This is a genomic window from Streptomyces monashensis, assembly GCF_001866665.1.
GTDB classification, from domain to species: Bacteria; Actinomycetota; Actinomycetes; order Streptomycetales; family Streptomycetaceae; genus Streptomyces; species Streptomyces monashensis.
Genome location: NZ_MLYO01000041.1, coordinates 1 through 112,056 on the forward strand (window position 1 = coordinate 1; position 112,056 = coordinate 112,056).

97 protein-coding genes and 9 pseudogenes (1 of these 106 only partly in view) are annotated in these 112,056 nt (G+C 72.1%); 57 read left to right on the forward strand and 49 right to left on the reverse strand.

Annotation, left to right across the window (positions count from 1 at the left end):
• Window positions 1-153 precede the first annotated feature (153 nt).
• Complete coding sequence (locus BIV23_RS24605; RefSeq protein ID WP_071383127.1) at window positions 154-1,161, forward strand: zinc-dependent alcohol dehydrogenase family protein; 1,008 nt, start codon at window positions 154-156, stop codon at window positions 1,159-1,161.
• A 12-nt stretch (window positions 1,162-1,173) separates the two neighbouring features.
• On the opposite strand, the gene BIV23_RS24610 is transcribed toward BIV23_RS24605, so the two are convergent.
• Window positions 1,174-1,881: a TetR/AcrR family transcriptional regulator gene (locus BIV23_RS24610; protein ID WP_071383128.1), complete on the reverse strand. Its 708-nt coding sequence runs from the start codon at window positions 1,879-1,881 to the stop codon at window positions 1,174-1,176.
• Between the two features lie 114 nt (window positions 1,882-1,995).
• Between BIV23_RS24610 and BIV23_RS24615 the strand changes: the two genes are divergently transcribed.
• On the forward strand, window positions 1,996-3,219 hold the full coding sequence (locus BIV23_RS24615) for a saccharopine dehydrogenase family protein (RefSeq protein WP_071383129.1): 1,224 nt from the start codon (window positions 1,996-1,998) through the stop codon (window positions 3,217-3,219).
• A gap of 36 nt (window positions 3,220-3,255) precedes the next feature.
• On the opposite strand, the pseudogene BIV23_RS24620 reads toward BIV23_RS24615, so the two are convergent.
• The 4 genes and pseudogenes from BIV23_RS24620 to BIV23_RS24635 form a co-directional block, all read right to left on the reverse strand.
• Window positions 3,256-3,441: pseudogene (locus BIV23_RS24620) on the reverse strand (plasmid stabilization protein); the annotation flags it as partial.
• 61 nt (window positions 3,442-3,502) lie between these two features.
• Window positions 3,503-3,802, reverse strand: a complete 300-nt coding sequence (locus BIV23_RS50485; RefSeq protein WP_177240017.1) for a hypothetical protein — start codon at window positions 3,800-3,802, stop codon at window positions 3,503-3,505.
• A gap of 139 nt (window positions 3,803-3,941) precedes the next feature.
• Window positions 3,942-5,033, reverse strand: a complete 1,092-nt coding sequence (locus tag BIV23_RS24630; RefSeq protein ID WP_071383131.1) for an enolase C-terminal domain-like protein — start codon at window positions 5,031-5,033, stop codon at window positions 3,942-3,944.
• Between the two features lie 48 nt (window positions 5,034-5,081).
• Window positions 5,082-5,249: a hydrophobic protein gene (locus tag BIV23_RS24635; RefSeq protein ID WP_071371229.1), complete on the reverse strand. Its 168-nt coding sequence runs from the start codon at window positions 5,247-5,249 to the stop codon at window positions 5,082-5,084.
• Between the two features lie 281 nt (window positions 5,250-5,530).
• Between BIV23_RS24635 and BIV23_RS24640 the strand changes: the two genes are divergently transcribed.
• The 6 genes from BIV23_RS24640 to BIV23_RS24665 all read left to right on the forward strand — a co-directional run bounded on the left by BIV23_RS24640 (window position 5,531) and on the right by BIV23_RS24665 (window position 12,564).
• A complete protein-coding gene (locus tag BIV23_RS24640) occupies window positions 5,531-6,325 on the forward strand; it encodes an RNA polymerase sigma factor SigF (RefSeq protein ID WP_071383132.1) in 795 nt (264 codons plus the stop codon).
• 238 nt (window positions 6,326-6,563) lie between these two features.
• Window positions 6,564-6,899 carry an ANTAR domain-containing protein gene (locus tag BIV23_RS24645; protein WP_071383133.1) on the forward strand — a complete coding sequence of 112 codons (336 nt, stop codon included), beginning with the start codon at window positions 6,564-6,566 and terminating at the stop codon, window positions 6,897-6,899.
• Window positions 6,900-7,073: 174 nt separating this feature from the next.
• Window positions 7,074-8,177, forward strand: a complete 1,104-nt coding sequence (locus BIV23_RS24650) for a lipase family protein (protein WP_218161875.1) — start codon at window positions 7,074-7,076, stop codon at window positions 8,175-8,177.
• On the forward strand, window positions 8,174-10,594 hold the full coding sequence (locus tag BIV23_RS24655) for a GMC oxidoreductase (protein ID WP_071383134.1): 2,421 nt from the start codon (window positions 8,174-8,176) through the stop codon (window positions 10,592-10,594). Before BIV23_RS24650 ends, BIV23_RS24655 begins: the two co-directional genes overlap by 4 nt.
• A gap of 213 nt (window positions 10,595-10,807) precedes the next feature.
• On the forward strand, window positions 10,808-11,056 hold the full coding sequence (locus BIV23_RS24660; protein WP_143079106.1) for a hypothetical protein: 249 nt from the start codon (window positions 10,808-10,810) through the stop codon (window positions 11,054-11,056).
• Window positions 11,057-11,121: 65 nt separating this feature from the next.
• A complete protein-coding gene (locus BIV23_RS24665) occupies window positions 11,122-12,564 on the forward strand; it encodes an MFS transporter (protein ID WP_177240018.1) in 1,443 nt (480 codons plus the stop codon).
• 111 nt (window positions 12,565-12,675) lie between these two features.
• Here BIV23_RS24665 and lgt read toward each other — a convergent pair whose 3' ends face one another.
• The gene (gene lgt, locus BIV23_RS24670) at window positions 12,676-13,563 is read right to left on the reverse strand and encodes a prolipoprotein diacylglyceryl transferase (protein ID WP_071383137.1); all 888 of its coding nucleotides are present in this window, start codon (window positions 13,561-13,563) and stop codon (window positions 12,676-12,678) included.
• A gap of 172 nt (window positions 13,564-13,735) precedes the next feature.
• On the opposite strand from lgt, the gene BIV23_RS24675 reads away from it, so the two are divergent.
• Window positions 13,736-14,248 carry a MarR family winged helix-turn-helix transcriptional regulator gene (locus BIV23_RS24675; protein ID WP_071383138.1) on the forward strand — a complete coding sequence of 171 codons (513 nt, stop codon included), beginning with the start codon at window positions 13,736-13,738 and terminating at the stop codon, window positions 14,246-14,248.
• Between the two features lie 60 nt (window positions 14,249-14,308).
• Here the strand turns inward: BIV23_RS24675 and BIV23_RS24680 are convergent, their stop codons facing one another.
• Together BIV23_RS24680 and BIV23_RS24685 are read right to left on the reverse strand one after the other, a co-directional pair.
• On the reverse strand, window positions 14,309-15,733 hold the full coding sequence (locus BIV23_RS24680; protein ID WP_079173338.1) for a M1 family metallopeptidase: 1,425 nt from the start codon (window positions 15,731-15,733) through the stop codon (window positions 14,309-14,311).
• Entirely contained in the window at window positions 15,730-19,695 is a 3,966-nt protein-coding gene (locus BIV23_RS24685) for a Pls/PosA family non-ribosomal peptide synthetase (RefSeq protein ID WP_071383139.1), read from the reverse strand. The genes BIV23_RS24680 and BIV23_RS24685 overlap by 4 nt, the downstream gene beginning before the upstream one ends.
• A gap of 294 nt (window positions 19,696-19,989) precedes the next feature.
• On the opposite strand from BIV23_RS24685, the gene msrA reads away from it, so the two are divergent.
• From msrA to BIV23_RS24715, 6 genes are all read left to right on the forward strand, one after another.
• A complete protein-coding gene (gene msrA / locus BIV23_RS24690; protein WP_071383140.1) occupies window positions 19,990-20,496 on the forward strand; it encodes a peptide-methionine (S)-S-oxide reductase MsrA in 507 nt (168 codons plus the stop codon).
• Window positions 20,497-20,855: 359 nt separating this feature from the next.
• Window positions 20,856-21,941: an S-(hydroxymethyl)mycothiol dehydrogenase gene (locus tag BIV23_RS24695; RefSeq protein WP_071383141.1), complete on the forward strand. Its 1,086-nt coding sequence runs from the start codon at window positions 20,856-20,858 to the stop codon at window positions 21,939-21,941.
• Window positions 21,941-22,573 (forward strand): MBL fold metallo-hydrolase, encoded by a 633-nt coding sequence (locus tag BIV23_RS24700; protein WP_071383142.1) that lies wholly within the window; start codon window positions 21,941-21,943, stop codon window positions 22,571-22,573. The genes BIV23_RS24695 and BIV23_RS24700 overlap by 1 nt, the downstream gene beginning before the upstream one ends.
• A 256-nt stretch (window positions 22,574-22,829) precedes the next feature.
• Window positions 22,830-23,192: a bifunctional 3-phenylpropionate/cinnamic acid dioxygenase ferredoxin subunit gene (locus BIV23_RS24705; RefSeq protein WP_071371238.1), complete on the forward strand. Its 363-nt coding sequence runs from the start codon at window positions 22,830-22,832 to the stop codon at window positions 23,190-23,192.
• Complete coding sequence (locus tag BIV23_RS24710) at window positions 23,189-24,358, forward strand: NAD(P)/FAD-dependent oxidoreductase (RefSeq protein ID WP_071383143.1); 1,170 nt, start codon at window positions 23,189-23,191, stop codon at window positions 24,356-24,358. The genes BIV23_RS24705 and BIV23_RS24710 overlap by 4 nt, the downstream gene beginning before the upstream one ends.
• Before the next feature lie 87 nt (window positions 24,359-24,445).
• Window positions 24,446-25,579, forward strand: coding sequence for an aromatic ring-hydroxylating oxygenase subunit alpha (locus tag BIV23_RS24715; protein WP_071383144.1), 1,134 nt, complete (start codon window positions 24,446-24,448; stop codon window positions 25,577-25,579).
• A gap of 66 nt (window positions 25,580-25,645) precedes the next feature.
• Here the strand turns inward: BIV23_RS24715 and BIV23_RS24720 are convergent, their stop codons facing one another.
• Window positions 25,646-26,443, reverse strand: coding sequence for an IclR family transcriptional regulator (locus BIV23_RS24720; protein ID WP_071383145.1), 798 nt, complete (start codon window positions 26,441-26,443; stop codon window positions 25,646-25,648).
• Between the two features lie 154 nt (window positions 26,444-26,597).
• On the opposite strand from BIV23_RS24720, the gene betA reads away from it, so the two are divergent.
• From betA to BIV23_RS24780, 12 genes and pseudogenes are all read left to right on the forward strand, one after another.
• Window positions 26,598-28,268, forward strand: coding sequence for a choline dehydrogenase (gene betA / locus BIV23_RS24725; protein WP_071383146.1), 1,671 nt, complete (start codon window positions 26,598-26,600; stop codon window positions 28,266-28,268).
• A gap of 3 nt (window positions 28,269-28,271) precedes the next feature.
• Window positions 28,272-29,108: a methylenetetrahydrofolate reductase gene (locus tag BIV23_RS24730; protein ID WP_071383147.1), complete on the forward strand. Its 837-nt coding sequence runs from the start codon at window positions 28,272-28,274 to the stop codon at window positions 29,106-29,108.
• Between the two features lie 111 nt (window positions 29,109-29,219).
• Window positions 29,220-30,689 (forward strand): aldehyde dehydrogenase family protein, encoded by a 1,470-nt coding sequence (locus BIV23_RS24735; protein ID WP_071383148.1) that lies wholly within the window; start codon window positions 29,220-29,222, stop codon window positions 30,687-30,689.
• Between the two features lie 20 nt (window positions 30,690-30,709).
• Complete coding sequence (locus BIV23_RS24740; protein WP_071383149.1) at window positions 30,710-31,801, forward strand: quaternary amine ABC transporter ATP-binding protein; 1,092 nt, start codon at window positions 30,710-30,712, stop codon at window positions 31,799-31,801.
• The gene (locus BIV23_RS24745) at window positions 31,801-33,777 is read left to right on the forward strand and encodes an ABC transporter permease (RefSeq protein ID WP_071383150.1); all 1,977 of its coding nucleotides are present in this window, start codon (window positions 31,801-31,803) and stop codon (window positions 33,775-33,777) included. The genes BIV23_RS24740 and BIV23_RS24745 overlap by 1 nt, the downstream gene beginning before the upstream one ends.
• Before the next feature lie 13 nt (window positions 33,778-33,790).
• Window positions 33,791-34,756: an ABC transporter substrate-binding protein gene (locus BIV23_RS24750; RefSeq protein ID WP_071383151.1), complete on the forward strand. Its 966-nt coding sequence runs from the start codon at window positions 33,791-33,793 to the stop codon at window positions 34,754-34,756.
• A 218-nt stretch (window positions 34,757-34,974) separates the two neighbouring features.
• The gene (locus BIV23_RS24755; protein ID WP_071383152.1) at window positions 34,975-37,413 is read left to right on the forward strand and encodes a GcvT family protein; all 2,439 of its coding nucleotides are present in this window, start codon (window positions 34,975-34,977) and stop codon (window positions 37,411-37,413) included.
• Between the two features lie 153 nt (window positions 37,414-37,566).
• Window positions 37,567-37,890 (forward strand): annotated as a pseudogene (locus tag BIV23_RS24760) (bifunctional methylenetetrahydrofolate dehydrogenase/methenyltetrahydrofolate cyclohydrolase); the annotation flags it as partial.
• The gene (glyA, locus tag BIV23_RS24765; protein ID WP_071383153.1) at window positions 37,887-39,170 is read left to right on the forward strand and encodes a serine hydroxymethyltransferase; all 1,284 of its coding nucleotides are present in this window, start codon (window positions 37,887-37,889) and stop codon (window positions 39,168-39,170) included. The pseudogene BIV23_RS24760 and the gene glyA, both read left to right, overlap by 4 nt.
• Window positions 39,167-40,399, forward strand: a complete 1,233-nt coding sequence (locus BIV23_RS24770) for a sarcosine oxidase subunit beta family protein (RefSeq protein ID WP_071383154.1) — start codon at window positions 39,167-39,169, stop codon at window positions 40,397-40,399. The genes glyA and BIV23_RS24770 overlap by 4 nt, the downstream gene beginning before the upstream one ends.
• Window positions 40,400-40,410: 11 nt before the next feature.
• Entirely contained in the window at window positions 40,411-43,626 is a 3,216-nt protein-coding gene (locus BIV23_RS24775) for a sarcosine oxidase subunit delta family protein (RefSeq protein ID WP_071383155.1), read from the forward strand.
• Window positions 43,619-44,221 carry a sarcosine oxidase subunit gamma gene (locus BIV23_RS24780; RefSeq protein WP_071383156.1) on the forward strand — a complete coding sequence of 201 codons (603 nt, stop codon included), beginning with the start codon at window positions 43,619-43,621 and terminating at the stop codon, window positions 44,219-44,221. Before BIV23_RS24775 ends, BIV23_RS24780 begins: the two co-directional genes overlap by 8 nt.
• Window positions 44,222-44,250: 29 nt before the next feature.
• On the opposite strand, the gene BIV23_RS24785 is transcribed toward BIV23_RS24780, so the two are convergent.
• From BIV23_RS24785 to BIV23_RS24810, 6 genes are all read right to left on the reverse strand, one after another.
• Entirely contained in the window at window positions 44,251-45,048 is a 798-nt protein-coding gene (locus BIV23_RS24785) for an IclR family transcriptional regulator (RefSeq protein WP_079173339.1), read from the reverse strand.
• A 120-nt stretch (window positions 45,049-45,168) separates the two neighbouring features.
• The gene (gene purU, locus BIV23_RS24790; RefSeq protein ID WP_071383157.1) at window positions 45,169-46,041 is read right to left on the reverse strand and encodes a formyltetrahydrofolate deformylase; all 873 of its coding nucleotides are present in this window, start codon (window positions 46,039-46,041) and stop codon (window positions 45,169-45,171) included.
• Window positions 46,042-46,169: 128 nt separating this feature from the next.
• Window positions 46,170-47,786, reverse strand: a complete 1,617-nt coding sequence (locus tag BIV23_RS24795) for an MFS transporter (protein WP_071383158.1) — start codon at window positions 47,784-47,786, stop codon at window positions 46,170-46,172.
• Between the two features lie 16 nt (window positions 47,787-47,802).
• Window positions 47,803-49,236 carry an alpha/beta hydrolase gene (locus BIV23_RS24800; RefSeq protein WP_071383159.1) on the reverse strand — a complete coding sequence of 478 codons (1,434 nt, stop codon included), beginning with the start codon at window positions 49,234-49,236 and terminating at the stop codon, window positions 47,803-47,805.
• A gap of 208 nt (window positions 49,237-49,444) precedes the next feature.
• Window positions 49,445-50,266 carry a PaaX family transcriptional regulator gene (locus BIV23_RS24805; RefSeq protein WP_071383319.1) on the reverse strand — a complete coding sequence of 274 codons (822 nt, stop codon included), beginning with the start codon at window positions 50,264-50,266 and terminating at the stop codon, window positions 49,445-49,447.
• Between the two features lie 221 nt (window positions 50,267-50,487).
• Window positions 50,488-50,916: a hypothetical protein gene (locus tag BIV23_RS24810; RefSeq protein ID WP_143079107.1), complete on the reverse strand. Its 429-nt coding sequence runs from the start codon at window positions 50,914-50,916 to the stop codon at window positions 50,488-50,490.
• Between the two features lie 1,043 nt (window positions 50,917-51,959).
• Here BIV23_RS24810 and BIV23_RS24815 point away from each other — a divergent pair.
• A complete protein-coding gene (locus tag BIV23_RS24815) occupies window positions 51,960-53,144 on the forward strand; it encodes a beta-ketoacyl-[acyl-carrier-protein] synthase family protein (RefSeq protein WP_071383161.1) in 1,185 nt (394 codons plus the stop codon).
• Between the two features lie 123 nt (window positions 53,145-53,267).
• On the opposite strand, the gene BIV23_RS24820 is transcribed toward BIV23_RS24815, so the two are convergent.
• From BIV23_RS24820 to BIV23_RS24835, 4 genes are all read right to left on the reverse strand, one after another.
• Entirely contained in the window at window positions 53,268-55,430 is a 2,163-nt protein-coding gene (locus BIV23_RS24820; RefSeq protein WP_071383162.1) for an ATP-binding SpoIIE family protein phosphatase, read from the reverse strand.
• A 173-nt stretch (window positions 55,431-55,603) separates the two neighbouring features.
• Entirely contained in the window at window positions 55,604-56,812 is a 1,209-nt protein-coding gene (locus tag BIV23_RS24825; protein WP_245790637.1) for a L,D-transpeptidase, read from the reverse strand.
• Window positions 56,813-57,082: 270 nt separating this feature from the next.
• Window positions 57,083-57,607, reverse strand: a complete 525-nt coding sequence (locus BIV23_RS24830) for a hypothetical protein (RefSeq protein ID WP_071383164.1) — start codon at window positions 57,605-57,607, stop codon at window positions 57,083-57,085.
• Between the two features lie 187 nt (window positions 57,608-57,794).
• Window positions 57,795-58,415 (reverse strand): TetR/AcrR family transcriptional regulator, encoded by a 621-nt coding sequence (locus BIV23_RS24835; protein WP_245790624.1) that lies wholly within the window; start codon window positions 58,413-58,415, stop codon window positions 57,795-57,797.
• A gap of 46 nt (window positions 58,416-58,461) precedes the next feature.
• On the opposite strand from BIV23_RS24835, the gene BIV23_RS24840 reads away from it, so the two are divergent.
• On the forward strand, window positions 58,462-58,926 hold the full coding sequence (locus tag BIV23_RS24840) for an SRPBCC family protein (protein WP_071383321.1): 465 nt from the start codon (window positions 58,462-58,464) through the stop codon (window positions 58,924-58,926).
• Between the two features lie 395 nt (window positions 58,927-59,321).
• Here BIV23_RS24840 and BIV23_RS24845 read toward each other — a convergent pair whose 3' ends face one another.
• From BIV23_RS24845 to BIV23_RS24860, 3 genes are all read right to left on the reverse strand, one after another.
• Entirely contained in the window at window positions 59,322-60,413 is a 1,092-nt protein-coding gene (locus BIV23_RS24845; RefSeq protein ID WP_071383165.1) for a glutamate--cysteine ligase 2, read from the reverse strand.
• Between the two features lie 260 nt (window positions 60,414-60,673).
• Window positions 60,674-61,054: a hypothetical protein gene (locus BIV23_RS24850; protein WP_071383166.1), complete on the reverse strand. Its 381-nt coding sequence runs from the start codon at window positions 61,052-61,054 to the stop codon at window positions 60,674-60,676.
• Window positions 61,055-61,439: 385 nt separating this feature from the next.
• The gene (locus tag BIV23_RS24860; protein ID WP_071383168.1) at window positions 61,440-62,237 is read right to left on the reverse strand and encodes an MBL fold metallo-hydrolase; all 798 of its coding nucleotides are present in this window, start codon (window positions 62,235-62,237) and stop codon (window positions 61,440-61,442) included.
• Between the two features lie 81 nt (window positions 62,238-62,318).
• Here BIV23_RS24860 and BIV23_RS24865 point away from each other — a divergent pair, with 81 nt between their 5' ends.
• On the forward strand, window positions 62,319-62,927 hold the full coding sequence (locus BIV23_RS24865) for a CGNR zinc finger domain-containing protein (protein ID WP_071383169.1): 609 nt from the start codon (window positions 62,319-62,321) through the stop codon (window positions 62,925-62,927).
• A gap of 162 nt (window positions 62,928-63,089) precedes the next feature.
• On the opposite strand, the pseudogene BIV23_RS46660 reads toward BIV23_RS24865, so the two are convergent.
• The 5 genes and pseudogenes from BIV23_RS46660 to iolC form a co-directional block, all read right to left on the reverse strand.
• Window positions 63,090-63,391 (reverse strand): annotated as a pseudogene (locus BIV23_RS46660) (aldehyde dehydrogenase family protein); the annotation flags it as partial.
• Between the two features lie 13 nt (window positions 63,392-63,404).
• Window positions 63,405-65,288, reverse strand: coding sequence for a 3D-(3,5/4)-trihydroxycyclohexane-1,2-dione acylhydrolase (decyclizing) (gene iolD / locus BIV23_RS24875; RefSeq protein WP_071383171.1), 1,884 nt, complete (start codon window positions 65,286-65,288; stop codon window positions 63,405-63,407).
• Window positions 65,288-65,467, reverse strand: a pseudogene (locus BIV23_RS54005) (5-deoxy-glucuronate isomerase); the annotation flags it as partial. The gene iolD and the pseudogene BIV23_RS54005, both read right to left, overlap by 1 nt.
• A gap of 166 nt (window positions 65,468-65,633) precedes the next feature.
• A complete protein-coding gene (locus BIV23_RS48840; RefSeq protein WP_071383172.1) occupies window positions 65,634-66,506 on the reverse strand; it encodes a Cgl0159 family (beta/alpha)8-fold protein in 873 nt (290 codons plus the stop codon).
• Window positions 66,507-66,510: 4 nt separating this feature from the next.
• Window positions 66,511-67,479, reverse strand: coding sequence for a 5-dehydro-2-deoxygluconokinase (gene iolC, locus BIV23_RS24885; protein ID WP_071383173.1), 969 nt, complete (start codon window positions 67,477-67,479; stop codon window positions 66,511-66,513).
• Window positions 67,480-67,738: 259 nt separating this feature from the next.
• Here iolC and BIV23_RS50490 point away from each other — a divergent pair, with 259 nt between their 5' ends.
• A complete protein-coding gene (locus BIV23_RS50490; protein WP_177240020.1) occupies window positions 67,739-67,897 on the forward strand; it encodes a hypothetical protein in 159 nt (52 codons plus the stop codon).
• A gap of 383 nt (window positions 67,898-68,280) precedes the next feature.
• On the opposite strand, the gene BIV23_RS24890 is transcribed toward BIV23_RS50490, so the two are convergent.
• Both BIV23_RS24890 and BIV23_RS24895 read right to left on the reverse strand, forming a co-directional pair.
• Window positions 68,281-68,499 carry a ferredoxin gene (locus BIV23_RS24890; protein ID WP_071383174.1) on the reverse strand — a complete coding sequence of 73 codons (219 nt, stop codon included), beginning with the start codon at window positions 68,497-68,499 and terminating at the stop codon, window positions 68,281-68,283.
• Between the two features lie 8 nt (window positions 68,500-68,507).
• The gene (locus BIV23_RS24895) at window positions 68,508-69,698 is read right to left on the reverse strand and encodes a cytochrome P450 (RefSeq protein WP_071383175.1); all 1,191 of its coding nucleotides are present in this window, start codon (window positions 69,696-69,698) and stop codon (window positions 68,508-68,510) included.
• 136 nt (window positions 69,699-69,834) lie between these two features.
• Between BIV23_RS24895 and BIV23_RS24900 the strand changes: the two genes are divergently transcribed.
• Window positions 69,835-70,533: a TetR/AcrR family transcriptional regulator gene (locus tag BIV23_RS24900; RefSeq protein WP_342746377.1), complete on the forward strand. Its 699-nt coding sequence runs from the start codon at window positions 69,835-69,837 to the stop codon at window positions 70,531-70,533.
• Window positions 70,534-71,656: 1,123 nt separating this feature from the next.
• Here BIV23_RS24900 and BIV23_RS24910 read toward each other — a convergent pair.
• A complete protein-coding gene (locus tag BIV23_RS24910; RefSeq protein WP_071383177.1) occupies window positions 71,657-71,953 on the reverse strand; it encodes a DUF1330 domain-containing protein in 297 nt (98 codons plus the stop codon).
• A gap of 225 nt (window positions 71,954-72,178) precedes the next feature.
• On the opposite strand from BIV23_RS24910, the gene BIV23_RS24915 reads away from it, so the two are divergent.
• Entirely contained in the window at window positions 72,179-72,613 is a 435-nt protein-coding gene (locus BIV23_RS24915) for a HEAT repeat domain-containing protein (RefSeq protein WP_245790625.1), read from the forward strand.
• Window positions 72,614-72,649: 36 nt separating this feature from the next.
• On the opposite strand, the gene BIV23_RS24920 is transcribed toward BIV23_RS24915, so the two are convergent.
• Window positions 72,650-73,144, reverse strand: coding sequence for a GNAT family N-acetyltransferase (locus BIV23_RS24920; protein ID WP_071383179.1), 495 nt, complete (start codon window positions 73,142-73,144; stop codon window positions 72,650-72,652).
• A 138-nt stretch (window positions 73,145-73,282) separates the two neighbouring features.
• On the opposite strand from BIV23_RS24920, the gene BIV23_RS52110 reads away from it, so the two are divergent.
• From BIV23_RS52110 to BIV23_RS24935, 3 genes are all read left to right on the forward strand, one after another.
• Window positions 73,283-74,032 carry an MFS transporter gene (locus BIV23_RS52110; protein ID WP_245790626.1) on the forward strand — a complete coding sequence of 250 codons (750 nt, stop codon included), beginning with the start codon at window positions 73,283-73,285 and terminating at the stop codon, window positions 74,030-74,032.
• Between the two features lie 688 nt (window positions 74,033-74,720).
• On the forward strand, window positions 74,721-75,212 hold the full coding sequence (locus tag BIV23_RS24930; protein ID WP_071383180.1) for a peptidylprolyl isomerase: 492 nt from the start codon (window positions 74,721-74,723) through the stop codon (window positions 75,210-75,212).
• 310 nt (window positions 75,213-75,522) lie between these two features.
• Window positions 75,523-76,101 carry a TetR/AcrR family transcriptional regulator gene (locus BIV23_RS24935; protein WP_071383323.1) on the forward strand — a complete coding sequence of 193 codons (579 nt, stop codon included), beginning with the start codon at window positions 75,523-75,525 and terminating at the stop codon, window positions 76,099-76,101.
• Window positions 76,102-76,146: 45 nt separating this feature from the next.
• Here the strand turns inward: BIV23_RS24935 and BIV23_RS46670 are convergent.
• A pseudogene (locus tag BIV23_RS46670) lies at window positions 76,147-76,399 on the reverse strand (hypothetical protein); the annotation flags it as partial.
• On the opposite strand from BIV23_RS46670, the pseudogene BIV23_RS52115 reads away from it, so the two are divergent.
• From BIV23_RS52115 to BIV23_RS24945, 3 genes and pseudogenes are all read left to right on the forward strand, one after another.
• Window positions 76,399-76,793 (forward strand): annotated as a pseudogene (locus BIV23_RS52115) ((2Fe-2S)-binding protein); the annotation flags it as partial. The pseudogenes BIV23_RS46670 and BIV23_RS52115 overlap by 1 nt on opposite strands.
• A 72-nt stretch (window positions 76,794-76,865) precedes the next feature.
• Window positions 76,866-77,012: pseudogene (locus BIV23_RS46680) on the forward strand (GNAT family N-acetyltransferase); the annotation flags it as partial.
• 155 nt (window positions 77,013-77,167) lie between these two features.
• Window positions 77,168-78,172, forward strand: coding sequence for a 2-dehydropantoate 2-reductase (locus BIV23_RS24945; RefSeq protein WP_071383182.1), 1,005 nt, complete (start codon window positions 77,168-77,170; stop codon window positions 78,170-78,172).
• A gap of 134 nt (window positions 78,173-78,306) precedes the next feature.
• Here the strand turns inward: BIV23_RS24945 and BIV23_RS46685 are convergent.
• Window positions 78,307-78,672: pseudogene (locus tag BIV23_RS46685) on the reverse strand (SDR family NAD(P)-dependent oxidoreductase); the annotation flags it as partial.
• A pseudogene (locus BIV23_RS24955) lies at window positions 78,669-79,629 on the reverse strand (sensor histidine kinase). The pseudogenes BIV23_RS24955 and BIV23_RS46685, both read right to left, overlap by 4 nt.
• A 200-nt stretch (window positions 79,630-79,829) precedes the next feature.
• On the opposite strand from BIV23_RS24955, the gene BIV23_RS24960 reads away from it, so the two are divergent.
• On the forward strand, window positions 79,830-80,807 hold the full coding sequence (locus tag BIV23_RS24960) for an asparaginase (protein ID WP_079173342.1): 978 nt from the start codon (window positions 79,830-79,832) through the stop codon (window positions 80,805-80,807).
• 1 nt (window position 80,808) lies between these two features.
• Here the strand turns inward: BIV23_RS24960 and BIV23_RS24965 are convergent, their stop codons facing one another.
• From BIV23_RS24965 to BIV23_RS24975, 3 genes are read right to left on the reverse strand one after another with little or no spacing between them, the layout of a single operon-like run.
• A complete protein-coding gene (locus BIV23_RS24965; protein ID WP_071383184.1) occupies window positions 80,809-81,786 on the reverse strand; it encodes an NAD-dependent epimerase/dehydratase family protein in 978 nt (325 codons plus the stop codon).
• The gene (locus BIV23_RS24970) at window positions 81,783-82,220 is read right to left on the reverse strand and encodes a MerR family transcriptional regulator (RefSeq protein ID WP_071383185.1); all 438 of its coding nucleotides are present in this window, start codon (window positions 82,218-82,220) and stop codon (window positions 81,783-81,785) included. Before BIV23_RS24970 ends, BIV23_RS24965 begins: the two co-directional genes overlap by 4 nt.
• A gap of 54 nt (window positions 82,221-82,274) precedes the next feature.
• On the reverse strand, window positions 82,275-82,802 hold the full coding sequence (locus tag BIV23_RS24975) for a GNAT family N-acetyltransferase (protein ID WP_071383186.1): 528 nt from the start codon (window positions 82,800-82,802) through the stop codon (window positions 82,275-82,277).
• Between the two features lie 192 nt (window positions 82,803-82,994).
• On the opposite strand from BIV23_RS24975, the gene BIV23_RS24980 reads away from it, so the two are divergent.
• Complete coding sequence (locus BIV23_RS24980) at window positions 82,995-83,636, forward strand: methyltransferase family protein (RefSeq protein WP_071383187.1); 642 nt, start codon at window positions 82,995-82,997, stop codon at window positions 83,634-83,636.
• Between the two features lie 438 nt (window positions 83,637-84,074).
• On the forward strand, window positions 84,075-85,154 hold the full coding sequence (locus BIV23_RS24985) for a S1 family peptidase (RefSeq protein WP_071383188.1): 1,080 nt from the start codon (window positions 84,075-84,077) through the stop codon (window positions 85,152-85,154).
• A 113-nt stretch (window positions 85,155-85,267) separates the two neighbouring features.
• On the opposite strand, the gene BIV23_RS24990 is transcribed toward BIV23_RS24985, so the two are convergent.
• Complete coding sequence (locus BIV23_RS24990; protein ID WP_071383189.1) at window positions 85,268-85,678, reverse strand: hypothetical protein; 411 nt, start codon at window positions 85,676-85,678, stop codon at window positions 85,268-85,270.
• Between the two features lie 111 nt (window positions 85,679-85,789).
• On the opposite strand from BIV23_RS24990, the gene BIV23_RS24995 reads away from it, so the two are divergent.
• Entirely contained in the window at window positions 85,790-86,293 is a 504-nt protein-coding gene (locus BIV23_RS24995; protein WP_071383190.1) for an LURP-one-related/scramblase family protein, read from the forward strand.
• A gap of 150 nt (window positions 86,294-86,443) precedes the next feature.
• Window positions 86,444-87,142: a metal-dependent hydrolase gene (locus BIV23_RS25000; protein ID WP_245790627.1), complete on the forward strand. Its 699-nt coding sequence runs from the start codon at window positions 86,444-86,446 to the stop codon at window positions 87,140-87,142.
• A gap of 47 nt (window positions 87,143-87,189) precedes the next feature.
• Here the strand turns inward: BIV23_RS25000 and BIV23_RS25005 are convergent, their stop codons facing one another.
• Window positions 87,190-88,344 carry a Gfo/Idh/MocA family protein gene (locus BIV23_RS25005; protein ID WP_071383192.1) on the reverse strand — a complete coding sequence of 385 codons (1,155 nt, stop codon included), beginning with the start codon at window positions 88,342-88,344 and terminating at the stop codon, window positions 87,190-87,192.
• Between the two features lie 109 nt (window positions 88,345-88,453).
• Here BIV23_RS25005 and BIV23_RS25010 point away from each other — a divergent pair, with 109 nt between their 5' ends.
• Both BIV23_RS25010 and BIV23_RS25015 read left to right on the forward strand, forming a co-directional pair.
• Window positions 88,454-89,461, forward strand: coding sequence for a LacI family DNA-binding transcriptional regulator (locus tag BIV23_RS25010; RefSeq protein ID WP_071383193.1), 1,008 nt, complete (start codon window positions 88,454-88,456; stop codon window positions 89,459-89,461).
• Window positions 89,462-90,023: 562 nt separating this feature from the next.
• Window positions 90,024-91,169: a Vgb family protein gene (locus BIV23_RS25015; RefSeq protein ID WP_342746378.1), complete on the forward strand. Its 1,146-nt coding sequence runs from the start codon at window positions 90,024-90,026 to the stop codon at window positions 91,167-91,169.
• Window positions 91,170-91,195: 26 nt separating this feature from the next.
• On the opposite strand, the gene BIV23_RS25020 is transcribed toward BIV23_RS25015, so the two are convergent.
• Window positions 91,196-92,773, reverse strand: a complete 1,578-nt coding sequence (locus BIV23_RS25020) for an alpha/beta hydrolase (protein ID WP_071383194.1) — start codon at window positions 92,771-92,773, stop codon at window positions 91,196-91,198.
• A complete protein-coding gene (locus tag BIV23_RS25025) occupies window positions 92,770-94,002 on the reverse strand; it encodes a serine hydrolase domain-containing protein (protein WP_079173343.1) in 1,233 nt (410 codons plus the stop codon). Before BIV23_RS25025 ends, BIV23_RS25020 begins: the two co-directional genes overlap by 4 nt.
• Window positions 94,003-94,351: 349 nt before the next feature.
• Between BIV23_RS25025 and BIV23_RS25030 the strand changes: the two genes are divergently transcribed.
• Together BIV23_RS25030 and BIV23_RS25035 are read left to right on the forward strand one after the other, a co-directional pair.
• Window positions 94,352-96,280: a S53 family peptidase gene (locus BIV23_RS25030; protein WP_079173356.1), complete on the forward strand. Its 1,929-nt coding sequence runs from the start codon at window positions 94,352-94,354 to the stop codon at window positions 96,278-96,280.
• Window positions 96,281-96,480: 200 nt separating this feature from the next.
• A complete protein-coding gene (locus tag BIV23_RS25035; RefSeq protein WP_071383195.1) occupies window positions 96,481-97,551 on the forward strand; it encodes an ATP-grasp domain-containing protein in 1,071 nt (356 codons plus the stop codon).
• Window positions 97,552-97,594: 43 nt separating this feature from the next.
• Here BIV23_RS25035 and BIV23_RS25040 read toward each other — a convergent pair whose 3' ends face one another.
• Window positions 97,595-98,488 (reverse strand): LysR family transcriptional regulator, encoded by an 894-nt coding sequence (locus BIV23_RS25040; RefSeq protein ID WP_071383196.1) that lies wholly within the window; start codon window positions 98,486-98,488, stop codon window positions 97,595-97,597.
• Window positions 98,489-98,634: 146 nt separating this feature from the next.
• On the opposite strand from BIV23_RS25040, the gene BIV23_RS25045 reads away from it, so the two are divergent.
• Together BIV23_RS25045 and BIV23_RS25050 are read left to right on the forward strand one after the other, a co-directional pair.
• Entirely contained in the window at window positions 98,635-99,750 is a 1,116-nt protein-coding gene (locus tag BIV23_RS25045) for an alcohol dehydrogenase catalytic domain-containing protein (protein WP_177240021.1), read from the forward strand.
• 83 nt (window positions 99,751-99,833) lie between these two features.
• A complete protein-coding gene (locus BIV23_RS25050) occupies window positions 99,834-100,778 on the forward strand; it encodes a C45 family autoproteolytic acyltransferase/hydrolase (protein WP_071383197.1) in 945 nt (314 codons plus the stop codon).
• 71 nt (window positions 100,779-100,849) lie between these two features.
• Here BIV23_RS25050 and BIV23_RS25055 read toward each other — a convergent pair whose 3' ends face one another.
• Entirely contained in the window at window positions 100,850-101,617 is a 768-nt protein-coding gene (locus BIV23_RS25055) for a maleylpyruvate isomerase N-terminal domain-containing protein (protein ID WP_071383329.1), read from the reverse strand.
• Window positions 101,618-101,928: 311 nt separating this feature from the next.
• Here BIV23_RS25055 and BIV23_RS25060 point away from each other — a divergent pair, with 311 nt between their 5' ends.
• From BIV23_RS25060 to BIV23_RS25085, 6 genes are all read left to right on the forward strand, one after another.
• Window positions 101,929-103,041 carry a Gfo/Idh/MocA family protein gene (locus tag BIV23_RS25060; RefSeq protein WP_071383198.1) on the forward strand — a complete coding sequence of 371 codons (1,113 nt, stop codon included), beginning with the start codon at window positions 101,929-101,931 and terminating at the stop codon, window positions 103,039-103,041.
• Complete coding sequence (locus BIV23_RS25065) at window positions 103,038-103,970, forward strand: DUF6807 domain-containing protein (RefSeq protein ID WP_071383199.1); 933 nt, start codon at window positions 103,038-103,040, stop codon at window positions 103,968-103,970. Before BIV23_RS25060 ends, BIV23_RS25065 begins: the two co-directional genes overlap by 4 nt.
• The gene (locus tag BIV23_RS25070) at window positions 103,964-104,764 is read left to right on the forward strand and encodes a cupin domain-containing protein (RefSeq protein ID WP_071383200.1); all 801 of its coding nucleotides are present in this window, start codon (window positions 103,964-103,966) and stop codon (window positions 104,762-104,764) included. The genes BIV23_RS25065 and BIV23_RS25070 overlap by 7 nt, the downstream gene beginning before the upstream one ends.
• Window positions 104,765-104,801: 37 nt before the next feature.
• The gene (locus tag BIV23_RS25075; RefSeq protein ID WP_071383201.1) at window positions 104,802-105,107 is read left to right on the forward strand and encodes a hypothetical protein; all 306 of its coding nucleotides are present in this window, start codon (window positions 104,802-104,804) and stop codon (window positions 105,105-105,107) included.
• Window positions 105,108-105,335: 228 nt separating this feature from the next.
• The gene (locus tag BIV23_RS25080) at window positions 105,336-105,893 is read left to right on the forward strand and encodes a carboxymuconolactone decarboxylase family protein (RefSeq protein WP_071383330.1); all 558 of its coding nucleotides are present in this window, start codon (window positions 105,336-105,338) and stop codon (window positions 105,891-105,893) included.
• Window positions 105,890-106,756, forward strand: coding sequence for an RNA polymerase sigma-70 factor (locus BIV23_RS25085; RefSeq protein WP_071383202.1), 867 nt, complete (start codon window positions 105,890-105,892; stop codon window positions 106,754-106,756). The genes BIV23_RS25080 and BIV23_RS25085 overlap by 4 nt, the downstream gene beginning before the upstream one ends.
• 28 nt (window positions 106,757-106,784) lie before the next feature.
• Here BIV23_RS25085 and BIV23_RS50495 read toward each other — a convergent pair whose 3' ends face one another.
• Complete coding sequence (locus tag BIV23_RS50495) at window positions 106,785-106,928, reverse strand: hypothetical protein (RefSeq protein ID WP_177240022.1); 144 nt, start codon at window positions 106,926-106,928, stop codon at window positions 106,785-106,787.
• Window positions 106,929-107,005: 77 nt separating this feature from the next.
• Between BIV23_RS50495 and BIV23_RS54010 the strand changes: the two genes are divergently transcribed.
• Complete coding sequence (locus tag BIV23_RS54010) at window positions 107,006-107,248, forward strand: PadR family transcriptional regulator (protein WP_425443523.1); 243 nt, start codon at window positions 107,006-107,008, stop codon at window positions 107,246-107,248.
• Between the two features lie 58 nt (window positions 107,249-107,306).
• Here BIV23_RS54010 and BIV23_RS25090 read toward each other — a convergent pair whose 3' ends face one another.
• From BIV23_RS25090 to hypF, 5 genes are all read right to left on the reverse strand, one after another.
• Window positions 107,307-108,269, reverse strand: coding sequence for an alpha/beta fold hydrolase (locus BIV23_RS25090; RefSeq protein WP_245790628.1), 963 nt, complete (start codon window positions 108,267-108,269; stop codon window positions 107,307-107,309).
• Between the two features lie 65 nt (window positions 108,270-108,334).
• Window positions 108,335-109,324 (reverse strand): hydrogenase expression/formation protein HypE, encoded by a 990-nt coding sequence (hypE, locus tag BIV23_RS25095; RefSeq protein ID WP_079173359.1) that lies wholly within the window; start codon window positions 109,322-109,324, stop codon window positions 108,335-108,337.
• 91 nt (window positions 109,325-109,415) lie between these two features.
• Entirely contained in the window at window positions 109,416-110,537 is a 1,122-nt protein-coding gene (gene hypD / locus BIV23_RS25100; RefSeq protein WP_071383205.1) for a hydrogenase formation protein HypD, read from the reverse strand.
• Window positions 110,534-110,878: a HypC/HybG/HupF family hydrogenase formation chaperone gene (locus BIV23_RS25105; protein WP_071383206.1), complete on the reverse strand. Its 345-nt coding sequence runs from the start codon at window positions 110,876-110,878 to the stop codon at window positions 110,534-110,536. The genes hypD and BIV23_RS25105 overlap by 4 nt, the downstream gene beginning before the upstream one ends.
• 10 nt (window positions 110,879-110,888) lie before the next feature.
• Window positions 110,889-112,056 carry the 3' portion of a carbamoyltransferase HypF gene (gene hypF, locus BIV23_RS25110; RefSeq protein ID WP_071383207.1) on the reverse strand. It continues 1,205 nt past the right edge of the window, so the window shows 1,168 of its 2,373 coding nt (coding positions 1,206-2,373); its start codon lies beyond the right edge, outside the window — the gene reads right to left on this strand; the stop codon is at window positions 110,889-110,891.

Genomic DNA, 112,056 nt, shown 5'->3' on the forward strand with positions numbered 1-112,056 from the left:
GGGGCGGTCCCGGCCTGAGTGGGGCGGGCGGGAGCGGGGTGCTTATTTCGATGGTGCTCAAAATTTGACGGCCATCGAACCTTGAGGCATGGTGGATGTCGGTACCGCCGCTGCGGCGCGTTCCCCCATCCCTGCTCCCAGGACGGATACGTCATGGCACGTCTCGTACAGTTCGACCGGCTCGGCGGCCCCGAGGTCCTCACTCTGCGCGAGGTGGAGGTGGGCGCCCCGGGTCCCGGAGAGGTGCGGCTCCGCGTCGAGGCGATCGGCCTGAACCGGGCCGAGATCATGTACCGCGAGGGCGGCTACTTCCACCAGCCGGTCTTCCCGTCGACACTCGGGTACGAGGCCGCGGGTGTGGTCGAGGCCGTCGGCGAGGGCGTGACCGGCCTCGCCGAGGGTGATCCGGTCGCGGTGGTGCCGTCGTTCCTCCAGACCGAGTACGGGACGTACGGCGATCACGTCCTCCTTCCGGCCTCGGCGGTCGTGCCCCGCCCCGCGAACGTCGACCCGGTCACGGCGGCGGCCGTGTGGATGGCCTACGTCACCGCCTACGGCCCCCTCGCCGAGAGCGGCCGGGTCCGGCCCGGCGACCATGTGCTGATCACCGCGGCCTCCAGCAGTGTGGGACTGGCCGCCATCCAGATCGCCCGCCACATCGGCGCGATCCCGATCGCCACCACGCGCGGCGCGGGCAAGAGGCAGCGCCTCCTGGACGCCGGGGCCGCCCACGTCATCGTCACCGACGAGGAGGACCTGCCCGCCCGGATCAAGGAGATCACCGGCGGCGAAGGGGTCCGCCTGGCCTTCGATCCCGTGGCCGGTCCCGGCGTCGAGACCCTCGCCCGGGGGATCGCGCCCGGCGGCTTCCTGGTGGTCTACGGCGCCCTCGACCCGCGCCCCACTCCGCTGCCCAACGCGGGCTCCTACCCGGCGCTGAACAGCAGCACGTACACCCTCTTCGAGATCACCTCGGACCCCGAACGGCTGCGCCGCGCCGTGGCGTTCGTCAACGCCGGCCTCGCATCGGGGGCCTTCGCGCCGGTCGTCGACCGCACCTTCGCACTGGAGGACATCGCCGAGGCGCACCGGTACATGGCGGCCAACGGCCAGGTCGGCAAGATCGTCGTCACTGTCGAGCCGCAGGCCCCGCAGGCCTGACGCGGACGTCCGTCACGCGTCCGGCGCGGGCAGCCGCGCGGCGGTGTGTTCCAGCAGCATCTCCAGCGCGGCCGGATAGGCGCTGTGCGGCATGCGCCGGGCGAGCAGTGCGGCCGTGGCGGCGATATGGGGATGCGACTCGGCGGGCAGACGCGCGTAGGCGGTCTGCCACATCTCCTCGTCCTGGGCGCGCGCCTCGGCGGCCAGGGCGAGGGACCCGGCGTCGAGGGCGGCGAAGGCCAGGCTCTGGTCGATGAACGCGTGATACACGCGCACCGCCACCGGGTCGGGCAGCCCGGCCCCGCGCAGGATGCCGAGGATGGCCTCGTCCACCGCGATCTCGCGGGGCCGTCCGGTGACGCGGCTGGCGGTGAGCAGGGCGGCCTGCGGGTGGGCGAGGTAGGCGCCGTAGATCGCCCGGCCGAGAGCGCGCAGATCGGCGCGCCAGTCACCGGTCGCCGTCCAGCTGTCGAGGGCCCGCCCCATCAGTTCGTCCCCGATGGCCCGGGTCAGCTCGTCCATCCCGGCGAAGTAGCGGTACAGCGTGCTGGGGTCGGCCCCCAGCGCCGCGCCCAGGCGCCGGGCCGTCAGCCCCGTGCTGCCGTGCTCGCGCAGCACGCGCAGGGCGGTGTCGACGATGATCTCCTCGGACAGCACCGTGCCCGTGCGCGTGGGCCGTCGCCGCCGTCGCGCCGCCTCCGGCACCACGTGTTTCGCCATGCCGCCCGCCTCCGTCCGCGATCCCTGTGCCGCCGGTTCCCTTATGCCAACAGGGTTGACCTTATCTTCCCGCGTCCCGTTCCATCGGTCCCCTCCGGACGAAAGGTGTGTGTCATGCGTGTACTCCTCGTGGGCGCGGGCGGTGTCGGAACGGCTGTCACCCGGATCGCGGCCCGTCGTGACTTCCTCACTCACATGGTCGTCGCCGACTACGACCTCGCCCGTGCCGAGGCCGCCGTCGCGTCGCTGGGGGAGCGGGGCGCCCGGTTCGGCGCGCGGCGGCTGGACGCCGCCGACCAGGACGCGGTGCGTCGGCTGCTCGTCGACGAGCGCTGCGACGTCCTGCTCAACGCCACCGACCCCAGGTTCGTGATGCCGCTCTTCGAAGCCGCGCTCGAGGCCGGTGCGCACTACCTGGACATGGCGATGTCACTGTCCGTGCCGCACGCCTCGCGTCCGCACGAGGAGTGCGGCGTGAAGCTCGGCGACGAGCAGTTCGCGCTGGCCGCGCGCTGGGCGGAGGCGGGACGGCTGGCCCTGGTGGGCATGGGCGTCGAGCCCGGCCTGTCGGACGTCTTCGCCCGCTACGCGGCCGACGAACTCTTCGACGACATCGAGGAGATCGGCGTCCGGGACGGCGCGAACCTGACCGTCGAGGACTACGACTTCGCGCCGTCCTTCAGCATCTGGACGACCATCGAGGAGTGCCTGAACCCGCCGGTGGTCTACGAGAGGGACCGTGGCTGGTTCACCACCGCCCCGTTCAGCGAGCCCGAGGTCTTCGACTTCCCCGCGGGCATCGGTCCCGTCGAGTGCGTCAACGTCGAGCACGAAGAGGTGCTGCTGATCCCGCGGTGGGTGGACGCGCGCCGGGTCACCTTCAAGTACGGGCTCGGCGCCGACTTCGTCGCCAGGCTGAAGACCCTCCACGAACTGGGCCTGGACGCCACGGCGAAGGTGACCGTGCGCGGCGACGACGGACCGGTGCGGGTGTCCCCGCGGGACGTCGTGGCCGCCTGCCTGCCCGACCCGGCCGGCCTGGGCGACCGAATGACGGGCAAGACCTGCGCCGGCACCTGGGTGAAGGGCACCAGGGGCGGGGCGCCGCGCGAGGTGTACCTGTACCACGTGGTCGACAACGAGTGGTCGATGCGCGAGTACGGCTCCCAGGCCGTCGTCTGGCAGACGGCGCTCAACCCGGTCGTCGCCCTGGAACTGCTGGCCACCGGCGCCTGGTCCGGCACGGGCGTCCTCGGCCCGGAAGCCCTGCCCCCACGCCCCTTCCTCGACCTGCTCACCGCGTACGGCTCCCCCTGGGGCCTGCGCGAGGAGAACTGACCGGCGGCCCCGAACCGAGGTCCGGCGGCGCCCGGTTCAGCCGCCGAGCGGGCTCTTCAGCTCCTGCTTGGTCATCGGGGAACGCCCGTGCACGCGGCGCTTCCTGGCCTCCTCGTACAGCTGGTCCTTCGTCGGGCGCTCCGCTCCGCCGTGCGAGCACTGCCCGCCCCGCTCGTACGCCGACTTCGGATCGCGGGTGGAGGTCCGACTCGCGCTCTCGGCTCCTTCCTGTTCGGATCCGGACACACGGATACCCCCTGACACCGGACGTGTCACGTCGGTATCAGGCCCGCGTACCGCCGATCGACGGGCCGGCCGTGGTCCTGTCGTGCCTGCGGTGCGCACCCGTGCCGCGCCGGTGGTGTGCCGCGCCGCCGAAGGTCATGGCCATGCCCAGGCAGAAGATCAGGGCCAGGGCCAGGCCCGAGCAGAAGAGGGCGAGCGGGCCGAGGCTGGCGATGTCGTGACCGAGCACCGACACGGTGTGGTCCGGGCCGCCGGACAGGTTGTCGCTGATCGCCAGTGCCGTGAAGGCACCGGCCCCCACGATGAGGAGCAGTCCGAGGAACAGCATCCGAGTCATCTCCTCTCGTCTCCTCGCGGAGTCGTCGAGCCGTCGTGCGGAGTCGTCGTTGCGGAGGCGTCGTTCCCTTCGGGTACCGAGTACCTGGAACAGGGCGCACTACACCGCGGCGGGACAGGCGGACGTTCGAAGACGGGGTCTAGGCGACCCGGTACTCCTCCGCCGTGTCCCGGCGCAGGGCCAGGCCGAGCCCGTGGCCCTGCTCGGGCCGGACCGTGCCGCCGGTGGGGTCCAGCGCGCCCTCGAAGAACATCGACTCGATCCGCGCATGGTCGTGGAACCACTCGAGGTGGCGGAAGTTGGGGATCGAGGCGGCCGCCGCGGCATGGACGTGCGGGGCACGGTGCGCGGAGATCTCCAGCCCGTGGGCCTGGGCGAGGGCGGCGGCCCGGAGGAACTCGGTGATGCCGCCGCAGCGGGTCGCGTCGACCTGGAGGCAGTCCACCGCGTGCGCCGCGATCAGCCGGGCGAAGTAGGGCAGGTCGTAGCCGTACTCACCGGCCGTCACCTCGCACGGCAGGGTGTCGCGCAGCAGCCGCAGACCGGTCAGGTCGTCGGCGGGCACGGGCTCCTCGAACCAGGTCACGCCGTACTCGGCGAGCCCGTCTCCGACGCGCAGCGCCTGCTTGCGGGTGTAGGCGCCGCCGGCGTCGACGTACAGCTCGGCCTCGGGGCCGACGGCCCGGCGCGCCGTACGGACCCGGGCGAGGTCCCACAGGGGCGCGCGGCCCCAGTCCTCACCGATCCTGATCTTGACGCGGGGGATGTGCCGGGCGTGCACCCAGTCGCCGAGCTGCTCGGCCAGACGCCGGTCGTCATAGGTCGTGAACCCGCCGCTGCCGTACACCGGGACATGGGTGCGGGCCGCGCCGAGGAGGCTGACCAGGGGGAGGCCCAGCAGACGCGCCTTGACGTCCCACAGGGCGATGTCGAGGGCCGAGATGGCGCACGCGGTCACCCCCGGCCGCCCGGCGTCGCGGACCGATCGGCACATCGCGTCGTGCAGGGCCGGTATGTCCATCGGGTCGTGTCCCTCGACCAGGGGGGCGAGGTGCTCGCCGAGCATCAGCCCGACGGCCGCCGGACCGTACGTCCAGCCCGTGCCGGTCACGTCCCCGGCCGAGGCCTCGGCGATCACCATGGTCGTCGAGGCCCAGGCGAGCGTGCCGTCGGCTTCGGGGGCGTCGGTCGGCACCGTGTAGACGGACACCTCGGGTCGGCGGAGTTTCATCGTTTTCCTGCCGGGGTCGACATCTCGGAGTCTCCCGATCGGCCGGTGTCACCACCGGTACCAATGAGCCCTGCCCCCGCCCGCCGCGCCGCGGACCAGGAAGCCCAGCAGCCATACGACGAGAACCGCCAGGGCGATCCACCAGAGAACCTTCACGGCGAAGCCGAGGCCGAAGAGTACGACTGCCAGAAGCAGTACGAGAAGGATGGGAACCATGACGTGAACCTCCTGACCGTCTGCGGGTTCCCCCGGATGCGGAGATCACGCGTCGACCGGTCCGCCGGGTGCCCCGGGCAGGACGGCCAGGGGCAGGCCGTGTCGCCCACGTCGATCGGGTTTGGCCACCCGCTTCGGGGGAAGGGGCCAGACAGAGTGTTTCGGACAGGAGGCACATCCGTGGGAGCGACGTCCCCGTCGCCCGGATGCGGCCGTTCCGGAACGCGGTCGCTCGTCCACGGTGATCGTTCATCCCTCGCGCAGGAGAGGTGCGATGCACCATGCGAACCCGAACGAGCGCGCAACACCACCCGCACGACGACGCCCCGGACACCGACCAGGCGTTCCGGCGGCTCGCCGCACTGCCTCCCGGGCACCAACGAGACACGCTCCGTGAGGAACTGGTCGAGGCCTGGCTGCCGATGGCCGAACGAATCGCGAGCCGGTTCCGGAGCCGTGGCGAGAGCTACGAGGACCTGCGCCAGGTCGCGGCACTCGGGCTGGTCAAGGCGGTCGACCGCTACGACCCGGAGCGCGGCCACGCCTTCGAGAGCTATGCCGTCCCGACGGTGACCGGAGAGATCAAACGGCACTTCCGCGACCACATGTGGACGCTGCACGTGCCGCGCCGGGTCCAGGACCTGCGCAACCGGGTACGGACCGCCTGCCAGGACCTGTCGCAGGACGTCTCGGACCGCTGGCCCAGCGTCGGTGAGATCGCCGAGTACACCGAGCTCAGCGAGCACGACGTCCAGGTCGGCCTGGAGGCGCTGGAGAGTTTCAGCGCACTGTCCCTCGACGCCGAGGCTCCCGGCAGCGACGACGGCTACTCGCTCGGCGACGTGCTGGGCGCGTGCGACCCGGCCCTCGACGTCGTCGTGGACCGCGAGGCCGTCAAGCCCCGTCTGGAGGCCCTGCCCGAGCGTGAACGCACCATCCTGTACATGAGGTTCTTCAAGGACATGACCCAGAGCCGCATCGCCGAGCAGCTCGGCATCTCACAGATGCACGTCTCGCGCCTGATCAACCGCTGCTGCCACCAACTGCGGGACGAGGTGCTGCAGGACGTCGCCTAGGGGCGCCTAGGGGTGTCCTTCGACCCCTTGGACTGCGGCCGCCCGATGGCCTGGATCCGGACGTTCGGCGCGCCCCCCGCCGTGGGAGCGATCGTCTGCCTGGGCAGACGCTGACTCCGTGCGGCGGTGCGGTGTCCGGCGCGGGGCGAGGGTGGCACAGCTCTTCCGGGAAGGGCAGGATGGATGGGCCGGGAGAGTACGTGAGAGGCGCACTGCGCGTCGGACTCCGGAGGGGTTGATGACCACGGACGGCGGCCCGGCCAGGGCCGACGGTGAGCGCATCCATGAGCTGGAGGAAGAAGTCGACCAGCTGAGGCAGGCCGTCAGCTCGCACGCGGTCGTCGACCAGGCGATCGGGATGATGGTCGCGCTGGGCCGGGTCGGACCCGAGCAGGGGTGGGCCGTGCTGAAGGACGTGTCCCAGCACACGAACATCAAACTGCGCCACGTCGCCGAGATGATCCTCGTGTGGGGACGGCAAGGGGAGATCTCCCCGGAGATCCGGGCCGAACTCGAAGAGGCCCTGGACCGGCACGGGCCCGCGCAGATTCCGGGCGTACCGCCGACGGACTGAGCCCGCCCGGACCCCCTCGGCGACGCGTACCGCGCGGGTTCGCGGCGTATCTCCGTCCTCGGTCCGACTCCGCGCCGCCGCTTTCTCTGTCACGCTGTCGCTGCGGCGACATGACCGGGCCGGGTCCTGTCGTCGGGGGAACGCACGCAGACGGGGGAAGCACGGAGGGGGAGCATGACCATGGCGCAGCGCATCCCGAGGTTCTCGCTCGACGGAGTGCCGGACGCCGGGACGGCGCATCATCCGTTCACCACCGAGGACGGCCTGGGCCTGAGTCTGACGCGGTTCCGGCGGGGCGAGGGCGGCGATCCGGTGCTGCTGGTGCACGGACTGACCTCCGGCAGCGACCTCTTCACCATGCCGGAGCATCGCAATCTCACGGGCTGTCTGCTCGACCACGGCTTCACCGACGTCTGGGTACTGGACTCCCGGATGAGCAACCGTTTCCCGTACAACACCGAGCCGGGCCGCCGTACGCTCGACGACCTCGCCCGGTTCGACTACCCGGCGGCGCTCGCCGAACTCCGCCGGCACGCGGGACCGCGGCCCGTGCGCGTCGTCGCGCACTGTCTCGGGTCGGTGGCCTTCGCCATGAGCCTGTCCGCGGGCACTGTGGACGGCATCGCGGCCCTCGTGGCGAACAGTGTGGCCCTGACCCCACGGCTGACGTCCTGGTCCCGCTGGAAACTGGAGTACGGACCCGAGCTGCTCGAACATCTTCTGGGCGTCTCCGTCCTGGATCCCCGCGCGCGGGGCGCGCGCCGGTTCACTCCCGGCTGGGCGCTGTCCCGGCTGGTCTCGCTGGCGCACCAGGAATGCGACAACCCCGCCTGCCACATGATCAGCTTCATGTGGGGGAGCGGCTGGCCCGCCCTCTACAGCCACGAGAACCTCCACCCGGTCACCCACGACCGCATCGCCGACCTCCTGGGCCCCAGCGGACTGGACTACCTGAGGCACGTCCGGAAGATGGTCCGGGCCGGGCACGCGGTGAAGTACGACCCCCGCGATCCGCGCCATGCCACGCTGCCCGACGACTACCTGACGGCCGCGGCCGAGATCGACACCCCGATCCTCTTCCTGGCCGGCGACCGCAACCATGTCTTCGGCGACTCCAACGTGATCTGCCACCGCGAGCTGTCCCGGCACGCCCCCGACCGGCACGAACTGGCCGTCCTGCCCGGCTACGGACACCTCGACCCGATCATCGGCAAGGACGCCGCCCGCGACGTCTTCCCGCGGATCGTCGACTTCCTGCGGCGCCGGGCGGTGGCATGACCGCCGGTACGCGGCCCGGCCGGCCGGTACGAGGGGCGGGTCCGGGCACCGAGCATGTGGACGTCGTGGTGGTCGGCTCCGGATTCGGCGGCTCGGTGGCGGCCTGCCGGCTGGCCGAGGCCGGGCTGTCGGTGGTCGTGCTGGAGCGCGGCCGTGCCTGGCCGCCGGGCAGCTTCGCCCGGACGCCCGCCGAGTTCGGCCGCGCGTTCTGGGACCCGGGCGCGGGCCTGCACGGTCTGTTCGACGTCTGGTCGTTCCGCGGCTGCGACGCGGTGGTGGCCAGCGGTCTCGGCGGCGGCTCGCTGATCTTCGCCAATGTGCTGCTGCGCAAGGACGAGCGCTGGTTCGTCCAGGAGCAGCCGCTGCCCGGCGGCGGCCACGAGTCCTGGCCGGTCGCCCGCGCCGATCTGGACCCGCACTACGACGCCGTGGAACGGATGTCGGGCGCCGTACCGTACCCGCTGCACCGCCCCGGATACGCGGACACCCCCAAGACCCGGGCGATGCGGGACGCCGCGGCCGCGCTGGGGCTGCAGTTCCAACTCCCGCCGCTCGCCGTCCGGTTCGCCCCGGCCCCCGATGCCCTGCCGCAGCCGGGACTGCCACTCGCCGACCCGGCGCACGTCAACCTCCACGGCGTCGCCCGCCGTACCTGCCGGCTGTGCGGCGAGTGCAACATCGGCTGCAACGACGGCGCGAAGAACAGCCTCGACTTCACGTACCTCTCGGCCGCCCGGACCCACGGCGCCGACCTGCGCACCGGGCACGACGTCCAGGGCGTCCGCCCCGGGCCGCGCGGGGGCTACGAGGTCGACTACCTCCGACACGACGAGCACGACGGGTACGACGGCACCGCACCGCGGGCCGGAGAGCCGGGCCGCCCGCCGACGACGGGGACGCTCACCTGTGACCGGCTGGTCCTGGCCGCCGGCACACTGGGCACGACACACCTCCTGCTGCGCTCGCGCAACCGGCTGCCCGGACTCGGCCCGGCGCTCGGCACCCGCTTCTCCGCCAACGGCGACATGCTGTCCTTCCTGATCAGGGCCAAGGACGGACACCCGGGCAGGGGCAGGCCGCTGGATCCCGGCAAGGGACCGGTGATCACCGGAGCCGTCCGCCTGCCCGACGAGCTCGACGGCACCCCCGGGTCCGGGCGCGGCGGCTACATCGAGGACGGCGGTTACCCCCAGTTCGTCCAGTGGCTGGTCGAGGCCGCCCGGGGCCCGCGGCACCTCTCCCGCACGACCCGGTTCCTCACCCGTCAACTGGCCCGTCGGATCGGCCTCCTCCCGGAGCGCCGCCTCTCCCGGGACATCGCGGAACTGCTGGGCGACGGCCTGCTCACCAGCACCTCCCTCCCCCTCCTCGGTATGGGCCGGGACATCCCCGACGGCGAGCTGAGTCTGCGCGGCGGCCGGCTCCAGGTCAGCTGGACGACGGGCCACAGCGCGCCCACGCTCCGGCGGCTCCGCTCGACGATGCGCCAGCTGGCGGACGCGCTCGACGCCGGTTACGCCGACAACCCGCTGTGGCACCTCGGGCGGACCGTGACCGTCCATCCGCTGGGCGGCGCCCCGATGGGCCGACGGCCGGAGACGGGGGTGTGCGACGCGTTCGGCGAGGTGTACGGGCACCGGGGCCTGTACATCGCGGACGGCTCGGCGCTCCCCGGTCCGGTGGGCACCAACCCCGCCCTCACGATCGCCGCGCTCTCCGACCGCATGTGCACCCGGCTGCTGGAGAACCCCGCCGGCGGGGGAGCGACGGCCCCGCCCCGGCCGGCCTACACCCGGCGCACCTCGCTGGTCTTCACCGAGACGATGCGCGGCCACTACGTCCCCGGTGCGCCCGCTCCGAAGGCCGCCGAGCGGGGCGCCGGGCAGTGCGAGCCCTTCGCTTTCCGGCTCACCATCACGGCCGACGACCTGGACGCCTTCCTGGACGACCCCGGCCACGAGGCTCGCGCCGACGGCTGGGTGGAGTCCCCCGCCTGCGGAGGCCGACGGCCGGTCCTGCTCGGCAGGTTCCACCTCTTCGCACCGGCCGAGGGCAGCGGCGACGCGCAGGCCGGGAACGGGGGCGTCCGGCGCGCGCTGCGCTACCGCCTCCACTTCACCGACGCACAGGAACGCCCCCGCACCTTCACCGGCCACAAACTGATCACGCACGGCACTCCGCTGCGTCTGTGGCCGGAGACGACCGCGCTGCCCTTCCGCCTCCTCGCGGGACACCTCACCGACGAGGCAGCGGACGCCGAGGCCCTGCTCCTCGGCACCGGCCGCCTCCACCTGCGGCTGCGCGACCTGGCCCGGCAGCTCGCCACCTTCCGCACCACGGGCCCGGGCGGACCGGCCGCGCTGGCCCGCTTCGGCGAGTTCTTCCTCGGCCGGCTGTGGGAGAGCTACGGCCCGTGATCCCGAACGGATCCGTGCCCGCCGGCGTCGAACTACCGTGAAGACACTGATGCTTGTCCGGCGCGCCGTGCCGTCGCCGCGTCGGCCGCCCTGGCCGTGCTGACGGGATGCTCGGCAGCGGGAGCGGCCGGCTCCGGGGCGCGGACCGTCACGAGGAACGAAACGATCACTCGCCCGGTCGTGGTGAGCGGAGGCGATCGTACGCTCACGGTCATGGCGGACTCGGGCGGATGCGACGAACCCCCGCGCCTGCGGGTGCGGGAGGCACCGGGGAAGGTCGTCCTCGCCGTCCGCGTCACTACCCGGACGGGACGGAACGTCAAGTGTCCGGCCGTCGCCCGTATCGGCCCGGTCCGTGCGACCCTGCGGACGGCACTCGGGTCGAGGACCGTGACGGACGGAACGTCCGGCCACCGGCTCTCCGTCCGCCGGGAACGCGCACGTGCCGAGTCGGGCGAGTAGGCCGGGCTCCCGAGTGAAGATAGGACGCTGGCAGAATATTTCGGTTGCCGATGTAATCTGGGTGTATGGCCACCGACACGAATCCCCCCGCGTCCAAGCGACGCTGGCCTGCCGTGCTCACCGTCGAGCGCCCCCGTCCGGAAGGGATACGGTCACGGCCGGGCGGCTGGTGGCTGGCCGTGGGCGCCGTGTGCTTCGGCGCGTTCATGGGCCAGCTGGACGCCAGCATCGTGACGCTGACCTACGGCGGCCTGCGCACCGAGTTCCGTACGTCGCTGGCGGCGGTGGAGTGGGTGTCGCTGGCCTACCTGCTGACCCTGGTGGCACTCCTGGTGCCGGCCGGGCGGCTGGCGGACGCGCACGGCCGCAAGCTCCTGTACCTGTACGGGTTCGCCGTCTTCACCCTGGCCTCCGCCGCCTGCGGCTTCGCCCCCTCCCTGCTCGCGCTCGTCGTGTTCCGGGTGGTCCAGGCGGCCGGAGCGGCCATGATGCAGGCCAACAGCGTGGCCCTGGTCACGACCAGCGCACCGCGCGAGCGGATGCGCAGCGCCCTGGGGGTCCAGGCCGCCGCCCAGGCGCTGGGGCTGGCGCTGGGACCGACGGTGGGCGGGGCGCTGGTGTCGACGCTGGGCTGGCGGTGGGTGTTCTGGGTCAACGTGCCCGTCGGCGTGATCGCACTGGTCGGGGGCCACTATCTGCTGCCCCGCACCCGGACGCGTATCCGGGTCGCACGCTTCGACTGGTGGGGGCTCGTCCTGCTGGCCTCGGCGACCACCGGCGCGCTGATGGGTGTCTCCGCGGCGTCCGGGCTGCCGGTGCCCGGCTGGGGCGTGGCCGCGCTGTTCGCGGTGGCGGCCGCGACGGGCTGGGGATTCGTCCGCCGCCAACGCGGGACGACCGAGCCCCTGCTCGACCTGGCCCTGCTCCGGGTGCGGGCGGTGACGTTCGGGCTGGCGGGCGCGCTCAGCGGCTATCTCGTGCTCTTCGGCCCGCTGGTGCTGGTGCCCGTCGTGCTCACCGCGCGGGGCACCTCGGAGCTGACCGCCGGGCTGGTGCTGACGGCCCTGCCGGCCGGGTTCGCGCTGGCCGCGACGGGCGGTGACCGGCTGCTGCCGCGAGGCCTTCCGGACCGCGGGCGCTGTCTGGCCGGGGCCACGCTGTTCCTGGCCGTGTCGGCCGCCCTGCTGGTCGTCCCGCTGACGGTTGCCTGGCTGGTGCCCGTGCTGGCGTTGACGGGGCTGGGCCTCGGGACGTTCACCCCGGCCAACAACGCCATGATCATGGGCGCGATACCGGCCGGTTCCTCCGGCACGGGCGGCGGTCTCGTCAACATGACCCGTGGCCTGGGCACGGCACTCGGCGTGGCCCTGGTGACCCTCGCCCTGCACCTGGCGGGCAGCGCGGGCACAGGGACCGGAGCGCGCCGGTCGGCCGTCGTCCTCGTCGCGGCCTCGGCGATCGCGGTCGCCTCGGCGTGGCTGAGCCCGCGTACGGAACGGGCTGCGTGATCAGGGGAGGGGGAGCACCGCGCGGCCGCCCCCCGGGGCCTGCGCCCGGCCCGGGTATGACGGACCGGGCCGTTCGACCTCGCCGCGCGGTCCCGTGCGTCGGCGTCGCCGTCAGCCCTGCTTCCGGTCCGGCGTGCCGGCCGCGGTCGACTGTGCCGCGCCCTCGTCGTCCCCGGGCGGGTACGGGGCGTCGTCGCCGCCGCGCGGGCGGCGGCTCACGATCAGATAGACCAGCGCGCCGGTGAACAGGACGATCGAGACGTAGTCGTTCAGACGCAGGCCGAGGAAGTGGTTGGCGTGGTCGATGCGCAGGGCCTCGATCCAGGCCCGGCCGGTGGTGTAGGCGAGGACGTAACAGGCGAACAGCCGTCCCCGGCGTAGGCGCTGGTGGTGGCGCCGGTCGAGCCACAGCAGCAGCGCCATGACGCCGAGGTCCCACAGCGACTCGTACAGGAACGTCGGGTGGTAGAGACCGACCGTGGGCATGTCGGCGGGCCGGTGCGCGGGATCGATCTGCAGCGCCCAGGGCAGGTGGGTGGGGCGGCCGTACAGCTCCTGGTTGAAGTAGTTGCCCCAGCGGCCGATCGCCTGGGCCAGCACCAGCCCCGGCGCGACCGCGTCGGCGAAGTCGGACAGCTTGATGCCGCGGCGGCGGCAGCCGAGCCACGCGCCGACCGCGCCGAGGGCCACCGCGCCCGGGATGCCCAGGCCGCCGTCCCAGATGTAGAGGGCGCGGACGGGCTGCTTCCCGGCGGTGAAGTACAGCTCCGGGTCGGTGATCACGTGGTACAGCCGGCCGCCGAGGACGCCGAACGGCACGGCCCAGATGGCGATGTCGGCGATGTCCTCGCGGCGTCCGCCCCTGGCCTCCCAGCGGCGGCCGGTGAGCCACACGGCGGTGAAGATGCCGGCCAGGATGCACAGTGCGTACGCGCGGATCGGCAGCGGTCCGAGGTGCCAGACCCCCTGCGAGGGGCTGGGGAGGTACGCCAGGTTCAAGAGACAGACCGTTTCTCGCACGTACGGAACCCGGCTCACGTGCCGGGGGCGGATCCCATCGACGATACATCGGACACCGAAGCTTCCGGTAAGGAGGCGGCGTCGGCGGACCGGGCGTCCGACCGGCGGACGGCGGAACCGCGCCCGCATGCCGCCCCGTTACCCTTGCCCCATGCCCGCGCAGCCCCGTACCGAGGTCTCCTCACCTCCTGCCGGCCCCCGCGGCCGGGAACCGGAGGCCCGCCAGCTCACCGAGGCCGTCACCCGGCTCCGGCGCGCGCTGCGCTCCTCGATCCGCACCGACTACCCGTGGGAGACGCTCCCCATGGCGCAGGTCGAGCTGTTGCAGGTGCTCGGCGAGCACTCGCCCGCGCGGATCAGCGACCTGGCCGCCCGCCGCAGGCTGGCGCCGAGCACGGTCAGCGGGCTGATCGGGCAGATGATCACCGCCGGCCTGGTCACCCGTGACGTCGACGCCGCAGACCGCCGGGCCTCCGTCGTCGCCCTCACCGACGCCGGCCGCGAGAAGCTCACCGCCTGGACCACCGCACACGAACGCCGCATCGACGCCGCCCTCGCCGCCCTCGACGACAGCGCCCGGGCGGCCATCAAGGACGCGCTGCCCGCCCTGTTCCAGCTGGCCGAGCACCTCGGCGAACCGGCCGACGGCGCGGCGGAGGACTGACAAGGACCCGGAGCGGTCCGTCCGCCCACTCGCCCCTGTGCGGCGAGTGGGCGGACGGGCTCAGACCTGTGCGCGGTCCGGGCCGGGCCGCGGCAGCGGCGGAAGCCGCTTGTCGTAGAGCCAGGCGCGCAGCAGGGGCTCCAGCTCGGCGGGCCGGGACCGTCCGGCGTGGGCGATGAAGGCGGCGGTCCCGGCGCTCCTGCCGCGATGCCGCTCGTGCCAGCCGCGCAGCATCGCGAAGAACCGCTCGTCACCCAGCGTCAGGCGCAGCGCGTGCAGTGCGCACGCGCCCCGGTTGTAGACGCGGTCGTCGAAGATGCGGTGCGGCCCGGGATCGGCCGTCCGCAGGTTCTGCGCGCCCTTCGCCATCGTGTGCCAGGCCTGCCGGGCGATGACGTCCGCGGAGTCCTCGCCGATGTGCTCCGACCACAGCCACTCGCCGTAGGTGGCGAAGCCCTCGTTGAGCCAGATGTCGCGCCAGTCCCGCAGGCTCACGCTGTTGCCGTACCACTGGTGGACCAGTTCGTGGGCGACGAGCGTCTCCCAGGTCCGTTTGCCGTCGACGTGGTTGCGTCCGAAGACGGAGACCGTCTGGTTCTCCACGGGCTCGTCCAGCTCCGCGTCCACGACGACCGCGCCGTACGTCTCGAACGGATACGGCCCGAACCAGTCGGTGAACGCGCCGAGCATGGCGGGCTGACGGCCCAGATCGTGCCGGGCCGCGGCCGCCAGCCGGGCGGGGAAGGCGTTGCGTCCGGCGATCCGGCGGCCGGTCGCGGAGTCCCGGGCCTCCCAGGTGTCGTAGGCGAAGCGGCCCGTGTAGAGCGAGGCGAGATAGGGGGCCATCGGCCCCGGGTGATGAAAGGTCCAGCACTCGGTCGACCCCGCCTCGCTCCGCTCCAGCAGCATCCCGTTGGCGAGCACCTGATGACCGCGCGGCACGGTCACCCGGAAGGTGAACTCGGCTTTGTCGTCCGGGCGGTCGTTGCACGGGAACCACGACGGGGCGCCGAGCGGCTGCGAGGCGACCAGCGTCCCGTCGTGCGCGTCGCCGGTGCGGTCCCAGCCGATCTGCCCGAACGGCGTGCGCAGCGGACCCGGCCGGCCGCCGTATCCGATCTCCACGCTGAAGGGGGTGCCTGCGCGGAGCGTGCGCGGGGCCGGCAGGACCAGCTTGTCCCGCCGTCTGCCGGGGCGTACGGCGGTCCCGTCGATCCGCGCGTCGTACACGGTCAGCCGAGCGAGGTCGAGTTCGACCTGCGGCAGCGTCCGGTCCGCCACCGCCTGGATGTGCGCCCGCCCGTCGAGCCGGCCGGCGACCGGGTCGTACGCCAGGTGCAGGTCGTAGGCGAGGGTGCGGTGGCCGTACGTGCCATGGCTCGCGAAGTAGCGTTCGGCCTGGTGCGGCAGCTGGTCCGCGGCCGTCGCCGCGAGCGGGGCGAGCGCCGCGCCGCGCAGCAGCGCCCGCCGGGTGCACCACCTCATGCCGCCTCCCCACCGGCGAGCGGGGCGGCGGGCGCGGTCGCCTCGGCCCCCGCGATGGGGTTGCCGGCCCAGCGGGTGCCGTCCGGCACGCTCTCACCGCGCATCACGAGTGAGGCGGCGGCGATGGAGGCACCCGCGCCGATCGTGGTGCCGGGCAGGGCGATGCTGTGCGGGCCCAGGGAGGCGCCGGCCGCCAGCTCCACGGTGTCCATCCGCATGATGCGGTCGTGGAACAGATGGGTCTGCAGCACACAGCCGCGATTGACGCTGGCGCCGTCGCCGAGGGTGATCAGATCGGTCTCCGGCAGCCAGTAGGTGTCGCACCACACACCACGCCCGATGCGCGCGCCGAGGCTGCGCAGCCACCAGTTCAGCACGGGGGTTCCCACGTGCGCGCCCGCTCCCCACGGCACGGCCAGCACCTCGACGAACGTGTCGAACAGCTCGTTGCGCCACACGAACGGCGACCACAGCGGGCGCTCGCCGACCCGGAACCGGCCCACCAGCAGCCACTTGGCGCACGTGGTGACGAGGCACGCCGCCAGGCCCGCGGCCATCAGCAGCGGGGCGGCGGTGAGCGCGGCCAGGGGCAGCCCGCCCAGGTCGAAGGACCGCTGCTCGCCGAGGAACACGGCCTCCGCCAGTACGGTGCCGAGGACCACCGGCAGCAGGCGGCACAGCTCCACGGCCGCGCGGGCCGCCACCAGCCGCCGGGGCGGGGCGAACGTCCGCGCCGGGTCGCCGGACTCCGGCAGCCGCGGCAGCGGCATCGCGGGCCGGCCGATCCAGGACATGCCGGGCTCGCCCTGCACCGGCGCGTCGGACAGCACGCCGACCAGCGCGTGGTCGGCCACCTCGCGGCCCGGTCCGACGATGCCGGAGTTGCCGACGAACGCGCGCTCCCCGATCCGCACCTCCCCCAACTTCAGCCAGCCGCCGCGCAGTTCGTACGGCGCGACCAGCGTGTCGTCGGCGAGGAACGCCCCGTCGTCGACGCGGAGCAGTGACGGCAGCGGCAGCACCGTGGAGATCTCGGTGCCGCGGCCGACGCGGGCGCCGAGCAGCCGCAGCCAGGACGGCGTCGCCAGGCTCGCGTACAGGGGGAAGTAGCCGCCCCGGGCGCCGTCGAGGATCCGTGTCACGAGCCAGGCCCGCCAGGCCACGCCGCCGTCCGCACGGTGCATGCCGGGCTTGATCGACCGGTTCAGCAGCCGCACGGTCAGCGCGGTGAGCAGCAGCCCGAACACCATCGTCATGACGGCGAACAGCGGTGCCGCGGCGAGCAGATGCCCCGCCGCCCCGGACAGCGTCGGCGTGGCGCGGACCAGCAGCCAGGCGAGGAACAGGGCGGGGGCCGCCGCCAGCAGCGAGGTCAGGGGCAGCACGGTGAGGGACAGCGCGTAGGCCAGGTGCCAGCGGCGCCGGCGGTCCGTCGGCGGTGCGGGCCACCCGACACCCGCGAGACGCTCGGCGGGCTCGGTCGGCCGGGCCGGGGAGCCGGTCCACACCATGCCGTCCGGGATCCGCTCGCTCAGACAGCTGCCGGCGGTCAGTTCCGCGCCGCGGCCCACGACGGCGCCGGGCAGCAGCGTGCTGCGGTGACCGACCCGCGCGCCCGCCCCGACCGAGATCGGGCCGACGTGCAGCGTGTCACCGTCGAGCCACCAGCCCGCGATGTCCGCCTCCGGTTCGATGCTGCACCCCTCGCCCAGCTCGGCGAGGCCCGTCACCGGGGGCATCGTGTGCAGGTGTACGTCACGCCCGGTGCGGCAGCCCAGGATGCGGGCGTACAGGACCGCCCACGGGGTGCCGAGCAGGGACGGCACGCCGAACGTGGCGACCGCCCGTTCCGCGGTCCACAGCCGCAGATGCGTGCTGCCCCCGCGCGGATGGGCGCCCGGAGTGATCGAGCCGGCCAGGGTGCGGGCGAGGACCGCGCCGGTCAGACAGCGCACCGGCGAGCTGAACAGCACCACCCATCCGGCCAGGACCAGCCACCACGACGTGTGCGGCGCCCAGTGGTGCGGCGCGATCCAGCCGAGCACGTTGTCCGCCGCCGCCAGTCCGACCAGCCCGCGCAGGCCGGTGACGGCGTACCCGGTCATCTGCACGAAGAACTGCACGACGGCGGTCGTCCGGGGGATGGGCCGGACCTCGCGCACGTCCTGCGTGGTTCCGGCCAGGGAGTCGAGGTGGTCGGCCATGCGGTGCAGCACCGAATGCCGGTAGAGGTCGGCGACGGACAGCCCCGGATACTCCTCGCGGAGCATCGAGGCCATCCGGGCCGCGGTCAGACTGGTGCCGCCGAGCGCGACGAAGTCGCTGTCCGGGCCGGGCCGCAGCCCCAGCAACTGCTCCCAGACGTCCGCCAGCCGCGCCGCCGTGCCCTCCAGCGGGCGGTCCGCGCCACCGCCGTCACCCTCGCCGCCCGCCAGGGGAACCGGCCACGGCAGGGCCGCGCGGTCGACCTTTCCGGAGGCGCGCGTGGGCAGCGTCGTCACCTCGGCGAACACCGGCACCAGCGCCGCGGGCAGTTGCTCGGCCAGCAGCGCTCTCGCCTTGGCGGCGTCGAACCCGGACCGCCCGTCGGCGCCCGCCTCCGGTACGACGTACCCGACCAGGATCGAGGCACCGGCGGCCGTCGGCTGCACGGCCGCGGCCGCGCCGCGCACGCCGGGCAGGGCGAGCAGGGCCGCGTCGATCTCGCCCAGCTCCACGCGCCGTCCGCCGAGCTTGACCTGGTCGTCGACGCGGCCGAGGAACACCAGCCCCGCGGCGTCGGCGCGCACGAGGTCGCCCGAGCGGTAGGCGCGCGGCGAGTCCAGCGCGGCGCACGGCCGGAACCGCTCCGCGTCCTTGACGGGGTCGAGGTAGCGCGCGGTGCCGGCGCCGGCGATGACGAGCTCGCCCTGCTCCCCGTGGGCCACCGGTTCCCCGGCCTCGTCGACCACGGCCAGGTCCCAGCCCGCCAGCGGCAGGCCGATGCGCACGGTGCGGCCGCGCCGCAGCGGGGCGGCGCAGGCCACGACGGTGGTCTCCGTGGGGCCGTAGGTGTTCCACATCTCCCGCTCGGGACCGGCGAACCGCTCGACCAGGCCGGGCGGACAGGCCTCGCCGCCCAGGATCAGCAACCGCACGCGGCGCAGAGCCTGTTCGGGCCACATGGCCAGCAGGGTCGGCACGGTGGAGACGACGGTGATGCCCTGTTCGTCGAGCCAGGGCCCGAGTTCGTGGCCCGCCCGGACCAGGGCGCGTTCGGCGGGTACCAGGCAGGCACCCGAGCGCCATGCCAGCCACATCTCCTCGCAGGAGGCGTCGAAGGCGACGGACAGTCCGGCGAGGACCCGGTCACCGGGGCCGAGCGGCCGGTCGCGCAGGAACAGCCGGGCCTCGGCGTCCACGAACGCGGCCGCGGAGCGATGGGAGACGGCCACGCCCTTGGGCGCGCCGGTCGAGCCGGAGGTGAAGATGATCCACGCATCGTCCTCCGGAGCGGGCGCGCGTCGGCCCGTCGCCGCTCCCGACGCGACGGCCGTCCCTGCGGGCTGCGGGTGGGGGCCGAGGACGAGACACACCCCGGCCTCGCGAAAGACGGTCGCGGCCCGCTCCTCGGGGTCGTCCGCGTCGACCGGTACGTAGGCCGCTCCGCAGTGCAGTACGGCGAGGATCGACAGATACAGCTCGGCGGTGCCCGAGGGGATCCGGATCCCCACCCGGTCGCCGGGACCGACGCCCTGGCCGGTGAGCCGCTGGGCACGGCGGACGACCTCGGCGGACAGTTCGCGGTAGGTCAGTACTTCCGCGCCGGTGTCCAGAGCCGGCGCATCCGGATTCCGGGTGACCGTGGTGTGCAGAACGTCGACGAGGGTACGCGGCGACGAGGCGGCCGCGGAGCGGAAGAGAGCCTGATTCTCAGGCGACCTGAGGGGTGGGCGTGACGCATCGAATGCGGGCGAAGACAAATTCGTGCCTCTGGTGTGCGGTGCCAACGGATGCGAAATCCATTACGGCTTGTCAGATGCTCGTCTGCCGCGAGGCGTTCACCAACTCATTGCAATTAATACACGGCCGGCCCATGGGAGGAAATTGATGAAGTCCAAACCGTGATTCGACCATTCGAATCGGGGTACGTACATTCTTTTCAATTACGGAAAGAATTCGACGTGAGAACGGTTTGATTTCTGCACCGCCATCGTGTGATGATCGCATGGTCGGCGCGTCCACCGGGCGCCGGACGCGAGCGTCAGGAGTGATCGATGACTGTGGGAACCGAACGGGCCGTGCTGGCGGGCGGTTGTTTCTGGGGCATGCAGGATCTGGTCCGCAAGCAGCCGGGCGTGGTCTCCACGCGCGTCGGCTACAGCGGCGGGGACACGCCGAACGCCACGTACCGCGATCACGGCGACCACGCCGAGGCCATCGAGATCCTCTTCGACCCGGCGGTCACGAGCTACCGCGACGTCCTGGAGTTCTTCTTCCAGATCCACGACCCGACCACGAAGGACCGCCAGGGCAACGACATCGGGCGCAGCTACCGGTCCGCCATCTTCTACGGCGACGAGGAGCAGCACCGCGTCGCCCTGGACACGATCGCCGACGTCGAGGCGAGCGGGCTCTGGCCGGGCAAGGTCGTCACGGAGGTGGAGCCCGTGGGCGACTTCTGGGAGGCCGAGCCCGAGCACCAGGACTACCTGGAGCGCTACCCCGACGGCTACACCTGCCACTTCCCCCGCCCGAACTGGAAGCTGCCGCGCCGGGTGTGAACGTCCCCGGCGGACCGGTTGTCAGGGTGACCTGCCTCCTCGGCGCCCAGCGGTAGCGGGAGCTCCTGCGGCGCCGGGAGTGCGGCCGTCGTGCCCGGACCGGTCGTCGGCCTGGGCCGGACGCGCGCCCTTGCCTGCCTGCAACCTCACGCCGTCGCCCCGCACTTGGGGCAGATCCGCGACGACGCCTTCCGTCCTGCCGCTCGCCCGTTGCGGACGAGAGTCCGTCGGCGCCCGCTCCGGCATGTCCGGATTCTTGACCGCTGCTCCGGCCTCCGCGATGCTGTGTTGCGGAACATGAGATGCGTGCCGTAATGGGCAACATAGACACCATCCCTACTGTCAGCCGAGGAGTGGCCATGTCCCAGCAGGTCCGTGCTGTCGTCGCGATGAGCAAGGGAGCCCCCGTCAGTCTGGAGACGATCGTCGTGCCGGATCCCGGACCGGGGGAGGCGCTGGTCAAGATCGAGGCCTGCGGTGTCTGCCACACCGATCTGCACTATCGGGAGGGCGGGATCAGCGACGACTTCCCGTTCCTGCTGGGGCATGAGGCGGCGGGTGTCGTGGAGGCGGTGGGGGAGGGCGTCACCGATGTCGCTCCCGGTGACTTCGTCATCCTCAACTGGCGTGCGGTGTGCGGTCAGTGCCGGGCCTGTCTGCGCGGGCGGCCGTGGTACTGCTTCGACACGCACAACGCCAGGCAGAAGATGACGCTGGCCGACGGCACGGAACTGTCCCCGGCACTCGGGATCGGTGCCTTCGCGGAGAAGACGCTGGTGGCGGCGGGGCAGTGCACGAAGGTCGACCCGGCCGCGCCCGCTGCTGCCGCGGGGCTGCTGGGGTGCGGTGTGATGGCGGGTCTGGGCGCGGCGATCAACACCGGGAAGGTCGGCCGTGGCGACACCGTCGCCGTGATCGGCTGCGGTGGAGTCGGGGCCGCGGCGATCGCCGGGTCGAGGCTGGCCGGCGCGGCGAAGATCGTCGCCGTCGACATCGACGACCGCAAGCTCGCCACGGCGACGAAGCTGGGCGCGACCCACACCGTCAACTCCCGGCAGGCGGACGCCGTCGACGCCGTACGCGAGCTGACCGGAGGCTTCGGCGCGGATGTCGTGATCGACGCGGTGGGGCGTCCGGAGACGTACCGGCAGGCCTTCTACGCCCGCGACCTCGCCGGCACCGTCGTCCTCGTCGGTGTGCCGACGCCGGAGATGAAGCTGGAGCTGCCGCTGCTCGATGTGTTCGGGCGGGGCGGGGCGTTGAAGTCGTCCTGGTACGGCGACTGCCTGCCCTCCCGGGACTTCCCGATGCTGATCGACCTGTACCTCCAGGGCAGGCTCGACCTGGACGCCTTCGTCACCGAGACGATCGCCCTCGACGACGTGGAGAAGGCGTTCGAGCGGATGCACCACGGCGACGTCCTGCGCTCGGTGGTCGTCCTCTGATGCCGGGCGCCCGCATCGAACGCCTCGTCACCTCGGGGACGTTCTCGCTCGACGGCGGCACCTGGGACGTCGACAACAACGTGTGGATCGTGGGCGACGACACCGAGGTGATCGTCATCGACGCCGCCCATGACGCGGACGCCGTCGTCCGGGCCGTCGGCGGGCGCGCCCTGCGGGCGATCGTGTGCACCCACGCGCACAACGACCACATCGACGCCGCGCCCGAACTCTCCGCCCGGACCGGGGCGCCCGTCCTGCTGCACTCCGACGACCTGGGCTTGTGGAAGCAGACCCATCCCGACCGGACGCCCGACGCCGAGCTGACCGACGGGCAGAGCCTCCTGGTCGCGGGGACCGGGCTGACCGTGCTGCACACTCCGGGCCATGCCCCCGGGGCGGTGTGTCTGTACGCTCCACGGCTCCGCGCGCTCTTCAGCGGCGACACGCTCTTCGCCGGCGGGCCGGGCGCGACCGGACGCTCGTACAGCGACTTCCCGACCATCATCCGCTCGATCAGCGAGCGCCTCCTCGCCCTGCCGGACGACACCGTCGTACACACCGGTCACGGCGACACCACCACCATCGGCGCCGAGGCGCCGCATCTCCAGGAGTGGCTCGACCGCGGCTTCTGACCGCCCGGTCGGTGAGCGGCCCTGCCGCCGGTGCCCCCAGCGCGGAGGGCGTCGGCGGCAGGGCCGTCGGCGCGCCTCACGGACTCCTGTTTCCCCCGTCCGACCTGCGCTTTCGGGGGTGCTTCGGCATGCCCGGAACGGCCTCGCGGAAGCCCGGGCAACCTGCCCTTCCGACGCCTTGACAAGCCTTCAGGGCCGCCAGCAGACTGACGTTGCGCTCATCGCAATCCGTTTCGCTATACGCACCCGAGGTGTCATGATGATTCCCGCGTGCCGTCTCGCGGATCTGCCGCGAGGCGAGGCCCACCGGCTCGACGTCGACCCGCCCGTGGCGGTGTTCCACACCGACGACGGTGAACTCTTCGCCGTCGACGACACCTGCACCCACCAGGACGCGTCGCTCGCCGACGGCTGGCTGGAGGGCTGTGAGGTGGAATGTCCCCTGCACGCCTCGAAGTTCGACCTGCGCACGGGTGCCGTGGACGCGCCCCCGGCCAAACTGCCGGTCCGCACCCACGAGGTCGTCGTCGAGGACGGCATGCTGTACGTCCGGCTCTCCACGGCGGCGCCCAACCTGCCGCCGTGCGTCTCCGCCCGCCTGGCCGGAGGCGTCGCGTGAGGACCGTGGCCGTCGTAGGCGCCTCGCTGGCCGGTCTGTCGGCCGCGCGCTCGCTGCGCAAGCGGGGTTACGACGGCCGCCTGGTCCTCGTCGGCGAGGAGTCGCACCGGCCGTACGACCGGCCGCCGCTGTCCAAGGAGTTCCTGGCCGGCACCCTCGGCGAAGCCGAACTCGCGCTGGAGCGGGACGACGAGGACCTGCAGGCGGAGTGGGTGCTCGGCACCCGCGCCACCGGACTCGACCGCGCCGAGCGGGCGATCCGGCTCGCCGACGGCCGGGAGATCCGCGCCGACGGCGTGGTCGTCGCCACCGGCGCGGCCGCCCGCATCCTGCCCGGCACCGAGGGTCTGGCCGGAGTCCACGTGCTGCGCACACTGGACGACGCCCGCGCCCTGCGCGACGAACTCGCCCTGGGCGGACGGCTGGTGGTGATCGGCGGCGGGTTCATCGGTGCCGAGGTCGCCTCCACCGCGCATGCCCTCGGCCTCGACGTCACCGTGGTCGAGGCGGCCCCGACGCCGCTGGCCGGGCCGCTCGGCGGGGCCATGGGCGGCGTCGTCTCCGCCCTGCACGCCGATCACGGCGTACGGCTGCTGTGCGGTGTGGGAGTCAAGGGGCTCAGCGGGGAGCGCCGGGTGGACGCCGTGCTTCTCGAGGACGGCCGCGGCGTTCCCGCCGACACCGTCGTCGTCGGCGTGGGCGCCCGGCCCTGTGTCGACTGGCTCGACGGATCCGGCGTGGCGCTCGACAACGGCGTGAAGTGCGGCGCCGACGGCCGTACGACCCTGGCCGGGGTGGTCGCCGTGGGCGACTGCGCCAACTGGTACGACCCGCACACCGGCGCGCACCGCCGGGTCGAGCACTGGACCGGCGCGCTGGAACGGCCGGACACCGCCGTCGCCACGCTCCTCGCGGGCGGTGCCGGAGAGCCGGGCGTGCCCCGGCCCGCGTACTTCTGGTCGGACCAGTACGGCGTGAAGATCCAGTTCGTCGGTCACGCGGCCGGGGCCGACGACGTGACGGTCGAGGCGGGCTCCACCGAGGACCGCAGCTTCCTCGCCGTGTACCGGCGGGCGGGCCGGCCGGTCGCCGTGCTCGGGATGAACCAGCCGCGGCTGTTCACCCGCTGGCGCAAGCAGCTCACCTCCGCGGCGACCGTGTCCTGACGTCACCGCGGACCGACGTACCGATGTACCGACGTAGCGACGTATCGATGTATTGACGGCATCACGACGTTTCCCGAGGAGTGCACCGTGACCTCGACCAGCCTGCCGGACAGCCTGATCGCCACTCTTCCCGGCTCCGCCTACACGGATCCCGGTGTCTTCGCCCAGGAGCAGGAGCACATCTTCGAGACGATGTGGTTCTGTGTCGCGCGCTCGTCCGAGCTGGCGAAACCCGGCGCCTTCCGCACCGTCGACGTGGGCCGCGAGAGCATCCTCGTCACCCGCGCACGGGACCTCTCCGTCCGGGCCTACTTCAACGTCTGCCGGCACCGCGGAGCCAGGCTCCGCACCGAGGAGTCGGGCGAGGTCAAGCGCGCCTTCCAGTGCCCGTACCACGCCTGGACGTACGACCTGGACGGCAAGCTCGTCGCGGCGCCCAACCTCACCAGGATGCCCGACGTCGGCCGCACCGAGTACGGCCTGGTGGGCGTGGCCGTGCGGGAATGGCTCGGCTATGTCTGGGTCTGCCTCGCGGAGCACCCGCCCTCCTTCGAGGAGGACGTCATGGGCGAGGTGATCACCCGCCTCGGCGACGTCGAGTCGATCGACCGCTACGGCATCGCGAACCTCTCGGTGGGCAGGCGGATCGTCTACGACGTGCGGGCGAACTGGAAGCTCATCATCGAGAACTTCATGGAGTGCTACCACTGCGCCACCATCCACCCCGAACTCACCGAAGTGCTACCGGAGTTCGCCGACGGCTACGCCGCCCAGTACTACGTCGGCCACGGCGCCGAGTTCGGCGCGGACGTCCAGGGCTTCACCGTGGACGGCTCCGCGGGCCTCGACCGCATTCCCGGGGTGTCGGAGGACCAGGACCGCCGGTACTACGCGATCACCGTCAAGCCGCAGGTCTTCATCAACCTGGTGCCCGACCACGTGATCTTCCACCGGATGTACCCGGTGGCCGCCGACCGCACGATCGTGGAGTGCGACTGGCTCTACCTGCCGCACGTCGTGGCGAGCGGCAAGGACGTCAGCCGGTCCGTGGAGCTCTTCGACCGGGTCAACCGCCAGGACTTCGACGCCTGCGAGCGCACCCAGCCCGGCATGGGGTCACGGCTCTACGCCAAGGGCGGTGTGCTGGTCCCCAGCGAGCACCACATCGGCGCGTTCCACGCGTGGGTGAGCGAGCGTCTCGGCGGACGCACGCCGCGGTAGAAGGGGGCCGCCCGTGGCCCGCGCAGGGGGCGAACGCGGGCCGAACGGCGGTCGTACCGGGTGCGGTCAGCCCAGGTATCCCATCCGCTGGCTGATCTCCTCCGCACCCTTGACGAGCAGGGGAGCCAGCTCGTGCATGCGCTCCTCGGTGAACCGGTACGCGGGCCCGGACGCGCTGATCGAGGCGATGACCCGGCCGTCCCGGTCCCGGATCGGCGCCGCCATGGCGTGCAGCCCGATCTCCAGCTCCTCCAGCGTCCAGGCGTAACCGCGCTCCCGGGCGTCGGTGAGGTTCTTCTCCAGCTTCGCCTTCGAGGAGATCGTGCGCGGGGTCAGCTTCGTCAGGCCCGTCTCCGTCAGCAGCGCGGCGCGCTCCTTCGCGGGCAGGTGGGCCAGCATGATCTTGCCGCTGGAGGTGGCGTGCGGCGGGGTCAGCTGGCCGACCCAGTTGTGCGCGGTGACGGCGGCCTGGCCGCGCACCTGGTAGAGGTTGATCGCGTAGTGCTCCTGCAGCACGGCGATGTTGACCGTCTCGCCGATCTCCTCGGCCAGCCGCTCGCACACCGGCCGGCTCTGCTGGGTGATGTCGATACGTGCTGTGACGGCGCCGGCCAGGCGTACGATGCCGAAACCGAGAGAGTACTTGCCCCGTTCGCCCGACTGCTCCACCAGGCCGCGCGCCTCCAGGGCGCCGAGCAGACGGAACGCGGTCGACTTGTGCACATCGATCTCGGCCGCCACCTCGCTCACTCCCGCCTCGCCGCGCTGCGCGAGGATCTCGAGGACGCTGATGGCCCGGTCGACGGACTGCACCCCGCCGGACTGCGTTCCGCTTGTTCCAGTATCCGGACTGTAGTTGCTCATAACGGAACTATACGCGCAGTAAACAACACGCAGTCACGTAACGCGGCGTGAACAAGGATCTTACAAGTTGCGTTGTTCGCAACCTGGTGCACATTGCGACACCCGTACTAGCATGCCGCGCATCACGACGGCGCGAGCGAGACGAGGCGGACACATGGCTCCTCTGCACTACGACTTCGTCATCGTCGGCGGTGGATCGGCCGGCAGCGCACTGGCGAACCGGCTGTCGGCCGACCCCGGAAACCGTGTGCTCGTCCTGGAGGCGGGCCGCTCCGACTACCCCTGGGACGTCTTCATCCACATGCCCGCGGCCCTCACCTACCCCATAGGCAGCCGCTTCTACGACTGGAAGTACGAGTCCGAGCCCGAGCCGCACATGGGCGGCCGGCGCATCTACCACGCCCGCGGCAAGGTGCTCGGCGGCTCCAGCAGTATCAACGGCATGATCTTCCAGCGCGGCAACCCCATGGACTACGAGCGCTGGGCCGCCGACCCCGGCATGGAGACCTGGGACTACGCCCACTGTCTGCCGTACTTCCGCCGGATGGAGAACTGTCTGGCGGCCGACCCGGACGACGAGTTCCGCGGCCACGACGGCCCCCTCGTCCTGGAACGCGGCCCGGCCACGAACCCGCTCTTCGGCGCCTTCCTCAGGGCCACCCAGGAGGCGGGCTACGCCCCCACCGACGACGTCAACGGCTACCGGCAGGAGGGCTTCGCCGCGTTCGACCGCAACGTTCACCGCGGACGCCGGCTGTCGGCCGCGAAGGCCTACCTCAAGCCCGCGATGAAACGGCCCAACCTCACCGTGCGCACCCGCACACTCGTCACCCGGGTGCTCTTCGAGGGCGAACGCGCGGTCGGCGTCGAGTACCGGCGCGGCAACGGCGCACCCCAGCAGGTCCGGGCCGGCGAGGTCATCCTGTGCGGCGGCGCGATCAACTCGCCCCAACTGCTGCAGCTCTCCGGCGTCGGCAACGCCGCCGAGCTGTCCGCCCTCGGCATCGACGTCGTCCACGACCTGCCGGGCGTCGGCGAGAACATGCAGGACCACCTGGAGGTGTACGTCCAGTACGCCTGCAAGCGGCCCGTCTCCATGCAGCCGTACATGGCGAAGTGGCGCGCGCCCCTCATCGGCCTGCAGTGGCTGTTCCGCACGGGGCCGGCGGCCACCAACCACTTCGAGGCCGGCGGCTTCGCCCGCAGCAACGAGGACGTGGACTACCCCAACCTGATGTTCCACTTCCTGCCGGTCGCGGTCCGCTACGACGGCTCCTCGCCGGCCGGCGGCCACGGCTATCAGGTGCACGTCGGACCCATGTACTCCGACGCGCTCGGCTCGGTGAAGATCAGGAGCAGGGACCCGCGGGTCAAGCCCGCGCTGCGCTTCAACTACCTCTCCACCGAGCAGGACCGCCGCGAGTGGGTCGAGGCGATCCGTGTCGCCCGCAGGATCCTCAACCAGCCCGCGCTCGCCTCCTACAACGGCGGCGAGATCTCGCCCGGACCCTCCGTCGACACCGACGAGGAGATCCTCGCCTGGGTCGCCAAGGAGGGCGAGACGGCCCTGCACCCCTCCTGCACCTGCAAGATGGGCACCGACGACATGGCCGTCGTCGACCCGCTGACCCTGCGGGTGCACGGCGTGGACGGGCTGCGCGTGGTGGACGCCTCGGTGATGCCCTACGTCACCAACGGCAACATCTACGCGCCGGTGATGATGGTCGCCGAGAAGGCGGCCGACATCATTCTCGGCAGGGAGCCGCTGGAGCCCTCCAAGGCCGTGTACTACCGGCACGGCGACGCCCGGACGCAGGCCGGGTAGCCGATGGCGGCCGAGGCCCTGCGGACGCTGCTCGGCCGCGTCCGCTACGAGGTGCTCCCGGCACGGGCGACGGAGGCGAAGGTCCTCGCCCATGTGCCCCGCGACATCGTGGTCACGGTCACGGCGTCGCCGGTCAAGGGGCTGGAACCGACACTGGCCCTCACCGAGCGGCTCGCGGCACACGGTTACCGCGTCGTCCCGCACCTCCCCGCACGGCTGCTGCGGGACGACGCGCACCTGAAGGACGTCGCCGAGCGGCTGCGTGCCACGGGGATCGACGACCTCTTCGTACCGGCGGGCGACGCCGACCCGCCGGCCGGACCGTACGAGGGTGCGCTCCCGGTGCTCCGTCGACTTGCCGAACTGGGCAGTCCCTTCGAGGAGTTGGGCATCACCGGCTATCCGGAGAGCCATCCCGTCATCCACGACGACATCACCGTCCAGTCGATGTGGGACAAGCGCGCGCACGCGACGTACATCGTCAGCAACCTGTGCTTCGACCCGCGGGTGCTCGGCGACTGGATCACCCGGATCCGGCGGCGCGCCATCACCCTGCCCGTGTACGTCGGCGTCGCGGGGCCCGTGCAGCGCGCGAAGCTGCTGGCCATGGCGACGAAGATCGGGGTGGGGGAGTCGACGCGCTTCCTCACCCGGCACCCCGCCTGGTTCCTGCGCCTCGCGGCACCCGGCGGCTACGCCCCCGAGAGGCTGCTCACACGGGGTGCGCAGGCGCTGACCGGGCCGTCGGCCGGGGTGGCCGGTCTGCATCTGTTCACCTTCAACCAGCTTGCCGAGACGGAGCGTTGGCGGCGTGCCCTGCTGGACCGGCTGGGCGGCTGAGAACCGCGGTCGACCGACCCCTTGACGGGTGCCGGGCATTCGGCCAGGGTGTTCCACCACAAGCAATGCAATGCACAATGCGCAACGGATTCGGTTCGAAGGGCGCGTCGCATGGCAGATCTGTATGTGGCCGGAGAATGGCGTGATCCGGTGGCCGGCGGTCACCGCGAGATCCGCTGTCCGGCGGACGGCACGCTCGTCGCGACGGTTTCGGAAGGCACCCGCCCCGACACCGGGGCGGCGATCGCCGCGGCCCGGCGGGCCTTCGACGACGGCCCCTGGCCCGGCACCCCCGAGCGCGAACGCGGTGCGCTGCTGCTGCGCACCGCCGACATCATCGAGCGCGACGCCAAGGAGTTCGCCCGCGCCGAGTCCCTCGACACCGGCAAGCGCCTGGTCGAGAGCGAGTACGACATCGCCGACGTCGTCGCCTGCCTGCGCTACTACGGCGGCATCGCCGGCACCGGCGCCGGCCGGGTGATCGACACCGGCCGCGACGACGCCCTCAGCCGGGTCGTGTACGAGCCCGTCGGGGTCTGCGCACTGATCACCCCCTGGAACTACCCACTGCTGCAAGCCTCGTGGAAGGTCGCCCCGGCGCTGCTCGCGGGCAACACGATCGTCCTCAAACCCAGCGAACTGACGCCCTCCACCTCGATCCTGCTGATGAAGGCGCTGGAGGAGGCCGGACTGCCCGCAGGCGCCGCCAACCTCGTCCTGGGCGCCGGAGCCGAGGCGGGCGCACCGCTGGCCGAGGACCCGGCCGTCGACATGGTGTCGTTCACCGGAGGCCTGGACACCGGACGGCACATCATGGCGGCCGCCGCGGCGACGGTGAAGAAGGTCGCGCTCGAACTCGGCGGCAAGAACCCCAACGTGGTCTTCGCCGACGCCGACGTCGAGACGGCCGTCGACTTCGCGCTCACCGCCGTCTTCCTGCACTCCGGGCAGGTCTGCTCGGCCGGTGCCCGGCTGATCGTGCAGGACTCGCTGCACGACGCCTTCGTGGACGAGGTCGTACGCCGCGCCCGCCTCATCCGGCTCGGCGGTCCCTTCGACCCCGGGGCGGAGACCGGGCCGCTGATCTCCGCGCGGCACCGGGAGAAGGTCGAGGCGTACGTCGCGGCGGGCCTCGCCGAGGGCGCCGTACTGCGCTGCGGCGGGACACGACCCGACGACCCGGCGCTGGCGGGCGGCTTCTACTACCCGCCGACCGTCCTGGACGCGTGCCGCCAGGACATGCGCGTGGTGCACGAGGAGTCCTTCGGGCCCGTGCTGACCGTCGAGAGCTTCCGCGACGAGGACGACGCCGTGCGTATCGCCAACGACACGGAGTACGGCCTCGCGGGGGCCGTGTGGACACAGGACGCGGGCAAGGCACAGCGGGTCGCCCGCCGACTGCGGCACGGCACCGTGTGGATCAACGACTACCACCCCTATGTGCCACAGGCCGAGTGGGGTGGGTTCGGGCACTCCGGCGTGGGCCGCGAGCTGGGGCCGTCCGGCCTCGACGAGTACCGGGAGCCCAAGCACGTCTGGCAGAACATCCAACCCCGGCCGCAGCACTGGTTCCGCGGCTGAACGCCGAAGAAAGGTCGACCATGGCCCCAGCACAGACCGAGGTGTCGCAGCGGCGCGACACGTCCGAGGACCCCCAGGACCGCACCCCCGTCGTCTCCGTGCGCCGGCTGTGGAAGGTGTTCGGGCCCAAGGCCGACGAGGTGCCGGGCTCCGCGGAGCTGTGCGGACTCACCCGCCGCGAGCTGATGGACCGCACCGGCTGCACCGCCGCCGTACGGGACGTGAGCTTCGAGGTGTCGCCCGGCGAGGTGTTCGTCGTGATGGGACTGTCCGGCTCGGGCAAGTCCACCCTGGTGCGATGTCTCACCCGCCTGATCGAACCCACCGCGGGCGAGGTCGTCTTCGAGGGCGAGGACATCCGCGGCGCCGACCCCCGGCGGCTGCGCGAGCTGCGGCGCAGCAAGTTCTCCATGGTCTTCCAGCACTTCGGCCTGCTGCCGCACCGCAAGGTCGTGGACAACGTGGCCTTCGGTCTGGAGATCCGCGGCATGAGCAAGGCGGAGCGGGTCCGACGGGCTCTGGAGACGGTCGAGTTGGTGGGCCTCGCCGGATACGAGAACTCCTACCCCGACCAGCTCTCCGGCGGTATGCAGCAGCGCGTGGGCCTCGCCCGCGCCCTCGCCGGCGACCCCGACGTCCTCTTCTTCGACGAGCCGTTCTCGGCGCTCGACCCGCTGATCCGCCGTGACATGCAGAGCGAGGTCATCCGGCTGCACCACGAGGTCGGCAAGACCATGGTGTTCATCACCCACGACCTCTCCGAGGCCCTCAAACTGGGCGACCGCATCCTGATCATGCGCGACGGCAGGATGGTGCAGTGCGGCACCGGGGACGAACTGGTCGGCGCCCCCGCCGACGACTATGTACGGGACTTCGTGCGGGACGTGCCGCGCGGCGACGTCCTCACCCTGCGCTGGATCATGCGCCCCGCCGAGCCCGAAGACGCCCTCGACGGGCCCGAGTTGGGGCCTGATGTCGTGGTGCGCGAGGCCACCCGGGCGGTGCTGGCCGCCGAGAAGCCGGTCAAGGTCGTCGAGGGCGGCAAGCTGCTCGGCATCGTCGGCGACGAGGAGATCCTCTCCGTCGTCGCCGGTGCCGAAGGCGGTGCGTGATGGCCGTCGCCGCCGACGCGACCGCGTCGGTCACCCCCCTGCGGGAGAGGGCCAGCCGTCCGATGGTGGTGGCCGCCGTCCTGGCCGGCTGGCTGGTGCTCTTCGCCGTGCTGCGCGGCCGGCAGACACTGACCCTCGCGGCGGCCGACCTCACCGGGCTGCACCGCTGGCTGAACGACCTCAACGACAGCATCGGGGCCAACCGCAACTCCAACCCGCTCTTCCTGTACTTCTTCAACGAGATCCGGCTGGCCATCGACAACCTGGTGACCTTCGTCCAGTCCCTGATCTCCCAGCCCACCGGCACCCGGCCCGTCCCGCAGATCGGCTGGCTCGGCGTCGTCGGCATCACCGGCTATGTCTCCTGGGCCGTGGGCAACTGGCGGGTCGCCCTGCTGGCCGTGGCCGGCTTCACCTTCTTCGGGTTGCAGGGGCTGTGGCAGGAGAGCATGGACACCCTGGCGCTGACCCTGTCGGCGGTCCTCGTGGCGCTGCTCATCGGCATCCCGCTCGGTGTGTGGGCGGGGCTGTCCGACCGGTTCAACCGGATCATGACGCCCTTCCTGGACTTCATGCAGACGATGCCGACCTTCGTCTACCTCGCCCCGCTGACCCTGATCTTCCTCATCGGTGGCGCCTCCGCCGTGATCACCACGGTGATCTACGCGGCACCGCCCGCCATCCGCATCACCGCGCACGCCATCCGCTCCGTACCCGAGACCACCGTCGAGGCGGCGAATTCGCTCGGCACGACACGTTTGCAGCAACTGGTCAAAGTGCTGCTGCCGATGTCCCGGCGCACCGTCGTCATGGGCGTGAACCAGACCATCATGGCCGCCCTCGCCATGGTGACCATCGCCGCCCTGATCGACGCGCCCGGCCTCGGCAAGACCGTCGTCCAGGCCCTCCAGTCCCTCGACGTCGGCACCGCCTTCAACGCCGGACTCGCCATCGTCGTCATGGCGATCGTGCTCGACCGGGTCACCACGGCCGCCGCCGCGCGCACCGAGACGGCCCGCCGCACCGACGCCCGGCTGCTCAGGTGGCGCCGTCCGCTGCTGGCGGCGGGCGCGATCGGACTCGGCTTCGTGATCTATGTGTCCCACACCTACGTGTGGGCGGCACAGTTCCCGGGCCATGGCGCCGTCGGCAGCCACATCGCGAGCGCGGCGGACACCACGACCGGCTGGCTCCAGAACCATGTGTCGGGACTGACCAACGGTCTGCGCAACGTGCTCACCAACGGCCTGCTCAATCCGTTCCAGACCCTGCTCACCGACTCCCCGTGGTGGCTCGTCGGCATCGTCCTGGTCGCGCTCGCCCTGGTGCTCGGCGGCCGGTGGGCCGCGGTGACGGGCGCCTGCTGCGTCGGGCTGCTGGTCGGCACGGGCGTGTGGTCGGACAGCATGACCACCCTCGCCTCGACGGCCGTGGCCACGGTGCTGGTGATGCTGCTCGGTGTCGTCTTCGGTGTGTGGATGGGGCGCAGCGCCCTCGTGGACCGGGTGGTGCGGCCCACCCTGGACGCGGCACAGGTCATGCCGCCCTTCGTCTATCTCGTACCGTTCCTGGCCCTGTTCGGCGCCACCCGGTTCACCGCGATCGTCGCGGCCGTCGTCTACGCGGCACCCGTCGCGATCAAGATCATCGCGGACGGGGTGCGGAACGTCCCCGAGGCCACCGTGGAGGCGGCCACCTCTGCCGGGTGCAACACCTGGCAGATCATCACCAAGGTCCAGCTGCCGATGGCCCGCAGCGCCCTGACGCTCGCGACCAACCAGGGCCTGATCTACGTGCTGTCGATGGTCGTGGTGGGCGGCCTGGTGGGGGCGGGCGCCCTCGGCTACGACGTCGTGGCCGGATTCTCGCAGGGACAGCTGTACGGCAAGGGGCTCGCGGCGGGACTGGCCATCGTCCTGCTCGGAGTCATGTTCGACCGGATCACTCAGGCCGCGGCGCGCCGCACCCGGGCATAAGGAGCACGACACCATGGCAAGACACTGGCAAGCCGGCGCGGCCGGCCTGGCCGTCCTCGGCCTCACCCTCACGGCCTGCTCGGGGGCGAAGGTCGGCGACAGCACCTCCGCGGGTGCGAAGTCCTCGGGCGGCAGGTGCGGCACCTTCAACCTGGCCGTCAACCCGTGGATCGGCTACGAGGCGGACGCGGCGGTCGTGGCGTACGTCGCGCAGCACGACCTGGGCTGCACCGTCACCAAGAAGGACCTGAAGGAGGAGATCGCCTGGCAGGGCTTCGGGACCGGCGAGGTCGACGCGGTCCTGGAGAACTGGGGCCACGACGATCTGAAGAAGAAGTACATCACGAGCCAGAAGACGGCCGTCGAGGCCGGCTCGACCGGCAACAAGGGCGTCATCGGCTGGTTCGTGCCGCCGTGGCTGGCCAAGGCGCACCCGGACATCCTCGACTGGAAGAACCTCGACACGTACGCGGACAGGTTCAAGACGTCCGAGTCCGGCGGCAAGGGCCAACTGCTGGACGGCGACCCGTCGTACGTCACGAACGACGCGGCCCTGGTGAAGAACCTGAAGCTGAACTTCAAGGTGGTGTACGCAGGCAGCGAGACCGCGCTCATCCAGGCCTTCAGAACGGCCGAGAAGAACAAGCAGTGGATGATCGGCTACTTCTACGAGCCGCAGTGGTTCATGTCCGAGGTGCCCCTGGCCAAGGTCAACCTCCCGAAGTACACGACGGGCTGCGACACCGACGCGGCGAAGGTGGCCTGCGACTATCCCCTCTACGACCTGGACAAGATCGTCAGTGCGCAGTTCGCCAAGTCGGGCAGCCCGGCGTACGGCCTGGTGAAGAACTTCCACTGGACCAACGACGACCAGAACACCGTCGCCCGGTACATCGCGCAGGACAAGATGTCGGACGACGCGGCGGCCAAGAAGTGGGTCGACGCGAACCGCGACAAGGTCGATGCCTGGCTCAAGTAGCACGGGCGGGAAAGGGCCGAACGGACCAGCCCGGCAGGCGGTGCGCACCCATGCGCACCGCCTGCCGGGCGCTGTCGTGTTCCCGCCCGTGAGCAGGCCGTTTTCCGATGTCACCGCCCCCTTGACACCTCTCCTCGACGGCGGGCACATTGAGTTGCGCAGCCTGAACCGCGTTGCGTAGCAAGCAACTGAATCGGTCTCAAGTTCGGAGGTTGGCGATGGCGGGACCCCGAGTGGTGATCATCGGAGCGGGCGTCGTGGGAGCGGCCCTGGCGGACGAGATCTCCGCACGCGGCTGGACCGAAGTGACCGTGGTCGACCAGGGCCCCCTCCCGGCCACCGGGGGCTCTTCCTCGCACGCCCCCGGCCTGGTCTTCCAGACGAACTCCTCGAAGACGATGACGGAGCTCGCCCGCTACACCGTCGAGAAGTTCTGCTCCCTCGACGTCGACGGCAAGCCCTGCTTCCTCCAGGTCGGCGGCCTCGAAGTGGCGACCAGCCCCGAGCGCCTCGCCGAACTGCACCGCCGCCACGGCTGGATCACCGCCTGGGGCATCGAGTCCCGTCTGCTGAGCCCGGACGAGTGCGTCGAGCGGCACCCGCTGGTCAACCGGGACCGGGTGCTCGGCGGCCTCCTCGTTCCCACCGACGGACTCGCCAAGGCCGTCCTCGCCGTCGAGGCGCAGATCCGCCGGGCCACCGAGCGCGGTGTGCGCTTCCTCGCCCGCCACGAAGTCCTCGACATCCGCCAGAGCGTCGGCCGCGTCACCGGCGTCGTCACCGACCAGGGCGAGATCCCCGCCGACATCGTCGTGTGCTGCGCCGGCATCTGGGGCCCGAAGATCGCCCGCATGGCCGGGATGAACCTGCCGCTCACCCCGCTCGCCCACCAGCTCGCCTGGACCGGCCCGGTCCCCGCCCTCGCCGGCCAGACCGAGGAGGCGGTCCGCCCGATCCTGCGCCACCAGGACGCCGACCTCTACTACCGCGACCGCTTCGACGGCCTCGGCATCGGCTACTACGGCCACCGCCCCATGCCGGTCTCCGCGGACGACATCCTCTCCGTGGACGAGGCCGAACAGATGCCCTCCGTCCTGAAGTTCACCGAGGAGGACTTCGCGGACGCCTGGACCGAGACCCGGTCCCTGCTGCCCGCGACCCGCGAGGCCAAGGTCGAGGAGGGCATCAACGGCCTGTTCTCCTTCACCACCGACGGCTACCCGCTGCTCGGTGAGTCCCCCGACGTCAAGGGCTTCTGGGTCGCCGAGGCCGTCTGGGTCACCCACTCCGCGGGCGTCGGCCGGGCCGTCGCCGAATGGCTGGTCGACGGCCACTGCTCCTCCTTCGACCTGCACGAGTGCGACGTCAACCGCTTCGAGCCGCACCAGCTCTCCCCGGAGTACGTCCTGGCCCGCGACTGCCAGAACTTCGTCGAGGTCTACGACATCCTCCACCCCCTCCAGCCTTCGGGTAAGCCGCGCCCGATCCGCACCAGCCCCTTCCACGTCCGCCAGCAGGAACACGGCGCGTTCTTCCTGGAGGCGAACGGCTGGGAGCGGCCCCAGTGGTACGAGGCCAACGCGGGCCTGGTGGACGGCCGTTCGATCCCCACCCCCAACGACTGGGCCGCCCGCTACTGGTCCCCGATCGTCGGCGCCGAGGCCCAGGTCACCCGCGAGACCGTCGCCCTGTACGACATGACCGCCCTCAAGCGCCTGGAGGTCGGCGGCCCCGGCGCCGCCGGCTTCCTGGAGGGCCTGGTCACCGGCAAGGTCGCCAAGTCCGTCGGTTCGGTGACGTACACGCTGCTGCTGGACCACGACGGCGGCATCCGCAGCGACATCACCGTCGCCCGCCTCGCCCCCGACCGCTTCCAGGTCGGCGCCAACGGCAACCTCGACCTCGACTGGTTCACCCGCCACCTGCCCGCCGACGGCAGGGTCCAGGTCCGCGACATCACCGCCGGCACCTGCTGCGTCGGCCTGTGGGGCCCGCTCGCCCGAGACGTCCTCCAGCCGCTGACCGATGAGGACTTCACGAACGACGGTCTGAAGTACTTCCGCGCCAAGCACGCCTACATCGGCAGCGTCCCGGTCACCGCGATGCGCCTGTCGTACGTCGGCGAGCTGGGCTGGGAGCTGTACACCACCGCCGATCACGGCCGGAAACTGTGGGACGTCCTGTGGGCCGCCGCCGAGCCGCTCGGCGGAGTCATCGCCGGCCGCGGCGCCTTCAACAGCCTCCGCCTGGAGAAGGGGTACCGCTCCTTCGGCACCGACATGACCTACGAGCACGACCCCTACGAGGCCGGCGTCGGCTTCGCCGTCAAGCTCGACAAGGGCGACTTCATCGGCAGGTCCGCGCTCGAACGCCGCAAGGCGGACGTACGACGCAGGCTGTCCTGCCTCACCGTCGACGACCCGAGCGCGGTCGTCATGGGCAAGGAACCGGTGTACGACGGCGAGCGCGCCGTCGGCTATGTCACCAGCGCCGCCTACGGCTACACCATCGGCAAGGGCATCGCCTACGCCTGGCTCCCGGCCGAACTCGCCGTCCCCGGCACCACGGTGCACATCGGCTACTTCGACCAGCGCGTCGAGGCGGTCGTGGCCGAGGAGCCGCTGTTCGATCCGGCGATGTCCCGGCTCCGTGGGTGAGTGCTCCGCGGTGAGTGCCGCGATGTGTCGTCTTCCGGCTGCGGGCTCGTCGTGGCTGGTCGCGCAGTTCCCCGCGCCCCCGACGGGGCGCTGTGGTCCAGCCTCTGGGAAGGAGTGCTGCCGGTGACCGCACACGTGCTTGACGGTAGGGGCACCCGGCGCTCCGGGAACGCCACCGTCACCCTCTGCCACACCGGAACCAAGGGCCTGGCCCGGCACGTACGCGAGGCGGACATCGTCGTCGCGGCGGCCGGCTCGCCCGGACTGATCACCAAGGACATGCTGCGCCCCGGCGCGGCCGTCCTGGACGTCGGCATCACCCGCACCGAGCACGGCCTGGTCGGGGACATCCGCCCGGAGGCCGCCGCGGTCGCCGGACGGCTCCCGCCGATGCCCGGGGGAGTGGGACCCATGACCCGCACGATGCCGCTCGCCAACGTCGTCGAGGCCGCCGAGAGGAACGCGAACCCCGCATGAACGCGCTGAACATCCCCCTGGCCGAGCTGGACCCCGAGGTCCATGCCGCTCTCCGCGCCGAGCTGAACCGCCAGCAGTCCACCCTGGAGATGATCGCCTCCGAGAACTTCGCCCCCACCGCCGTGATGGAGGCACAGGGCTCGGTCGCGACCAACAAGTACGCCGAGGGCTACCCCGGCCGCCGCTACTACGGCGGCTGCGAACACGTCGACGTCACCGAGCGGCTGGCCATCGAACGGATCAAGTCCCTCTTCGGCGCGGGCTTCGCCAACGTCCAGCCGCACTCGGGCGCCCAGGCCAACACCGCCGTCTTCTTCGCCCTGCTGAAGCCCGGCGACACCATCCTCGGGCTCGACCTCGCGCACGGCGGCCACCTCACCCACGGCATGCGCATCAACTACAGCGGCAAGATGCTCAATGTCGTGCCGTACCACGTCTCCGAGGCGGACAACCTCGTCGACATGGACGAGGTGGAACGGCTCGCCAAGGAACACCGCCCCAAGATGATCATCGCGGGCTGGTCGGCGTACCCGAGGCAGCTGGACTTCGCGGCCTTCCGCCGGATCGCCGACCAGGTCGGCGCCCTCCTCATGGTCGACATGGCGCACTTCGCGGGCCTGGTCGCCGCCGGACTGCACCCCAGCCCCGTCCCGCACGCCCACGTGGTCACCACCACCACGCACAAGACGCTCGGCGGCCCCCGCGGCGGCGTCATCCTCACCGACGACGCCGACCTCGCCAAGAAGCTCAACTCGGCCGTGTTCCCCGGGATGCAGGGCGGGCCCCTGGAACACGTCATCGCGGCGAAGGCGGTCTCCTTCAAGGTCGCCGCGTCGCCCGAGTTCGCCGAGCGCCAGGCCCGGACCCTCGCCGGCGCCCGCGTCCTCGCCGAGCGCCTGACCCGGCCCGACGCGGCGGCGGCCGGGGTACGGGTGCTGACGGGTGGCACCGACGTCCACCTCGTCCTTGTGGACCTGCGGGACTCCGCACTCGACGGCAGGCGCGCCGAGGACCTCCTCCACGAGATCGGCATCACCGTCAACCGCAACGCCGTCCCCTTCGACCCACGCCCGCCCATGGTCACCTCCGGGCTGCGCATCGGCACCCCGGCGCTGGCCACACGAGGCTTCACCGAGGAGGACTTCACCGAGGTCGCCGACGTGATCGCCCTGGCCCTCCGGCCCGAGCCGGACGTGTCCGCCCTGCGCGCCCGCACCGAGGAGCTGGCCGCCAAGCACCCGCTCTACCCGCACCTCTCGTACGACGGAGGCGCCCGATGAGCCCCCGCACCCCCGGCGCCGACCTCCCCGACCACCCGGACTTCCTCTGGCGCACCCCCGAGCCCAAGCGGTCGTACGACGTGGTGATCGTGGGCGGCGGCGGGCACGGCCTGGCCACCGCCCACTACCTGGCGAAGAACCACGGCATCACCGACGTCGCGGTCCTGGAGAAGGGCTGGCTCGCGGGCGGCAACATGGCCCGCAACACCACGATCATCCGCTCCAACTACCTGTGGGACGAGAGCGCCGCCATCTACGAGCACGCCCTCGAACTCTGGGAGGGACTGGAGGAGGAGCTGGACTATCCGATCCTCTTCTCCCAGCGCGGTGTGCTGAACCTCGCCCACAGCTTCCAGGACGTACGCGACAGCGTGCGCCGGGTCGAGGCCAACCGGCTCAACGGAGTCGACGCCGAGTGGCTCGACGCGCAAGCGGTCAAAGAGGTCTGCCCGATCGTCAACGTCTCACCCGACGTGCGCTATCCGGTCCTCGGCGGCACCTACCAGCCCCGCGCCGGCATTGCCAAGCACGACTACGTCGCCTGGGGCTTCGCCCGCTCCGCGGACGCCGCCGGCATCGACATCATCCAGAACTGCGAGGTCACGGGGGTGGACGTGGTCGACGGCCGGGTGGTCGGCGTACAGACGAGCCTCGGTCCCATCGCCGCCGGCAAGGTGGCCCTGTGCTCGGCCGGCCACACCTCGGTCCTCGCCGCCATGGCGGGCATCGAACTCCCGCTCCAGAGCCACCCGTTGCAGGCCCTCGTCTCCGAGCTGCTGGAGCCCGTGCACCCGACCGTCGTCATGTCCAACGCGGTCCACGTGTACGTCAGCCAGGCGCACAAGGGCGAGCTGGTGATGGGCGCGGGCATCGACGCGTACAACTCCTACACCCAGCGCGGCGCGTTCCACGTCATCGAGGAGCAGATGTCCGCCGCCCTGGAGCTCTTCCCGGTGTTCGCCCGCGCCCACGTGCTGCGCACCTGGGGCGGCATCGTCGACGTCAGCCCCGACGCCTCGCCCGTCGTCGGCCTCAGCCCGGTCGGCAACCTCTACCTCAACTGCGGCTGGGGAACGGGCGGTTTCAAGGCCACACCCGGCGTCGGCTGGGTCTACGCCCACACCATCGCCCACGACGCCCCGCACACCCTGAACGCCCCGTTCTCGCTCGACCGTTTCACCACCGGCGCGCTCGTCGACGAGCACGGCGCGGCCGCCGTGGCCCACTAGGGAGGCCGACCATGCTGCTGATCTCCTGCCCGTGGTGCGGGCCCCGCGACGAGTCCGAGTTCCACTACGGCGGCCAGGCCCACGTCCCCTACCCCGAGGACCCCACCGCCCTCAGCGACGAGGAGTGGGCGCGCTACCTCTTCTTCCGTGCCAACCCCAAGGGCCCGTTCGCCGAACGCTGGACCCACGCGGCGGGCTGCCGCACATGGTTCAACGCGGTCCGGGACACATCGACCAACGAGATCCTGGCGGTGTACCGGGCGGGGGAGGAACGCCCGGAGACGGCGGAGCCGCGTCCGACGACTGCTCGGCGTGCCGCGGCCGTACCGGCCCGCCCGGCGATCGAGGGCAAGGCCCCTTCAGAGCCGCGCGGGGTTCTGGCGGCGGAGCCCCCGGCCCGGCTCGCGAGCCAACCCCACCGCCTCGCCGCCGGCGGCCGCATCGACCGCGCCACCCCCCTCACCTTCACCTTCGACGGCACCGAATACCAGGGCTACCGCGGCGACACTCTCGCCTCCGCCCTCCTCGCCAACGGCGTCGTCGCGGCGGCGACCGGCATCCGGCTCGGCCGCCCCCGCGGCATCTTCTCGGCGGGTGTCGAGGAACCCAACGCCGTCGTCCAGATCGAGGCCCCCTTCCCCGAGCCCATGCTCCCCGCCCCGGCCGTCGAGCTGTACGACGGACTGGTCGCGAGCAGCCTGCCCGGCCAGGGACGCCTCGCCGGCGAACCCGACCCCGCCCGCTACGACGCCGTGCACGCCCACTGCGACCTGCTGGTCGTCGGCGCCGGCCCGGCCGGACTTGCGGCGGCGGCCGCGGCGGCCCACAGCGGCGCCCGCGTCATCCTCGCCGACGACCAGCCGGAACCCGGCGGCAGCCTGCTCGGCACCGGGGAGCACCTCGACTGGGTCGAGGCCACACACGCACGGCTCGAAGCGGCCCCCGAGGTGCGCGTCCTCGTCCGCACCACTGTCTTCGGCCACTACGACGACAACCACGTCCTCGCCGTCGAGCGCCGCACCAACCACCTGGGCGCGGACGTCCCGGCGAACGTCTCCCGCGAGCGCGTCTGGCGGATCCGCGCCCGGCGCGTCGTCCTCGCCACCGGCGCCCACGAACGCTCCCTCGCCTTCGGCGACAACGACCGGCCCGGCGTGATGCTGGCCGCCTCGGCCCGGACGTACCTGCACCGGTACGCCGTCGTGCCGGGCCGCCACGCCGTCGTGTTCACCACCAACGACAGCGCCTACGCCGCCGCGCTCGATCTGGCGGCGGCCGGAGTGGACATCGAGGCGATCGTCGACACCCGGCCCGAGCCGGGGCAGTGGGCCGAGCGCGCCCGGTCCGCCGGGATCGAGGTGCTCGCCGGGCACGCCGTCACCGGCACCCGGGGCACGCGCCGACTCACCGCCGCGACCGTCGCCCCGTACGACCAACACGCCACAGGACAGCGGGAGTTCGCCGTCGACCTGCTCCTGGTCTCCGCCGGCTGGAACCCGGTCGCGCACCTGTTCAGCCAGGCGGGCGGCAAGCTGCGGTACGACGACGTGCTCGGCGCGTTCGTCCCCGACCACTGCCGTCAGGCGGTCGAGGTCGCCGGCGGCGCGAACGGGACCTTCGGCCTCGCAGCGGTCCTCGCCCAGGGCGCGGCGGCCGGCGCCCGCGCGGTCGAGGCGGAGGGCTACACCGCCGAGGCGCCCGCGCTCCCGGCCGTCGCCGCCCCGCCGTACACCCCGCCCATGCAGGTCTTCACCGTGCCCAGCGCCACCGGCGCCCCCCGCTTCGTCGACCTCCAGCGTGACGTCACGGTCGACGACCTGGCGCGGGCCACCGGGGCGGGCCTGCACTCGGTCGAGCACACCAAGCGCTACACCACGGCCGGCACGGCGAGCGACCAGGGCAGGACGGGCGGCGTCCTGGCGAGCGGGGTGGTCGCCGAACTCCTCGGCGTCGACATCTCGGCGCTCGGCCTGCCCACGTTCCGGCCGCCGTACACCCCCGTCTCCTTCGCCACCCTCGCCGGCCGCGACCGCGGCGCGCTGCACGACCCGATCCGTACCACCGCCCTGCACGGTTGGCACGTCGAGCACGGCGCGCTCTTCGAGGACGTCGGCCAGTGGAAGCGGCCCTGGTACTACCCGCGGGGCGGCGAGGACAGGGAGAGCGCCGTGCTGCGCGAGTGCCGCGCCGCCCGCGAGGGCGTGGCCTTCATGGACGCCTCCACCCTCGGCAAGATCGACGTGCAGGGCCCGGACGCCGCGCGCTTCCTCGACCTGCTCTACACCAACATGATGAGCACCCTGAAGACCGGCATGATCCGCTACGGCGTGATGTGCCGCCCGGACGGCATGGTCTTCGACGACGGCACCGTCATCCGGCTGGCCCAGGACCGCTTCCTCGTCACCACCACGACCGGCAACGCGGCGGCCGTCCTGGACTGGATGGAGGAGTGGCTGCAGACCGAATGGCCCGACCTGCGGGTGCACTGCACGTCGGTGACCGAGCAGTGGGCCACGGTCGCCCTCGTCGGCCCCGAGTCCCGCGCGGTCCTCGGCTCGCTCGCGCCCCGACTGGCCGTGGCCAACGACGACTTCCCGTTCATGGCCTGGCGCGACACGACCGTCGCCGGCATCGAGGCGCGCGTGTGCCGGATCAGCTTCTCCGGCGAACTCGCCTACGAGATCAACGTGTCACCCTGGCACGCCCGTGCGCTGTGGGAGGCGCTGGACGAGGCGGGCGCCCCCTACGGCATCACCCCGTACGGCACCGAGACCATGCACGTGCTGCGCGCCGAGAAGGGCTACCCGATCGTCGGCCAGGACACGGACGGCACGGTCACCCCGCAGGACCTCGGCATGGGCTGGGCGGTGTCCAAGAAGAAGCGCGACTTCATCGGCAAGCGCTCCCACGCCCGCGCCGACGCCGTCCGCCCCGACCGCAAGCACCTGGTCGCCCTGCTCCCCGACGACAGCCGTGTCCTCCTCCCCGAAGGCACCCAGCTGGTCGCCGAGAGCGAACTGCCCGCCCCGCCCGTGCCGATGCTCGGCCACGTCACGTCCAGCTACCGCAGCGCGGCGCTCGACCGGACCTTCGCGCTCGCTCTGGTCAAGGGCGGCCGGGACCGTATCGGCGAACGCCTCTACGCGCCCGTCGGCGACCGTCTGTTCCCGGTGACCGTCGCCAGTCCCGTCCTCTACGACCCCGAGGGAGCCCGCCGCGATGGCTGACACCGCCCCGACCGCCCGGCCGCGCAGCCCGCTGGAGTACGCGGCCGACCGCCTGGCCGCCGTGACGCGCTCGTCCGGGGGCGTGGTCCGCCTGGCCGAGGTCCCCTTCCTGGCCCAGGTGAACGTGCGCCTCGACGCCAAGAGCCCGGCGGCGGACGCCGTAGGCCTCGCGCTCGGGCTACCCCTGCCCCTGGAACCCAACACGGTCGTCCGTGCGGGCGAGTCGACCGTGATGTGGCTCGGCCCGGACGAATGGCTGGTGGTGGGACCGCCCGGTGCCCAGACGGGGCTGGAGGGCCGGATCCGCGCGGCGGCCGGGGACGAGCACGTCTCGGTCACCGATGTCTCCGCCCAGCGCACCACCCTCCTGGTCACCGGCCCCCGCGCACGCGACCTGCTCGCCCACGGCTGTGCGCTGGACCTGCACCCGAGCGCCTTCGGACCGGGCCGCTGCGCCCAGACGACGCTGGCCCGCGCCCACGTCATCCTCGTCGCCCGCGACGAGAGCAGGGCGGGCTTCTGGATCCTGGTGCGCTCCTCGTTCGCCGGCTATCTGACGGAGTGGCTGCTGGACGCGGCGGTCGAATACGGGTGAGCGACTCCGCACCGGCACTGCTGCGGGGCTCAGCCCAGGTATCCCATCCGGTGGCTGATCTCCTGCGCGCCCTTGAGCAGGGCCGGGGCGAGTTCGTGGAGGCGCTCCTCGGTGAAGCGGTACGCCGGCCCCGATGCGCTGAGGGCGGCGATGACCTCGCCGTCGTGGGAGCGGATCGGGGCCGCGACGGCGTGCAGGCCGATCTCCAGCTCCTCCAGCGTCACCGCGTAGCCGCGCTCGCGCGCCTCGGCGAGGTTCTTCTCCAGCTTCGTCTTCGAGGTCAGGGTGTGCGGCGTCAGCTTCCGCAGGCCGGACGCCGCGAGCACCCGGGCGCGCGCCTCCGTCGGCAGATGGGCCAGCAGGATCTTGCCGCTGGAGGTGGCGTGCACCGGGGTGAGCTGCCCGACCCAGTTGTGTGTGCCGACCGCGCCGGGGCCGCGCACCTGATGGAGGTTGACCGCGTAATGTTCCTGGAGGACGGCGATGTTGACGGTCTCGCCGATCTCCTCTATCAGCCGCTCGCACACCTCCCGGCCCTGCTGGGTGACGTCGAGACGGCCCGTGACCGCGCCCGCGAGACGCACGATCCCGAAGCCCAGCCGGTACTTGCCCCGTTCGCCGGCCTGCTCGACCAGGCCGCGAGCCTCAAGTGCGCCGAGCAGGCGGAACGCGGTCGACTTGTGGACGTCGATCTCGGCGGCGACCTCGCTGACGCCCGCCTCACCGCGACGGGCGAGGATCTCCAGGACGCCGACGGCACGGTCGACGGACTGCACCCCGGTCACAGCGGGGCCTGTTGTTTCGCCATCTGCTGTGTAGTTGCTCATGGCGCAACTATACGCACCGCCGTCCCGGTGCCCCGCCCTTGAGGCGAAGGCATAGCACGGCACTGTACTGTCCGCTGAGACCTCGGTCCGTGGTTCCGGTGCGCGCCGCCGTCCTTCCCGTCAGCGGAAGACGACCGTGCAGTGCCCGTTGACCAGTACGCGGCACTCGCTGTGCCACTCCACGGCGCGGGCGAGCACCTGGGCCTCGACGTCACGCCCGAGGGCGACCAGCTCGTCCGGGGCATGCCTGTGGTGCACGCGGACGACGTCCTGCTCGATGATCGGGCCCTCGTCGAGATCGGGCGTGACGTAGTGTGCCGTGGCCCCCACGAGCTTGACGCCGCGCTGGTGCGCCTGGACGTAGGGCTTCGCCCCCTTGAAGCTCGGCAGGAAGGAGTGGTGGATGTTGATGGCCCGGCCGTCGAGCTTCTTGCACAGGTCGTCGGAGAGGATCTGCATGTACCGGGCGAGGACCACGAGGTCGACGTCCAGTTCGTCGACGAGCCGGAGCAGCCGGGCCTCCGCCTCCGCCTTGGTCTGTGGCGTCACCGGGATGTGGTGGAAGGGGATGCCGTAGTTCCGGGCCAGCGCCTCGACGTCGCGGTGGTTGGAGACGATCGCCGGGATCTCGATGTTGAGCGCCCCCGTGGACGTGCGGAAGAGCAGGTCGTTCAGGCAGTGACCGAACTTCGAGACCATGACCAGCGTGCGGGTCGGGGTCGAGGCGTCGTGCAGCTGCCACGTGATCCGGTACGCCTCGGCGACCGGTCCGAAACCGGTGCGCAGGTCCTGCGGCGAGACGCCCGGATCCGTGACGTCGAAGTGCACCCGCATGAAGAAGCGGTCCTGCAGCCGGTCGTCGAACTGCTGGCTCTCCAGGATGTTGCCGGAGTGGGCGACGAGGAAGGAACTCACGGCGTGGACGAGACCGGCCCGGTCGGGGCACGAAAGAGTGAGGACGAACTCGCGGCCCGGCTGCGGTCGAGGGGACATGACATCCTCCCTGGATGCGCGATGCGCAACGATGCGGGTAATACGCAACATGGTCGGGCGTGGGTGGGCGGCTGGTCAAGGGTGCTGTTCTTATTGCGCATCAGGTTTCGTTATGTGCAACAGATGCCTCACGGTGTCAGGGCGGTCCGCTCCGTGCCGTCCTCCCGCAGCGGCGCGGCCTCCTGCGCCGTACGCCCGCGCAGGGCCGTCACCACCAGTGCGGCCGAGCACAGGGCCGCCGCACCGCACACCACGAACCCGATCGAGTAACCGTGCCCCAGGGCGTCGAGGGCGTACGAACGGGCCGTGCCCGGCGGTGAGTTGGCGGGGACGGAGTTCAGGGCGAGGGGCCCGCCCTCCTTGAGCACCTCGTGGGCCGCCGCCCTCGACTCCGCGTTCAGCGACGACGAGGAGTCCAGCGAGGACGTCACCCGGGTCGCCGCCCGGCTCAGCGCGACCGCGCCGATGACCGCCGGGCCGAGGGTGAAGCCGACGTCACGCAGCAGGTTGGTCGCCGCGCTCGCCATGCCCGCGAGCGGGAGCGGCACCGTGTTGACAGCGGTCGCGGTGATCGACGACACCGTGAACGCGAAGCCGGTTCCGACGAGACCGAGCGGCAGGATCAGCGCGGCCAGGGCGCGGTCGCCGACGTCCAGCCCGGCGGCCAGGAAGTCGCCCGCCGCGATCAGCGCCAGACCGGCGGTGAGCAGCGCCCGTGCGGGCAGCCGGTGCAGCAGCCGCGAGGTCAGCGGGGTGAGCAGCGGCGTGATGCCGTTGAGCAGCAGGAACGCGAACGAGGCGCGCAGCGGGCTCTGGTGCTGGATGGGTCCGAGCCGGATGCTGGTCGCGTACGCCGTGCCGAGGAAGCTGAACATGCCCACGACCGCGACGGCCGACGCGATCGCGAAGGAGCGGTTGCGGAACAGGTCCAGGCGCAGCAGCGGGGAGCGGGCCCGGCTCTCGGCGACCACGAACAGGCCCACGAACACCGCGGCGATCACGAACGCCACGACCACCGGAGCCGAACCCCAGCCGTCGGCCGGCCCCTGGACGACGGCGTACAGCAGGGCGAACAGGCCGACACCGATGGCGATCTGACCGCCGACGTCCAGCGAACGCCCCTCCGGTGAGCGGGAGTCGACGGCGATCCCCAGACTCACCAGCGCGCTGACCGCGGCCAGCGCGGCGACCACCACGAATGCCGCGCGCCATGAGCCGTAGGTGCCGGTGATCCCGCCGAGCAGCGGGGCGAGGAAGCCGCCCGCGGACAGGCTGGAGGCCCACAGCGCGATGGCGCGGGCGCGCTCGGCGCCGGTGTGCGTACCGGCCGCGATCATGGAAAGCGAGGTCGGGAAGAGCGCGGCCGCGCCGAGGCCGGCCAGCGCCTGCCCCGCCCACAGCTGATGGATCCCGGACGCGCTCGCGGCGACCACCTCACCCGCGCACACCAGCGCGGCGCCGCCGACGAGGAGGCGTTTACGCCCGAAGAGGTCGCCCAGTACACCGAAGGTGAGTTCCAGGACGGCCACAGGCAGCAGGAACGCGTCGGAGATCCACGTCAGTTGGGAGCCGACCGGGTGGAGATGCTCCTGGAAGAGCCCGTTGAGGGTGGCGGGTATCGCGAGGCCGATCTGGGCGAGGCAGACCGCGAGACAGCCGGCGACGAGCGTGCCGAGGGGGAGGGGCGTACGGGAGGGGGACGTACGGGGGAGGGACGTGTGCGGGGCGGCGGATGCGTCGGACATGAGCGGGGTCCCCAGGTCAGTGGTGGGCGGGGCACACGGGCCGGTCGCGGCCGACCGTGAGCGGTGCGGGGCGGAACGGGACGTACGCCGCCCCGCCCAGGCCGAGTGCGGTGGCGGACCGCTGGAGCGCCGCCGGGGTCGCGGCATCGTCCCAACGGCCGGTGGTGACGCGGTGTTCGAGGGCGTGCAGGGCCGCCACGGTCTCGGCCGTGGTGAACGCGCAGTGGCCCTGCCGCTCGACGTACGCCTGCCGCAGCAGCGCGCCGTCCCCGGCCGCGCGCACCCGCTCGCCGAACCGTCGCTCCTGCTCGACCGGGACCAGGTTGTCCCCGGTCGTATGCACGTCCAGCAGCGGCACGCCCAGCCCCTGCCCGGCCGAGGAACTGCGCTGCGCGGCACGGACCGCGGCGGGGTCCGCGGTGACCGAGGCGCCCCGGGTCAGGGCGGCGAGGTCGGCGCGCAGGTCGAGCCCGGCCGCCCGGTAGAGCGCGCGGACCTGCGGCGCATGGACGGATCCGGCGAGCAGGTTCTCGTAACCGACCCCCTGGTTCCAGGTGTTGTTGCCGCCGGCGGACCGCTCGACGGCGTACCGGCCGCCCTCGACGAACGCCAGGACGCCCTGCGCGAACCATGCGTACTGCTGTTGCTCCTGGCCCGCCCAGTCGGTCGGCGCGGGCCGGGCCTGCCCGGGCGCCCAGGCGGGCAGGTTGAGGAAGGCCGCGGCCAGCGCGATCCGGGCCCGGCCCCGCGCGGTGGCCTGGGCGGCGGTGACGGCGTCGGTGAGCCTCTGGGCGGTGGCCGCCGCGGCGCCGGCGGACCCGAACCGGACGAGGTCGACGTGCTGCCCCGGCAGCAGCAGCCGGGCGATGGCGTACTCGGCGTCGAGCTGGTAGTTGTCCAGGTCCGTGGCGCCCGCGACCAGACCGCACAGCCCGAGCGCGCCGTCGACGCGGCCGGCCCCGTCGCGGGCGATCTGCGCGTTGACGAGCCCGCCCATGGACTGGCCGACGGCGAGGGTGCGTCGAGGGGTGCCGAGCTTCGCGGTGACGGCGTCGAGCGTGCCGAACTGATCGCGTTCGGCGCTGTTCAGGGCCCACGTCGAGCCGTGGGGGTCGTACGACGCCCCGGCCATCGCGTACCCCTCGGTGAGCAGCTCGGCGCGTACGGCGTCGGACGGCGCGTCCTCGGCGACGGTGGGGCCGAAGCCGTGGCTGAACAGCAGCAGCGTGCCGTTCCAGCGGACCGGGACGTCCGCGATCCACGTGGCGCCGTCGGAGAGGGTGCCGGTGAGGTGACCGGTGGCTCCCGTGCCTGTCGGGGCGGCCTGCGCGGGCGAGGCGGCGAGGCCCACGGACGCGACCGTGGCCAGCGCGGCGAACGCCGCGCGCAGTCGGGCCCTGGAGGTACGGGGACGAGGACGGGACGTGCGGGCAGGGGTGCTGGCGCGCATGGCGTGGGCTCCTTCTGGGGGGCGTCGGCGGAGCGGGTCCCGGACGGATGGGCCAGATGGTCAGTGCACTGAACGAAGCGGGGTGCCAGGAATGTAGGGCGAATTTCTTGCGGCCGTCAATGCAATGCACAACATCAATTGGCCGGAGAGCGCACGACCGCGCCCCGCGGGACCACGGAGGGGCAGGAGCGCGAGAACGCGGGAGGGGCTAGGTCGCGGGAAGGGTCTCGATGAGCCGGCGCGCCGCGTCCCGGGCGGGCGCCTCCAGGTGGGCGTGCACCGCACGGAACGTCTTCTCGGCGTGGGCCGCGGGCCAGTCGGCGGGCAGGTGCTGCACGGGCAGCCGGGGGTCGGCACGGATGACCTGAAGCCACTCGGCGGTCAGCCGGAGGCGCAGCGCGAGAGCCTCCTCGGCGGCCGGCTGTGTACCGCCCGATGAGTACGGACGCCAGGCCTCGTCGAACTCGCGGTAATGGGCGGCCAGTCGGGGCAGATCCCAGGTCTCGTCGATCATCTCGGCGATGTCCATGCCCGTGTCCGCGTGGGCACGGAAGACCTTGACGTGCGCGGCCAGGCCCAGCTCTCCGACGATCTCGGAGACGTCGACCTCGCCCGGCGCGATCCACAGCCCGCTGAACAGCGCCCCGAAGCCCGCCCAGGTCAACTGCGAGCGCAGGTCGTGCCGTTGGCGCTGCCACGACTCCGGCAGCGAGAACCCGAGCAGCGTCCACGTCCCGTCCCAGTCCCGGTTGACCGCACCCGTCTTCCAGATGCGCCGTTCCCCGTCCCGCAGGATCGCCTCGGAGCGGCTGGTGAGCCCGATGTACGTCCGCCGACCCGCCCGCCGCCGGCTCAGCAGCCCACGCCCCGCCAACCGGCTGAGCATGGACCGGGTGGCCTGCTCCCCGACACCGGCCCGGCGGAACACCTCGATGACACTCCCCGTGTACACGCACACCCCGCGCCCCAGCACCTCGTCACCGAGGAAGCTGAGCAGGAGGGACTGGGGGCGGGGGACGGGACCGGTCACGTGAATACAGTACGAGACGTCCGCCGACCGGAGCAGCCGCTGGAGACTCCGGTACGTTCGGGCCATGACGCGCGCGAGGGACGTCCCGGTGGGGCGGTGAGTGGATGTGGGCCGGGTCGCCGCGGTCCTGGAGGACCTGTCCGGGGAAGGTCCTCTCGCGACGGTCCACCACTGACGACGAGGCCCCTCGTCGGCCCGAAGAGCCGTGAACCCGACGTGGGTCAGCCGATGAGCGAGCGGAACCGCTCGATCGTACGGCGTCGCATCGTGAGGAAGGCGAGCCACGAGCCGTCGGCGTAGTGCAGCCGGAAGCGGGCCATGAGCTGGGTCCGGGGACGGCGTTCGACCCGGGCCACCCAGGCGCGGGGCACCTCCCACACCGGGGTGCCGTCCAGGGGCTTGACGAGTCCGACCCGCTGGTCCGTCACGCGCAGCAGCAGCGCACCGGAGGTGTCGGGCATGCCCTCCGCGATGCTGCCTGCCGCGCCGGACTGCGCGCCGACGCCGTTGACGAACTGGTTCGCGATGACCCCGCCGAGGTTCAGGCTGATGCCCTTGGCACTCTTGGCGGGTACGACGCTGCCGTACCCCAAGAGCCGCTCACCGGGAGCCAATTGACGGAGGGCGGAACGCTCTTGGAGGGCAGACATGCCCATGATCATAGGTGATCGGCGTCGAGGCCGGCGGAGAGCGCGGAGACCGCCGGTCGGATCAGGGCGGTCGCTGGCAGGCACCCGGTCCGCGGACTACACGGCGATGACGGCGACTCCGGTCCCGCCCGGTGCGCCGGCCTGCTGGGGGGGTGGCGGAACGTGTGCTGAATTCACCACGCAGGGCGTCGCGTTGGCGTAGCGCTGCCGCGGGGTTCGATGTGAACCCCGGCGTCTGGTCGGGAGACGCGGGCGACGATGCCTCGTGGCGTCCATGCCGGTGCCACCAGCGCCATGGCGGACAGCGCCGGGGGTCGACCGGGTGCCGACTGGAAGTCTTCGGCGTCCAGGGCGGGACCGATGTCGGCAGCGTCGACGTAGGTGACCTGGCGGTCCAGGCCGTTCGGGCACATGAACACCCACACACAGGACGGGACGGACACACCGCCTGGCCGTGAAGCCCGGGCGATCACCAGCCGGGACCCGGGGGCGCTGTGTGCCCGAGTACTCGACAGGCGGTCGCCCCGTACACGGGCTGCACACCCGGTCACCCCTGACCCGGACGTGATCCTCCCCACTCACGGCCCGGTCCCCGCCGGCACCGCGCTGTCCGGTACGGCGTGCGATGGACCTTCGTCTTCCCGCTGATGATCCGCAACAGGGTCTCGGTCGCCGAGATCGAAGCGGAATCGCTGCCCGCGTCGAGGTGAATCCCCGCTTGTCGAGGGGGCTCGCCGGGGTTGATCTGTCCGCGGGTGATCTGCGGTGACCGGGTGGTTGTCCCGGGTCCCGCCTGTCGGTCTGTCAGGTATGGCGTACGGAAGGCACCGGCGGTCCCTGTGCAGTGATGTGTGCCGTGTCACGAATTCCGAACTGTTCCTAAGTTGTCTGCATCACAGCGGAAATGTCCCTTTGGCGTCCATGCTCGATGCGGACAGCGAGTCCCCAAGTGGAGCCCATCGGCGACCCCTTGGGTGTGACGTCCGAAGTGACCCATGACACAGCACTCACGACATTCCTCCTCACAGGAAAGGTGCCCCCTTATGGCCGCTTACCTCTGCCCTCCTGCCGTGATTCACGGCGAACACCCCGTGGAGACCAGCCAGATCGTGGCGGAAGTGCGCGAGCGGCACCCGCACGCCGCGTGGGCGCCGCGGATCGACGGCATCGCGGCCAGTACGGGCATCAAGACCCGCGGGTGGATGCTGCCCCTGGAGGCCGCTGTCGCGCCCGGCAACGGCGGTGGCCTGCGGGGTGTCGGCAGCGGGCCGGTCCAAGAGGCGCTGGTCCGTGACGGGTTCACCCAGCAGGACGCGGACCGCGTGATCGCCGCCCTTGAGGCGATACCCGCGCCGCAGACCGTCCAGGAGCGCACCGCGCCGGCCTGGGAGGCCGTGCAGTCCTACGGGGAGCGTGCGGCGCGCGGGGCCCTGCAGATCGCCGGGCTGGACGTCGCGGACATCGACTGCCTGATCACCAGTCACTCCACCACCCCGGCGCTGCCGGGCCTGGACGTCGCCCTCGCCAACAGGCTTCCCCTGCGCAACGACGCGATGCTGCTGCCGGCCACGCAGTGGGCCTGTGTCGCGGGGACCCGCTCCCTGGCGCTGGCGGCCGACCTCGTGGCCGCTGACCCCGACCGGGTGGTCCTGGTCGTGATCGCCGAGGCGCTGAGCACGACCTACCAGCCCGCGGACGACACCCTGGAGTCCCTGATCGTCCGGCTGCTGTTCGCGGACACCGCGGTCGCCGCGGTGGTCACGGGCCGCCCGAGACGCGAGTCGGCGCTGCGGCTGGACGCCGCCTGGCACCACACCCTGCCCGCCACCCACGACCTGCACCGCCTGGACACCCGTGCGGACGGCACCCACTTCGTGATGGACCGGCGCGGACCGCGCGCCGTACAGGAGACGGTCACCGCGATGTGGGAGTGGCTGCGCCTCCGCTACCGGGACGACCCCGACTCCTGGCACCCCGACGTGCTGCTGGCGCACCCCGGCGGGACCCGGGTGCTGGAGTACATGGAGCAGACGATGCCCGACGCGTGGCCGTCGGGACTGCTGGACTTCAGCCGGGACAGCTACACCAGTGGCAACCGCGGAGGCGCCGCCGTGTTCGACATCATGCGGCGGGCGTACGACGCCGGGCAGAAGCCGGGCAGTCGCGCCGTCCTGTACGCGGCGGCACCGGGCCTGACCGCCACCGCCCTGGAAGGCGAGTGGCTGTAGCACGAGCCCGCGCCGGCGGTCCCGGCGAACGGGGCCGTCCGCGTCACATGCCGTACGCGGGTCACGTCACGCGATGCCGTGTCGTGCCGTGTCATGTCGTGCCACTCCGGTCCGTCGGCCGCGTCACCTCGCGACTTCCGCCCAGACCACCTTGCCGGTGTCCGTCCACCGCACCCCCCACCGGGTGGTCAGCCTGTGCACGGTCTGCAGGCCGCGACCGTCGTCGTCGAGGAGGCCGCCCCTGCCCAGCCGCGGCCGGCCGTTCCCGGTGTCGCCCACCTCGCACAGCAGGCCGTGACCGGCCCTGATCAGCCGCACCGTGATGGGACCGGTGGCGAAGCGCACCGCGTTCGTGACCAGCTCGCTGACGAGCAGCAGCACGGTGTCCCGGGTGTCGTCCCTGGTGCCCCATCGCCGGAGCAGCGCGGAGACCTGCGCGCGGGCACGGGCGGGCGCGTCGTCGCGGGCGGGCAGCCGCCAGGTGGCGGTGTCCCCCTTGCGGTAGCCGATCATCCGTGCGAGCAGCAGGGTCACGTCGTCGCGCCGGTGCACGGGTGCCAACGCGGAGACGACGTGCCGTGCGGCCTGCTGCAGGCCGTCCCAGGGGTGCACCGCGGACACGGCGTCCGCCAGCCTGGCGATGCCCTCGTCGATCGACGAGGCCGGATCCTCCACCAGGCCGTCGGTGTAGAGGGCGAGCAGCGAGTCCGGGGGTGCGCCGAAGGTGTGCACGTCGAACGGCTCCCGCAGCGCGAACTCGGCGCCCAGGCCGGGGTGCGGGCGGACCGCCAGCGGGGCCGCGTGCCCGTCGGGGGAGACCAGCACCGGGGGAAGATGACCGGCGCTGGACAGCGCCAGGTGGTGGCTGACCGGGTCGTAGAGGGCGATGCAGCAGGTCGACCCGAGGGCGCTGTAGCCGGCCGCCAGCCCGGACTCCGTGTCGTCCAGCAGCGTCACGGTCTCGTCCAGGTGCTCCAGGACCTCGTCGGGCGCCAGCCCCGCGGACAGCAGCGCACGGGCCTCCATGCTCAGCTGGCCCATGGTGGCCGCGGCTCCCAGACCGTGCCCGACGACGTCACCGACCACCAGCGCGGTACGGCCGTCCGGCAGCGGAAAGCTGTTGACCCAGTCGCCGCCGACGCCCGCGCTGTCGGGCGTGGCGGGCTGGTAGACACTGGCGATCTCGATCGTGTCGCCGCCGGTCCGCGGCAGCAGCCGACGCTGCAGCGCCAGCACCTGTGTGTGCTCGCGCTGGTGCTGACGGGCCAGGTCGACGTGGTGGACGGTCCTGGCCACGAGCTCCTGCAGGTCGAACAGTTCGCTGTCGCGGAAGGGGCAGTCCGCCCGCCGCCAGACCTCCGCCACGCCCAGCACGACGGGCGGCGCGCCGTCCAGGACCAGCGGAATGCACGCCACACCCGCCGACCGGTCACCGGGCACCAGGGCGCGCAGCACGCGCGGACTGCCGAGCACCCGCTCGACCGCCGCCCCGTCGGGTATGACGATGGCCTGCGGGGCATCGGCCCGCCGTACCGCCAGCGCCAGCAGACGACTCGCGTCGCCGGGCAGATCGTCGCCCGGAGTGACGTAGCCCTCGGGCCATGCCCGGTCCGGCACCAGGGCCGCCCGGCGCAGCCGGATGCGCCCCTGCGCCCGCTCGGTGACTCCCTCGCCCGTCCACACGGCGAAGTCGAGGTCGACGGCGGCCACGTCTCCCCAGGCCAGCAAGGACTCCGCCAGCGACTGCGCGGTCTCGCCGATGTCCAGCGAGGTGCCGATCGCGGTCTCGGCGGCGTACAGGTGCAGCCTCCTGGCCATGGCGATCACGGAGACGGTCAGGCCCTCCTGAGGCACCGCTGCGGGCAGGATGCTCAGCGAGACCACCAGCTCCGACCCGTCGGCGCGCCGCAGGCGCTGGATCCGGGCGACGTGCGCCTCGCCGGTCTCCAGGACCTGCCGCAACCGCCGCGTGACCGTCGGTACGTCCCCGGGCGGCAGCAGATCGACGAAAGGGCTCCCGGTCACGGCGTTCAGACCCGCGAACACGGGCGCGTCCAGATTGCAGCGGGTGATTCTCAGCTCCCGGTCCAGGTTGACCGCGCCGAGAATCTGCTCCTGACCGCCCGCTGCCGTGTCGTCGGGTACGCGCCGACCGGTGGCGCGGTCGCCCCGGGCGTCGGCAGGACCGGCGGCCGCTGCCGCTCCGCCGCTCGGGAAGTAGCGCCCCAGAGCGCTGCTGACGAGATCGAACGGCGAGGAGGACGAAGCGGAGGGTGTGGAGTCCATGCGGCTCTCTCGGCAATCCCCGGCGCGGCGCCGGGGCCGTACTCGGACCCGTCCGACGGGGCCCGAGATCCCTGACGGCACACCTCATTGAATAACACCGGGGGTCGCTTCGCCCACATCAGCGGATCACGCGGCGACGGCGGACAGGGCGGTCCGCCGAGGCCCGTGGGGCGTCAGCCGGTCGCGCTGCCCGCGACCCACTGCGTCCAGGGCATGTTCCAGTCGCTCAGGCCGTTGTCCGGGGCCAGCGTGGTCTTGTCCGCGGAGTTCTTGACGATGACGACGTCACCGATCATCGAGTTGTCGAAGAACCACGCGGCCGGCTTCCCGCCGTCGCCGCCGCCCTTGACGTCCTTCAGGCCCACGCAGCCGTGGCTGGTGTTGGCCTTGCCGAAGATCGAGTCGGCACCCCAGTAGTTGCCGTGGATGAACGTGCCCGAGGCGGTCAGGCGCATGGCATGGGGCACGTCACTGATGTCGTACGCGGGCTTGCCGTCCTTCTTCGTGAGGCCGACGCTCGCGCCGTTCATGTGGATGTGCCGGAACTTCTCGGAGATGACCATCCGGCCGTTGTACGTCGGGTGCTCGGGGCTGCCGGACGAGATCGGTATGGTCTTGATCGTCTTGCCGTCCCGCACGACGGTCATCTGCTTCGTCGTGGCGTCGACGGTGCTGATCTGGCTCCGGCCGATCTTGAACGTGACCGTCTTCCGGACGCCGTGGCTGGTGAGGTTGACGGTGACGGTGGAGCCGGGCTTCCAGTAGCCCTCGGGGCGGAAGTCCAGGCGGTTGTCGTTGAACCAGTGACCGACGACCCGCTGACCGCTGCTGGAGCTGACCTGGATCTTCGACTGGACGGCGGCCTTGTCGCCGATCGCCTTGTCGAAGGTGACCGATACCGGCATGCCCACGCCGACGGTCGAGCCGTTCTCGGGGGAGAGGTGGCCGATGAAGTCGTTGGCCGGGGAGACCGTGGTGATCGTGGCGTTCCCGGTGACGGAGCGGCCCTTGGCGTCCGCGGCCTCCGCCTCGACCTGATAGGTCGTGGCCCGCTCCAGTCGCCCGTTCGGCTTCCAGGACGTGCCGTCCGCGGACAGCGTGCCCGGTATCTCGGTACCGGTCGCGACAGCGGTCATGGTCACCTTGGTGAGCTTGCCGTTGCTGACGGTGACACGGACGGGGCTGTCGATCCCGACGTTGTGGGCACCTTGACCGGGCGTGATCCCTATTCGGGCGGCGGAAGCGTCCTGGGCGTCCGACTGAGCTCCCTGAGCCTGCGCTTTCGGCTGCTTCCCGGTGCCGTTGCCGCTGGTGGCGGCGTGGCTGGTGCCACCGAGAGCGGTGAGTGCGAGTACGCCGCCGAGGACGCCGGCGGTTCCCATCAGTCCGGTGCGTCGCTTACGTGCCGTGATCAAACGCTTCTCCCGTGTCGTTGGTCGTCGAGTGCGTGGAGCCGGTTGCCGGAGGAGCGCAACCGACATGAAGGATCCACTCTTACGCACTCATCCACCCTAAAGGGAGTGAATTGTGGCGAATTCCACGCATGAGCGGGCCGCTGACCGACCGGCGCGGGTCCTTCGGTGACGTGCGGACGACCGAACGGGGGCCGGCTCCCCGAGCGCGGAGCCGGCCCCCGTGGGGGAGGGCGTGGATCAGCTGATGCCGAGCTTCGCCAGTGCCGTCGTCCAGTCGGTCATGATGGCGTCCTGCGCGTCGGTGAGGTTGACGGTGCCGGCGCAGACGGCCTTCTTGAGCTTGTTCTCGACCACGTCCTTGTCGGCCGAGGTCTTGTTGCCGTAGTGCGGTTCGGGCCACAGGTTCTGCTCGCTCCTCGGCGCGCCACCGAGTTCGAGCGGGACGAAGTGGTCCTCTTCGTAGTCCGAGGTGCTGGTGTCCGTGTAGCCGTACTCCACGATTTGCTTCTTCTTCAACGCGGTGGTGTACGAACTCGGGGGGCGCACCGTCGAGGTCCAGCCCGACACGCAGATGGTGGAGTTGATGGTGCTCTGCGTGACGTCGGGGTTGAGGGCGCCGGGCTGACACGTGGGGTCGGGGAGGGGAAGGTAGGACTGGCTGCACGACTGCGCGTGCGCGGTTGTGGTGGTGACGATGAGCCCCGCCGCGGCGAGGGCGAGAGTGGACAGGGCGGTCACGATGGGGCGTGCCGTTCGGGACATGTGGGGGATCTCCCGGTGTGGTGCCCGGCATTCGTCCGGGCGGTCATGGTCATGACAACACGGGATCATCTATGCGAGTAGATGCTTTGCCGCCCGGGGAAATCCTTTGGTTGAAGATTTGTCCACGGCAGGGGTGGTCAAGGCCAAGTTCTGGCCGGAACTTGGTTGTTGACAGTGGCGACGCGCGTCACTCCGGGCCGTAGTAGAGCCGGAGGAACTCCTCCAGCGCCGCGTCGACCCCCGCCCGGTCACCGGTGGCGAGCAGGTCGAGCAGCAGGCCGCGGACGGTGGCGAGGCCGAACCGGGCGCGGTTGCGGGCCGATACGGGATCGGCCCCGGCCGCAGTCTCGGCGGCCACCAGTGGCTCCAGCCAGTCCGACACGAGGCCGTCGAGGACCGGGACGGCCTCCGGGCGGCCGCGCAGCGCCTGCCCGCACAGCTCGAAGAAGAGCCGCTCCTGGCCGGCCAGTCCGGGGTCCGTCAACCGGTGCCACAGCCGGCGGGCGGCCTCGACGGACGACAGGCCCGGTTCCAGGCGGAGTTGGGACAGCAGCTCGCGCCGGCGCCGTTCCGACGTCCGGACGATCTCGACGAGAAGCTGTTCCTTGGAGCCGAAGTAGTGGATCAGCATGCGGTGGCTGACGCCGATCGCGGCGCCCAGGCGGCGCAGGCTCACGTCCGCGATGCCGTGTGCCGCGACGTGGTCGACGGCCGCGTCCACCAGCTGGGCGCGCCGGTCCCCGTCCGTACCGGGCACGGTCCCGCCCTGTGGGTGCGAGTCCGGATTCGGGTCATCGGTCTTCGCCACGTCGCGAGTGTACCGAGTGGTACATGCCGGATGTACCGTGTGGTACATGAAGTCTGTCACCGTGTCGACCGACGTACCGCAGACGCCCGAGCAGGTCTACGACTTCCTCGATGTCATGGCTCACCACGAGCGCTTCACCGACCACTACCTGAGCGACTGGCGCTACAGCGGCCCCGCCCGCGGCATCGGATCGTGCGCCACGGTCACCGCCGCGCTCGGCGGCGCCAGGACCGACGTCACCATCGAGGTCGTCGAGGCCGACGCGCCCCGCCGTATCGTCGAACGGAACGTCAGCGCGGGCGGGCGGCGCCTGGCCCACGGCACCTACACACTCGCACCGCTGCGCACCGGCGGGAGCCGCGTCGCGTTCACGTACGCCTGGGTCCGCGCCCCGCTCGCCGACCGCATGCTCGCACCCGTCGTCCGGGCCGTGATGCGGCGCGCCAACCGCACGGTCATGCGACGCCTCGCCGCCGAACTGGCCCACCACACCTCCGCGGCCGACTCCTGAGGCCGGGCGGCGCGCAGCCGCCCCACGTGGCCGCCCTGGCCTACGGTCCCACGCGTGGTACACCGCTCGCCCGACGTCCGCCTCGACAGCCCCGGCGCCTGTGACCCGGCCGCCGAACGCATGGTGCGCGGGGTCCGGATGGGCGCCGGTGCGCCGCGGGCTCCCGCGACCGCGTCACTCGCCCTGGGTGCGCCGTACGCACTCCGTGACCACGTCCCGCAGGCCGGGCGGCGCGCAGCCGCCCCACGTGGCCGCCCTGGCCTACGGTCCCACGCGTGGTACACCGCTCGCCCGACGTCCGCCTCGACAGCCCCGGCGCCTGTGACCCGGCCGCCGAACGCATGGTGCGCGGGGTCCGGATGGGCGCCGGTGCGCCGCGGGCTCCCGCGACCGCGTCACTCGCCCTGGGTGCGCCGTACGCACTCCGTGACCACGTCCCGCAGGCTGCCCGTGCGTTCCAGGAGCAGCCGCTGTTCGCAGGCGCCGTTGCCCCGGCCGAGCAGCCGGGCCACCGTGTGTTCGACGCGGGCCGCGTCACCGTTCTCGGCGAGGGCGTCGCCGATGTGGTCGAGCAGCGAGCGCACCACGTCCGCGGCGGGCCGGGGCCGCATGGTCGCCGGGTCGAGCAGGTACTCGTCCAGGCCCGCGTGGGCGGCCTGCCAGGACGCCAGCCGCAGCAGGCTGACACTGTGGTCGAGCGGCGGCTCGCCCGCCCGCCAGTCGCGAGCCGCCGTCTCCACCAGGGCACGGCCCAGCGCGGCGACGAGGACCGCGGTCTCCGCGTGCAGACACACGTCCGCCACCCGGATCTCCACGGTCGGGTAGCGCGCGGACGGGCGCGCGTCGAAGTAGGCCATCGCCTCGTCGAGTATCACCCCGGTGGCCAGCATGTCCGCCACCCGCCGGTGATAGCCCTCGGTGGACTCGAACAGCTCGGTCGGTCCCGCCGACGGCCATCGGTTCCACAGACGGCTGCGGTAGGCGGCGTAGCCGGTGTCCCGGCCCTGGCAGAACGGCGAGTTGGCGCTGAGCGCGCACAGTACGGGGAGCCAGGGACGCAGCCGGTCGACCACGGCCACGGCCTCCTCGTCGGAGTGCACCGACACGTGCACATGGCAGCCGCACACCATCTGCTCCCGGGCGGTGATCCCGTACCGCTCGGCCAGCCATTGGTAGCGCTCGTTCACCGTGATCGTCGGGCTCACGGGCAACGGGGAGGTGGCCAGCGCTGCCACCGCACAGCCGATCTCGCCCGCGTGCCGGGCCGCCTCCTTGCGGCAGTGCATGATCTCGGCGCCGAGGACCTCCATCTCCGCGTGCGGGCGCGTGGCGAATTCCAGCATCTGCCCGAACAGCTCCTTCTCGAACACCTCCTGTCCGGGGTCGTCCTCGGTCGCGTGGGCGAGGACGGCGGCCGACATGGCCTGCGGCTCCCCGCTGCGGGGATCGACCAGAAGGAGCTCCTCCTCCACGCCTACCGTGCGCACCTGTGTGCCGCCTTCCTGCTCGGTACGGCCCGGGGGTATCCGGCGCCCGGAGATGCCCGGTGCCCAGGGGTCGTCGCCACGCCGAAACCCGGAACCGCCCCCCGCACCCCGCCGCAGGCCTGCTGCGCCGCGAGAGCGGACGGCGACCGGGCCGACGACCGACGGGGCAGGGCCGCCCCGGAGGCCGTCGGGCCCTCTGTACGCGAAATCCATCGTAATCACGTCCGGGAGCCGCTTCCTGGGGACCGCGTGGGTGGCCTTCAGGCGCGCGGTCCCCTCGTGTGCTCCAGGGCCTTGCGCGCGGCGAGACAGCCCGCGATCTTGAAGGCGAGATCATGGGAACCGAGCGTGTGGGCGCGGATCTGTCGCAGTACCACCCTGGCCGCGGTCACGACCCCGTGCTCGGGCAGACTCAACTGCTCCCGGATGCCCGCGGCGATCGCGGCGAAGAAGCGCGGCAGATCCTCGGCGGGTTCGTACTCCACCGTCAGCCCCTTCGGCACCTGGAAGGCGAAGCCCTCGGCCGCGGGCTCGAAATCCACCGTGATGTCCGCGAACTGCGGCGCGCAGTTCTGCCGTTGGTGCAGCACACGCACGCCACGGATCGGATACGGCGGAAACCGGACCAGTGCTGACGTCATGCCACGACGTTACCCCCGCACGACCCGGTCGGCGCGGTCGCAGAGCCCGGTGGATCCTGGTCGCGGCGCGCGCACGTCAGGCAGGTGGCACGGCGGCGGTGGCCGCGGCGATGGCGTCTGCCGGTCGGTTCCTGCGGCGATCGCCGTTCGCCACCGCGCAGTTCGCGCGGGGGCATGCCCACGGCCGGCGCACCGGTGAGTGCGGGGCCGGTGCGGTAGGCGACGAGGAAGCGGCCGTCCGCCATGTCACGCCCGGTCCGCGGGTCCACGCCGTCGGCGCGGTGCACGTCCGCCCCACCGGCTCGGCGTGCGGCGCTTGAACTACGGGGCCGGCCGCAGCGTGGCCTGCGAACTCCGTCCGCCGGCCTGGCCCGGGCGCGTCGGCTCAGGCGGGCCGGCCCCAGTCCAGCCGGTCGGCGAGGCCTGCGGCGGCGAAGGCGGCTGCCAGTTCGTCGCGGCCCTCGGTGAAGTGGGCCCAGCTGTCGTAGTGCGCGGGTACGACCCGGCGGGCGCCGAGGATCTGTGCGGCCTCGGCGGCCCGGGCGCTGTCGAGGACGATCGGCGCGCCGTCGAACAGGACGGGGAAGCGGGGGGCTCCGGCGAAGAGGACGGCGGTGTCCACCGGGGCGAACCGACCGGCGATCTCCCTGACCGCGTCGAGGGAGGCGTTGTCGCCGCTGACGTGGACGGTGGGCAGGCCGGCGCCGGTGAGGACGAAGCCGACGACCTGACCCGTGCTCGGCTCGGTCTCCTCGCGCGTCCCCGGGCCGTGGATCGCGGGTACGCCGGTCACGGTGATCGTGCCGCCGTCCGGGCGGCTCAGCTCCATGGACTCCCAGTCGGCCAGGCCCTTGGCCGTGCCGCCGAGGCGCCGGCCGCCGCCGGGCGTCGTGAGGGTGAGCGGGACGTCGGCGAGCAGGGCGCGGCCGGAGTCGTCGAGGTTGTCGGCGTGCTCGTCGTGCGAGAGCAGGACCACGTCGATGGGGCCGATGTCGGCGGGAGTGGCGGTGGAGGGAGCGGTCTTGGTCAGGACCGGGCGGCCGGGCCGGCCGTGGTCGCCGGGGCCGTCGAAGGTCGGGTCGGTCAGGAATCGCAGGCCGCCGTATTCGAACAGGACCGTCGGGCCGCCGAGGACGTGGACCGGGAACGGGTGGGTGGCCGCGGGGAGGGAGGGCGAGGACATGGTGGAGTCACCTCACGGATAGATTCCAGTGAACCGTGAGATGACGGTAGTCGCTTCTCACGGATGAGCGCAAGCCGTACCATGAGGAGCGTGAAGGAGCACGTCATGGAAGAACCGGCCCTGCCGCCCGCCCAGGGCGAGGAGGAGCATGTCTCCCTGGCCCTCGCCAACAGCTCGATCACACTGCCCGGCGGGCACACGGTCGATCTCCTGGCGACTCCGGCGCGGGCGAACCGCTGGCTGACGGCACGCGGTCTCGCGCCGGTCGACGCCGGCATGCTGGAGATGTGCACGACCCAACTGCGGTCACTGCGCGAACAGATCAGGTCGCTGCTCGCCTCCCGGACCGCGGGACTGCCCGCCCTCCCCGCGGCCGTCGCGGCCGTCAACGACGCCATGACCCGCGTCCCCACCGCCCCGCTGCTGCACTGGGACGACGAGAAGGGTCCCTATCGCGCCACACCGCATCCCACCACCGCGATCGTCGAGCACGCACTGGCCGCCCTCGCGGCCGACGCCGCCGAGCTGCTCACCGGCCCCGACGCCGATCGCCTCACCGCCTGCGGCTCGGCCCCCTGCAACCGCTACCTGCTCCGTCACGGCCGACGCCACTGGTGCTCCACCCGCTGCGGCGACCGCGCCCGCGCCGCGCGCGCCTACGCCCGCCGCGGCCGGCCCGGGGCGGAATGACGAACCTGCCGGGCCGACGGGCGAGGGATCGTAGGACTGTTCGGGTGCACGACTGCGCGCCCGAGGTCGGTGTCGGTCAAGTGGGGAGATCGGCAGGAGGGTTGAGTCTGTCGCGGATGTCGCGGATGTCGCGTGCGAGGCGCCGGTCTGCCCGCCCGGGCACATGATCTCGCCGCGGGCGTCGTCGATGGTCTTGCCGTGTTCGGCGGAGATGATCCGGCCGAGTTCTTCCTCGTGTTCGAGCAGGAGTTGGCGGAAGGTGAACATGACCTGGGTGCGTTGGGTGAGGGAGGACTGCGACCAGGTCTCGAAGGCCTTGGCGGCGGCGGTGACGGCGGCGTCGATCTCGGCGGTGCCGCCGAGGACGACCCGGGCCTGTTCGGCGCCGGTGGCGGGGTTGAACACGGGCTGGGTGGCGTGCCGGACACTGGCGCGCCGTTGATCCAGTGCGGGATGGACTTCACGTGAGATTCCTTGTCAGAGGTAGTGCCGCTGGGGGCGCTTGCGGTCGGCGTACGTCTCGTATGCGGCCCGGGTGGTGTCGAGGGCGGAGGTCTGGCTGACGGGGACGTCCCACCAGGCGTGGGCGGGCGGGTTGGGGCCGTAGAGGTCGCTCTCGACGTGGACGACGGTGGTGCGGTCGGCTGCTTTGGCCTTCTCCATCGCGGTACGGAATTCGTCGGCGGTGGTGGCGTGGAGGACGTCGGCGCCGAGGGAGGAGGCGTTGGCGGCGAGGTCGACGGGGAGGACGTCGCCGTCCAGCTGCCCCGAATCATCGTTGCGGTAGCGGTATGTGGTGCCGAAGCGTTGTGAGCCGAGGGATTCGGAGAGGGAGCCGATGGAGGCGAAGCCGTGGTTCTGGACGAGGACGATGATGACCTTCAGTCCTTCGGAGACCATGGTGACGATCTCCTGGGCCATCATGAGGTAGGAGCCGTCGCCGACGAGGACGACGACCTCGCGGGTGGGGTCGGCCATCTTCGCGCCGACTCCGGCGGCGATTTCGTAGCCCATGCAGGAGTAGGCGTACTCGACGTGGTAGGCCTTGGGGTCGCGGGCGCGCCAGAGTTGCTGGAGGTCGCCGGGCATGGACCCGGCGGCGTTGACGACCACGTCCCGGTCGTCCAGGACGTCGTTCAGCGTGCCCAGGATCTGTGTCTGGGCGGGGAGTTCACCCGTGTTGCGGTCGGGGGCGAAGCACTCCTCCTCGATCTGCCGTGTCCGGGCGATGAGTTGACGGGTGCGGTCGCGGTGGTCCTGGTCGACCTCCCAGCCGTCCAGTGCTGTGGTGAGGGCCTGGATGCCGAGGCGGGCGTCGGCGACCAGTGGTTCCGCCGAGTGCTTGACGGCGTCGAGGCGGGCGACGTTGAGGTTGACGAAGGTGACGTCGGGGTTGGCGAAGACGGTGTGGCTGGCGGTGGTGAAGTCGGAGTAGCGGGTGCCGATGCCGAGGACGACGTCGGCTTCCCTGGCCAGTTCGTTGGCGGCGTAGGCGCCGGTGGAGCCGATGCCGCCGACTGCGTGGGGGTGGTCCCAGGGGACGGCGCCCTTGCCGGCGTGGGTGTCGGCGACCGGGATGCCGGTGGCCTCGGCGAAGGCGCGCAGGGCCGTCTCGGCGCCGGAGTCGACGGTGCCGCCACCGGCCACGATCAGCGGCTTGCTCGCGTTCCTGAGCAGCGCTGCCGCCCGCTCCACTGCGCTGGGTTCCGGCACCGGGCGGCCGATGTGCCAGACCCGGCGCCGGAAGAAGGAGACGGGCCAGTCGTACGCCTCGGCCTGTACGTCCTGGGGGAGTGCGAGGGTGACGGCGCCGGTCTCGACCGGATCGGTCAGCACCCGCATCGCGGCCAGCGCGGCGGGGATGAGCTGCTCGGGACGGGAGATGCGGTCGAAGTACTTCGACATGGTCCGGAAGGCGTCGTTGACCGTGACGTCCCCGCCCCGGGAGTCCTCAAGCTGCTGCAGGACGGGCTCGGCAACGCGGGTGGCGAACATGTCGGAGGGCAGGAGCAGGACGGGGATGCGGTTGGTGGTGGCCAGGGCCGCACCGGTGATCATGTTGGTGGAGCCCGGACCTGTGGAGGCGGTGCAGGCGAAGGCAGAGAGCCGGTCGCGCATCTTGGCGTAGGCCACGGAGGCGTGGACCATGCCCTGTTCGTTGCGGGCGAGGTAGTAGGGCAGGTCGGCTTCGCCGGTGGTGGCGGCCTGGAGGAGGGCCTGGCCGAGGCCGGCGACGTTGCCGTGTCCGAAGATGCCCCACACGCCGGGGATGAGGCGCTGTTCCTGGCCGTCGCGTTCGCTGTACTGGTTGGCGAGGAAGCGGACCAGGGCCTGGGCGGTGGTGAGCCTGATGGTTTCCATTACGCGTTCTCCTCGGCGCCGAAGGGGAGCCGGTCGTCGATGTCCTGGGTGTCCCAGGTGGAGCGGATCCAGCCGTGGGCGGGGTCGTCGCAGATCAGGCAGGCGCGGTCCTGGCCGGGGCCTGCCATGACGTTGAGGTAGTACAGGTCGTAGCCGGGGGCGGCCATGGACGGGCCGTGCCCGCGCCCGCGCCGCGCAGTTCGACGGGCACGATTTCCGTGCGCCCGTACCGAGCGGGGAAGCCGTTCCCCTCGGTACGGGCGGAGGGCAGCGCGAACTTCCCACCGGAAGCGCTGCTGATCTGGGCCGCCGACCCGCTGGGCAGGTGGTACTTGTTGTCGGCGCTCACAGCAGGCTCACCGCCTTGTCGACGGCGCCGGCGACGTCGCCGCCCGCCGGGTAGAGCAGGGAGCGGCCGACGACCAGGCCCTGGGCGGTGGGGAGCTGGAGGGCCTTGCCCCAGGAGGCGAAGGCGGCGTCGGGGTCGGTGACGTCGCCGCCGAGCAGGAGCGCGGGGAGGGCGGAGGAGGCCAGGACGCGGTCCATGGCGGGGACGACGGGCAGCTTCAGCCAGGTGTAGGCGGTGCGGCGGCCGAGTCCGGAGGCGATGGTGACCGACTTGATCACGGCCTCGGTGGACAGGTCGTTGCGGATCTTTCCGTCCTGCCACTGCGACATGAACGGTTCGACCATGGCGATCAGTCGGCGGTCGTTGAGCTCGTTGATCGCGTGGGCGGTGTTCTCCAGGACCGAGGGGGTGGCGGGGTCACCGAGGGCGATGCGGGTGAGGGTCTTGCCGCCGTCGAAGCCCATCGCGTCGATGGTCTGGGCGTCGTAGCCGGTGAACCGGTCGTCGATCTCGAAGACCGAACCCGCGAGCCCGCCGCGGTTCATCGACCCGAAGACGCTCTTGTGGTCGAGGACGCCCAGTAGGAGCAGGTCCTCCAGGATGTCGGCGGTACCCAGCACACCCGTCACACCGGGGCGTTCCAGCGCGACGCACAGCCGGTCCAGCAGCTCGAAGCGGTCGGCCATGGCGTTCGGATCGCCGCCCACGGTGTGGGCGCCGCGCGCGGGGTGGTCGGCGGCGATGATCATCGCCTTGCCGTGCTCACCGAACAGGGAAGGCGCCTTGACCCGGCGGGCGGCCGCGGCGGCGATCGCGCCGGGGTCCTTGACCCGGGCCCGGACGATCCGGCTCACGTGGTCGGACAGCATGCCGTCACGCCTTTCCCTCGTCGGACACGAGGCTCGCCTCGCGGAGCTTGTCCTCGACCTCGGTCCGGGGCGGCATCGCGTCCGAGCAGGCCAGCCGGCCCGCGACGATCGCGCCGGCCACGTTGGCGAACGTGATCGTGCGCCCCGTGTCCCAGCCCGACAGCAGCCCGTGGCACAGCGCGCCGCCGAAGGCGTCACCGGCACCGAGCCCGTTGACCACGTCCACCGCGACCGGCGGCAGCCGAACGGCGACCCCGTCGCGTCCCATGGCGAGCACGCCCTCGGGGCCCTGCTTCACCACCGCCAGCCCCACGCCCGCCGCGAGCAGTGCCCGTGCCGCGGCACACGGCTCGCGTTCACCGGTGGCGACCTCGCACTCGTCACTGTTGCCGACCGCGGCCGTCGTATGACGCAACGCCTCGGCGTAGGCGGAGCGGGCGGTGTCCGGGTCGCTCCAGAACACCGGCCGCCAGTCCAGATCGAAGACGGTGATCCCGGCTTTCGCCCGGTGCTCCAGCGCGGCCAGGGTCGCCGACCGGCTCGGCTCCCGGCTCAGACCCGTCCCCGTCATCCAGAACACGCGCGCCCCGCGTACCGCGTCCACGTCGAGGTCGCCGGGGCGTATGTCGAGGTCGGGGGCTTTCCAGAGCCGGTAGAAGTAGAGCGGGAAGTCGTCCGGCGGGAAGATCTCGCAGAACGTCACCGGCGTCGGCGTGATCTTTGACGTCCCCGCGAACCGGCTGTCGACGCCGTAGCCGTCCAGGGCGGTGCGCACGAAGTCACCGAAGGGGTCCCGGCCCGTCTTGGTGATCACTGCGGCCGTGTGCCCGTACCGGGCGGCGGCCACCGCCACGTTGGTCGGGCTGCCGCCCAGGTACTTGCCGAACGACGTGACCTCTGCCAGCCCCACCCCCGTCTGGAGCGGATACACGTCCACTCCGACACGGCCCATGGTCAGCACTTCGAACGGCATCAGGCTGGTTTCCCTTCAATCCGGCACGACGAGTCCGGGGAGTCGAAGCAGGCGGGTGATTCGTCCCGGCGCGCGGGCAGCACGCGCTAGCGCAGTACGATGAGTCATGTACGTATGTCATGTCAATAGCTCGAAGTCGACGGGTGGTGACCCGTAGCGCGCGGTCGTCGTCCGCGCGGCAGTCCTCGCGTCGGGCGTCCGCGACCGGCATCTCGCCGCCGTCGATGCGGAGGATCGAGCGCTGCCCGAGTGCCGCCAGATGGTCGATGACCTGGCGGACGACCTGGTCGCCCGCTATGCGTACGAGGCCGACGCCGTCGGCGGGGATGTGCCGGCCGACCCCGGTGACCGGCATGTGCTCGGCGAGGCCGATGAGTTGTCTGCCGGTGATCGTCGCGAGTGGGTGCCATGGCGCTGAGAGCGATCCGGCAGCCGAAGCGCCCGGCGGCCGGGCAGATGCGTCCTACGCTGGCGCCGGGCGCGCCCCGCATGACCGGGGGGCCAACTGCCGTGAGGCGCCTATGTGGGCGGCCGCGCCGTCCGTGGTCGGCCGGTGGCTGCGGGGCTGGGCGGGGCGGCCGGGGCCGTGGCGGGCGGTGTGGCTCTGCCGGGCTCGCGCGCCGCTTCTCCACGATGTGGCGACGGGTCCACTCCGGGACGTCCGGCACGTGTCACGCCCTCACCCGGGCCGGCGGCCTACCGCCGGCCCGGGTGAGGGAATCAGTCGTGGGGCTCCGCGGGGCGCTCGCGTCGGAGGTCCGTCGGCGAGGAGCCATGAGCGGGGGGCGTAAGCGGAGACTTTCAGCGGGGCGCGATCTCCGTACCGTTGGCGTCCCGCACGGTGATGGCCATCATCGGGCAGATGTCGGCGGCCTCCAGAGCGCGCTCGTCGTGCTCGGTGAGATGCTCGCGCACGGGATGCGCGTGGTCGTCGTCGAGGGCGAACAGGTCCGGTGCCGTTCCGGCGCACATGCCGGAGCCGATACAGCGGTCGGTGTCGATGCGCAACTCCCAGCTCATGGGCCTCCTCACCATCCCACCGGCATCACGCGGGGGCCGCGTACCAGCATTTCGGTCTTCCAGGTGATGTCACCGGCGAGGTGCAGCCGGGGGAACCGGGTCACCAACGCACCGATGGCCTCCTGGAGTTCGAGGCGGGCCAGGGGAGCCCCGAGGCAGTGGTGGACGCCGTGGCCGAAGCCCAGGTGGGCGTTGCCGCTCCGGGTGATGTCGAGCGTGCCGGCCGCGGTGAAGCGCAGCGCGTCGCGGTTGGCCGCGCCGACGGCGACCAGCACCGGCTCCCCGGCCCGCACCAGGGTGCCCCCCACCTCGACGTCCTCCCTGGCGTACCGAGGCTGACCGGCGCCGCTGCCCAGGGGCACGAAGCGCAGCAGTTCCTCGACCGCGCCGGTGATCAGTTCCGGCTCGGCGCGGAGGAGGGACAGCGCCTGCGGATGGTCGAGCAACGTGACCACGAAGTTGGGGATCTGGGTGGCGGTGGTCTCGTGGCCGGCGACGAGGATGCCGACGCACAGGTCGACGAGCTCCAGCTCGGACAGCCGGTCGTCGTGGTCGCGCGCCTCGATCAGCGCCGTCATCAGGTCGTCCCGGGGCTCCTTCCGGTGCACGTCGATCAACTGGGCCATGTACGCGCGCAGTTCCTCGCGGTTGCGATCGAACTCCTCGGCGGTCAGCGAGCTGGTGGACAGCGCCGCGTCGCTCCAGGCACGGAAGCGCGGCCGGTCCTCCTCCGGCACCCCGAGGAGCCGGCAGATCACCGCGACCGGAATGGGCAGGGCGTAGCGGTCGACCAGGTCGGCCGGCGGGCCCGCCGCCTCCATCTCGTCCAGCAGAGTGGACGTCAACTCCCGGATCTGCGGCCGGAGTTTCTCCACCTGGCGGACGGTGAAGGCCTTGGCGACCAGCGAGCGCAGTCGGGTGTGGTCGGGCGGATCCATGCTGAGGATCCCGCTGTCCCGCTTGCCCTCGGAGGCACGTGGCTCGTCGTGAACGAGTGCCAGAGCACGGCTGAAGCGCTGGTCACCGAGGACGAGCCGGGCGTCGGCATAGCGGGTGGCGAGCCAGGCCGGCTCCCCGTAGGGCAGCTGGACGCGTAACAGCCCCGGCGTGGCACGGGCCCGCTCGTACGCCTCCGACAGGGCCAGATCCTCGCTGGAGTTGAAGGGATAGGCGAGGGGTGCGTGGTCCGTTGCCGTCACTGCTGCCTCCCTGGTGTAATCACGTGCTTACAAAGCTAGGAGGTGCGCACCGGCCGGTCAACGACGCTAATCGGCCGTTACCCTGACGGCTCCTCGGCAGGCGCGAGCGGGCCCACGGCGGCAGAAGGAGCAGAGGGTGGACACCAGCGAGCAGATCCTTCACCAGGACCGGACCGGCGGCGGCCCGCCACAGGAGGACATCCCGCACGAGGACATCCCGCGACAAGACACCCCGCACCGTCCGCGCGACGCCCGAGGGACCCGCACACGCATCCTGCACGCGGCGGGTGCGGTCTTCTCCGAGCGCGGCTACGAGGCAGCCACCGTCCGTGACATCGCCGGCCGCGCCGGGGTGAACCAGGCGCTCATATTCCGCTACTTCGGATCCAAGAAGGCCCTGCTCACCGAGGTGATGGCGCAGGGAGGCAAGGAGCAGGTGAGCGGTACGCCCCCGGACCGGCTGTTCGAGACCGCGCTGCGCGGTGTGCTCGCGGACGGCGGCAAACCCGGTTCGGACCGCCTGCTCGCCGTCTACCTGCGCTCCATCGGCAGCGCGGACGCCGCTCCGGACACCGTCCGCGCGCTCGGCGAGGAGTACGCCGCCGCGCTCGCCGCCCTCTCCACGGCCGACGACAGCAAGCTGCGCGCCCAGCTCGCCATGGCCTGGTTGCTCGGCATCGGTCTGATGCGGGTCGTGGTGGGACAGGAACCGCTGGCCAGCGCCGAACCGGACACGATCTGCGGGCATGTCCTCACGGCACTCGACGGGCTCCTGCGGGACGGGACGGCGCCCGGGGGCGGGGGAGCGGAGCAACGGTCCGGCGAGCGGTCGTAGTCCCGGGGAAGGGTGTGCCGAGGGGCCGTCGGAGCAAACCAGGCCCGGGCGAATCCGCAGGGCCGGGCGAACCCGAGCCGGGGCGGCCGGTGTCGTGGCGCCGTCGGCGGCGGTACGGTCCGCAGCTCCGGAGCGACGGCCCCCCGTCACCGGCATCACCGGGACTGTCACCGGGACCGGACGACGTCCCTGGCGGCCGCTCGGCGAGGCCGTCGCCGCCGATGCCGTGGGCGCGCCCGACCGGAGGTACGCCTCCGCCCTCCACGGACGGCAAGCAGCGGACCCGGATCCCTCGCACGCCGTGGTGGGGGCCGTGTTTGACGGACGGCACGGCCCCTTCACGACGGTGGCCCTGCACCTCTCCTTCGTCCCCGGCCGGAACATCGGCCAGTGGCTCCGAGTGAGCCGCTGGATCGCCGGGTCCGCCCCACGGGGCAGGTCCTCGGTCGCCCCGCGTCCGGCGGGTCCCGGTACGTCACGGGCCGGCCCGCGGACCGGGTGATCCGGCCGCCCGCCGGGCCTGGAGATCGGTGCCGGAGCCGGTCCGGTGGCTGTGGCGGGGATCGACCATGTCGAGATCGAAGACGGTCACCCACAGGCACGTACGCCCGTTCGGCGTCGATGGTCCGGAGCGGTCCCGTGTCGCTCGGTGGGCGCGGTCCGGTCCGGGAAGGCAGCCCTGCAGGCGCAGGCAGCGCCCGTGGCCTCGCGTTTCGGGACATCGGCAGCGGGTGCGTGATCCCGACCGGGCCCATACCGTCTGAGGTACGGACCGGCAGGCCTCCCAAGGCCGCAGGGCGGTCGACGCAGGCCCGTCGATGCAGGCGGGCTGTTGTGAGGCTGCCGCGCCGGTCAGGGAGACAGGCATCAGTCGAGCCAAGCACGGGCCCCGCGGCTTCGCCCCCGGACAGATGGCACCGGAGCGGGGCGGCGGAGCCCACGGCGTGCGGAACGACGGAGCCGTCGGTGAACTGTCGCGCACCCTGCACCCCGATCACGCCGAGGAGCGGACGGCACGCGGGGCCCGCACCGACGGGCGGCCGGCGTCAAGGGGCCGACCGCGGGGCAAGGAGGACTGAACGGAGGAGAGGGCAGGGGGAGAGGAGAGAGCGGAGGTCAGCGGCTACTCGGGCAGGCCCTCGGCGAACAGGAGCCGTCGCTCGAGCGCGACCTGACGTATCTTCAACGCCTGGGCGTACTCGGACGAGGCGTACCACTCCTTGGCCCGTTCCATGTCGGGGAACTCGACGATGACGAGCCGCTGTTCGGAAGGCCAGGTCCCTTCGACGGCGTCCGGTCGGGCACCGCGGACGACGTAGCGACCTCCGTGGCGAAGGATCGACGCCTCGGCCAACCGCCTGTACTCGTCCGCGAGCGCGTGGTCCAGGAACTTCACCTCGGAGATCACATAGGCAGTCATGCAGCTCATGCTGCCACGCATGTCCTGTCGCTACCGTCCTCGCCGATCAGTCAGCGTCTGACGCGAGGGCAGGGAAACCTGTTTGGCGGGATGCGCCGCGGGACTGACACTGATGTCATGCTCGGATTCGTCAGCACCGACAACGCGTCGCTCGTCTCGTGCCTGGGTGATCCTCAGCGGACCGTCGTCGCGTATCGCGAGTTGCTTCGACGTGGGGAAAGCGCGGTGGGCGCTGTCCGTGCCGGACTGCGGGACCCGAACGCGGCCGTACGTGAGGGGTGTTGCCGCCTGCTCGATCACCTGGTGGACACCGAGTCGATGAGCGCGCTCATCGCCATGGTGGGCGACCCCGACGCCCGCGTCAGGATCGCCGTCTTCCACGCTCTGGCCTGCGACCGGTGCAAGGGGGACACCTGCGCACCGGGAGCGGACCGTGTCCTCGACCCCGCACTGCACCACCTGGCCTCGGACCCCGACCGGCACGTCCGGGCGATGGCCGCCGAACTCGTCGGAAAGTTCGCCCACTTCGAGGTACGCGCCGTCGCCGCACTGCGCGCGTCCCGGGCCGGCGACCCGAGCCCCGCGGTGCGCAAGAAGGCGGGTTGGTTCATACCCGGCGGGACCATCTACGAGCGGACCCGGCCGTCCGCCACCGGTTGACGGGGCCGGGGTCGTCCTGTCACCGGACGGACCTTGTCAAAGGCTCCGGTGGAAGCACACCCGGTCCTGCCCGGGACCGTCGTAGTCGGTGTGCACGGACAGACCGCCGATCTCGCGGTCCCCGCGTTCCACGGCGAACCCCATGGCGCGGTGAAAGGCGATGGAGCCGGTGTTCGTCGGTGAGGTGATCGCGCGCACCTCAGCGCGGCCCGCCTCGGCGGCACGTCGGAAGAACGACGCGTAGAGGTCGCGGGCCACGCCCTGTCCGCGCAGTTCCGGATCCACTCCCACGAAGTGGATGTATGCCTCGGTGTCGTTGTCGGCCGAGTGGAAGCCCACGAGGAACGCCCTGATGTCGGAGCCGTCCTCCAGGACGAGGCTGGTGGCGGAGAAGAACTGGAGAAACAGGCGGGGCAGCAGCAGGGACAGCTCCCGCGCCTGCTCGGGGGTGCGCGAGTCCGTCCACCAGCGTTGGACACATCCGACGATCGCTCCGTGGTCGCAGACGCGGGCCTGGCGCAGGGCGGGCATGTGGTTCCTCTCGATCGGCGACCGGTTCGTCGGCAGCCCATCGTAGGACGCGAGGCGAACTAACTGGTTCGTTTTACTCGTGCAGTGCCGCGTGTCACGCTGAGCGAACCATCCAGTTCGCTCGAATGGAGGCGTGCCGTGCCGCGCACCGTTGTGTCGGCCCCGCCGACCATGTCGGCTCCACCGGCGGGGGCGGGGCTGGGCGACAGGCTGCCGCTGGTGATGGCGCTGGCCTGTGGCGTCGCCGTGGCCAACGGCTACTTTCCGCAGGCCGTTACCCCGCTGATCGCTCGCGGCTTCGCCGTCGGCCAGGACTCGGCCGCCGTGCTGGCCACCGTCACACAGCTCGGCTACGCCGCCGGGATCTTTCTGCTGGTGCCCCTCGGCGACCGGCTGTCGCGACGGCCGCTCGTCACCGCGCTGCTGCTCGTCACCGCGTGCGCCCTGCTCGCGGCCGGACTCGCCCCGGCCCTCGGGCCGTTGCTCGCCGCCGGGGCGGTCGTGGGCGCCGCCACCGTCGTTCCGCAGATCCTGCTGCCCATGGCCGCGGGCATGGTCGAGTCCGAACGCCGGGGCGCTGTCACCGGCACGCTCCAGGCGGGTCTGATCGGCGGCATTCTGCTGGCGCGTGCCTTCGGCGGTGTACTGGGCGAACACCTGGGCTGGCGGGCTCGTACCTGGTGGCGGCCGTTCTCACCGGCCTGCTGGCCCTCGCCCTCGGCTTCGCCCTGCCACGCGGTGAACCGGCCGCGCGTGACCGCTGTCCCACCCTGCTCGCCGACACGCTCCGCCTGCTGCGCCACGAGCCCCTGCTGCGCAGGTCGGTCTACTTCCAGGTCACGGTCTTCGGCGCCTTCAGCGCCGCCTGGACCGCGGTCGCCCTGCTGATCACGGGCCCTCGCTACGGCATGGGAACCCAGGCAGTCGCTCTGCTCGCGCTGATCGGCGCGGCCAGCATGCACCTGGCGCCCGCGGCCGGCCGACGGGTCGACCGGTGCGGCGCCGACCGCGTCAACCTGTGGTGCGTTCTGCTCGCCCTCGCCTCCGGCGCCGTCCTCCTGACCGGACTCGCGGGCGGCCCGGCCGGAATCGTGGGCCTCGCCGTGGGGCTGCTCCTGATCGACGTGGCCGTGCAGTGCGGCCAAGTGGCCAACCAGGCCCGCATCTTCGCCCTCCGCCCCGACGCGCGCAGTCGCCTCAACACGGGCTACATGACCTGCGGCTTCGTCGGTGCCAGTGCCGGCTCCTGGCTGGGGACCCGCGCCTGCACCCAGCTGGGCTGGGGCGCCGTGTGCGTGCTCGTCGCCCTGGCCGCGCTCCTCGCCGCAGGCGCGTACCTGTCGGGCCGCCGCACGGGCCACGTCGCGGCTGCGAGCGGACAGCGAACCCCGCGCCTCACGGCACCGAGCGACCTCGCCCCAACTGACTCTCGCCCCGGCGGGGATCGGCTGACATGACGAGGTCTTCGCCTGGGCGCCTGGCCGATCCGCCGCCGTTCCGTATGCTCCCCGCAGCGCTCGTCCTGTCCGACGGCCCGGTTCCCGGGTTTTCCGAGCCTGCGACATACGATGGCCGAATGACCAAAGTATTGCTGAACACCTCGGCCGGAGACATCACGCTCGAACTCGACGAGGCGAAGGCACCGAAGACGGTGGCCAACTTCGTCAAGTACGTGGAGTCCGGCCATTACGACGGAACGATCTTCCACCGGGTGATCCAAGGATTCATGATTCAGGGGGGCGGCTTCACCCCGGACATGCAGCAGCGGCCGGCGCCGCAGCGCGTGGAGAACGAGGCCAAGAACGGCCTGCGCAACGACAAGTACACGGTGGCGATGGCCCGGACCTCGGACCCCCACTCGGCGAGCGCGCAGTTCTTCATCAACACCAACGACAACGACTTCCTGAACTACCCGGGCCAGGACGGCTGGGGTTACGCGGTCTTCGGGAAGGTCGTCGAGGGCACCGAGTTCGTGGACGCGGTCGACGGAGTGCGCACGACATCCCGGGCCGGGCACGGCGACGTGCCGGTGGAGCCGGTCACCATCGTGTCCGCGAAGCTGGCCTGAGCCCGGTGACGTGTGTCCGTGCGGCCCCGCACCGGGGCCGCACGGACGCGGCCCCCGGCGCCGGGCCGAGGACCTACCGGGTCGGCACGGCCTCGGGGCAAGCGTCACCCGGTCCAACCGTGAGTACCGCCGCGCCTACGGTCTGCCGCCCGCACAGGACGCCGCCAGCCTGCGCACCCGGCTCGCCGAGTCCCGGACCGTACCGGTACTGCCCGACGAGTCGACCGCGAAGCCGCAGCCGCTGCCGGTGGAACCCGATGTCACCACCGGGATCGCGCTCGCAAACGAACTGGTTCGTTACCATGGGTGCATGGCATACGACTCGGCAGCGACCAGGGAACGCATCCTCGCGGCGGCGACCCGGGAGTTCGCCGCACACGGCGTCTCCGGCGCCCGGGTGGACCGTATCGCCGCCGAGGCCAAGGCCAACAAGCGGGCGATCTACGACTACTTCGGCGACAAGAACAAGCTCTTCGCCGTCGTCCTGGAGCGCGCACTGGCCGAGCTGGCCGAGGCCGTACCGCCCAGCGAGGACCTGCCCGGCTACGCGGAGCGCCTGTTCGCCTACCACCGGGCCCGGCCCGAGGCCCTGCGCCTGGTCATGTGGGAGGCGCTGGAGATCGGCGAGGCGCCCGTCCCGGCCGAGGAGGCCCGGACCCGCCACTACCAGGACAAGGTCGAGGCGGCGGAGTCCGGCGGCGCGGGCGGTGACGCGCGCACCCGGGTGTTCTTCACCCTCGCCCTGGCCGGCTGGAGCATCGCGATGCCCCAGCTGCGCCGGATGATCCTCGGCCCCGACTACAGCCTCGACGACCTCGGTACGGAGGTCGCCCGCGCCGTGGGCGAGCTGCCGGGCGGGAACCGGGCGGGCGGCCGGGAACAGCCGTAGCTCTGTGGTTCCGCGCGGCCCGGTCGGTCGAGGCCTGGCCGCCCCTCATCCGTCGGCCCGCGGGAGCGCATCGGCCTCCGCGTCCAGGAAGTGGAAGCGGGGGCGTGGGTGCATCAGGAAGTCGTGGTGGGAGATGTTCCACGCGTAGGCGCCCGCGAGCGCGAACAGCACCCGGTCACCGGCCCGGAGCCCGGGCGCCGCTAACCGGCGGGCCAGGACGTCCTTCGGTGTGCACAGCTGTCCGGCCAGGGGTGACGCGCTCGCCCTCGGCGGCGGGCCGCGGCCACGGGTGCGGCCAGGTGTCCTCAAGAGGACGATCTGCGAACGGCGTTGCGCAGGGCGGTGGCCGATCACATGCGTCCACTTCTGACCGCCATCGGCCCGGTCGCACCGCGCGGGGCGCGCCCCCTGTGGGGCATGGTCGGTGACGACCTCGTGTCCGGGATCTGGTACCTCGGCAGGATGCTGGACCGGGAGCAGGAGGCCGTACGCGCCGCGACCGACATCCTTCCGGCCGCCGTTCCCCCCTACCCGTCGGGTGCCGGCTTCCGCCGTCTGACCGACGAGGACGGCCGCGCATACACCACCCGCACACGCACCGGTTGCTGCATGTTCTACGCGATCCGGCCCGCCGAGGCCTGCGTGACCTGCCGACCGGCGACGCGGAGCGGCTGCGCAGACTGCGCGACTGAGCGGGCGTGCATGCGCGCGACAGGCCGCGAAAGCTCTGGAACGCCACGGGGCTGGGGTTCGGACACCGGCCATTCACGTGGGTGCCCAGGGCCCGTGAGGCTGAGGGGTACATCGACGCCCGACTCGCCCGCGCCGCGGCCGGAAAGCCGGCCCCGTACGCGCAGGTGGACCGGGCCTCGGGGCGGGTGGTCGGGACCACGGCCCACTGGGATCCGCGGGGCCGGACTGCCGACCTGGCCGTCGGCCGCCGGTGACCGGGAGGCGACAGCCCTGCGCACCGTGGGCACGCGGCCGGGGACCGGGCTGGTCAGCGGACCCGCGCCTGGGCCATGCTGGCCCCTGCCAGCCCCGCTCGTGCGCAGGAGTCGCCCCCATGCCCAAGCCCCGCTTCGCCGTCCTCGGTGCCGGCAGCATCGGCTGTCATCTCGGCGGTCATCTCGTCGCCGCCGGGTATGACGTGGCGTTCGTCGGCCGGCCCGGTGCCATGGGCGTGCTGCGCGAGCGGGGCCTCACCCTCAGCACCTCCGTACGGCCGCCCGTCCACCTCACGCCGGACCGGCTGGTGTTGGCTACCGGCCCCGAGGCCGCAGCCGGAGCCGACTACGTGCTGGTCACGGTGAAGTCCGCCGGTACCGAGGCCGCTGCGCAGGACCTCGCCCCTCATCTCGCCCCGGGCGCCGTCGTGGTCAGTTTCCAGAACGGGCTGCACAACCCCGCGACCCTGCGTGCCGCGCTCCCCGGGCACACCGTGCTGGCCGGGATGGTGCCGTACAACGTGGTGCAGTCGGAGCCGGGCACCGTGCACCAGGGCATGCCGGGGCGCCTCATGACCGAGCCCGACGACATGCTCTTCGCTGCCTTCCGCGAGGCCGGCCTGGCGATCGAGGTCCGCACCGACATGTCCGAAGTACAGCACGCCAAGCTGCTGTTGAACCTCAACAACGCGATCAACGCCCTGTCCGGGCTGCCGTTGCGCGATCAGCTCGGCCAACGCGCCTACCGCCGCTGTCTCGCCCTGTGCCAGCGCGAAGCCCTCGCCGCGTACCGCGCCGCCGGGGTCGCTCCGGCCCGCCTCGGTCCCACCGCGCCCGCCGTCACCCCGTACGTGCTGGGACTGCCGGACGCCCTCTTCCGCCGCGTCGCGGCGGCGTCCCTCCGTATCGACGCCCATGCCCGCTCGTCGATGTGGGAGGACCTCCAGCGCGGCCGGCGCACGGAGATCGACTCCTTGCAGGGCGAGATCGTCGCCCTCGCCACCGCCCACGGACGGGGCGCCCCCGCGAACGAGCGGCTGTTGACCCTGGTCCACGAGGCGGAGTCCGCACCGCGCACCTGGACGGGGCCGCAGCTGTACGCCGAGCTGCGCGCGGCGCGCTGACCCGCGCGGAAACCGGCGACCGGCGACACGCGCGCGTCCCGGCCAGGCGCTGCAGGTTGACGCCGCCGGTGACGTCGATCGTGCTTGGCCAGGGTGTGGCTGAACACTTGGAGGGCGCCCTTGGTGAGCGGATAGCCGATGCCGTGGGCGGAGGCGATACGGGTGGAGACGGACGAGACGGTGATGATCCGGGCGCCGTCGCGCAGCCGTGGCAGCAGCCGCTGGGTGAGGAAGAACGGTGCCTTGACGATGACCGCGACCATCCGGTCGAACTCCTCAGGGGTGAGCACCTCGATCGGACGCCCCATGAGGTCGAGCCCCGCGTTGTGCACCAGGATGTCGATCGCCGCTTCCCCGCGTGCGCGCGCCGTCCCGGGCCAGGCCTTCGGCGATGCCTCGCCCGATACCCCGGCTGCTGCCGGTGGCCAGCGCGACCTTGCCACAGAGGTTTTCCACGTCCACTCCCTGATCGTGTTCCGCGGAGTCCCCTGCCTCGTCACGTGAGGCGGGCTGCCGCGGGGAGTTCCACGGTGATGCGGATCCCGCCGGCGGGGCGCGGGGTGAGGGTGAGTGTTCCGTCGTGTGCGCGCGTGATGGTCTTGACGATCGCCAGGCCGAGTCCGACGCCCGCGTGGTCGGTGCGGATGCGTTCGGTGCCGCGTCGGAAGGGCTCGGTGAGTGTCGAGACCAGCTGTGGGGTGAGCCTCTCGCCGGTGTTCTCGACAGTGAGCACCACACTCCTGGGGCGGACGCCGGTATGGACCCACACGGTGCCGTGTTCGGGCGGGTTGTGGACGATCGCGTTGTGCACGAGGTTCATGGTCAGCTGCAGCAGGAGCGCTTGCGAGCCGATCGTGGGGGTGACATCGCCGGAGGTCTCGATGGTGACGCCGTTCCTCTCCGCGAGGGGAAGGAGCGTTTCCGTGGCCTCTTCCGCCAGGAGGGACAGGTCGACGGGGACTCGGATGAAGGCCCGCTGGTCGGCGCGGCTGAGCAGGAGCAGCGCCTCGGTGAGGTCGATCGCTCGGGTGTTGACGGTGTGGAGGCGGTCGATGATTTCGCCGGTGTCGCACGTCGGGTCGGTGCGGGCCAGGTCGAGGAGGGTTTTCGAGATCGCGAGCGGGGTGCGCAGCTCGTGGGAGGCGTTCGCGGCGAACCGCCGCTGTTCGGCGACGTGTGCCTCGAGCCGTGCGAGCATCGCGTCGAAGGCGTCGGCGAGTTCGCGGAACTCGTCTCACCCGCCCGACCATGGCGCCGAGCCCGATGGTGAGCATGGTGTCGCCGATCTGTCCGCCGATGCCTTCGGAGAGCACATCGGGGATCTTCTCCAGCGGAATGCCTCGCACCAGGCCCACACCCACGGCCACGAGCAGCAGGGCGGCGAAGCCGTTGAGTCTGAGCTTCGTCATCAGGAAGAGCAGGATCAGTACGCCGACGGCAACGACAACAAGTGGCATGGGCCAGCTCCCCTTTGAACGCCGAACAAGCCGTCCATATATGAGATTGGAGGCTATGGATGTGGACGGCCAAGGTCAATGGGTGTGCAGAAAGCGCGTTCTGACATGCCGTCCGAGACGTCCTGGGGCAGGCGCACGGGTAGGTTGGTGACCGGTCGGTGGATCTCCATCCGGCGGAACCCGGGCTGAGGGAGCGGGCGTTGGGCGTCGTACTGCTGGCACTGGGAGGCACGATCTCGGTGCCGGGCCAGGCTCGGGGAGCACGGCTGAGCGGCGCCGAGATCACCGCCGCCGTACCGGGCCTGGCGGAGCTCGGAGTTCCGCTGGAGGTTCGGGACGTACACGCCGTACCCGGCGGGAGTCTCACCTTCGCGCAGGTCCTCGACGTCGTCGCCGACGCCTCGCGGGCCGTGGCCGAGGGCGCGGACGGCGTGGTCGTCACCCAGGGCACGGACACCCTGGAGGAGACGGCCTTCCTGGCCGACCTGGTGTGGCCGCACGACGCGCCGTTCGTGCTGACCGGCGCGATGCGCCAGCCGGCCATGGCCGGAGCGGACGGCCCCGCCAACGTACTCGCCGCCGTGCGCGTCGCCGCGGCCCGGGAGGCGCGCGGTGCGGGTGCGCTGGTCGTCCTCAACGACGAGGTGCACGCGGCGCGTTGGGTGCGCAAGACGCACAGTACGAACCCCGCGGCCTTCGCCTCGCCGAGTGCCGGCCCGCTCGGCCATGTCGTCGAGGGCCGGGTGCGGATGCTTCTCACCCCGCCCCGGCACGAGCCGCTCCCGGCCGACGTCGACCGGGAGCGGCTGGAGACCGCCCGTGTGGCCCTGCACGTGGTCACCCTGGACGACGACGGCGCGCGGCTCGACGGGCTCGAAGCGACACATCGGGGCCTGGTGGTCGCCGGTTTCGGCGTCGGTCACGTGCCGGACGTGCTGGCACCACGGCTCGGCGCGCTGGCCGCACACCTGCCGGTCGTGCTGACCTCGCGCACCGGGAGCGGTTCGGTGCTGCGGCACACCTACGAGGCTCCCGGCTCGGAGACGGACCTGCGCCGGCGCGGGCTGATCGACGGCGGCTTCCTCGACCCGTACAAGGCCCGGGTGCTGCTCCGGCTGCTGCTGGCGACCGGGGCCGGGCGCGACGGGATCGCCGAGGCGTTCGCCCTGCGGGGCTGAGTCACCGTCGCGCTTCGGACGTCCCCGGGCCGCGCATGCTCTCGGCCGTCTGCACGATGGTGGTCTCGACGGGGCGCGGGCGCCAGCCGAGTTCCTCGCGGGCGCGGTCGTTGCGGATGACCGGCCGTGGCGGCTCGTCGCCCGGTGCCTCCTGCGTGGGTACGCGCGCGGCGAGCGGACCGAGCCGTCGGCGCAGGATCTCGGCGATCTCCAGGAAGCTCAGCGTCGGGCCGTCGGCGACGGCCAGGAAGCGCTTGCCCGCCGCCTCAGGGGCGGCCATCGCGCGGATGTGCAGGTCGGCCAGGTCACGGACGTCGACGACGCCGAACCTCTGGCGGGGTGCGACGCTCATCGTGCCGTCGAGCATCGCCTTGACCAACTGTGTCGACGATCGCGGCTCCGTGGTGAGGGCCGGGCCGAGGATGAACGTCGGGTTGACGACGACGAGTTCGGTGTCGCCGCCCTCCTGTTCCATCAGGTCCCACGCGGCCCGCTCGGCGATCGTCTTGGACCGGGGGTACGGCGCGAGCCCGGGTGTGTCGGGATCGGTCCAGTCCGCCTCGGTGAACTCGGCGCCCGGCTTCGGCGTATAGCCGACCGCGGCGAACGACGAGGTCAGCACGGCGCGCCGGGCGCCCGCGTCGCGCGCGGCCCGCAACACCCGCAGCGTGCCGTCGCGGGCGGGGACGATCAGCTCGTCCGGGTCCTCCGGCTGGACGGCCGGGAGGGGCGAGGCGACGTGGTGGACCTCCTCGCAGCCGGCCACCGCGGCGCGCCAGCCGTCGTCGGACATCAGGTCCGCGGCGACGACCTCCAGGCCGTCGTCGTCGGCGCCGCCGCGCCGCACCGCCGCGCGCAGCTCGGACTCCCGGGCCGTCGAACGCACCGTGGCCCGCACCGGGCGCCCGGCGCGCAGCAGCGCCGTGATCAGGTGCGTCCCCACGTAACCGGCTCCGCCGGTGACCAGCACCCGGCTCATCGCAGCACCCCCAGGCCCTCGACCGCGGCCACGAGACGCCGTATCGACTCGGCCTCCGCGGCGGCGTCGCCGCGGTCGCGGGCGTCCCACATGGCCGCCTTCTCGCGCAGGTAGCCCAGCCGCGCCCGCTGGGCGGCGATCTCCGACTCGATCCGTTCGGCGTGCCGCAGCAGCAGGTCACGCTGCTCGGCCGCAGCCTCCCGGCCGCGCGCCCGGTTGCCCAGGTAGGTGCGCATGTCCTCGATGCTCACGCCGACCGCGCGCAGGCAGGACAGTGCCTCCAGCGTGTCGAGGTCCCGGCTGCTGTACCGGCGGTGCCCACTGCTCTCGTCGCGATCGATCGGTCCGATGAGCCCGACATCCTCGTAATAGCGCAGTGTGGGCTCACTGAGACCGCTACGGGTTGATACGTCATGAATCGTGAAGGTCGTCATGGCGTCAGCAGACCACACCTCAAGCGCTTGAGGTCAAGCGCCGGCGGACGGGGATCACCGGCGGACGTGCTCGGTGGTCAGCTCCCGCTGCATGAGGAAGGTGTCGACCCAGCGGCCGTGCTTGTGCCCGACCCGCACCAGGTGACCGGCGTCGGCGAAGCCGAAGCGGCGGTGCAGCGCGCGGGAGGCGTCGTTGCCGGTGTCGGCGATGACGGCGATCATCTGCCGCATCCCCGCCCGGGCGGACCCGGTGACGACCGCGTCGAGCAGGGCCGTGCCCATCCCCCGGCCGACGGCGTCGGGCGCGAGGTAGACGGTGTCCTCCACCGTGCTCCGGTACGCCGGCTTCGGGCGCCATGGAGCGGCAAGGGCGAAGCCCGTGATCGCCCCGTCCGACGTGGCGACGAGGAAGGGCAGTCTCCGCCCGGTCAGGCCGTCGAGCCGGTCCTGCCAGTCGGCGACGGTCGGCGGGGTCTCCTCGAAGGTGGCCACGGTGTGGCGGACGTAGTACGCGTAGATGTCGGCTACGGCCTGCAGGTCGGCGGAGGTCGCGGGACGGACGACCACCTGGGGCGCTGTCATCTCGGGTACTCGCCTCTCCATGGTGAAACGCGGCGGACGTGGCCGAGACTAGCGTGAGCATGTTGTCGACGGTCGAGCCCGGGCAGCAGGCGGCGGGCGGCCGATCTCCGTCCAGGGGTGGAGATCGGGGGAGCGTCTCCATCGACCCGTGGGTGGTGGTGACCGACAGCCCGTGCGGAGCACCCTTGAGGCATGGGATCGCTTCACTCGGCGCTCGTGCTGCTCATCGTCATCTGCGGCCTGGTCTTCTACGCGGCCTGGATCGTGGGCGCCGTCTACTTCGGTGTGAAGAGCCACTCCGGGGTGCGCGGCTGGTGGCGCGGACAGCGGAGCACACTGCCCCGCCGGCTCCTCCTCGTAGCGGGTGTCTACGCGTTCTGGCTCCTGCTCGGCCGCACCTGGGACTTCTGGAGACACCTGCGCTACTGGCAGCCCGAGCTGGCCCTCCTGGGCGCCGCGCTCGCCGTCGCCTCCACGGCTCTGTTGCTGTGGGCCCGCTGGGTGCTGGGCACGATGTGGGCCAGCGTCCCGACGGTGCGGGAGCACCACGAACTCCGCACGGACGGCCCCTACGGGCTGGTCCGCCACCCCATCTACGCCGGCCTGCTCGGCCTCGTCGCCGGCGGGATGCTGGCCTGTGGCTTCGGCGTCTGGGTGGCCTTCCTCATCGTCGCGGTGCCCTGGATGCTGCTGCGGGTCCGGGCCGAGGACCGCCTGATGGCCGACCGGTTCGGTCCGGCCTACGAAGCCTACCGCGCCCGGGTCCCGGCGCTGATCCCCTGGATACGTCGTGCGCGGACGGACGCCGACCACCGGGACAGCGCGAAGCCGTAGGCATGCGACGGCCGTGAAGTCGTGGACATGCGACGGCCGTGGAGCCGTAGGCACGCGAGGGCGTGGTCGCGTCAGGTCATCAATGGGCCAAGAGTGGTCTAAATAAAGGACGATCGGTTCGAATTCCGAACGGGATCAATGCGTACCGGCCAGCCCTTGATGAACCGAGCGTGGACGGCTGGCGCGCTGGCGGCGACCGTGTGTGACACCGGGCGCCCGTACCGGGGCACGGAGTGCGGGGATGGTGGCGCCGCCTGCGTGTCCGTGGTGCCGGAGGTCAGGCCGGAAACCCTCCTTGTTGCGACGGGAGCGACTCGCCATACTCGTCGGCGTTTGGCATGGGCACGACCGACCCTCGGGTTCGGGGCGTGCCCGTCTCTGTCGTTCCTCCGGCCCCGGCCCGTCGACAGGGCGGGGCAACCCCACTGGAGGCCTCACATGGCGCAACGCCGAACCACCCGCACCAACCGCGCACTCACCGGAGCCGGTGTCATCGTCCTCACGGCCGCCGCGGCCCTGCTCCCCGGCGCCGGCTCGGCCACGGCCGCTCCCGCCGCCGCGACCACCCCGGCCGCGGCCCGTGCCGCGTCCGCCGCTTCCCTCGTCGCACGACTGGGCGACCACGCGGCGGGTTCCTACTACGACGCCGCGGCCCACCGGTTCGTCGTCGGCATCACCGACCCGTCCCTGGCCGCCCAGGTCCGCGCGACCGGCGCCTTCCCCAGATCCGTGCGCTACTCCACCACCCAACTCCGCGCAGTGCAGAGCACGTTGACCCAACGCGCCCGGATCGCGGGCACCGCCTGGTCGATCGACCCCCGGCAGGACAAGGTGGTCGTGACCGTCGACCCGACGGTCACCGGTGCCCAGCGCGCCCGGCTGGACTCCGTGGTTGCTTCGCTCGGCGACAAGGTCGTCGTACACCGGACCGCCTCCCCGTTCAAGCCGTTCATCGCGGGCGGCGACGCCATCTGGGGCAGCGGTGTCCGCTGCTCCCTCGGATTCAACGTGACCGTGAACGGCGCGCCCTACTTCCTGACTGCCGGGCACTGCGGCAACGCGTCCCAGACGTGGTCCGACTCCCAGGGCGGCGGGGAGGTCGGCCAGACCGTCGACTCGCAGTTCCCCGGCACCGACTACGCCCTGGTGCAGTACGACGACGCGAGCAGCGACCATGCGAGCGCCGTCGACCTCTACGACGGGAGCAGCCAGCAGATCACCCACGCCGCCGACGCGTACGTGGGCGAGTCGGTCACGCGCAGCGGCAGCACCTCGGGGGTCCACAGCGGGTCCGTCTCGGGGCTCGACGCGACCGTGAACTACCAGGAAGGCTCGGTCTCCGGGCTCATCGACACCACCGTGTGTGCCGAGCCCGGCGACAGCGGTGGCGCGCTCTTCGACTCCGACGCGGCGATCGGCCTGACCTCGGGCGGCAGCGGAGACTGCACGTCCGGCGGTGAGACCTTCTTCCAGCCGGTGCCGGCGGCGCTGAGCGCGGAGGGAGCCACGATTCCGTAACCGTCGGTGGCCCGCGACGTCATGAGCGTCGCGTGCACGGTACGCCTCAACCGGCCCTCATGCGGGGCCGGTTGAGGCTTTTCCCGTTCAGGGCGCCGTCGCCTGCGGGCTTCTCAGCGCTCGCGCCCGCCCCGGAAGACCCGGCGGACGAGGTGGACCAGCAACCAGATGACCAGGACGACGAAGAGGATCACGAGGATCACGACGACCAGGAGGAAGATACCGAGCCTCTTGAGGAAACTCTTCTTCTTGGTCTTCGTCCTGTGGAGACGGGTCGCCGACACATGATGTGTGGAAGTGGTGTGCCTCAGGCGGATGGTGGAGACGGTGCCCGGAACTGACGTTCCGGCGCGTACAGTGCCGGTGGTCGCCACAGCCGTCGTGGCTGTCGCGGCTGTCGTGGCCTGCCGAGCGGTGCCCGGCGCGGCGGCGGCCGGTGTCACCGCCAGGCCGAGGCCGAGCACCAGCGTCAGAAGTACGGTCGCGACGGGGCCCTTTCGGCCCGGTCGGTGCGTGATGGTCATTCATGCCCTCCCCGTGTGCGGTGCGGATGGGGTTGCTGTCTTGCGCAACGCCGCAACTATTATCGCGGCGGACAGTGATTCTTCCTCTCTCGGGATCTGGACGGGGTACTCATGCGCTACCTGGTACGCGACCGCATGCTGGCTTTCCACGAGGAGGCCTGGGTCGAGACGGAGCACCGGGAGAAGCTCTTCAAGGTCAACCGCAAACTGCTGCGGCTGCGTACCACGTTCGACTTCGTCGACACCGAGGGCGAGCAGGTGGCTCGCATCGTCAAGAAGGCGCTCACCCTCCACCACACGATCCTCATCAAGCAGCACGGCGAGACCGTGGGCCGCATCAGCAAGCGGACCCTGCGGATCTTCAGGGACCGCTACAAGGTGACCCTGCGCGGCGGGCGCCGGCTGCGGATCGCGGGCAACCTCTGGGACCGCGAGTTCGACATCGCGGACGACAGCGGGACCCTGGCACACATCTCGCGCCGCTGGTTCACCATCCGCGACGCCTACGCGGTCGACGTGATGAGCGAACCTGACTGGCTGCTGCTGATCATCCTCGCGGTGTGCGTGGACCACATCATCGAGGATGCCGAGGGGGAGCAGCTCACCAACCTCTGAGACACACACCCCGCCGACCGCACGCACCTCACCGTCGGCACACACATCACCGACCGCACGTACATCGCCGGTCGCGCGTACCTCTGAGACGCTCGGACACCGACGCGCCGTAGTCACGGCGCCCAACCGGGGGAGAACAACCTCACCATGATGGGCCATTCGCATGCCGTGAGCGGCGCCCTGCTGTTCGCCGGCACCGCTCCCTACCTGCCGCCCGTGCTGTTGCACACGCATCTGTCGCCCCAGGAGATCCTCATGGGCACGGTGCTGTGCGCGGGCGCCGCGCTGCTGCCGGACCTGGACCACCACGACGGCACGATCGCGAACTTCCTCGGCCCGGTTTCCAAGATGCTGTGCCGGTTCGTCGCCTTCGTCTCCGGCGGCCATCGGCATGCCACCCACTCCCTGTTCTTCATCGCCTTCATGACCGCGGGCACGTGGGCCGGAGTCGCCTATCTGGGACGGCCGTTCACGCTCGGCATGTGCTTCTTCCTGCTGGCGCTTGCGGTGCGTGCACTCAATCTCTGCCCGCCCGGACACGGCTTCCATGCCTGGGGCACCAATGTGGCGCTGGCCGCGCTGGGCACCGCCGCCATCGACAAGTTCATCCCCTCGGCACCCGGTTGGCTGCCCTACGCCATCGGCCTCGGCTGCCTGGCCCATCTCCTCGGAGACTCCATCACCAAGCAGGGCGCGCCGTGGCTGTGGCCGCTCAGGACCCGCTACGAGATCGTGCTGATCAAGAGCAGCGGCAACAAGCTGGAGACCGAGATACTGACCCCGCTGATGGGCGCCGGGACCATCGCCCTCCTCTGGTTCACCGTGCTGTCCCCGCACCCCCTGCACTGAGAGGCGGTCACCGGCGCCGACCGCAGGCGTCGCGGGACGTACGGTGCTCAGACGAGGTCCACCCACGCTCCCCGCTCGGCGGAGTGGCCGATCGCGTCCAGCGTCACCGCGCTGGCCACGGCGTCGTCCAGGGTGGCGCCCACGGGGGTGCCCTCGGCGATGGAGCGCAGGAAGCGGTGGGCCTCGATCACCTTCAGATCGTCGTAGCCCATGCTGGTGGCGGCCCCCGGCTGGAACGCGCCGTACTCGCCGTGGCCGGGGCCGACGTACACGGTGCTGACGGGCTGGTCCTGGTAGCTCGTGCCGCGGCTGACGCCGAGCTCGCCCATGCGGCGGAAGTCCCAGAAGACGGCGCCCCTGGTGCCGTGCACCTCGAAGCCGTAGTTGTTCTGCTCGCCGACGGAGACCCGGCAGGCTTCGAGGACGCCCCGGGCGCCGGAGGCGAAGCGGAGCAGACAGTTGACGTAGTCCTCGTTCTCGACCGGGCCGAGGTCGCCGCCGTCGGTGAGGCTGTGCCCGGCCGTGGCGCCGGTCGGTCGGGCCCGCTGCGGGACGAAGACCGCGGTGTCGGCGGTGAGCGAGGTGATCTCGCCGAGCAGATGACGGGCCAGGTCGACGCCGTGCGAGGCGAGGTCGCCGAGCACCCCGCTGCCACCACGCGCGCGCTCGTAGCGCCAGGTCAGAGCGCCCTGAGGGTGGGCGGCGTAGTCGCTGAAGAGACGGATGCGGACATGGGTGACAGTGCCGATCTCCCCGGCGCTGATCAGCTCGCGGGCGGCTTCGACGGCGGGCGCGTTGCGGTAGTTGAAGCCGACGGTGCCCTGTACCCCGGCCTTGGCGACCGCGTCGGCCACGGCCCGGGCGTCCTCGGCGGTCAGTCCGACCGGCTTCTCGATCCAGATGTGCTTGCCGGCCTCGGCCATCGCGACGCCGATCTCGCGGTGCAGGAAGTTGGGGGCGGTGATGCTGACCGCCCGGACCCGGGGGTCGGCGGCCACCTCGCGCCAGTCCCGGGTGGCGCAGGCGAAGCCGTGGAGCCCGGCCGCCTCCTTTGCCCGGCCCGGTACCTCGTCGGCGACGGCGACCAGTTCCGGCCGAAGGGACAGCTGGGGGAAGTGGTGGTGCACACGGGCGTACGCCTGCGTGTGCACCCGTCCCATCCAGCCGAATCCGACGACCGCGACGCCGAGCGTGTTCACCATGAGCGCCCTTCTTTGGACCGTTCCAGAACTTGCGCACACCCTGAAGGCCGGCGCTCGCTCATGTCAAGAGGTCTTTACAGGGCCGGGCAGAATATGGAACGGTCCAGACATGAGCACTCCGACCATTCGTGACGTCGCCGAGCGGGCCGGCGTGTCGAAGTCACTGGTCTCGCTGGTGCTGCGCGGCTCGGCGGGGGTACGGCCACAGAAGCGTGAGGCCGTCCTGGCCGCGGTCGAAGCGCTCGGCTACCGGCCCAACGCGGCCGCGCGCAGCCTGAGCGAGCGGCGCACCCACACGGTGGGCGTGCTCCTCAACGACCTGCGCAACCCCTGGTTCGTGGAACTGCTCGACGGTCTGAACGGGCTGCTGTACGACAGCGGGATGCACGTCCTGCTGGCCGACGGTCACCTCAACCGGCGGCTCGGTGAGGATCTCACCCGGACCTTCACCGAACTGCGCGTCGACGGCCTGATCGCCGTCGGCACGCTCCAGGACCCCGAGGCCCTGCGCACCGCGGCCGGCCGGATCCCCACCGTCGTCGCCGGTGCCCGCGAGCCGGTACTGCCCGGCGTCGACATCGTCGCCAACGACGACGAACGGGGCGCCCGCCTGGCCACCGAACACCTCATAGGCCTCGGGCACCGGCACATCGCCCACATCGCCGGCCAGGGCGCGGTCGGCGAACTGCGCCGGCGCAGCTTCGAGGCGACCATGCGCGAGCACGGACTCGCCGACACGGCGGTCGTGGAGCAGGGCGATCTCACCGAGGAGGGCGGCTACCGGGCCGCCGTCCGGCTGCTGAGCCGTCCGCAGCGCCCGACCGCCGTCTTCGCGGTCAACGACATGACCTGCGTCGGCGCACTCTCGGCCGCCGAGGAGAGCGGCCTGCGGGTCCCGCGGGACCTCTCCCTTGTCGGCTACGACAACACCTACGTGTCGCGCCTGCGCCATCTGTGGCTGACCACCGTCGACAACGCCGGCCACGACGTGGGCCGCCGGGCCGCGCAGCGGCTGCTCGACCGGATCGACGAGCCGGACCGCCCGGCCGAGGTCGACCTCGCGACCCCGTCCCTCGAAGCGCGAGGCACGACCGCCCCACCGCGCACCGCCACCTGACCGTCATCAAGGGCGCCCTACGGCCTGGGCGTCACAAGCGTCGCGGAACGGAACGGGACACGGGCCGCGAGTTCGGCCGCGAAGCGGCGGGCCCGTGCTCCCCGGTCGTGGTCGGTCGTGCCGAAGTGCTGGAGGACGTCCGGCAGTTCATGTGCCTCCGCCGGGCCGAACAGGCGCAGGCGCGGTTCGTGCGATCAGGGTGAGCTCGCCGGCGTGGGACGGTGCGGCGAGGGGCTGCTGCCGTACCGGCAGGCCCGCTCGAACGCCTCCTCCAGGGCGGCGACGTCGACGTGTCGGCCGACCGCGCACGAAGTGTGCCCGATGGCGCCGCCTTCGGGCGCCGGATGCGAGGATGCGACACATGGACACCATCGACCGCTGCAGCATTGCGCCGCTGCGGCGGGACGGCAGGCGGAAGAGCCGCTCGCGGCCGTCCCGCAGGTGATCCGGGCGGAGCGGCCGTGGACCGACCCGCCACGCTGCCCGACGCCGTCCGGACCACGTCGGCGAACCGCGATGAAGGGGTCGTAGCGGTTCGTCCCCCGCCTCTGAAGGAGATGCTGTGCACCAGTCCGACTCTCCCGTCGTCAGGGAGATCCCCGTCGCGGACAACGACGCCGGACCCTACGGCATCACGGCCGGCCCCGACGGCGCGCTGTGGCTCACCTTCGTACACAGCGGCAGCATCGCGCGTCTCACCCCCGACGGCGAACTCAGGGAATTCCCCCTGGACATGCCGTCCTGCCGGCCCACGGTCATCACCCCGGGGACGGACGGGGCACTGTGGTTCACCCGGTCCCAGGACCACCGGATCGGCCGCATCACCACCGAGGGCGAGGCGGAGTCCTTCGGCTTGCCGACGCCCGAGAGCGGGCCCTACGGCATCACGGCCGGCCCTGACGGCGCGCTGTGGCTCACCTTCGTACACAGCGGCAGCATCGCGTGTCTCACCCCCGACGGCGAACTCAGGGAATTCCCCCTGGACATGCCGTCCTGCCGGCCCACGGTCATCACCCCGGGGCCGGACGGGGCACTGTGGTTCACCCGGTCCCAGGACCACCGGATCGGTCGCATCACCACCGAGGGCGAGGCGGAGTCCTTCGGCTTGCCGACGCCCGAGAGCGGGCCCTACGGCATCACCGCCGGTCCGGACGGCGCGCTGTGGTTCACGCAGATGAACACCGGCCGGATCGGCCGGATCACGGGCAAGGGGGAGATCAGTGAGTTCGCCCTCCCGGTCGAGGGCGCCTTTCCCGCGGCGATCACCGGCGGCCCCGACGGAGCCCTGTGGTTCGCCCTCAACCAGGCGAACGCGATCGGCCGGATCACCACCGACGGCGACACCGCGCTGTACCCGCTGCCCACCCCGGGCGCCGCGCCGGTGGGCATCACCAGCGACGGCGCCGCTCTGTGGTTCGTCGAGATCGGGGCGGGACAGGTCGGCCGGATCTCGACGGACGGCCGGATCGACGAGTTCCCGCTGCCCGACCGCACGGCGAAACCCCATGCGGTCGTCGCGGCCGCCACCGGGGACTGCTGGTTCACCGAATGGGGAGCCAACCGGATCGGGCGGATCACCGCGAGCGGCGGGATCACCGAGTACGACCTGCCGTCACTCTCCTCCGAACCGCACGGCATCACCGTGGGCCCCGACGGCGCCCTCTGGGCGGCGCTGGAGACGGGCGCCGTCGCCCGGATCGCGCCGTAGTTCCGAAGACGCAGGGCGCTGTCGCATCATGCGGCGGGCCGGGAGCAGGTGACGTCGTCGGCCGGTGGGAGGCCGGTCGCGAGATAGGCGTTCACCGTGGCATCCACGCAGGGGCTGCCGAAGACGCCGAACACCGCGTGCTGGTCCGCCCCGCGCAGGGTCACCAGGCGGGAGCCGGGCCAGCGGCGGCGGACCGCTTCGGCACCCTGGTAGACGGTGCGCGGGTCACCGGTGGCGTTCACGAGCAGGGCCCGCAGGTCGCCGCGTATCGTCGTCGGACGCTCGCGGGGCGGAGCCCAGAACGCGCACGGGTTGATGTCGTTCGCGACGGGAGCGAAGATCCGGTCGCGCGACCCGGCACGGGTCAGATCGCGCCAGTACGTCTCCGGGTCGTGCGGGGCGGCCATGTCGCCGCAGAGGATCGACGTCTGGGCGCTGCCGTACGTGGAGTCGTGCCCGGTCAGCAGGAAGTCCAGTGAATCAGCCAGCCACGGGGACGGGGTGACGGTCCGGCCGTCGGCGGCCCGCCGCAGGTCCCGCACGGCCCGGGCGAGGTCGCCGTAGGCCGTGGGGTTGTCCTGGGAGAGGCCGTTGAAGACGAGGACGGGCACGATGTGTTCGTCCACCCGGTGGGTGCCGAGCCGCAGGGGGGTGCGGGCGGCGGCCGACCGGACCGCGTTCACGGTCGCCAGCACCGCGCTCCGGCTGTGTCCGAGGCCGTAGGCCGCGTCGTGCGCGGCGGCCCAGACGGCCCAGTCGCCCAAGGCGTCGCGGTTGGCCTGCTGCGCGCTCAGCAACAGCCGCGGACCGTAGCGAGCGGGATCGATCACACCGTCGAGTACCACTCGGTCGGTCCGGTCCGGGAACATCGTCGCGTACACCTGGCCGAGGTAACTGCCGTACGAGTAGCCGAGATACGAGATCCGCCGTTCGCCGAGGGCGGCACGGATCACGTCCATGTCCCGGGCGGTGTTCCGGGTGGTGGCGTACGGGATCAGGTCGCCAGCGTAGGTACGGCAACGGCGGGCGAGGCCGGCCGAGAAGGCGACCATCCGGTCGAAGCCGGCGCGGCCGGTGCCCGCCCCGCGGAACATGCTGCCGGTGGGCCAGTGACAGTCCAGCGGGGTGCTCCGGCCGACGAAGCGCGGGTCCACGCCCACGACGTCGTAGCGCTTGCCGACCTCCTTCATCGCCGCGCGCACCCACGGCGGATCACCGATGGTCCGTCCGCCCGGGCCGCCGCTGTTGAGCAGCAGCGCGCCGATGCGGTGGGCGGTGTCCGCGGCCCGGATCCGGGAGATCGCGACGGTGATCGTACGGCCCATGGGACGGGCGTAGTCCAACGGCACGGTGACGTCGGCGCATTGGGCGCCGGCATGCTCCAGATCCTTGCCGGTGGCGTCGTCGGGACCGAGCCGGCAGCTCTTCCAGTGAAGGCGCTGGTGGTCGTAACGGGTGAGGGGATCGCCGGCGGACGCGGCGGTGGCGGACGGGGCGCTGCCCAGGGTGAGCGCGCCCGCGAGACACAGGGCGGCGGCCACGGCCCACCGTGCGGTACGGCGGCGCGAGCGGCGACCGGCGCCGCGTGGGGTGGGGGCGGTCATGCCGATGTCCTTTCGGAGCGGGGCGCCTCGCAGAAGGCCTTGTCGACGACGTCGAGGAAGTCCCGTTCGGCCTGGAGCGTCGCCGGGATCTCGTTCAGGGCCACGGCGATGCTCCGGCCGCCGGGGCCGACGGCGACCAGGGCGCGGTGGCCGCCGGGCACGGTACCCGCGTGACCCCACCAGGTTCCGCCGCAGGACAGGGGCGAGGAGATCAGCCCGAGGCCGTACCGGGCGCCGGGCCAGAGCCGGTCGGGATCGGCGGCCACCGTCCGCCGCATGTCGGCGAGTTCGGCCGCCGGCAGCAGGCGCCCGCCGAACAGGGCGGTGGCGAACCGGATCAGGTCGGCCGGTGTGGACACCAGCGCCCCGCCGACCCCGCCGAAGGTCATGTTCCAGCTCGTGCCGTCGGCGCGGCGGCCGTCGTCCGTGGTGAAGTAGCTGTGGGAGTACGGCCCGTGGAGGCGGGCGTCGTCACCGGGCCAGTACGTGTCGCGCAGCCCGAGCGGCGCGATGACGCGACGGGTGATCTCCGACTCGGGGGAGCGCCCGGTGACCGCGCGTACGATCAGCCCGGCGACGAGATAGTTGGTGGTCGCGTAGTGCCAGGACTGCCGCGGCCGGGGCAACCGCAGGGCGTCCGCGACGAGTTCGCGCGGTGCGAAGTGGCGGTGCCGCAGCGGCTCGGGGTGGTCCCAGACGGGCGCGTCGAGGTAGTCGGGCAGTCCGCTGGTGTGCTGGAGGAGCTGCCGGACGGTGATCCGACGGCCGTCGTACCCGTGCCCCCGGATCAGTCCGGGCAGATACCGCTCGACCGGCGCGTCCAATGACAGGCGTCGCTCGGCGGCGAGTCGGAGGACGACCGTCGCGGTGAAGGTCTTGGTGACGCTGCCGACGCGCAGCCGGTCGGTGGTGTTCATCGGGCGGCCGGAGCGCAGATCGGCCACTCCGTCCGTCGCGGTCCAGCGGGTGCAGCCTGCGTCCGCGCCGGCGCCGTCGGCGAGGACCGCGGCACCGGCGATCCGGTCGTGTACGACCAGGTGGTGCAGGGACCGGCGTACGGCGTCGTGCGTGCCGCACGGGCTGGACGCACGGGTCGGCGGTGGCGCTTGGGCGGCTGCCATGGGCGCCGCGGTCAGCACGACGGCCGTGACCGTGGCGGTGGCGGTGGCCGCGAGGCCGGTACGCCCGCGGAGGAGGCGGAGTAATCGGTTCAGGAGGGGGATCGACATGGGACAGCACGCTAGGCAGCGGCGGGGACCTGATCACTCCGGCAGGCAGGAGGCTTCGGGGTGGGGGCAGCACCAGAGCATGACGGGGCATTACCCCCACCCGCCAGGAAGGGCTGGATTCGGTCATGTGCACCGGATGACCGCAACCCCGGGCCGCGGGCCGTCGTCGTAGGAGAAGCAGAGCAGGTTCAGGAGATGCTGGATCGGGAACGTGGCGGCGCCCGAGGGTTCGGGCCGGGCTGGGGGGACGCACGTGGAGAGAGCGTTCGTGAACGCGCGGGGAGCGGGTGCGGCGACGCGGCGTCGGGGACGGAGCCGGGCCGCCGCTGCCGTGGCCGGCTGTACGGCCGTGCTGGCAGCCGGTGCGCTGCTGGGGGTGCCCGGCACGGCACAGGCGGCGGCCACGACGACGGTGCCGGGGACGGCTTCCCCCGCCGTACACACCATGCCTCTCGCCGGTGCCGTGCCGTCCGCCCGGGACATGACCGTCCAGGTGTGGCTGAAACCGGATCTGGCCGGCGCCGCCGCGTTCGCCGACGCGGTCGCCACGCCGGGCAGCGCCGAGTTCCACCACTACCTCGGCCCTGACGCCTACACCGCCCGCTTCGGGCCGTCCGCCGCGCACGCCAGGGCGGTCGCCGCATGGCTGAGCACCAAGGGCCTGACGCGGGTGCACATCAGCGACGGCCGCGACTACGTCTCGGCGACGGGGCCGGCGTCGACGGTGCAGTCGGCGTTCCGGGTGCGGATCAACCGGTACCGGGCCCAGGAGCCGCTCGGCGGGACCACGCTGATCCAGTCCAACGACCGCGACGTGTCGGTGCCGGCCCCGCTCGCGCCCGACGTCCTCGGGGTGACCGGGATGAGCGGCGCCCGGCCGGACACCACCCGGACCGCGGCCGCACCGCAGACGCAGTCCCGTCCCCGGACACTGGCGCGGGCGCAGGCCACGGCAGCGCCCAAGGCACCGGCCTGCTCCGGGTACTGGGCGCAGCACACGCACCCCCTCCACCCGGCCTACCAGGGTCTGAGCACGGCCTCGCTGCCCGTGTGCGGGTACTCCGCCCGTCAGATCCGTGCCGCCTACGGGGCGACCTGGACGGACACCGGCAAGGGCCAGACCGTGGCCCTGACCGAGGACGAGGCACCGACCGCGATGTTCCGGACGCTGACGGAGTACGCGCGCACCAATCACCTGCCCGCGCCGAAACCCTCCCAGTTCCGGGAAGTCCGGGCGGGCACGTCCTGCGGCACCTCCACGCGGGGCGCGGCGCAGGCGACCGCCGTGGACGACGAGGCGGAGATGGACTCCGAGGCCGTCTACGCCATGGCACCCGGAGCCGACCAGCTGATGGTGGTCGGCGGCGGCTGCGACGAGGACCAGGCCCTGCTCGACGCCGCGCTCTCCGTGCTGACCGGCGACGGCAAGCGCCCCAGCGCCTCCATCGTGTCCAACTCGTGGCAGATCCCCCTGGGCATGGTGCCGGCGAAGACCGTGCACGCGATCGACGTGCGGGCCGCGGCCGAGGGGGTCGGCATGTACTTCTCCTCCGGTGACACACCCGGGCTGACGGTGACCGACTCCGACCCGTACGCGGTGGCGGTCGGCGGCACCAGCCTCGGCATCGGGGCGACGGACAACCGGGTCTTCGAGACCGGGTGGTCCAGCGACTACGGCTCCCTGGAGCACGGCAAGTGGAGTGACCTGGGCATCAGCGGGGGCGGCGGGGGCACCAGCCTGGTCGACGGCCAGCCCGCCTACCAGAAGGGCGTCGTCCCCCCGTCGATGTCACGTGTCCGCGTCGGCAAACGGGTCGCCACCGACCGGGCCGTACCCGACATCGCGGCCGACGCGGACCTCGACACCGGGCTCCTGACCGGGTACACCGAGTCGGGGAGCGACGGGAAGCCGGGGCCGTACCGGACCATGGTGAACGCCGGCACGAGCCTGGCGTGTCCGCTGATCGCCGGTCTGATCGCCGACGCCCAGCAGGGCAGGACGACGGCGTTCGGCTTCAGCGACCCGCTGATCTACCGGCTCGCCGGCACCCGCGCGTACCACGACGTCCTGCCGGTCGACTCCCGGACGCCGCAGCGGAACAGGGCCGTCTACCTCGCGGCGGACGGCTCCGGTGGAGCCCCGGGCGTCGACGTCCTCGGCTCCCAGGAACGCCCCTCCACCGAGCAGGTCGCCGCCAAGGGCTACGACACGATGACGGGCGTCGGCACACCGAACGGCGCCGCCTTCATCGCCGGGCTGCGCCGCGCCGCCCCCTGACCGGCCTGAACACCCGTCACCTCACCGGCGTCCCAACTCCCGCTCCACGCCACCGACATCGGGCACCGGTCGGGCGGTTCCCCGGCCCGCCGTGCCGTATCCGCCATCGTGTCGCGTTCCGTGATGCCGCGATCACGGATGTGTGACAGTGGTGCTCGACGGCCCGGCATCGGCGGGTGGCGAAGAGACGAGGAGTCGGAGTGGACACACGGCACCGTGGCCGGCCGGAGCTTCCGGTACCGGCCGATGTGTGGATGCTGGTGCGGGAGCGGCCCGTCGCGCTGCGGCGGTCCACGGCCGAACTGGCAGCGGCGTTCACCGCCGCCTTCGGACCCCGCTTCGTCCTCTGGCACACCGACGAACTGCTCTTCGGCGTCCGGGGCGGCAGGCTCGTCCTGCACACCCTGGGCGGCGTCGACCTGCCGGCCCCGGACGTGGTGTGCGTACGCCAGATGCCCGGCTCCATGCGGAGCGACCGGGAGACGACCCTGCTGCGCCACCTGGAGCGCATGGGCAGCACCCTCGTCAATCCGGCCGACGCCCAGCTGACGGCCCGTAACAAGGTGTGGCAGGTGCAGGAACTCGCCCTGGCCGGACTGCCGGTGCCCGACACGCTCTCGTACGCCACCGCCCCCCTGGACGGCGTCGTACGCAGCCCGCATCTGCACACGCCGTGCGTGGTCAAGGCCGTCAGCGGCACCAAGGGCCGGCAGGTCTTCCTCGCGCGCGAGCGGGGTCTGCTGCGTGAGCTGTCCGGCAGTCTGGCGGCCCGGACGCCGTTCCTGTTCCAGGAGTACGTGGCCGGCTCACACGGCCGCGCCCTGCGTGTCGTCGTGGTCGACGGCGAGCCGGTGGGCAGCGTCCTGCACGCGTCCCGGCACGGCGTCCTCGCCGCGAACATCGCCAACGGCGGCTCCGCCACGCTGTGCGCCGGCCGCCATCCGCAGGCCGAGGAACTGGCGGTGCGCGCGGCCCGCGCCCTCGGCCTGGACGTCGCCGGGGTGGACATGTTGTTCGCGGCCGACGGCACCTTCACGGTCTGCGAGGTGAACGCCGTGCCGGGCTGGCGCCCGGAGATGACCGCGATCGCCCCGGCGATCGTGGCCTGCGTCGCCCGCCGTCTGGCCGTCCGTGCCTGCGACGCGTCGCAGGCACCCCGTCCGGGCACGCCCCGCCCGCCCACGAGACCGACGGAGCGGCGGGAGAAGCCCGCCGCGGTTCGGCCGGGCGCGGGGGACCGGCGCGGCACCGCGATGCCGGCCGGGGAGTGAGACCCGGCTCGCCCCAGGTGACCTCCCGCGGCGCGGCCGGCGCTCAGGCGGTCGGCGTCAACGCCTGAGCGACGGCCGTGATCGCCGGTGCGGGGCGGCCCGGCAGCCGCGCCAGGAGGATCCGGCGGACTTCACGGGGCGCGCCCTCGACGCGCAGCAGGGTCACCCCGGGCGGCAGCACCGCCGACATGCGTGACGGCACCGTGGTCACACCGAAGCCGCCGGCGACCAGATGAAGCTTGGCCAGCCAGTCGCGCACGGCATGGCTGACACGAGGTCGGCCTGGCAGGCCCGGCCAGACGCCGAGCAGCGGTTCGGAGTCAGACGACGGGGTGGCGATCCAGGCGACGTCGACCAGCTCGTCGACGTGCACCGAGGTGCGGCCCGCGAACATCCCCGTCGTCTGCGCGGCCACGAGCAGTTCGGTGTCCTCCACCGTCTCGACGTGCAGGCGCGGCGACTCGCCGTCCGGGGGCCGGTGGGGCGGCCGGGACGTCAGCAGGGCGAGGTCGATCGAGCCGGCGCGCAGCGCTCGGACCAGGCGGGGCGTCGTGCCCTCGCTCGTCGTGACCGTGACCTGCGGATGCCTGTCCGCGAGCCGTGCGAGTGCGGTGGGCAGGAGCGCCGCGCCCGCGCTCAGGAACACGCCGAGCCGCACCCGTTCCCGCTGCGGTGCGGTCCCGGTCAGGTCGCGTTCCGCCGCGTCGAGGGAGTCCAGGATGGTGCGGGCGTGCCGCAGCAGAGTCAGCCCCGCGGACGTGAGGCGTACTCCGTCGGTGCGGCGCTCGAACAGGACGGCGCCCGCGCCGCGTTCGAGGGAGGCGGCCTGCCGGGAGACCGCCGACTGGGTGTAGCCGAGGCGCACGGCAGCCGCCGTGAAGCTGCCGGACTCCGCGATCTGCCGCAGGACGCGCAGGCCCGAAGTGGAAAGGTCCATGCGTCCTACGCATACCACGGATGCCCGATCCTCGCTTCCCGAATGCCCGCTCGGATTCCTAACCTCGACGACGCAGCACCCGGAACACCCAGCAGGCGATGACAGAGACCACGAAGACAAGCAGCAAGGGAACACGGAGGTCACACGTGCGCGCAGCGGTACTGACGGAGTTCGGCGCCCCGCTCGTGGTGCGGGAGCTGCCCGACCCCGAGGTGAGGGACGGCGAGGTGGTGGTCGAGGTGGTCGCCGCCTGCGTACTGCCCTACGCCGCCGAGGTGGTCAGCGGTGCCCGGAACTACCCCCTGGTCCCGCCCGTCGTACCCGGTACGGGCGGCGTGGGGCGCATCGTCCATGTCGGCCCGGACGCCACCCGGCTCAGCGTCGGTGACCTGGTGTGGTGCGACCCGACGGTGCGTTCCCGGGACGACGCGCTGACGCCCGACATCGCGCTCCAGGGCTGGAGCTCCCGGGGCGACGGCGGCGCCCGCCTGGCGCGCCATCTGCACCACGGGTCGTTCGCCGAACGCATGCGGGTCCCGACGGAGAACGTCTTCCCGCTGCCCGAGCCGGCGGGCGACGACCCGGCCCGCTGGGCCTCGCTCGGCGTGTACGCCATTCCGTACGGCGGGCTGTTGGCGGGCGGGCTCGAGGCCGGCGAGACACTGCTCGTCAGCGGCGCGACCGGGAACCTCGGCAGCAGCGCGGTGGCGGTCGCGCTCGCGATGGGCGCGGGCCGGGTGATCGCCCCGGGCCGGAACCGGGCCGCCCTCGGCCTCCTCGCGGAGCGGTTCGGCCCGCGCGTACGCCCGGTGGAGCTGACCGGACCGGAGGACGCGGACCGCGCGGCGATGACCGCGGCGGCCGACGGTCCGATCGACATGGTCCTCGACCTGCTGCCCCCGAGCGCGCCCGGCACGGCGGTGCGCACGGCGGCCATGAGCGTGCGCGAGTACGGCCGCGTCGTCCTCATGGGCGGCGTCGGGATGCTCGGCGGTGCCGATCTCGCGCTCCCGTACCCGTGGCTCATGCGCAACTCGGTGACGGTGCGCGGTCAGTGGTGCATCCCGCGCACGGCGAACGTCGGCATCGTCCGGCTCCTTGTCGGCGGCACCCTGGACCTGGCGGGTGAACAGGTCCGGTCCTTCCCGCTCGATGCCGTGAACGACGCGATCGCCCACGCCGCCGCGCACGCGGGCCCGTTCGACCGCACCGTCCTCACTCCGGCCGTCCGCAGCGACGGCCGGCCGCTCGCCCGCTCGTGATCCGACCACGACGGTGGTCAATTCGCCGCGAAATTGGTTAAGTTGCTGCTACTTCACCGGACACCCGCAAGGGAGCGGCAGGCATGAGCCGGCAGCAGAAGACGTTCCGCGCCATCGAGGTCGGGGACGGCAGCGACGGACGATGGGCGGCCCACGCACAGGCGCTCTGGCCGGACGCACAGGGGTGGCTGACCGACGAGGGCCGCACCGCGCAGGGCGCCGAGCGCGCGCGGAAGCTGTTCGAGACGCACATGCCGGAACTGGCCCCGGTCCTCGACCGGCTCGCCCGCGGGCTCGACCGGCCCGACGGCGAGACCTTCCTCACCCTCGCGGCCCTGCGGCCGTTCTTCTCCGGCTGCACCCAGACCGGAGACACCGGCACCCTGCTGCGCAACTACGACTTCGACCCCGACGACTGCGAGGGCACCATCGTCTCCTCCCGCTTCCTCCGCCCCGTGATCGGTACGCAGGACGCGGCCTGGGGGCTGCTGGACGGGATGAACGACGCCGGGCTCGCGGTCTCGCTCACCTTCGGCGGACGGTTCCTCCACGGCCCCGGCTTCGCCGTCCTGATCGTGCTGCGCTACCTGCTGGAGACGTGCGACACCGTCGGCGACGCGATCGGCAGGCTGCGCTCCATCCCGATCTCCATCCCGCAGAACGTCACCCTCGTCGACCCCGAACGCGCGGCGACGGTGTTCGTGGGGCCGGACATCCCGCTGACCGAGGCACCGGACGCCTGCGCCGCCAACCACCAGCATCTGCCGGTGCCCGACGAGCAGGAGCGGGTCTCCCGGACCCAGGAGCGGCTGCGCGCCGTCCGCGCGGCGGGCACGGACGTGTCGGCGATGCTGCGGCCGCCGCTGTACCGGTCGCGGTACGACGAGGGGTCCGGCACCGTCTACACCGCCCACTACGAGCCCTCCGAGGGCCGGGTGACCTACTACTGGCCCGGCGAGTCCTGGGCACAGTCCTTCGCCGGCTTCGCTCCCGGGTCCCGCACCGTGACGATCGGCCGGCCGGACTGAGCACGGGGCGGGGTGCGCCCCGTGACGCCGGGAGGAGCCCGGCGCCCGGACCGGGGGAGGGAGCGGAGCCCTCAGTAACCGCCCAGCAGGCGCCGTACCCTGCGCAGCGCCTCCGGACCGGCAGAGCTGTGCCAGCGCGCCGGGTCGGCGGGGCGGCGGCCCCACAGCAGCAGCACCCGCGTGGCCGCGTCGCTCTCGATCGTGGCGGGGCCCTCGGGGGCGGCGAGCCGGATGGTTCCGGAGTCCGCGTTGGCGGTCACCACGACGTCGTCCGTGCCCGGCGTGCGAAGGCGTCCCTCGACCCGCCCCCCGGGCCCCGGCCGCAGCCCGGCCCGGCCGCGCTCCAGCAGGGGCCGGCCGACCGAGGTCACGCTGTGCTCCGTCATCCACGGCTCGTTGAGCGCCCGCACCGCCGTACGGTCGTCGCCGGTCAGGTCCCAGCGGTGCAGGATCAGTTCCTCGCGCATGTGCTCGGCGAAGAAGGGGGCCTTCACGGTCCGGCCGGTCCATCTCACCTCGGTGTCCGGGGACAGCTCCTGTGCGGCAGCCGCCGCGACCTCGGCGAGTCGCTCGCAGCGGTTCAGGAACGTCGCCCAGAGATCGGGGTCGGACAGCCGCCGATGGGGATCCTCACGATCAAAACCCCGGGTCTCCACCGGGGTGCCGTCGAGGAACGCCTGGAGGACCCGGGCCAGTTCCTCGGCATTGCCCGTCTGGTGGACCAGCACGTCCCGCACCGTCCACGCCTCGCACCACGTGCCGTCGTCGGGCCGCCTGGCCTGGACGGCTCGCACGAAGGGGACCAGCTCCGGCAGGGTCTCCTCGACCCGGGAGGACATCACGCGCCATGGGTAGCCCGGCCGGCCGCCGCCCAAACCAGCGCGCCCGCGAGGGCGGTACCATCGGCCGGGCTCGTCGTGGTCTCCCGTGCCGGGCTCCTGGCACGGCCTTCCGCGCCAGGGCGGTATACCGCTGCTGCCTCAGCCGGCCCATCCGACCCCCGCACCAGCGAATTTCCCCGCACAGGGGTTGTCCTGACAATCCCGTCGCCCCTAGGGTCGCCTCGTACGGGCAAGCGCTTTCTCCCGGGCGCTCGGCAGGGCGCCCGATGGGTGCCTGACTCCGTCTGCCGAGCCCTCAGGAGCGTTGCATGTCCCTCGCCGCACGACGCCGCGTCGCCGTCATCGGCACCGGCGCCATCGTCACCGACAGCCACCTTCCCGCACTCAGAGCCCATGCCGAGCGCGTCGAACTCGTCGCCGCCGTCGATGTGGACGAGGGCAGACTGGACGCCTTCCGGAAGGAGGCGGGGGCACAGGTCGCCGGATTCGCCTCGACGGAGGCCATGCTCGACGCCGTACGCCCGGATCTGGTCCTCATCGGCACCCCGCCCGCGCTGCACCGCGAGCAGACCGTGGCCGCGCTCACGTCGGGCGCCTGGGTGCTGTGCGAGAAGCCGCTGTGCCTGTCGCTCGCCGAGTACGACGACATCGCCGCCGCCGAGGAGGCCTCCGGCGCCTTCGCCTCGGTGGTCTTCCAGCACCGCTACGGCTCCGGCGCCGTACACGCCAGAGAGCTGATCACGCGCGGCGCGCTGGGCACCCCGCTGGTGGCTCACTGCCAGACCACCTGGCACCGGGACGCCGACTACTACGCCGTTCCGTGGCGCGGCCGGTGGGCGACCGAGGGCGGCGGGCCGACCATGGGGCACGGCATCCACCAGTACGACCTGCTGCTCCACCTGCTGGGGGAGTGGGAGGAGGTGCGGGCCATGGCGGGCCGGCTGGTCCACGACGTCGAGAGCGAGGACGTCTCCACCGCCCTCGTCCGGTTCCGCGGCGGCGCGCTCGCCACCGTCGTCAACAGCGTCCTGTCCCCGCACGAGGTCAGCCGTATCCGCGTCGACTTCTCCGACGCCACCCTGCAACTGACCCACCTCTACGGCCACGGCAACGACGACTGGGTCTACACCCCCGCGCCGCACGTCGATCCCGAGCGCGCCGCGCTCTGGCGCACCCCCGCCGCCGACGTGCCCAGCTCGCACACCGCCCAGCTCGCCGCTCTCCTCGACGCGTTCGACCGCGGCGAGCGGCCTCCGGGCAGCGGCCCCGACGCCCGCGCCACTCTGGAGTTCGCCGCCGCCCTCTACAAGGCGGCGTTCACCGGACAGCCGGTGCGGGCGGGCGAGATCGGCCCCGGTGACCCGTACTACGCGGCCATGCACGGCGACCACCCCGACTGGGCCCCCAAGGAGCGCGCGTGACCATCCGAGTCAGCCACGTCCACGGCGAACACCTGGCGGTCGAAGCGGCGAACGGCACCGAGATCCTCCGCTATGTCTACCGCCCCGACCCGGACGCCTTCGAGGCCCGAAAGCCCTACGCCCACCCCGTGCGCACCCTCGCCGGGCGGACCGTGACCGGCTACCGGCCGAACGATCACCGCTGGCACAAGGGCCTGCAGATGACGGCCAGCCATCTGTCCGGGCAGAACTTCTGGGGCGGCAACTGCTATGTGCACGGCGAGGGGTATCTGCGACTGCCCGACCGGGTCGGCTCGATGCGGCACGACGGCTTCAGCGACCTCACCGTCACCGGCGAACGCCTCGACATCACCGAGGAGTTGACCTGGATCGAGAACGGCGGCCGGGAGTGGGCCCGCGAGGTGCGCTCGCTCGCCGTGCACACGGTGGACGAGGAGGCCGGCGCGTGGACCCTGGACTGGTCCATCCGCCTCACCAACACCCACGACGAACCCCTGCTGTTCGGCTCGCCGACCACGGTCGGCCGTGAGATGGCCGGCTACACCGGCCTCCAGTGGCGCGGCCCGCGCGACTTCACCGGCGGCCGCGTCTTCACCCCCGACTCCGAACCGGGTGTCGGCGCCGAGAAGGTGATGGGCAGTCAGGGGCCGTGGCTGGCCTTCGGCGCCGAGCACGACGGGACCGACGCGCACTCCACCCTCGTCTTCGCCCACGCCCCCGAGAACCTGGACGAGTCGTCCGCGATCCACGCCTCGCACTGGTTCGTACGCTCCGAACCGATCCCGACCGTCGCGTTCTCCTGGGCCTTCTTCGAGGAGTTCGCACTCCCGCCCGGGGAGAGCTTCGGCTACCGCTACCGGGTCGTCGTCGCCGACGGCGCCTGGGACCGTGAGCGCGTGAGCCGGCACCTGGAAGGCCTGCCCTGGTGAACGGGGCCGAGCCGGGGCCGTCCCATCCGCTGCCCGGCGCCGTGGGCCTGTCCCACCTGAGCGCCTACGACTGGGAGGCCGCCGACGGTGTCTGCGGCGGCAGCCCGCATCTGCACCTGGTGTGCACCGAGGCGTACGTCGTCACCGGAGGCCGGGGTGCGGTGCAGACACTGAGCCCCGACGGCTACCGGGACATCCCGCTGGGACCCGGCTCCCTCGCCTGGTTCACCCCCGGCACCGTGCACCGGATGGTGCAGGGCAGTGACCTGCGGATCACCGTGCTGATGCAGAACGGCGGCCTGCCCGAGGCCGGGGACGCCGTGTTCACGTTCCCGCCCGAGGTGCTCGCCGACCCCGAGCGGTACGCGGCAGCCGCCACCCTGCCGCCGGGCACCGGCCCGGAGACCGAGGCGGCCGCCCGGCGCCGCCGGGATCTCGCGGTCGAGGGCTACCTCGGTCTGCGCGAGGCGCTGATCGCCGGGGACAGCGGCCCGTACCGCGCTTTCCAGCAGACCGCCGCCCGCCTGGTCCGCGCCCGGGTGCCCGCCTGGCGCGAGCTGTGGCGAGCCGGCGCCCTCGCCGCCGCCGAACGCACCGGCGCCCAGCTCGACGCCCTGGAGTCCGGCGAGCCGGCCTACCTCGCCGGCGCGACCGCGTACCGGGGCGAACCGAGCCGACTGGGCGGTTTCGGGATGTGCGGGCGCCGCGACGAGTACGCGCTGCCGGGCACGACGCTGCCGTACCACGGCGAGCCGACGGCCTGGACGCCGACCGGCGCTCGGAGGAAGGGATGACCTCGCGGCCCCCAGGCCGCCGGCGGCGACGCGCCCCATGTCGTGCGGCCACCTCGCCCCGGCCCGCACCGGTCTGTCCGGGGGCCCGCTGTTCGCGGTCGCTGCCACGGCGATCACCATGGGTGCGCCACTCGTCGCGCTGCGCGCCCGCGCCGAGTCCCTCGCTGACCGGCGGGCGGCGGCGCGTGCAGCCGTGCGCGACACCGGCCATGTTCTCGGCGGTACCGGCCTGATCGTCCTCGCCGTGGCCACACCGCCGTGGACGTACGGCTCGTGGGGCGCCGGACGTGGGGCGGCGGGTGTCGCCAGATGCCGGTCGCACGCGTGCGGGGTGCAGAGATGAATTTGGCCCCCGCTGGTCCGCCTGCCCGGGACTGGCGGACCAGCGCCTTTGCGGGCGCCGTCGCGGGGTACCCGGAACCTACGCTTCCAGCGGGCGTGACGGAAGACCTGTCCGCATGTGGTCCAGGTCACACCATCCGGTCGGCATGTCACAGCCGGGAGGACCGGCCGGTCTGCCCTGGTGACGCCGGAGTTCCCGACGCCGTTCCCGACACCGGAGGCGATCCCCATGGCCCGCATCTCGCTCGACCCGCCGCGCACCCTGCTCTACCGGATCAGCGAGTGGTACTCCAGGCGCACCTACGGCGCGGTCCTCGACCCCGTCCGCGCGCTGGCCCACAACCGCAAGGTCATGCTCACCGACGCGCGGATGGAGATGTCGCTCGCCAAGTGGAACACGCTGGACCCCCGGCTCAAGCTGCTCGCCGTCATGGCCAGCGCGCACCTGATCGGCTGCTCCTGGTGCACCGACTTCGGCTACTGGGAGGCCCACAACGAGGGCATGCCGAGCGCGAAGCTGCACGCGGTACCCGTCTGGCGCGAGCGCCGTACGGAGTTCACCGAACTGGAGCTGGACGTCCTGGAGTACGCCGAGGCGATGACCGAGACCCAGCCGACCGTCACCGACGAACTGACGGCCCGGCTGATCGAACGGCTCGGTGAGCCCGCGTTCGTCGAACTCACCGCGATCGTCGCCGTGGAGAACCTGCGCTCCCGGATGAACAGCGCCTTCGGCCTGACCGGCCAAGGGTTCTCGGATCGCTGCGCGGTACCGTCGCGTGCGTGAGCGCACTTGAACTCTTCGAGGAACACCGGCCGCAGCTGTTCGGCATCGCCTACCGCATGCTGGGCAGCGCCGCCGACGCCGAGGACATCGTCCAGGACGCCTGGCTCAGGTGGAGCACCGTCGACGCCGACTCGATCACCCATCCCCGCGCGTACCTGTGCCGGATCGTCACCAACCTCTCGATCAACCGCGCGCAGTCCGCCGCCGTCCGGCGCGAGTCGTACGTGGGCCCGTGGCTCCCGGAGCCGCTGGTGAGCGCGCCGGACGCAGGTGACGGGATCGAGCAGGCGGAGGCGATCTCGCTGGCGATGCTGGTGGTCCTGGAGACACTGTCGCCGCTGGAGCGGGCGGTGTTCGTCCTCAAGGAGGTGTTCGGCTTCGGCTATCCCGAGATCGCCGGGATGCTGGAGCGCACCGAGGCGTCGGTGCGTCAGGTCGGGAGCCGGGCCCGCAGTCATGTGCAGGCCCGCCGGCCCCGCTACGACGCCCCCGCGGAGGTACGCCGCAAGGCCACCGACGAGTTCCTGGCCGCCTGCCTGGGCGGAGACCTCAACCGGATGATGACCCTGCTCGCTCCCGATGTGACCGCCTGGACCGACGGCGGCGGAAAGATCCGCGCCGCGCTGCGCCCGATCTACGGTCCCGACAAGGTCGCCCGCTGGATCCTCGGCGTCCTCGCCACCCACATCCCGGACTTCGCCGTGCACGATGTGCTGGTCAACGGACGCCCGGGCCGCCTCGTCACCTCGGGCGACCATCCGGATACGGTGGCGTGCATGGACCTCGCGGAGGACGGCACCATCAGCGCCATCCGGCTGATCCGCAACCCCGACAAGCTCACACGCGTCCGTCTGGGCGACTGACGGAGCCATGGCCGGTGGTTCCGCCGTACTACAACAGGCCGATGTTGGTGAGCGGGACGTTCCAGTCGTCGCTCTCGCTCTGGCCATGACCGTCCCGCGCCGCGGCCGGTACCGCGTACAGCATCAGTCCGGCGGCGACAGCGGCCAGGACGGCGACGACACGACGCTTCACGATTCCTCCTCGACGGCGGCTGCGACCACCCTGCTCCGAACCGGCCGCTCCACCGGCCCAGCCACGCCGCCGGGCCGGTGGATTCAGCCGCTCGGATTTGTCATTCGTCCTCATGCCAAGCGTGTTGGACCTTGAGCATTCTGGGCTTCCTGTGCGAAGTGCCCCTGCACGGCTACGAGTTGCGGACCCGGATCGCGCGGCCCACCGGGCACGCGCGGGCGGTCAGCCACGGGACGCTGTACCCGGCGATCAAGCGCACCGTCAGCAGCCGGGCTCAGGGTCGTCCTCGTACGCGTACGGGGCGCAGGCCGATTTCGTGAGGGGCCCCGGCGTGGCCGTCGCCGGGGCCCGGAGCGATGCCGCCTCGGTGGGTGCGGATCAGGAGTGTGCTTTGAGGAATTCGAGGAGGGCGGTGTTGACCTCGTTCGGGCGTTCCTGCTGTGTCCAGTGCCCGCAGCCGGCGAGCTCGATCGGGTCACGCCACAGGTTGGGCATGAGGTGGGGGAGCTTCGCGATGAGTTCGGGCGTGCCGGGGAAGGCCGGGACGAGGTCGCGGTCGCCGTACATGTACAGCGCCGGCGGGGTGACCGTGGCGTTCTGCCAGGCGGCGGTGAGCTCCCAGTTGCGGTCCAGGTTGCGGTACCAGTTGAGGGCCCCGGTGAAGCCCCCGGAGAAGCTCTCCGTGAGCGCGTCGAGGTCCTCCTCGGTGAACCACTCCGGCAGTACCTCCGGGTCGGGCAGCTTCTCGAGCCAGCCGTGGCCGTGCTCGATCAGCGGCTGCACGACCTTGCCGTCGGACCGGGCGGAGCCGGAGGCGGCGTAGAAGAACTTGCGCAGCGTGGTGCGCACGTCGCGGGCGAACTCGGCGTCGGCGACCCCGGGCCGGTTGAAGTAGTTCCAGTAGAAGCGGCCGTCGAACCGCTTCTCCATGGCGGCCAGCGGCGGCTGCGTGCCCCGGAAGGGCGGCGGCACGCTCAGACCGGCCACGCCGCGGACCATGTCGGGGCGCAGCAGCGCGGTGTGCCAGGCGACGGGGGCGCCCCAGTCGTGCCCGACGACGAACGCCTTGTCCTCGCCCAGGGCCCGGATCAGCCCGACGACGTCGCCGACCAGGTGGAGGATGGTGTACGCGTCGACCTCGTCGGGGTGGTCGCTGCGTCCGTAGCCACGCTGGTCGGGGGCGACCACGCGGTAGCCGGCGTCGGCCAGGGGGCCGAACTGGTGGTGCCAGGAGTGCCAGGACTCCGGGAAGCCGTGCAGCAGCACCACCAGGGGGCCGCTGCCTTGCTCGGCGATGTGGAGGCGGATGCCGTTCACGTCGATCATGCGGTGCTCAACCATGGCACGAGCCTACGCTCGTCGTGATCTTCGGTCACCGCCGCCGGATACGGACGTCACCCGAGCCCTCAGCAGATGCGGGGCAGCTGTTCCCCCAGCGGCATGTCCACCACGCGGGTGCCGCCCAGGCCCGTGGCAGAGACGACCATGCCCGGGTGATCGGGCACACAGCGGCCGACGGCCACCGCCTCCTTGCCCAGCGGATGCGCCCGGAGCACGGCCAGGCAGGCGTCCGCCCGGTCCGGGGGCACGAAGGCGGCCAACTTGCCCTCGTTGGCGACGTACAGGGGATCGAGGCCGAGCAGGGCGCAGGCGTTGGCGACCGCGTCCGGCACGGGGAGCGCGTCCTCCTCCAGGGCCACGCCGACGCCTGACGCGGCGGCGATCTCGTTGAGGGTCGTGGCGAGGCCGCCGCGGGTGGGGTCGCGCAGCACATGGACGTCCGGGCAGGCGGCGAGCAGGTTCGCGACCAGGTCGCCCAGCGGAGCGGTGTCGCTCTCGATCTCCACGCCGAACTCCAGGCCCTCACGGACGCTCATGATGGCCACCCCGTGCACCCCGATGGCGCCGCTGACCAGGATCACATCGCCCGGCCGGGCCCGGCGCGGATGGATGTCGACGCCGTCGGGGATGCGGCCGATACCGGCGGTGTTGATGAACACGCCGTCCCCGTGACCGGCTTCGACCACCTTGGTGTCACCGGTGGCCACGGTCACCCCGGCCGCGCGCGCCGCCGCGCCGAACGCCTCGGCCACCCGTGCCACCACAGCCAGTTCGACGCCCTCCTCCAGGATGAACCCGCAGGACAGGAAGAGCGGCCGGGCCCCGGCCATGGCGAGGTCGTTGACCGTGCCGTTGACCGCCAGGTCACCGATGCTCCCGCCGGGGAAGAACAGCGGCCGCACCACGAAGGAGTCGGTGGAGAAGGCGAGCCGTTCGCCGGAGGCGGGCAGCCGCGCGGAGTCGCCCAGTTCGGACAGCACGTCGTTGCCGAAGGCGGGCACGAAGAGGTGCTCCACCAGCTCGGCCGACAGGGTTCCGCCGCCACCGTGGCCCATGACGACGCGGTCGTGGTCGCGCAGCGGAGCGGGGCAGGTCCAGCCGGAGAAGTCGGCCGGCGCGTACGTCGGCCCGGTCGCGTCGAGTGCGTCAGCCAACGGAACTCGCCTCCTCCGTGGTCGGCAGCTGGAGCCTGCGGTAGAGGTAGTAGGCCGCGCAGGCGCCCTCGCTGGAGACCATGGTGGCGCCGAGCGGGTTGCGCGGAGTGCACTGTTTGCCGAAGGCGGCGCACTCGTGCGGCTTGATCAGCCCCTGGAGGACCTCACCGCTGCGGCAGACCGTGGACTCCCGGGTGTCGATGTCGGCCACCGAGAAGCGGTGTTCGGCGTCGTAGTCCCGGTACCGGGAGGACAGCCGCCAACCGCTCTGCGGGATCACGCCGATGCCGCGCCAGGGCCGGTCGGTCACCTCGAAGACGTCGGCGAGCATGGCCCTGGCCGCCGGGCTGCCCTCGGGCTGTACGGCGCGCGGGTAGGCGTTCTCGACGACGTGCCGGCCGGTCTCCAACTGCCGTACCGCACGGCGGATCCCCTCCAGGATGTCGAGCGGTTCGAAGCCGGTCACCACGATGGGGACCTTGTGGCGTTCGGCGAGTACGGGGTACTCGGCGGTGCCCATCACCGTGCAGACGTGACCGGCCGCGAGGAACGCCTGCACCCGGCAGTCGGGGGAGTTCATGATGGCGTCGATCGCGGGCGGCACCCGCACATGCGAGACGAGCAGGCTGAAGTTGGTGATGCCGAGCTTCTTCGCCTGGTACACGGTCATGGCGTTGGGCGGTGCGGTGGTCTCGAACCCGATCCCGAAGAACACCACCTGGCGGTCCGGGTTGTCCTGGGCGAGGCGCAGCGCGTCCAGCGGGGAGTAGACGACCCGGACGTCGCCGCCCTGGCTCTTCACCTTGAAGAGGTCCCGTCCGCTGCCCGGCACCCGCAGCATGTCACCGAAGGAACAGAAGATCACCTTGGGGCGGGAGGCGATCTCCAGCGCCTTGTCGATGGTCTCCAGCGGGGTGACACAGACGGGGCAGCCTGGGCCGTGGATGAGCTCGATCTCGTCCGGCAGCAACTGGTCGATGCCGTGCCGGATGATCGAGTGCGTCTGTCCGCCGCACACCTCCATCATCGACCAGGGGCGCGTGGTGAGCGCCCTGATGTCGTCGAAGAGGCGCCGGGCGAGCACCGGGTCGTTGAATTCGTCGAGGTACTTCATGGCCGGCCCTCCTCGTCGGCATCCTGCGCGGCCCCCGGCGGGGGCGTGGTGCCCACGGGCCGCTGCGCGCCGGCGTCGCGGGCCGCCTTCGCCCAGGCGTCGCCGAACTCCTCCTCCAGGACCCCGAGGTTCTCGAAGAGCTCCAGGGTCTGTTTCGCGGACTCCTCGTCCAGTCGCTGCAGCGCGAACCCCACGTGCACGATCGCGTAGTCACCGACCTGCATCTCGGGCACGTACTCCAGGCACACCTCCTTGACCACGCCGCCGAAGTCGACCTTCGCCATGCGCGTCGCGTCCCGTTCCTCGATCTCCAGCACGCGGCCGGGAACGGCCAGGCACATGATGAGCTCCTCACGTTCCGGTCCGGGCGGCGACGATCAACTGCCCCAGGGCCAGGCCGCCGTCGTTGGGGGGCACCTTGTGGTGTGCGAGGACGGCGAACCCGTCCCGTTCCAGTGCGCTGCGGCAGCCGGAGGTGAGCAGGGTGTTGCAGAACACCCCGCCGGACAGGGCCACCGTGCCGATGCCCGTGCGCCGGCGGGCCGCGCGGCACAGGTCGAGGACGAGTGTGACCACGGCGTCGTGGAACCGGCGGGCGATCCGCCCCGCCGGGATTCCGGCGAGCACCTCCACGGCCACGGCGGCCAGCACCGGTGCGGCGTCGGCCACCAACAGGGCGCCGGGGGCGTCGGATTCGGGCCGCAGCGCGAACCGGTACGCCGGGCCGTCGCCCGTGCCGTCGCCGGGCTCCGTCAGCGCCGCGCACTCCAGCTCCATCGCGGCCTGCGCCTCGTAGGCGACCCGGTGGCAGACACCCGTCAGCGAGGACACCGCGTCGAAGAGACGGCCCATGCTGGAGGTGGGAACGCAGTTGAGGCCGCGTACCAACTGCCGCTCCAGCAGCGCTCGTTCGCCGGGCGCGGTGACGCGGACGCTCGGCAGCTCCGGGCTCCACGGCAGACCCGCGCTCCACAGGTGGGACAGGGCCATCCGGTACGGGTTGCGTACGGCCGCGTCGCCGCCGGGCAGTGGCACGCGGCGGAGGTGGGCGAGGCGCCGGTACCCGTCGTAGTCGGCGAGCAGCACCTCGCCGCCCCACACGGTGCCGTCGTCGCCGTAGCCGGTGCCGTCGAAGGCCACCCCGATGACCGGTGCGGAGCCGTCGAGGCCGTGCTCGGCCATGGCCGAGGCGATGTGGGCGTGGTGGTGCTGCACGCGGGCGACCGGCAGCCCGCGCTCATGTCCGGCACGCACGGCCCACTGGGCGGACCGGTAGCCGGGGTGCAGGTCGGCCACCAGCAGCCCGGGAGTGACGGAGGTCAGGTCCGCCAGGTGGGCCGTGGCGCGCTCGAACGCGGTCAGGGTGGCCAGGTCGTCCATGTCGCCGACGTGCGCGGACAGCCAGGCGTACCGGTCGTCGCCCACGCAGAAGGTGTTCTTCAGGTCGCCCCCGACGGCGAGCGCCGGCACGACCGGCGCGGGCAGGGCGACGGGGAAGGGGGCGTAGCCGCGGGAGCGG

What these genes read in the sequence shown, in the direction of transcription:
- BIV23_RS24605 (WP_071383127.1), top strand. Translation starts at nt 154, where the DNA reads ATGGCACGTCTCGTACAGTTCGACCGGCTCGGCGGCCCCGAGGTCCTC.
- BIV23_RS24610 (WP_071383128.1), bottom strand. Translation starts at nt 1,881, where the DNA reads ATGGCGAAACACGTGGTGCCGGAGGCGGCGCGACGGCGGCGACGGCCC.
- BIV23_RS24615 (WP_071383129.1), top strand. Translation starts at nt 1,996, where the DNA reads ATGCGTGTACTCCTCGTGGGCGCGGGCGGTGTCGGAACGGCTGTCACC.
- BIV23_RS50485 (WP_177240017.1), bottom strand. Translation starts at nt 3,802, where the DNA reads ATGACTCGGATGCTGTTCCTCGGACTGCTCCTCATCGTGGGGGCCGGT.
- BIV23_RS24630 (WP_071383131.1), bottom strand. Translation starts at nt 5,033, where the DNA reads ATGAAACTCCGCCGACCCGAGGTGTCCGTCTACACGGTGCCGACCGAC.
- BIV23_RS24635 (WP_071371229.1), bottom strand. Translation starts at nt 5,249, where the DNA reads ATGGTTCCCATCCTTCTCGTACTGCTTCTGGCAGTCGTACTCTTCGGC.
- BIV23_RS24640 (WP_071383132.1), top strand. Translation starts at nt 5,531, where the DNA reads ATGCGAACCCGAACGAGCGCGCAACACCACCCGCACGACGACGCCCCG.
- BIV23_RS24645 (WP_071383133.1), top strand. Translation starts at nt 6,564, where the DNA reads ATGACCACGGACGGCGGCCCGGCCAGGGCCGACGGTGAGCGCATCCAT.
- BIV23_RS24650 (WP_218161875.1), top strand. Translation starts at nt 7,074, where the DNA reads ATGACCATGGCGCAGCGCATCCCGAGGTTCTCGCTCGACGGAGTGCCG.
- BIV23_RS24655 (WP_071383134.1), top strand. Translation starts at nt 8,174, where the DNA reads ATGACCGCCGGTACGCGGCCCGGCCGGCCGGTACGAGGGGCGGGTCCG.
- BIV23_RS24660 (WP_143079106.1), top strand. Translation starts at nt 10,808, where the DNA reads ATGGCGGACTCGGGCGGATGCGACGAACCCCCGCGCCTGCGGGTGCGG.
- BIV23_RS24665 (WP_177240018.1), top strand. Translation starts at nt 11,122, where the DNA reads ATGGCCACCGACACGAATCCCCCCGCGTCCAAGCGACGCTGGCCTGCC.
- BIV23_RS24675 (WP_071383138.1), top strand. Translation starts at nt 13,736, where the DNA reads ATGCCCGCGCAGCCCCGTACCGAGGTCTCCTCACCTCCTGCCGGCCCC.
- BIV23_RS24680 (WP_079173338.1), bottom strand. Translation starts at nt 15,733, where the DNA reads ATGAGGTGGTGCACCCGGCGGGCGCTGCTGCGCGGCGCGGCGCTCGCC.
- msrA (WP_071383140.1), top strand. Translation starts at nt 19,990, where the DNA reads ATGACTGTGGGAACCGAACGGGCCGTGCTGGCGGGCGGTTGTTTCTGG.
- BIV23_RS24695 (WP_071383141.1), top strand. Translation starts at nt 20,856, where the DNA reads ATGTCCCAGCAGGTCCGTGCTGTCGTCGCGATGAGCAAGGGAGCCCCC.
- BIV23_RS24700 (WP_071383142.1), top strand. Translation starts at nt 21,941, where the DNA reads ATGCCGGGCGCCCGCATCGAACGCCTCGTCACCTCGGGGACGTTCTCG.
- BIV23_RS24705 (WP_071371238.1), top strand. Translation starts at nt 22,830, where the DNA reads ATGATGATTCCCGCGTGCCGTCTCGCGGATCTGCCGCGAGGCGAGGCC.
- BIV23_RS24720 (WP_071383145.1), bottom strand. Translation starts at nt 26,443, where the DNA reads ATGAGCAACTACAGTCCGGATACTGGAACAAGCGGAACGCAGTCCGGC.
- betA (WP_071383146.1), top strand. Translation starts at nt 26,598, where the DNA reads ATGGCTCCTCTGCACTACGACTTCGTCATCGTCGGCGGTGGATCGGCC.
- BIV23_RS24730 (WP_071383147.1), top strand. Translation starts at nt 28,272, where the DNA reads ATGGCGGCCGAGGCCCTGCGGACGCTGCTCGGCCGCGTCCGCTACGAG.
- BIV23_RS24735 (WP_071383148.1), top strand. Translation starts at nt 29,220, where the DNA reads ATGGCAGATCTGTATGTGGCCGGAGAATGGCGTGATCCGGTGGCCGGC.
- BIV23_RS24740 (WP_071383149.1), top strand. Translation starts at nt 30,710, where the DNA reads ATGGCCCCAGCACAGACCGAGGTGTCGCAGCGGCGCGACACGTCCGAG.
- BIV23_RS24745 (WP_071383150.1), top strand. Translation starts at nt 31,801, where the DNA reads ATGGCCGTCGCCGCCGACGCGACCGCGTCGGTCACCCCCCTGCGGGAG.
- BIV23_RS24750 (WP_071383151.1), top strand. Translation starts at nt 33,791, where the DNA reads ATGGCAAGACACTGGCAAGCCGGCGCGGCCGGCCTGGCCGTCCTCGGC.
- BIV23_RS24755 (WP_071383152.1), top strand. Translation starts at nt 34,975, where the DNA reads ATGGCGGGACCCCGAGTGGTGATCATCGGAGCGGGCGTCGTGGGAGCG.
- glyA (WP_071383153.1), top strand. Translation starts at nt 37,887, where the DNA reads ATGAACGCGCTGAACATCCCCCTGGCCGAGCTGGACCCCGAGGTCCAT.
- BIV23_RS24770 (WP_071383154.1), top strand. Translation starts at nt 39,167, where the DNA reads ATGAGCCCCCGCACCCCCGGCGCCGACCTCCCCGACCACCCGGACTTC.
- BIV23_RS24775 (WP_071383155.1), top strand. Translation starts at nt 40,411, where the DNA reads ATGCTGCTGATCTCCTGCCCGTGGTGCGGGCCCCGCGACGAGTCCGAG.
- BIV23_RS24780 (WP_071383156.1), top strand. Translation starts at nt 43,619, where the DNA reads ATGGCTGACACCGCCCCGACCGCCCGGCCGCGCAGCCCGCTGGAGTAC.
- BIV23_RS24785 (WP_079173339.1), bottom strand. Translation starts at nt 45,048, where the DNA reads ATGAGCAACTACACAGCAGATGGCGAAACAACAGGCCCCGCTGTGACC.
- purU (WP_071383157.1), bottom strand. Translation starts at nt 46,041, where the DNA reads ATGTCCCCTCGACCGCAGCCGGGCCGCGAGTTCGTCCTCACTCTTTCG.
- BIV23_RS24795 (WP_071383158.1), bottom strand. Translation starts at nt 47,786, where the DNA reads ATGTCCGACGCATCCGCCGCCCCGCACACGTCCCTCCCCCGTACGTCC.
- BIV23_RS24800 (WP_071383159.1), bottom strand. Translation starts at nt 49,236, where the DNA reads ATGCGCGCCAGCACCCCTGCCCGCACGTCCCGTCCTCGTCCCCGTACC.
- BIV23_RS24810 (WP_143079107.1), bottom strand. Translation starts at nt 50,916, where the DNA reads ATGTCTGCCCTCCAAGAGCGTTCCGCCCTCCGTCAATTGGCTCCCGGT.
- BIV23_RS24815 (WP_071383161.1), top strand. Translation starts at nt 51,960, where the DNA reads ATGGCCGCTTACCTCTGCCCTCCTGCCGTGATTCACGGCGAACACCCC.
- BIV23_RS24820 (WP_071383162.1), bottom strand. Translation starts at nt 55,430, where the DNA reads ATGGACTCCACACCCTCCGCTTCGTCCTCCTCGCCGTTCGATCTCGTC.
- BIV23_RS24825 (WP_245790637.1), bottom strand. Translation starts at nt 56,812, where the DNA reads ATGGGAACCGCCGGCGTCCTCGGCGGCGTACTCGCACTCACCGCTCTC.
- BIV23_RS24830 (WP_071383164.1), bottom strand. Translation starts at nt 57,607, where the DNA reads ATGTCCCGAACGGCACGCCCCATCGTGACCGCCCTGTCCACTCTCGCC.
- BIV23_RS24840 (WP_071383321.1), top strand. Translation starts at nt 58,462, where the DNA reads ATGAAGTCTGTCACCGTGTCGACCGACGTACCGCAGACGCCCGAGCAG.
- BIV23_RS24850 (WP_071383166.1), bottom strand. Translation starts at nt 61,054, where the DNA reads ATGACGTCAGCACTGGTCCGGTTTCCGCCGTATCCGATCCGTGGCGTG.
- BIV23_RS24860 (WP_071383168.1), bottom strand. Translation starts at nt 62,237, where the DNA reads ATGTCCTCGCCCTCCCTCCCCGCGGCCACCCACCCGTTCCCGGTCCAC.
- BIV23_RS24865 (WP_071383169.1), top strand. Translation starts at nt 62,319, where the DNA reads ATGAGGAGCGTGAAGGAGCACGTCATGGAAGAACCGGCCCTGCCGCCC.
- iolD (WP_071383171.1), bottom strand. Translation starts at nt 65,288, where the DNA reads ATGGAAACCATCAGGCTCACCACCGCCCAGGCCCTGGTCCGCTTCCTC.
- BIV23_RS48840 (WP_071383172.1), bottom strand. Translation starts at nt 66,506, where the DNA reads ATGCTGTCCGACCACGTGAGCCGGATCGTCCGGGCCCGGGTCAAGGAC.
- iolC (WP_071383173.1), bottom strand. Translation starts at nt 67,479, where the DNA reads ATGCCGTTCGAAGTGCTGACCATGGGCCGTGTCGGAGTGGACGTGTAT.
- BIV23_RS50490 (WP_177240020.1), top strand. Translation starts at nt 67,739, where the DNA reads ATGGTCGATGACCTGGCGGACGACCTGGTCGCCCGCTATGCGTACGAG.
- BIV23_RS24890 (WP_071383174.1), bottom strand. Translation starts at nt 68,499, where the DNA reads ATGAGCTGGGAGTTGCGCATCGACACCGACCGCTGTATCGGCTCCGGC.
- BIV23_RS24910 (WP_071383177.1), bottom strand. Translation starts at nt 71,953, where the DNA reads ATGACTGCCTATGTGATCTCCGAGGTGAAGTTCCTGGACCACGCGCTC.
- BIV23_RS24920 (WP_071383179.1), bottom strand. Translation starts at nt 73,144, where the DNA reads ATGCCCGCCCTGCGCCAGGCCCGCGTCTGCGACCACGGAGCGATCGTC.
- BIV23_RS24930 (WP_071383180.1), top strand. Translation starts at nt 74,721, where the DNA reads ATGACCAAAGTATTGCTGAACACCTCGGCCGGAGACATCACGCTCGAA.
- BIV23_RS24935 (WP_071383323.1), top strand. Translation starts at nt 75,523, where the DNA reads ATGGCATACGACTCGGCAGCGACCAGGGAACGCATCCTCGCGGCGGCG.
- BIV23_RS24945 (WP_071383182.1), top strand. Translation starts at nt 77,168, where the DNA reads ATGCCCAAGCCCCGCTTCGCCGTCCTCGGTGCCGGCAGCATCGGCTGT.
- BIV23_RS24965 (WP_071383184.1), bottom strand. Translation starts at nt 81,786, where the DNA reads ATGAGCCGGGTGCTGGTCACCGGCGGAGCCGGTTACGTGGGGACGCAC.
- BIV23_RS24970 (WP_071383185.1), bottom strand. Translation starts at nt 82,220, where the DNA reads ATGACGACCTTCACGATTCATGACGTATCAACCCGTAGCGGTCTCAGT.
- BIV23_RS24975 (WP_071383186.1), bottom strand. Translation starts at nt 82,802, where the DNA reads ATGACAGCGCCCCAGGTGGTCGTCCGTCCCGCGACCTCCGCCGACCTG.
- BIV23_RS24980 (WP_071383187.1), top strand. Translation starts at nt 82,995, where the DNA reads ATGGGATCGCTTCACTCGGCGCTCGTGCTGCTCATCGTCATCTGCGGC.
- BIV23_RS24985 (WP_071383188.1), top strand. Translation starts at nt 84,075, where the DNA reads ATGGCGCAACGCCGAACCACCCGCACCAACCGCGCACTCACCGGAGCC.
- BIV23_RS24990 (WP_071383189.1), bottom strand. Translation starts at nt 85,678, where the DNA reads ATGACCATCACGCACCGACCGGGCCGAAAGGGCCCCGTCGCGACCGTA.
- BIV23_RS24995 (WP_071383190.1), top strand. Translation starts at nt 85,790, where the DNA reads ATGCGCTACCTGGTACGCGACCGCATGCTGGCTTTCCACGAGGAGGCC.
- BIV23_RS25000 (WP_245790627.1), top strand. Translation starts at nt 86,444, where the DNA reads ATGGGCCATTCGCATGCCGTGAGCGGCGCCCTGCTGTTCGCCGGCACC.
- BIV23_RS25005 (WP_071383192.1), bottom strand. Translation starts at nt 88,344, where the DNA reads ATGGTGAACACGCTCGGCGTCGCGGTCGTCGGATTCGGCTGGATGGGA.
- BIV23_RS25010 (WP_071383193.1), top strand. Translation starts at nt 88,454, where the DNA reads ATGAGCACTCCGACCATTCGTGACGTCGCCGAGCGGGCCGGCGTGTCG.
- BIV23_RS25020 (WP_071383194.1), bottom strand. Translation starts at nt 92,773, where the DNA reads ATGACCGCCCCCACCCCACGCGGCGCCGGTCGCCGCTCGCGCCGCCGT.
- BIV23_RS25025 (WP_079173343.1), bottom strand. Translation starts at nt 94,002, where the DNA reads ATGTCGATCCCCCTCCTGAACCGATTACTCCGCCTCCTCCGCGGGCGT.
- BIV23_RS25040 (WP_071383196.1), bottom strand. Translation starts at nt 98,488, where the DNA reads ATGGACCTTTCCACTTCGGGCCTGCGCGTCCTGCGGCAGATCGCGGAG.
- BIV23_RS25050 (WP_071383197.1), top strand. Translation starts at nt 99,834, where the DNA reads ATGAGCCGGCAGCAGAAGACGTTCCGCGCCATCGAGGTCGGGGACGGC.
- BIV23_RS25055 (WP_071383329.1), bottom strand. Translation starts at nt 101,617, where the DNA reads ATGTCCTCCCGGGTCGAGGAGACCCTGCCGGAGCTGGTCCCCTTCGTG.
- BIV23_RS25060 (WP_071383198.1), top strand. Translation starts at nt 101,929, where the DNA reads ATGTCCCTCGCCGCACGACGCCGCGTCGCCGTCATCGGCACCGGCGCC.
- BIV23_RS25075 (WP_071383201.1), top strand. Translation starts at nt 104,802, where the DNA reads ATGTCGTGCGGCCACCTCGCCCCGGCCCGCACCGGTCTGTCCGGGGGC.
- BIV23_RS25080 (WP_071383330.1), top strand. Translation starts at nt 105,336, where the DNA reads ATGGCCCGCATCTCGCTCGACCCGCCGCGCACCCTGCTCTACCGGATC.
- BIV23_RS25090 (WP_245790628.1), bottom strand. Translation starts at nt 108,269, where the DNA reads ATGGTTGAGCACCGCATGATCGACGTGAACGGCATCCGCCTCCACATC.
- hypE (WP_079173359.1), bottom strand. Translation starts at nt 109,324, where the DNA reads ATGGGCCACGGTGGCGGCGGAACCCTGTCGGCCGAGCTGGTGGAGCAC.
- hypD (WP_071383205.1), bottom strand. Translation starts at nt 110,537, where the DNA reads ATGAAGTACCTCGACGAATTCAACGACCCGGTGCTCGCCCGGCGCCTC.
- BIV23_RS25105 (WP_071383206.1), bottom strand. Translation starts at nt 110,878, where the DNA reads ATGTGCCTGGCCGTTCCCGGCCGCGTGCTGGAGATCGAGGAACGGGAC.